Raw genomic sequence first — 112,564 nt, forward strand, 5'->3', positions numbered from 1 at the left:
CCCCGCCCCGCCCCGCCCGCCCCGCCGGCCCCGCCCGCCGCGCCCGCCCGCCCCGCCCGCCGCGACTGCCCGCTGCGCCTGCCCGCCCCGCCCGCGCCCGCCCCGCCCGCGGCGCCCCGCCTGCCGCGCTGTAGCCGGTGCTGGGGCGCGATCGGTGCAGCGGGGCGGTCGCCGTGCGCCCCGGTGCACGGAATGCGCCCCAAACCCGCCCCGCCCGCCCGCCCCGCCTGCCTGCCGCGCCTGCCGCGCAGCGGCTCGACCGGGGCCGCGTGTGGGGCGCGATCGGTGCAGCGGGGCGGTCACCGTGCGCCCCGGTGCACGGAATGCGCCCCAAACTCGCCGCGCCCGCCCGCCCGCCCGCCGCGCCTGCCGCGCCTGCCGCGCCCGCCCGCCCGCCCGCCGGTCGGGGGTGCTCAGGCGGCCGGTGCTGTCGCGGGCAGGTCGAGGGTGACGGTGGTGAACTCGCCGGGCACGCTGTCGATGTGCACCGTGCCGCCGTGGGCGAGGGCGATGGACCGCACGTTCGTGAGACCGAGCCCGAACCCCTGGATCTCGCGCGAGCGTGCGAGCGGGGTGCGGTAGAAGCGGTCGAACGCACGGCGCTGCTCGGCGCGCCCGATGCCGGGCCCGGTGTTGGTCACGGCGATACGCACCCGTCCCTCGCAGACCCCGTGGGCGACGGTGATGGGGCGGGAGGGGATGCCGAACTTCACGGCGTTCGTGAGCAGCTCGCGAATGGCGACCACGAGCTGGGCGCGGTCGGCATGGGCGTGCGAGGGGCCCGTCGAGGTCGTCTCGATCGTGTGCGCGTGCGTCTCGGCGAGCGAGGCGACACCGCGCACCGCCGCGGCCACGACATCGACCAGGTCGACGGAGGCGGGACGCAGGGTCTTCTCGCTCTCGCCCGCGGCGAACAGCTCGCCGACCCGCTGCGTCAGATCGGCGGTGCGTCGCGTCGCGACGTCGACGTAGCGACGCAGGGTGACCTGCTCCGGGTCGATCGCCTCGTCGATGAGGTCGAGGAACCCGGTGATGCTCGTGAGCGGGGTGCGCAGCTCGTGCGAGACGGTGTGCAGGAACTCCTCGCGCACCTCGATCGCCTCGGCGAGCTCGGTGACGTCGTGGATCACGACCACCGTTCCGAGGATGCGCCCGTCGGGTCGCCGCAGACGGCTCGACGAGACGAGCACGGCGGCCTGCGTCCCGGCCGCTCCCCACCACTGCAGCTCGTCGACGACGGCCTCGCCCGACAGGGCGCGGGGGAGGACCTGCGCCCGAGGGGGGATCGGCGTCGCGCGATCGGCGGCGAGCACGTGGGGTCCCGCGAACGGGCGGGTGTCGAGGTCGAACCCGCCCAGCTCGGCGAAGCGGTGCGCGCGGGTATTGGCGACCTCGAGCTGATCGGTCGGTCCGTAGAACGCCACCCCCGCGCTGACGGTGTCGACGATGGCGCTGGCGACGGTCTCGGCATCCCGTGCCTCCTCGAGGGCGGCGGCCTGTCCGCGATACGAATCGGCGAGGCGCCGGGAGTTGCGGCGGAGGTGCCGCGCGGCCACGAACACGATGACCGCGACGCCGACGATGAAGGTCGGCAGGGTGACGACGGTGACCCATTCGACGGCGTTCGCGGGCCACGCGCCCACGTAGGCGAAGCGGAACGAGGTGATGAACCCGGCCCCGAATACGGCGACCGCCATGCCGTACCAGGGGAAGCCGTAGGCGAGCCACAGCACGGGGAAGATCGCGAGGATCGTGACGCTGGGAAAGAGCGCGAGCAACTCGGCGCGCAGCAGGGCGACGGCGAGCATGTCGAGACCCGCGACCGCCATCATCCACGCCAGGGGGAGGCGCTCCCACGGCACGACGAGCGCCGCCAGGGTCGCGACGAGGGTGACGGCGAGGCCGGCGACGACGACCCCGGTGGTGGCGATCGACGGGACCGCGAGACCGGCGACGCCGACGAGGAACGCCACCCCGAGCGTGAAGGGGAGCTGAGCCCGGAGGAAGACGCGGAACCGCCCCCGCGGGCTGACTTCCATCTCGAACAGCGGCACCGTCGTTTCCCCACTTCCGCTCGACGAGAGAGGCCTTCTCTGACCGTACTTCACCGGGAGCGCGGGGAAGTGACCCGTCGTGTCGACCGGTCCGTCGCGTCGCGCGGACGTCGGCCGCGCGACCTACTCCTCGAGCGGCCCGAGCGACGGTGCCGCCACGAACCGTGCCACGGGCTCGAGCACCTGCTCGAGCTCGAGCACGACGATCTCGTTCGCGCCGGCCCGGGTGACGGGGGCGGGCACGTACATCGTGTTCTGCGGGACGGTGCGCCAGTACCGGCCGAGGAAGAACCCGTTGACGAAGGCGTAGCCCTTTCCCCAGGCCGCGGTGTCGAGGAAGAGGTCGGCCGGAGCGTCGAGCGAGAAGGACCCGCGCAGGGCCGAGCGGCCCACGACGCCCGAGTCCGAGCCCGAGCGGGCGGCCGCGATGGCCGTCACCTCGATCGGGGTCGAGGTCCACCCGGTGAGCGGCTGCCCGTCGATCGTCACGTCGCCGATGAGCCCCTTCGCCTCGCCGAGACGATCGGCGTAGTTCACGCGCCCCTGGTCTTCGACGAGCACCGTGAGGTGCGCGCCCGCGGGGATCGCGAGGGCGCGCTCGTGCAACGACCGCGACAGTCGCCCGACCGGCACGCCGTCGACCTCGACCCACGCGAGGTCGCGCACCTCGCCGAAGACGAGGACCCCCGCTGCGTCGTCGAACGCGGGCAGGTCGACGTCGTAGCGCACGAGTGCGCCGAGGTGGCCGAGCTGCTCGAAGCTGGCGGGGGCGTCGGTGATCGCGGCCTCGCCGGCCTCCGGCATCCACTCGCCCTCGCCGGTCAGGGCGACCTCGAGCGCGGGGGCCGCCGCACGCTCGGCGGGCACCTCGCCCTCGACGGGGGCGTACCGGGCGATGACCTCGCGGAAGGCGTGGAACTTCGCCGTCGGGTGGCCCGACTCGTCGATGGGCGCGTCGTAGTCGTATGAGGTGACGATGGGATCGAAGCGGCCCTTGTCGTTCGCGCCGTTCGTGGTGCCGAAGTTCGTCCCGCCGTGCACCATGTAGATGTTCACCGAGGCGCCGGCCGCCAGCAGCACGTCGAGGTCGTGGGCGGATGCCGCGGGGTCGGTGGTGTGGTGGATGCTGCCCCACCAGTCGAACCATCCGTCCCAGAACTCGCTGCACATGAGCGGGCCGGTGGGCTGGTGTTCGCGCAGCGTCGTCAGGCGCTCCTCGGAGCGCGAGCCGAACGAGCCGGTGAGGTGCAGCTCGGGCAGGCTCCCGGCCTCGAGCATCCAGGGCATCGGCTGGTCGACGGTGGTCAGCGGCACCGTGATGCCGGCGTCCTTCGTCACCCGCACGAGCTCGCGCAGGTACTCCTTGTCGGAGCCGTACGCGCCGTACTCGTTCTCGATCTGCACGAGCACCACGTTGCCGCCGCGGTCGATCTGGCGGGGAGCGACGATCTCGTACACGCGGCGCAGGTACTGCGACACCGCCGCGACGAACTGCGGCTCCGACCGGCGGATGCCGATCCCCGGCGTCGAGGTGAGCCACACCGGCAGCCCGCCGTTGTGCCACTCGGCGCAGATATAGGGCCCGGGGCGCACGATGGCGTGCAGGCCCGCGTCGGCGATGAGGTCGAGGAAGCGTCCGAGGTCGTTGGCCCCGGTGGCATCCCACTCCCCCTGCACGGGCTCGTGGGCGTTCCACGCCACGTAGGTCTCGATGGTGTTCAGGCCCATGGCCTTGGCCGTGCGGATGCGATCCGCCCAGTGCTCGGGGTGGATGCGGAAGTAGTGCAGCGTCCCCGAGATGACCTGGTGCGGTCGCCCGTCGAGCAGGAAGTCGGTCTCGCCGATGGTGAAGGTCGTCACGGTGTCTTTCGGGTGTCAGTCGACCAGCCGCGCGCGGATGCGCGCCCAGGCCAGGGCGGGGAGGGTCAGGCGCAGGATGCCGTCGTCGCCGACGCTCACGGGGAGCTCGGCGGGGGCGACGGGTTCGGCGTCGGCGGAGTTGGTGGTGTGGCGGTCGCCGCCCGCGGGGATCGTGACGACGACCGCCTCGACGTCGGCGATGGCGCCCAGCTCGAGCGCGACCTCGGTGGGGGCGTCGAGGTCGCGGTGGGCGAGGAACACCGACACGTGGTCGCCGTCGATCGTGGCGACCGCGTCGACGGCGTCGACGGTGCCGTGGCGGGCGGTGTGGATCGTGGCGCCCTGGACGAGGGGGACCACGACCCGGCCCGATGCCGCTTCGGCGGTGAGCTTGAAGGGGTGGAACGTGCTCTGGCGCCAGGCGGCTCCGCCGTCGGGCTCGGTGCGGATGGGGCCGATGACGTTGACCAGCTGCGCGAGGTTGGCCATCGACACGCGCTCCGACCGGCGGATGAGGGTGATCAGCAGCGAGCCCACGACGACGGCATCGGTCACGGTGTAGTCGTCCTCGATCAGGCGGGGGGCGACGGGCCAGTCGCCGGTGAACACGCGCGGCTTGTCGACCTCGTTCCACCGGGTCTGGTTCCACACGTTCCATTCGTCGACGCTGATGCCGACGGTGCCCCCGTCGGGGGTCGTGGCGCCGACCTCGTCGATGATGTCGGCGACGTCGCCGATGTAGCGGTCGAGAGCGGCGCCGCTGGCGAGGAAGCTCGCCGGGTCGTCCGGGTCTTCCTCGTAGTACGCGTGCACCGAGATGTGGTCGATGAGACCGGCGGTGTGGGTGAGCACGCCGCGCTCCCAGGCGCCGAACGTGGGCATCTCGTGGTTCGAGCTGCCGGCGGCCACCAGCTCGACGGTGGGGTCGAGGAAGCGCATCATGCGGGCGGTCTCGGCGGCGAGGCGGCCGTACTCGTCGGCGGTCTTGTGGCCGATCTGCCAGGGGCCGTCCATCTCGTTGCCCAGGCACCACAGGCGGATGCCGAAGGGCTCGTCGCGGCCGTTCGCGCGGCGTCGTTCGCTGAGCGCGGTGCCGGCGGGGTGGTTGGCGTATTCGAGCAGGTCGGCGGCGTCGGCCACCCCGCGCGTGCCCAGATTTACCGCCTCCATCAGCTCGACACCGGCCGCGTCGGCCCAGGTGGCGAATTCGTGCAGACCGACCTGGTTGGTCTCGGTGCTGTGCCACGCGGCATCCAGCCGCACCGGTCGGTCGGCGCGGGGGCCGACGCCGTCTTCCCACCGGTAGCCCGACACGAAGTTGCCGCCGGGGTAGCGCACGACGGTGGCGCCGAGCTCGCGCACCAGCTCGAGCACGTCGGCGCGGAAGCCGTCGGCGTCGGCGGTCGGATGCTCGGGGGAGTGGATGCCGTCGTACACGCAGCGGCCCATGTGCTCGACGAACGAGCCGAACAGGCGGCGGGGGACGACGGCTCCGACAGAGGTGCGGTCCACGACGATGCGGGTGGGGGTGCTCATGGGTTCTCCAGGCGGGGGAACGGGTGGGGCGGGCCGCATGCGAACGATGCGACCCGCCCCCGGGAACTGCTTACTTGTTGACCGAGAAGCCCTGGTCGTTGCCGTACTGCACGAGCTGGTCCTGCCAGGCGGTGAGGCCGGCGTTCAGGTCGCTCTTGTTGGCGTAGGCCTGGCCCACGGTGTCGCCGTAGATGCTGTTGGCGTACACCTGGAACGGCAGGTAGCTCCAGCCCTCGCGCACCTCGCTCGAGGCCTGCGTGAGCACCTGGTTGATCTGCTGCCCACCGAAGTACTCCGACTCCTTGTCGACGAAGGCGGGGTCGCTCAGCTGCGCGGTGGTCGAGGGGAATCCGCCCGACTCGGCGAAGATCTGCAGGCTCTCCTCGTCGTTGTTCAGCCACTTGAGGAAGCCGGCTGCCAGAGCGGGGTTCTTGCTCTGCTTCGTGACGGCCTGGCCGCCACCGCCGTTCTCCGACGTCACGGCCGTGCCGTCGTAGGTCGGGATCGGGGCCACGGCCCACTTGCCCGCGCCGTCGGCGACCGAGGACTCCAGCACACCCGGCATCCAGGCGCCGATCACGAGCGAGGCGATCGAGCCGTCACCGAGGCCCTTGAACCACTCGTCGCTCCAGCTGGGGGTGTCCGAGATGAGGCCGCCCTCGATGAGGCGGTTCCAGTTGTCGGCGAACTTCTTCGAGCCGTCGTCCTGCAGGTCGATCGCGACGTCGGTGCCGGCGTCGCCCGAGGTCGTGAAGGGAGTGCCCCCGGCCTGCCAGATCATGCTCGTGGTGAAGCCCGAGTCGCCGGTGTCGGCGGTGATGAACTTGGTGGGGTCGGCGGCGTTCAGCTTCTGGGCCGCGGCGTAGTACTCGTCCCAGGTGGTCGGAACGGCGATGCCGAACTGGTCGAAGACCTCTTTGTTGTAGAACAGGGCCATGGGGCCGGAGTCCTGCGGGAGGCCGTAGATCTTTCCGTCGAAGTCGACGGAGCCCCAGGTGCCGGTGCTGTAGTCGCCCTTCAGGTCGGCGAAGCCGTACGACGACAGGTCGACGAGCGAGTCCGAGAGCGCGAACTGGGGGAAGGCGTAGTACTCGATCTGCACGACGTCGGGGGCGCCCGAGCCGGCCTTGATCGCGTTCTGGAGCTTGGTGTACTCCTCGGTGTTGGTGCCCGCGTTGACGTAGTTCACCTTCACGTTGGGGTACTTGGCCTCGAAGGCGGCGACCTGCGCCTCGGCCGAGGGGGTCCACGACCAGTACGTGAGCTCGCCGCCGGCCTCGAGGGCCTTCTCGATGTCGTCGGCGGTGCCGGCGGCGGCGCCGCCGCCGGAGTTGCCACCCGAGCAGGCGGTGAGCGCGCCCACCGTCAGGGCGGTGGCGGCGACGGCGAAGACGGCCCGCCGGGCGGTGCCAGAACGCATGAATGTCATCGGATTCCTCTACTTCGTTGTTGTGGATGTGGTGCGGGTGCAGACGCGGTGCCCCGAGAGGGGCGCGCGCGTTCAGGGGGAGTCAGGGGGTCATTGCTTGACGCTGCCGGCGCTCAGGCCCGACTGCCAGAAGCGCTGCAGCAGCAGGAAGGCGGCCACGATCGGGATGATCGACAGCAGCGCTCCGGTGATCACGAGGTTGTAGATGGGCTGCGCGCCGACGCCGGTGGCCTGTGCGTTCCACTGGTTCAGGCCGACCGTGAGCGGGTACCACTGCGGGTCGCTCAGCATGATCAGGGGCAGGAAGTAGTTGTTCCACGTCGCGACCACCGCGAACAGCAGCACCGTGACGATGCCGGGGGTGAGCAGGCGGATCGAGATCGTGAAGAACGTGCGGAACTCGCCCGCGCCGTCCATGCGGGCGGCCTCGAGCAGCTCGGTGGGGATGGCGTCGGTCGCGTAGACCCAGATGAGGTACAGGCCGAACGGGCTGATGAGCGAGGGGATGATGATCGCCCACGGGGTGTTCGTGATGCCCAGCTGGCTGAACAGCAGGAAGGTGGGCACCGCCAGCGCCGTGCCGGGCACCGCGATCGCGCCGAGCACGACGGCGAACACGGCTTTGCGTCCGCGGAAGTTGTACTTCGCCAGGCCGTAGCCGGCGAGCGTGGCCAGTAGCGTCGCCCCACCGGCGCCGACCGCGACGTACAGCAGCGTGTTGCCGAGCCACCGCAGGAAGATGCCGTCGCGGTAGGTGAGGGTCTGCGCGATGTTGTCGAAGAGCGCGAAGCTGTTCCCGGGGCCGAGCCCGAAGGTGGTGAACAGGTCGGGCTGGGTCTTGGTGGCGTTGATGACCAGCCACGCCAGCGGCACGAGCGTGTACAGCAGGTACAGGCCCATGACGATGCCCAGCACGATCGACTTCTTGCCCTGGGTGGGTGAGGTGCGGGCGAAGCGGCGGCGGGTGCCGCCGGCACGCGGGGTGGTCACCGAGACGGTGTCGGTGCGGGGTGCGGTCGCGGTGGTCATCGCGCCTCCTGACGTGAGCCGCGCAGCTGCACGACGTAGGCGATGACGGCGGTGATGACGCCCATGATGATGGCGATCGTGGCCGCGTAGTTGTACTGCTGGCCGGCGAACGAGAGGTTGTAGGCGTACATGTTCGGCGTGAAGAACGTCGAGATCGTGTTGGGGGCCAGCGGCTTGAGGATGTTCGGTTCGTTGAAAAGCTGGAAGCTGCCGATGATCGAGAAGATCGTGGCGATGACCACCGCGCCGCGCACCGCCGGGATCTTGATCGAGAAGATCGTGCGCCAGGCGCCCGCCCCATCGATCGAGGCCGCCTCGTACAGCTCGCCCGGAATGGTCTTGAGTGACGAGTAGAAGATGAGCATGTTGTAGCCCACGAACTGCCAGGTCACGATGTTGCCGATCGACAGCAGCATCCATTCGGGGAGGAACGGCTGGACGACGTTCCCGCCGAGCAGGTCGTTCAGGTTGCGGGTCAGGCCGAACTGGTCGCCGTAGATGTAGCCCCACATGAGCACGGCCACGACGGCGGGCACCGCGTAGGGCAGGAAGATCACCATGCGGTAGAAACCGGCGGCGTGCAGGCGCGCACTGTCGATCGCGAGGGCGGCCGCGAGGGCCAGCACGAGCATGATCGGCACCTGCACGACGAGGAAGATCGAGACGCGGCCCAGACCGTCCCAGAACTTCTCGTCGCCGAAGGCGGTGACGTAGTTCTCGAAGCCGACGAACGCGTTGCCGCCGACCAGCTGGTCGCGGAACAGGCTGAGGTAGATCGAGTACGCCAGGGGGGCGAGGAACACGAGCGCGAACACCACGGCGAAGGGGGCGACGAACAGCCAGCCGCGGTCGTCGATTCGGGTGCGCCGTTTGCGCCGCGGGGTGCGCAGCGCGGGCGGGGGTGCCGCGGTGGTCGTCATCGTCCAGTGCCTCTTCGTTGATGCGCATTCGGGCCGGGCGGTCGGAATGTTGACGTAAACATAACTCGACCCCCGCTAAGGTGTCAACGTCAACATCCCGAGGGGGCAGGCATGAGCGAGACGACGACGGCGTCGACCGCCACACCGGCGCGAGAGCGCCGGCGCGAGGTGTCGATGGCCGATGTGGCCGCCGCCGCCGGGGTGTCGGGCCAGACGGTCTCGCGCGTGGCCAACGGCCGCACCAACGTCGATCCCGACACTCGCCAGCGCGTCCTCGACGCCATGGCGTCGCTCGGCTACCGCCCCAACAGTGCGGCGCGAGCGCTGCGATCGGGCCGGTTCCGCAGCATCGGCGTGATCATGTTCTCGCTGAGCTCCTACGGCAACACGCGCACGCTCGATGCGCTCGCGTCGATGGCCGCGGCATCCGGATACTCCATCACCCTCATCACGGTGCACTCGGCCTCGCAGTCCGACGTGTCGGGGGCGTTCTCGCGTCTGCGCGAACACGCCGTCGACGGCGTGGTGATCCTGATCGAGACCCACCGTCTCGGTGAGAACGAGTTGTCGCTGCCCACCGGACTGCCCGTGGTGGTGGTCGACTCGAGCGCCGACTACCCGTACGCGGTCGTCGACAACGACCAGGCGCAGGGCGCCCGTCTGGCCACCGAGCACCTGCTCGACCTCGGTCACGCGACCGTCTGGCACGTCTCGGGACCGCCGGAGTCCTTCGCCGCCGAGCGTCGCCGTCACGCGTGGCACGCCGCCCTCGAGGACCGCGGATGCCGTGTGCCCGCGGTGCAGATCGGTGACTGGACCGCCGACTCGGGGCATCGCATCGGCGCCGCCCTCGCGCACGACACCGCCGTCACGGCGGTGTTCGCCGCGAACGATCAGATGGCGCTCGGCGTGATCCGCGCCCTGCACGAGGCCGGCCGCGACGTGCCGGGCGACGTCAGTGTCGTCGGCTTCGACGACATGCCCGAGGCGGCCAACTTCTGGCCTCCGCTCACCACCGTGCGCCAGCGCTTCGAGCGCGTCGGTGAAGAGGCGATGAGCGCGTTGATCGCCGACATCGAGGGCGCCGGGGGAGAGCACGCCCGCACGCTCGTGCCGACGTCGCTCGTGGTGCGCGCGAGCTCGGGTCGCCGCGGCTGAGGGCGTACTCCTCGTGCCGGGGGACGGGGGAAGAGCGGTGTCGTGGTGAACGCTCGCGACGAGACGGCCGACACGATCGAACTGCGTTGCACCGACGAAGGGCCGCGTTATCGCGTCGAGCCGGCGGGCGAGCTGTGGGGGTGGGCGACGTCGCTCATAACGACCCCTGCGGGCGTCGTGCGAACGCGGTGTGAGCGCAGTCGGGATCTCAGTCGCGCACGGGCGCCTGGGTGGCGTGGATCGGGAGCTCTCCCGCTGGGCGAACAAGGGCCGTCGGCCCGGGGTCGGTGAACCCGAACTGCTCGTAGAGGCCGTGCGCGTCGCTGGTGAAAAGCGTCCAGCGGAAATGCGCGCCGGGGCCGTCGTCGATCATCGCCTTGACGATCCTCTTACCCAGACCGTTTCCGCGATGCTCCTCCAGCACGATGACGTCGGCGAGATACGCAAAACCGAGGCCGTCAGACACGGCGCGGGCGAAGCCGACCTGCTCGCCACTTTGCGCGTCGTAGGCCCCGATCACTCGCCACGCCTCACGAATCTGAGTGGCGACGTCATCTCGGCTGCGCCATTTTCCCCAGTAAGCCTCGCGCAGCGCACCCCAGACCATGTCCGTGTCGACACGGTCACGGTCGTCGTCAACGAGGTAGCTCACCCTGGCACTTTAGAACGGGTCCGGCCGTCCGTCATCACGCGGGTTCCCCTCGGCTCGAACGGCTCGCCGCCGTTGTGCGGGACTTCTCCTCGAGCAACCTGGTGATATCGAAGGCGAGCAAGCGGGTTCGAACTAGTCCCTCTCCAGCCGCGATGATCGCCAACGACAGAGGGACCGGGCTCAATCGGCCCGGTCCCTCTGTGCAAATTCGTCCGTGAAACGATCGACGTCTACATTTCGTATGCCTCGGCGAGCTGAGTGGATAGGAACACTGACCACGGGATGTCAGAGAGGTCAGCGGCGTTCGTGCGTATGCCGCGACGCTGCGCTGCCTCCGCGTACAGGTCCCAGGGAAATGCGTTGGGTTCGAGGGCCTCTGATTGAACGAGGGTCACGACCTCGGCGACAACTTCGCGGGCAGGCCGTTTCCACGAGATTGGCTCGGTGGGACCGTGCCGGTATCTCGAGAGGCCCCGGTCCATGTCCAGTCGAATGAGAGACCCATCTGACAAGCGGAGGAACTGCGTGATCTGCATCAGCAGTAGTCGTTCGTCAGGAGCATGTGTCGCTTCGTCCAGGTCACACATGATCACCAGGGCGGTCACGGTTGCCGCAGAAATATCGATCGGGGCAAGCTGAGCGGAGTTGGGTGTGACGTGGACATCGCTCACGGGGCCATACCTTGATGGGGGGTCGAGGTGGGTCATGCTGGCGAGCAGTTCAGGTTCTTCGCGGGGCTGTAGTGCTTTCCGTAGGGGTCAGCCCAATTGGTGAGGTCCACGTCGATTTGTCCTCGCCATCCGACGGGATTTGTGTTGGCGCACGTCTTGTGGGGGGGTTGCCCATCTCCCTGTGCGCAATCCCGGCTGAAAGGACGTGAACACCAGTTCGCTGACCTGGGGGCAGGAGGTGTCCACGGTACGGGTCATCACACATCCCGTCTGTAGTCCAAAAGGGGGACCGCATTCGCGCTGATCTCGCGATCTCGCGCACCGTCGGACACCGCGACCGGCGATACGGTGTTGGCTATGCGGCGTCGACTTCTCGTCATACCCAGTGCGTTTGTCATGGTCGTCTTGGCTCTCACCGGGTGTGCGTCCGGTGCGAATGTCGTCCCGGGCGCCGGAGACGAAGATCGGATTGCTCCTGTTCAGCCCAGCGAATCTTCCGCGGGTGTCGCGGGAGATGCCGCGGCGCTCGCGAAAGCCCAGGCATGGCTCGACGCGGCGAACCTCCCACCGGGAGCGGTACGCACGGACACCTCGCCCGGCGATTTCAACTCCTACACCGGGTGGCCATGCGGCCCCTACGAGCAGTTGGAAGGATTCTGGGTCATCCCCGACACGACCGTGGTCGACGCGGCCAATTGGCTGATCGAGAACCCCACCGCCGACCTCGTGACGACGAACTTCGGTCCCGCGACCGAGGAAAGGGGACCGGTCGATTCCGCGATCGTCGGATACATCCCCGCGCCCGGTTCGCAAGAAGGGATCGTCTACACGCTCGCGAAGAAGGAGGGGGACGTTGCGATCCGGGCGGAGGTCGCCGCACAAACCGACACCGCCTCCTGCCCTCCACTGCCCGACGGCTCGACGTATGGGGCACCCGGACAGGGGTAACGCACTCGGGGTTTTCGGCCTCGCGAGCGTGATCCCGATGCGAAACCGATCGGTTTCGCAAGATTGAGGGCGCCCGCAGGTGAAGGGCGTCTAGCGACGGCGGCGAAGAAGGGCGACGGCGAGCGTCGCGAGCAGGCCGACGAGAGCCACGGGCAAAGTGAAGCCGGTGAGAACGATCGTCGAAGTCCACACCGGCAGCTCGGATGGGGGACTTTCCCCGCGTGATGCTGCCCCTATCGACCAGCCGATGACCCACACGGAGACGATGAGGGCGGCGAGCATGAACCCCAGGCCGACCGTCACCCTGCGGCTGAGGCGGGTGAGAGCCTTGCCGGTCGCTCGGCACAATCCGCCCGCGGCAGCAAGCAGCAGAAGACCAAAGACGACAGTGATGCCTTCCTCGCCCTCATCGCTCGTGCCGCTGAGCGTCGTGAAGCATGCCACGCCAAGAATGGCCGCGAAAGCGGCCCAGGGGATGATGGCGGATGCGGTGGCGATGCCAGCCCATCGGTCTATCGAGGGTTCGGGATGCACCGCTTCAAGGTCCCCCGCGTCGGCCGTCACCGCACCAACGTAGCTTGCGAACTGAAACGATCCCCGCTGATCAAGCGGAGCGCCCCGCGAGGTGATCGCCGTTCGTTCACATGGACGAACCGCAGCCACTCATGCCTAGCTGCTCGTACGACTGTTAGTGCACGATTCTCTCGACGCCGGCGGGGGAGAATCCACACCGCGGGGCGCCCACCTCACCCATAGGAGGTCCGCGATGTGCGCGCGCGTCGGGTTGACGTAGCCGCCTCTCCGCCCACGACGCGCGAGAGGACCGTTCGCTCGAAAGTCGTTGCGCGCGTCGCCGGGGCTCGCCTAGGCTCGGTGTTGACGTCAACATGTTGACGTCAACATCCCCCCACAGGCCGCATCGGAGCGGCCGGAACGGAACCGACGATGACGTCTCGTGTCCTGTCCTTCACCTGCGCCGCGGCCCTGGTCGCCGGCGCCCTGACCGTCGGGTCGGCCTCCGCGCCGCCCCCCGCGCGCGCGGCCGACGACCCCGCGGCCGTGCGCATCACCCCGAATCCCGCGTCGGCCACCGAGGCCTTCGAGGGGTGGGGAACCAGCCTGGTGTGGTTCGCTAACGCCACCGGCAACTACCCCGCCGACGTGCGGCAGAAGCTGTTCGACGCCGTCTTCGGCGACGAGGGGCTGAACCTCAACATCGCCCGCTACAACGTCGGCGGCGGCAACGCCTCCGACGTGCCGCCCTACCTGCGCCCGGGCGGTGCGGTGCCCGGCTTCTGGAACCCCGAGCTTCCCGCGACTGACGCCGAGGGCGAGATCACCTCGACCTACGCCGACCGCGACCGCTACCGCGAGGCGTGGAACCCCGACGACCCGACCCACTACGACTTCTCGGCCGACTCGGCCCAGCGCTGGTGGCTCGACGCCCTGAAGGACAAGGTCACCCACTGGGAGGCCTTCAGCAACTCGCCGCCGTACTTCCTCACCGACAGCGGCTTCGTCTCGGGCGGGATCAACGACGCCACGAGCGAGCAGCTCGCCCCCGCCGACATGGACGCCTTCGCCGGGTACATGGTGACCGTCGTCGACGAGCTCGAGAGAGCCCACGGCATCCGCTTCGACACCATCGACCCCTTCAACGAGCCGAACACGAACTACTGGCAGACGCAGATCCCCGAGGGCGCGACCTGGCCCACGGGCGGTCGCCAGGAGGGCGCGCACATCGGCCCCGAGCGTCAAGACGAGATGATCGGCGCGCTCGCCGAGCGCCTCGCCGCCGGATCGACCACCACGGATGCCGTGATCTCGGCGATGGACGAGACCAACCCGGGCATCTTCGCCACCAACTGGAACACCTGGTCCGAGGCGTCGAAAGATGCCGTCGACCAGCTGAACGTGCACACCTACGGCACGGGCGGGCGCCCCGTCGTCCGCGACATCGCCAAGGCGTCCGACAAGCCGCTGTGGATGAGCGAGGTCGAGGGCAACTGGACCGACACCGGCCGTGGCTTCGTCACCGACGACATCGAGAACGGACTCGGCATGGCCTCGCACATCGTGGGCGACCTGCGCGAGCTCGAGCCCGAGGCGTGGGTGTTCTGGCAGCCGGTCGAAGACCTCTACAACATGGAGAAGGTCGAGAAGCTCAACTGGGGCAGCGTCTTCATCGACTTCGACTGCAACGCCCAGGGACTCTCGGAGCGGCGCATCGCCGACGGTGACGCCGACCCCAGCTGCCAGGTGCTCACGAACGAGAAGTTCAACACCGTGCGCAACTTCACGCACTACATCCAGCCCGGCGACCGGCTCATGGCCACCGACGACACGAACTCGACCGCGGCCATCGACGCCGACGGACAGGGCGCGTCGATCGTGCATGTCAACGCCGACGATGCCGAGCAGGTCGTCGAACTCGACCTCCGCGGCTTCGGCGAGATCGCCGCGGGCGCGACGGTCACCCCGATCGTCACGACCCAGTCGACCGCTGACGAGCCCACCGTCAACGCGCTCCGCGCCGGCGACGCCGTGGCCGTGGACGCGGCATCCGGGATCGCGACCCTCACCGTGCCGGCGAAGTCGGTCGTCACGTTCGAGGTCGACGGCGTCTCGGGTGTGGCCGCGGACGCTCCGGCGTTCCGCGACCAGGACCGCGTGCAGCTCGTCGGCGTGCAGAGCGGACTCGCCCTGCAGGGCGGGTCGGCCCTCACGATCGACGAGGATGCCGCGACCCCCGAGGCCGCGAGGGCGCAGGGCTGGACCGTGCGCACCGTCGACGGCGCCGGGACGAACCGCCACCGCTTCACCCTCGAGAACGGCGACGGGCTGTTCCTCGGTTCGCGCGACGGGGCGACCGCCCTCGTCGACACCGACCCCGCCACCGCGGCGGCCGACCCGGCGACGCAGTGGATGGGCTCGACCCTCGACGGCTCGACGTACTCGGTGCTCAACGTCGCGGCCGAGCGCGTGCTCGACGTGGGCGGCGAGAGCCGCGAGCCGGGCGCCGGCGTGGGGCTGTGGACCTCGAACGGCGCCGGCAACCAGACCTGGCGTCTCGTGAGCACCACCGCCGTCGCCAGCGACCCGGTCTCGGTGGCGACCCCGGTGGGCACGGCTCCCGTCCTGCCCGAGACCGTCGCGGTCCGCTACGCCGGGGGAGTGGGCCGCGAGGCCGCCGTCACCTGGAACACCGACGGGCTCGATTTCGGGTCCGCCGGCACCGTGACGGTGCCCGGAACGGCCACCGAGGTGTTCGGCGCCACCGTCGAGGCCCGCGCCGAGGTCGAGGTGGGGGCGTTCACCGCCACCCGTCCCCGCTCGGTGACGGTCGTCGAGGGCAGCGCCCCGGCCGCCGTGCAGGCGCAGGCCGACGACACGGTGCTCGCCGAGATCCGCCCCTCGGGCGAGGGATACCCCGTTCCGGTCGAATGGGCCTGGGGCGACCTCGACGACGACGCCTTCGCCGAGCCCGGCACGGTGGACGTGGCGGGCACGACCGACGACGGGCTCGACGCACGTCTGACGGTGATCGTCACGACCGCAGTCGACCGTAACGTCGCACCCGACAGCACGCCCTCGGCCACGTACACCGAGACCGGCTACGGGGTCGAGCGCACCATCAACGGCGACCCGTCCGACAAGGGCTGGTCGAACTGGCGACCGGATGCCAAGAACCCCCGCGACACCCTCGGCTACGCGCTCGCCGCCGACGAGACCCTGCGCGGGGTCACCGTGCAGTTCTATCGAGACGGTGGCCCGAGCTGGGCCGACACCGTGCGCGTCGACCACCGCATCGACGGCGGCGAGTGGGTCGAGGGCGAGCCGGTCGCCGTGCCGGTGCCCGAGGCCGGTGCCCCGAGGGTCGAGGTGCCCGTCGAGGGTGCCCGCGCCGATGAGGTGCGGGTCGTGCTCGAGGCGCGCGAGAACGAGCACATGATCGTGTCGGAGGTCGAGATCCTCGCCGACGCCCCCGCGCCCGCCGGCCTCGCCGACCTGGCGCGCCTGACGGTGGGCGACGAGCCGGTGCCCGGCTTCGACCCCGCGGTCACGGAGTACGCCTCGACGGTCGAGGGTGACGCGCTGCCGTCGCTGTTCGCGCTCGCCGTCGACGAGGACGCGGTCGTCGAGATCACGCAGCCCCGGGATGCCGCGGGCGTCGGCACCGTGCGGGTCACCGCCCCCGATGGCACGGTGCGCACCACCACGGTCACCGTGACCCTGGCCGAGCCGGGCACCCCCGGTGAGCCGGGGACGCCGGGCGAGCCGGGGACGCCGGGTGAGCCGGGGACGCCGGGCGAGCCGACCGAGCCCGGGGAACCCGGCGCTCCGGGTCAGCCGAGCGCTCCCGGTCAGCCGGGCGGCGGCGACGCGGGTCAGGGGCAGAACCCCGACGGCGGGGATCTGGCATCCACGGGTCAGGACACCGCGGGGATGACGGCCCTGTCCGCCGCGGCGCTGCTGCTGCTCGCTCTCGGCGCGGGCGTGCTGGTGGCCCGCCGCCGGTCCCGGGCCTGAGGCCGGGCGCGTGAGGCGCCGGGAATCGTCGCTTCCGGAGTGTTCCGGGCGACGATTTCTGGCGCCTCACGCGAACCCGCGGGAGCGCGGGCCCGCGGGTCAGCGGGGTGCGGGCTCGGGGCGGTGGATGCCGCGCGGGCGGTAGCCCAGGGCGTCGGAGCACTCCAGGAGGTCGGCGAGGTACCAGACGATGGCGAGCCACATCTCGGTGCCCTGCAATCCCGGATCGTCGCCGTCGAGGCGGAACGCCATCCCGGCTCCCGTGCTCCAGCCGCTCAGCGCGTGGCGCAGCAGGTCGGCGGCCAGGGTGCGCACCTCGTCGGTGCGGTATCCGTTCGCCCGTGTGAGCCACAGGGGGTGGGCGATGTCGAGCACCGTGCACGCGTCTCGTCGCTCGGGCCGCATCCAGCGGTCGTTGCGCGCATGACGCAGCACCGTGTCGATGACCGCTTCGGGGTGGGCGACGTCGGCGCCGAACTGCGCCACAGTGCCGCGCGCGGCGCGGTAGAAGCCGTTGACCAGCAGGCGCAGGTCGCCGTCGGCGCCCGGTCGGCCCCACATTCCGGTGCGGGCGTCGGCGTGTAGCGACAGCCACCCGAACAGGGTCTCGGCGAACGCCGGGGGAACGGCATCCGCCCGGCGCAGGCTCCAGTGCAGCGCGGTGCCGATCGCGTCGACGTGATGACCGGCGCGCCAGGGGTCGTCTCCCCACGGCAGGGCATCGAGGCGCGCGACGAGACCGGCGGCGTCGGCCGCGACGACGTCGGCCAGGGGGTGGGCGAAGCCACCGCCCAGCAGGTCGAGGGCGTAGCCGGCGCTCAGCACGCCGTACGCCGCGTCGGGGTCGTCCCACAGCGACGCCGCGTCGGTCATCAGCCCGGTGTCGGCGCGTTGCTGCGCCCCGAGCACGTCGATCCAGTCGGCGCGGTCGGCACCCGCGGGCGGGCCGCCGTGCAGCAGGGCCGAGAGCTCGATCGCGTCGCAGGTCGCCCGCAGCGACGCGGGCGCGTCGGGGCGATCGCGGAACCCGCCGTCGACGGCTCCCCGCTCGAGCACCGACGACAGTTCGGCGCGCGCCACGTCCGCGAAGCGCGCGAGGTCGTCGCGGCGCGGATCGGCGACCGCCGTCGGAGCCACTCGCCAGCGCAGCACCCGGGCCGGGTTGCCCCCGACGATCGCTCCGGCGGCGACGTCTCTGGTGACCACGGCCCCCGCCGCGAGCACGGCGTGGTCGCCGACCGTCACGCCGTCGAGCACGATCACGTGCGATCCGATCCAGACGTCCGACCCGATCCGCACGCCGCGTGAGGTCAGCGGCTGGCGGAAGACCTCGGTGCCCGGTTCGAACGAGTGGTTGAAGCCGATGATCGACGTGTGCGCCCCCACGCGGACCGCGTCGCCCAGCTGCACGTCACCGCGCACGACCGTGTAAGGGTTGATCGAGCAGTCGGCGCCGATGAGGACCGAGCCGGTGAGGTAGGCGCCGAGCGCGACGTACGAGCGGTCGCCGATCGAGAAGGCGTCGGGATCGACTCCGGCGTGCTCCGAGACGAAGACGTCGGCGCCGATCCGCCAGTCGGGATGGGCGGCGCGCAGGGCCGCGAGGTGCGCCCGCTGGCGATCCCGGTCCTCGGGCGCGGCGTCGCCGTCGAACGTCCACGGCGAGAAGTCGTACGACGACGGCGCGGTCATGACCGCGGGGCCGCCGTGGAGGCACGCACGTTCAGGCGCGGGCTGAGCTGCACGCGATGCACGGGGCGGTCGGGCTCGGCGATGCGCCGGACCAGCAGCTCGACCGCCGCCTCGCCGACGCTCGCGCGCGGCGGACTGACGGCGGTGAGCGCCGGGGTGAAGAGCTGGGCGACCTCGTCGTCGTACGCGATGATCGACAGGTCGTCGGGCACCGAGATGCCGCGCGTCAGTGCGAGATCGACGAAGGCCATCGCCTCGGGGTCGGAGTGCACGAGCAGGGCCGTCACGCCGGTGGCCAGGGCCGAGTCCAGCGTGGCGTTGACCACGTCCGAGAAGTCGGGGCTCGTGCGGTCGGGCAGGGTCTGCTCGAAGTGATCGGCGGGGGTGAGGGCGAGCTCCTCGCAGGCGGTCTGCCACCCGCCGGCGATCTTTCGCGAGGTGGGCGAGTGCCGCGAGAGGATCAGCCCCACCTTGCGGTGCCCGAGGGTCGCGAGGTGACGGGCGGCGAGCAGGGCGCCGAGCGCGTGGTCGGTCGTCACCGACTCCCTCGGGATGCCGCCCGCTCCCGGAACCGCATCGCGTTCGACCAGCACGCTCGGCACCGGGCAGTCGGCGAGCCAGCTCATGACGTCGGCGGCGTGCGCCGTGTCGGTGTTGGGTGCGACGACGAGTCCGCGCACGTCGCCGTTGGCGACGAGACGTTCCAGCACGGGCCGCTCGTCCTGCAGCTCGTACGAGGCACCGCGCAGGAGCATCTTGTACCCCAGGCGCCGACCGGCCGTCTCCATGCCCCGTACGACACCCGGCCAGTAGTAGGCGAGCGACGGAACGAGCACGGCGATCGATCCGGTCTGCGTCTCGTCGGCCCGGGTGGCGGGTGCCGGGGTGTTCGCCCCGGCGACCGCGCCGCCGTGCACCCGGCGCAGCACCCCCTCTTTCTCGAGCTGGGCCAGGTCGCGCCGCAGCGTCACCGTGGCGACGCCCAGGTCGTCGGTGAGCTGCGAGATGCGCACGGCACCGTCGTTGTGCAGGGCGCTCAGGATGTGGGCGCGACGCTCGGCGGCGAGCGGCTGGTGCGGGGTGGTGTCGGTCATCGAAGATCCTCGGTCGGTGTGTCCAGTTCTACCGTGAGCTGCACGTGGGTGCGCGACGCCAGGGGAAGGGCGAGGCGGGTCAGCCGCTCGCCCCACACCTCGGTGAGCAGCGGATCGTCGAGCTCTCGCACCTCCGCCGTCGCCTCGATGTCGCTCGGCCAGCGCAGACGCACCGCACGAGCCCCCTCGATCGGGACGACGCGGGCGCCCCCGCGCTCGAGGGTCACCTCGCCCGCGACGAGCAGATGCACGCGCGTGTCGTCGGTGGTGGGGGCGTCGTCGGCGAAGCGCCAGGCGTCGTCGATCTCGATGCGTCCGCGGGTGCGGTCCAGCGCCGCGCGGCGCCGCCACGACGCGAGCCCCGCCTCGGGATAGGCGCCGGCGAGGTCGACGTGGAAGACGGCGAGGTCGTCGGTCGCCTCCGCGTGCGCGTCGCGGGCGACGGCATGCGCTCCCGCCGGTTGGGCGACGCCGCGCACGACGGGCACGTTGTGCCACGCGCTCTGCATCGTCCAGATGTCGTAGCGGTCGGGGCCGAACGTGGCGGCGGTGTAGGTCGGGCGCCCGGCGTCGACCAGGACGGGCACCCCGTCGACGGCGACGACGACGGCGCCCACGTCGTTGTGGTTGTGGTGCTCGCCGTTGTGCCCGCCCTTCGCGACCAGGGCCAACCCGTCGCTCGATCCGGCGCGCTCACGGGCGAGGAACACCTGCGTCGAGGGCAGCCAGACGTCGCGGGGGAGCGGGGGCGGGGCGGGGGATGCCGACACCCAGGCGGGATCGGTCATCCCGCGCAGCAGCCGGCCCAGGCCCTCGCGCTCGGTGGCGGCGGGGGTGCCCGGACGGCGGTGCGATGCGGCGAGGTCTGCGGCCGCCGTGTCGCCGTGGCGCCGGGCGGCGCGATGCAACGCGTGCCACGGCTGGTCGGCGGGGGGTCGGGCCTGCCCGTCGGCGTGGTTGACGAACCAGTCGCCGCCGAGGTGCGAGCGATGGGGGAAGGCGACGGTTTCGCGCAGGGCCGTCACCGCGGTGGTGTCGACCGCTCCGTCGGAGGCGTGCGCGAGGACGTCGAGCGCCTCGAGGGCGCGCGCGGCCCCGTTCCACCAGTAGGCGTATCCCTCGTCGATGGCCCCGTCGGCGGGGAGGACGGCGACGTAGCGGTCGAGACCCTCGACGGCCAGGGCGACGATCCGGTCGCGCTCGACGGCCTCATCGGGCCGGTCGAGCAGGCGCAGGGCGGCGACGATGACGTTGCCGTGGATCCAGGGGTTCCAGTTGTGCACGTCGCCGTCGAGGCCGATCCAGTGCCAGTCGCGGCGCCGCTGGAACGGCGCGAACACGCGCGTGCGGGCTTCGTGGCGGATGCGCGCGCGGAGCCCGGGGGCGCGGGCGTCGAGCTGATCGCCGAGCAGGTGGTCGATCCAGGCGAGCTGCGCGACCACCTCACCCGCGCCGAGGTCGACGAAGGGATCGGTCACGGTGGCCAGCACCGAGCCGTGCACGCTCCGGGTGTCGTCGTGGGCGGGCCAGCACCACGAGCTCTGCTCGCACAGCAGCACGACGCCGTCGACGACCTCGTCGATCCACATCTCGTCGAGGGTGGAGGCGGCGGCGACCGCGGCGCGGCTGAGGCGGCGCTGCCTCTCGAAGGCCGCGTCCTCCCAGGCGGTGCGGTCGCCGTCGCGGTGCACCCGGGCCGCGTCGCTCGCCCGCGGGTGCGGCCAGGGCGTCGCGCGCTCGCCGCCGGCGCGGGCGACGAGGTCGTCGATGCCGATGCGATCGGCCGACCCCGCCCGCGGGTCCCACACGGCGCGGTCGGATGCCGGGGGCACGGGCAGGGCCTGGGCGGGCGCTCGGAGCGTGATGCCCTCGACGAGCGTCGCGAGCGGCCCGCGGAAGGCGGCGGTGGGGAACGGCATCGGTCTCCTTCGAACGGGATGGTCCCGCTACAAACGATCATAAACGATCATGAAGATTCAGAAAAGATGTTGTGGTGTTGTTTTTTGGTTGATACGCTCGCCAACGTTCACCACTCCCGTGTCGGTGAACGGACGGTCTTCGAAGGAGAACCCGTGGCGACTTCCGCCCTTCCCCGCCTCGCCGGCGGACAGCGCAGCGACTGGCTCGCCGTCGCCGATGCGCTGCTCACCGCCGCGCAGCGCCACGCGAGCCCCGGTCGCGGACGCATCGTCTTCCCCGGCGAAGAGGGCGGATACGGCGCCGCCGTCGACGGCCTCGAGGGGTTCGCCCGCGTCTTCCTCCTCGCCGGGTTCCGCATCGCCGGCGCGCGCGGCCAGGGCGTCGACGACCTCATCGCCTTCTTCACCGCCGGCGTGCGCACCGGCGTCGACCCCGAGGCCCCCGACCGCTGGGTGCGCATGGACGAGCACGCGCAGGCCAAGGTCGAGGCGGCATCGCTCGCCCTCGCCCTCGACCTCACGCGCGACTGGATCTGGGACGCCCTCGACGCGCGCACCCGCGAGCGGGTCATCGCCTACCTCGCCCCCGTCGTCGGAGACGAGACCTACCCGCAGACCAACTGGGTGTGGTTCCGCATCGTGGTCGAGACCTTCCTGCGCTCGGTCGGCGGCCCCTGGTCGGCGTCCGACATCGCCGCCGACCTGGCCCGGCACGACTCGTTCGCCCGCGCCGACGGGTGGATGTCCGACGGGGAAGAACGCGCGTACGACCACTACGTGGGGTGGGCGCTGCACGTGTACCCCGTGCTGTGGCCGCGCATGACCGGCGCCGAGGCGCTCGCGGGCGACCGCGCCGCGGCCGACGTGGCGCTCCTGGACCGCTTCCTCGTCGACGCCGTTCGCCTGGTCGGCGCCGACGGCTCGCCGCTGCTGCAGGGACGCAGCCTCATCTACCGCTTCGCCGCCGCCGCCCCCTTCTGGGCCGGTGTGATCGCCGAGGTCCCCTCGACCGGCGCGGGGCGTCTGCGTCACGCGGCCGGCGCGATCGTCGACCACTTCGTGTCGCACGGGGCCCCCGACGTCGACGGCGTGCTCACCCTCGGATGGCACGGCGAGTGGCGCGCCCTCGCCCAGTCGTACTCGGGTCCCGGCTCGCCGTATTGGGCCGTCAAGGGTCTGATGGGCATCGCCCTGCCCGCCGACCACCCGGTGTGGGCGGCGCCCGACGAGCCCCTCCCCGTCGTCGAGGTCGACGACCTGCGGGCCGTGGCCGCCGCCGGCTGGATCGTCTCGGGAACGCGGGCCGACGGGATCGTGCGCGTGATCAACCACGGCACCGACAAGGCGCGCCCCGGGGCTCGCAGCGCCGACTCTCCGCTGTACGCCCGCATCGGCTACTCCACGGCCACCGCGCCGCTGCTCGACGAGCTCGCCTGGACCGAGCCCCTCGAACAGGCCGTCGCCCTGGTCGACGCGTCGGGCCGCGCGACCCACCGCACGGCGCTCGTGCCCCTGGGGGCGCACGTGGTCGGCGGGGTGGGAATTGCGGCGTCGACGTCGGACGTGCACACGGTGGATGCCGTTCCCACCGCGCACCGCCATGGTGCCGGTCTCACGGGCTCGGTGAACCACGTCGGCCGGGTGACGGTGCGCTCGCTCGTGCGCGGCGCCTGGGAGGTTCGCATCGTCTCGGTCGACGACCTCGCCCCCGGCGTCGACGTCGACACCCTGCGGGTGCGCGTCGGCGGGTGGCCGATCGCGGGCGCCGACCCCGCGCACTCCACCGACACGGGTGCCGCCGAGGTGCGTTCGCACGGCCGGGTGTCCGGCATCCGGGCCCTCACCCCGGACGCCACCTCGCGCGTGATCGTGCGCCGCCACGCCAGCCCGCTCGGCGAGGTCGCCGTGGTGCCGGTGCTGACGTGGGACGCGCAGGTCGGCCGGCCCTTCGTCGCCCTCGTCTCGCTGAGCGGCGACACCACGGCCGACACCCGCGACGCCGCGTTCGAGATCGAGGGCGACGAGCCCGTCGCCGTCGTCACCTGGCCCGACGGCCGGTGCACGCGCACCCCTCTCACAGACTCCGGAGCCTCTCGATGGGCGCACCGGCATTCACGGGCCCGCACCGGAGCCCCGTACGCAATCGCAAAGGAGCAGCACGTATGAAGCGCAAGATCGTCGTCGCGACCGGGATGGGCATCGTCGCCGCCCTGTCGCTGACCGCCTGCAGTGGGGGATCCTCGGACGCCGCCGCCGAGGGTGGCCCCGTCACGCTGTCGATGTCGGGATGGAGCCTCAGCACCACACCGGAGTTCCAGGCCCTCGCCGACAAGTTCCACGAAGACAACCCCGACGTCACGATCGAGGTCAAGGAGTACGACTCCACCAACTACGACACCCTCATGACGGCCGACCTGGCCGCGGGCACCGGCCCCGACATCGTGACGCAGAAGAACCTCAAGACCTTCATCACGTACCAGGCCGGCGGTCAGCTCGCCGACGTCTCCGACGTGACGCTGCCCGACGGCATCGGCGGCGCCGACGCCTACGACGTCGACGGCTCCACCTGGGCCGTGCCGTACCGCCAGGACTCCTGGGTGCTCTTCTACAACAAGGACCTCTTCACCCAGGCCGGCGTCGCCGAGCCCGACGGGTCGTGGACCTGGGACGACTACGAGAAGGCCGCCGAAGAGCTGACCACCCAGCTCGGCGCCGCCGGCTCCGCCGCCCTCGGCACCTACCAGCACAACTGGCAGTCGACGGTGCAGGGCTTCGCCAACGCGCAGAGCCCCGACGTGAACATCCTCGACGGCGAGTTCGGCTACCTCGAGCCCTACTACGAGCGTTCGCTCGCCCTGCAGCAGGCGGGCGCGCAGGTCGAGTACAACACCGTCACCGCCAACAAGCTCACGTACCAGGCCGAGTTCGGCAAGCAGCAGGCGGCCATGATGCCCATGGGCACCTGGTACGCGGCCACGCTCATCGCCCAGCAGGCCAAGGGCGAGGCCGACGCCTTCTCGTGGGGCTTCGCGCCCATCCCGCAGTTCGACTCGTCGACGGCCGGCACCTCGAAGACGCCGGTGACCTTCGGCGATCCGACCGGGTTCGCCGTGAACAAGGCGGCGGATGCCACCAAGCTCGCCGCCGCGAAGAAGTTCCTCGCCTTCGCCGCCGGTGAAGAGGGCGCGCAGGTGCTCGCGGGCCTCGGCATCACGCCGGCCTTCACCAGCGACACCGTCGCCCAGACGTACTTCGCGGTGAAGGGCGCTCCCGCCGACGAGCTGTCGTCGTTCGCATGGTCGTCGCACGACACCAAGCCCGAGAACCCCACCTCGGCGAAGACCGCGGCCGTGCAGAACATCCTGCTCGACCTGCACACCGCCGTGATGTCGGGTTCGACGTCGATCGACGACGCCATCTCGACCGCCGAGAACCGCGTCAAGAGCGAGGTCGGCGTCGGCTGACGCGACCACCGGTGGCCGGCCCGGCGCCCACGTCCGGGCCGGCCACCCCTGAGATCCCCTCGAGATCTGGAGACACCATGGCGACCATCGCCGACACGCGCCCGCGGGCGCCGAAGACCGGGCGTCACGGCGAGCGACGCCGCTCGCGTCTGACGCTGCGCAGCACCCTCATCGGGTGGAGCTTCATCCTCCCCAACTTCCTCGGCTTCGCCGCCCTGACGCTCGTGCCCGTCGTGACGCTGTTCTACATGTCGATGACGAACTGGAACGTCTTCGGCTCGTCGGCGTTCGTGGGCCTGGCCAATTTCGAGCGACTCCTGGGCGACGGCAGCTTCCGCATCGCCCTGTTCAACACGCTCTACTACGCGGCGCTGCACATCCCGCTGACGATGATCGTCGCGCTGGGACTCGCGCTGCTGCTGAACAACAAGCTGCGCGGGGTCGCGTTCTTCCGCACGGCGGCGTTCTTCCCCTACATCACCTCGATCGTCGCGATCGCCGTGGTGTGGAACCTGCTGTTCAGCCCCGAGTACGGCCCCATCAACGAGATCCTGCGCTTCTTCGGGCTGCAGAACCCGCCCGGATGGCTCACCTCGTCGGAGTGGGCCATGCCCGCCGTCGTCATCATCAGCACCTGGCGAGACATGGGGTACTACATGATCCTCTTCCTCGCGGGACTGCAGACCATCCCGCGCGAGCTGCAGGAGGCGGCCCGCGTCGACGGCGCCAACGTCTGGCAGCGCTTCGTGAACGTCACCCTCCCGTGCCTGCGGCCGACGACGTTCTTCGTCACCGTGATGCTCACCATCAACTCGTTCAAGATCTTCGACCTGATCCTCGTGATGACCCAGGGCGGGCCCGGGCAGTCCACGCTCGTGCTCTCGCAGTTCATCTACCAGAAGGGCTTCCAGGAGAACCAGTTCGGGTACGCCTCGGCGGCCTCGATCGTGCTCTTCCTGCTGTGCATCGTAGTGACCCTGGTGCAGTTCTTCCTCAACAAGAAGCGGGACGCCTGATGACCGACCTCCTCGTTCCCGACGCGACCCGCACGCTCGTGACGGCCGGCGCCAAGCCGCCGCGTCGCCGACCGGTCGCCGGCTCCGCGCGACCCGTCCGCCGGGTGGGGCGCATCGTCGGCTACGCCGTGATGATCCTCGCCGCGGCAGCGCTGCTCATGCCGTTCTTCTGGATGATCATGAGCTCGCTGAAGACGCCCAACGACGTGTTCAGCGCTCCCGTGAAGTGGTTCCCCGAGACGTGGGTGTGGAGCAACTACATCGACATCTGGACGCAGTCCGGCATGCTGACGTGGATCCGCAACACCCTCGTGCTGGCGGTCGTCGTGACCTTCCTGCAGGTGCTGACGGGCTCGTTCGCCGCCTACGGCTTCTCGCGCATGCGGTTCCCCGGACGCGACGTGCTGTTCCTCGTGTACATCGGCACGATCGCCGTGCCGTGGCAGTCGTACATGATCCCGCAGTTCATCCTGCTCTCCAACGCCAAGGTCTCGAACACCCTCTGGGCGATCATCCTCATCCAGGCGTTCGGCGCCTTCGGGGTGTTCCTCATGAAGCAGTACTACGACACCATCCCCGAGGACCTCTCCGAGGCCGCGCGTCTCGACGGCCTCAGCGAGTACGGCATCTGGGCGCGCATCATGGTGCCCCTGTCTGTCCCCGCCATCGCCAGCCTCACCATGCTGACCTTCGTCGGCACGTGGAACGACTACCTCGGGCCGCTGATCTACCTGCGCAGCCCCGACCTCTGGACCATCCAGCTCGGGCTGCAGAGCTTCGTCAGCACGCTGTACGACGCCAACTACGCCCTGCTGTTCGCGGGTCTGACGATGTCGGTCGTGCCGATCGCGATCGTGTTCCTCTTCGGGCAGAAGTACTTCGTCGAGGGCATCGCGACCAGCGGAATGAAGGGCTGAGCCATGCGCCGCATCTCTCACGACACCTACGCGAACATCTTCTCGACGGTCTACCTCGGGCTCATGGTCAATCTGCTGCTGCTGGTCGGCTGCGCGCCCCTGGTGTTCCTGCTGCTCACCACCGACCCGGTGATGTCGTGGCCCCTGCTGGCGATCGCCGCTCCCCTCGCCGCGCCCGCCCTCGCGGGGGCCCTGACGGCCTTCCGCGCTCACGGCCTCGGCGACGGACGGGTGATCCGCACCTTCTGGGCGGGGTGGCGCGCCAGCGCCCCGAAGGCCCTGGTCATCGGAGCGCTCGTCGCGGTGGTGCTCGCGATCGTCGTGGTCGACGTGCGCGCCGTGTCGGCGGCATCCTGGGCCGTCGTGGTCGTCCCCCTCTGCGCGACGGTGGCGCTGCTCGCCCTCGCGACGACGCCGGTGGCGCTGACCGCCCTCGTCGAGGCCCCCGGGACGCCGCTGCGCGTGCTGCTCTCGACCGCCGCGGTGCTGGCGGTGCGCCGCTGGTACCTCAGCGCGGTGAGCCTGCTCGTGCTCGCGGGGCAGGCCGTGCTGTTCACCACCTCGCCCGCGCTGGCCCTCGGCCTCACCGCCGCGCCCGCGCTGTACCTCGTCTGGGCCAACGCCCGCTTCGCCCTCCGCCCCATGCTTCCGGCCGACGCCACCGTCGCCGTCTGATCAAAAGGATTCCCCGAATGACGACCTCCCCTCCCACCGCGCGGGTGGACACCGACCGCGCCATCGCGCAGGTGCTGGCCACGATCCGGGCCAACATCGCCGCGTTCGGCACGCGCTACCCCGACGACACCACCCGGGACAACCGGTATGACTTGCGACCGGCCGTGCCCGGATTCGACGAGGGCGCCAACCGCGGGTGGACCACCAGCTTCTGGCCGGGCATGCAGTGGATCGCCTTCGACCTCACCGGCGACGCCGACTTCCGCGACGCGGCCCTCGCGCACGCCGCCGACTTCGGCCGCCGCGTCCGCGACGAGGAAGACCTCGACACGCACGACCTGGGGTTCCTATACACGCTGTCGTGCGTGGCCCCGACGCGCCTGCTCGCCGATGACGAGCGTGCAGAAGACTCCCGCGCCGCCGCGCTCTCGGCGGCCGAGCACCTCATGTCGCGGTACCTGCCGTCGGCCGGCGTGATCCAGGCGTGGGGCAACCTCGCCGACCCCGCTCAGCGCGGACGCACGATCATCGACAGCCTGATGAACATGCCGCTCCTCACCTGGGCGGGCGAGCAGACCGGCGATCCCCGCTTCGGCGAGGTCGTCGCCCGGCACACCACCGAGCTGCGTCGACACATCCTGCGGCCCGACGGTTCGACCTTCCACACCTTCTACTGGGATGCCGCGACGGGCGAGCCCCTGCGCGGGGCGACCGAGCAGGGGGCGTTCGACGACTCGTGCTGGGCGCGCGGGCAGGCGTGGGGCATCTACGGCTTCGCGCTGAACCACCGTGCGACCGGCGACGACTCGCTGCTGGCCGCGTCGCGCACGTGCGCGGAGTACTTCCTCTCGCACCTCCCCGCCGACGACGTGCCCTACTGGGACCTCGTCTACAACGACGGCGCCGAGGCCCCCCGCGACAGCTCCGCGGGAGCGATCGCGGTGTGCGGTCTGTACGAGCTCGCCGGCGCCGATCCGGCGAACGCCGAACGGTGGCGCGCGGCGGCCGACCGCATCCTGGCCTCGCTCATCGCCCGCTACACCCCGGCCGAGGCCGCCGACGCCGACACGGTGCTGCTGCACAGCGTCTACGACCTGCCCAAGAACGTCGGAGTCGACGAGGGCACCCTCTGGGGCGACTACTTCTACTTCGAGGCGCTCGCCCGCGCCGCCCGTCCCGACTGGCGGCCGGTGTGGTGAGGCTCGCGCGGGTCGCCGCCGACGGCGACGAGCGTTCGGTCGCCGTGCTGTCGGCGAGCTCCGGCGACCGCCTGCTCGACCTCGGTTCCCGGCCGCTGCCCGAGCTGTTCGCCGAGCTCGACGGCATCCGGGATCTCGTCGCCACCGCGGATGCCGAGACCCTGCCGCCGCTCGACCCCTCGGCGCTGCGCGCGCCGGTCGTGCCGCGCTCGCTGCTGTGCCTGGGGTACAACTACCGCGGGCATGTGCCCGACGGGGTCGACCCCACCGCCGACGACCCGGCCACGCCCGACGTGTTCGTGAAGACGGCGAACACGCTGGGCGGTCCGGCCGATGCCGTCGTGATCCCCGCCGTGGCCGACGACGTCGACTACGAGGGGGAGATCGCCGTCGTCATCGGCCGACGGGCGCACGGGGTATCGCTCGACGACGCCCTGTCGTACGTCGCGGGCTACACCCTGCTCAACGACGTGTCCGATCGGTCGTGGCAGCGTCGACAGAGCCAGTGGGCGCTGGGCAAGTGCTTCGACGGGTTCGCGCCGCTGGGGCCCTGGATGGTCACCGCCGACGAGATCGATCCGCAGGACCTCGTCGTCGAGGTCGTGCGAGACGGCCGGGTCACCGTGTCGCAGTCGACGGCGACGACGATCTTCTCGGTCGCCTTCGTCGTGCACTACCTCAGCCAGGTGCTGACGCTCGAGCCCGGCGACGTCGTCTCGACCGGCACGCCGCAGAAGCTGGCCGCCGCGCAAGCCGCGCACCGACCGCTCGCCCCCGGCGACGCCGTGACCGTGCGCGTCGCGGGGATCGGCGAGCTGACCACCGTCTTCACCTCACCCTCGGGAGCACCCGCATGATCCTCGACACCTTCCGCCTCGACGGCCGCGTCGCCGTCGTCACCGGCTCGAGCCGCGGCCTCGGCCAGGGCGCGGCCCTCGCGCTCGCCGAGGCGGGCGCCGACCTCGTGCTCATCGACCGCGGCGACGCCGAGCACACCGCGGAACTCGCTCGCGGGCTCGGTCGGCGCGTGCACACCGTGCACCGCGACTTCGTCTCGGCCACACGCGACGAGCTCGCCGCGGCGATCGACGAGGCGGCCGACGTCCTCGGTCGCGTCGATATCCTCGTCAACAACGCCGGCACCATCCGCCGCGCCCCCGCCGCCGAGCACGGCGCCGCCGACTGGGACGACGTGCTCGCCGTCAACCTCGACGCCGTGTTCCACCTCTCGCAGGCCGCCGGCCGTCGCATGATCGCGCAGGGCTGGGGGCGCATCGTCAACGTCGCCTCGATGCTGTCGTTCCAGGGCGGCATCCTCGTGCCCGGCTACGCGGCCTCCAAGCACGCCGTCGCGGGACTCACCAAAGCCCTCGCCAACGAGTGGGCGGCCTCGGGGGTCACCGTCAACGCGATCGCCCCGGGATACATGGCGACCGACAACACCGCCCCCATCCGCGCCGACGCCGACCGCGAGGCCTCGATCCTCGCGCGCATCCCCGCCGGACGCTGGGGGACCCCGGGCGACCTGCAGGGCGCGTTCGTGTTCCTCGCCTCCGACGCCGCGGCCTACGTCACCGGCACGGTGATCCCCGTCGACGGCGGCTGGCTCGTGCGCTGACGCCGCCCGCTCCGCCCCTCGCCTTCCCGACCCCGAACCCCAGGAGAATCGCATGACCGCCTCCATCCCCCAGCGCTACGCGACCCACCCCGCGCAGATCCCCGGCATGGACACCGCCGACCTGCGCGAGCGTTTCCTCATCGACGACCTCTTCGTCGCCGGCGAGGTGCGGTTGACCTACACGCACCACGACCGCATCGTGCTGGGCGGTGCCGTGCCGGCGGGCGCTCCGCTGCCCCTCACCGGTTATCCCGAGATCCGCAGCGAGTACTTCCTCGAGCACCGCGAGGTGGGCATCGTCAACGTCGGCGGGGCCGGCATCGTCACCGCCGACGGCGAGGTGTACGAGCTCGTCACCGGCGCGTGCCTGTACCTGGGACGCGGCATCCGCGACGTCGTGTTCGCCGATGCGGGCACCGACGCCGACGGGGCGCAGTTCTATCTCTTCTCGGCGCCCGCGCACACGAGCTACCCCGCGGCGCTGGTGTCGCCCGGTGAGGGAACGGTGCGCGAGCTCGGCGACCAGGTCACGAGCAACCGCCGCACCCTGAACCAGTACATCCACGAGAACGGCGTGCAGAGCTGCCAGATCGTCATGGGCGTGACCCTGCTGCACCCGGGCTCGATGTGGAACACGATGCCGGCCCACACGCACGATCGGCGCACCGAGTGCTACCTCTACTTCGACGTGCCCGCCGACGCCCGCGTCGTGCACCTGATGGGCGAGCGCGAAGAGACCCGTCACCTCATCGTGGGCGACCGCCAGGCCGTCATCTCGCCGAGCTGGTCGCTGCACTCGGGGGTCGGCACGGCGGCGTACTCGTTCGTGTGGGCGATGGCGGGCGAGAACCAGGCCTTCGACGACATGGATGCCGCGCCCATCACCGACCTGCGCTGATGACGGGGGTGCTGCTCGCCGTCGGCGAGACGATGGCGATGCTCGCGCCCTCCGACGGGGGAGGGGTCGTCGATGCCGCGGCCTTCCTCGTCGACGCGGGCGGGGCGGAATCGAACGTCGCCGCCCACGCCGCCGCCCTCGGGATGACGGCGCGCTGGCACAGTCGCCTCGGCGCCGACGCCCTCGGCGATCGCGTGCTGCGGCAGGTCGCCGCTCGGGGCGTCGACGCGGCGTCGGTCGTCCGCGACCCCGACCGCCCCACCGGTCTGTACGTGAAGGACCCGGGCCGGGGCGTGCGGTACTACCGCCGCGGGTCGGCGGCCTCGGCCCTCGCCGAGGACGATGCCGACGACCTGGCCCTCGCCGGGGTCGACGTGCTGCACGTCTCGGGGATCACCGCCGCCCTGTCGTCGTCCGCCCGGGCGTTCCTCGTCGCGGCGATGGCGCGGGCGCGTGCGCTCGGGGTCACGGTGAGCTTCGACGTGAACCACCGCGCGGCGCTGTGGTCGGCGGCGGACGCGGGCCCCGTCCTCGCCGATCTCGCAACGGCCGCCGACGTCGTCTTCGTCGGCCGCGACGAGGCCGAGACGCTGTGGGCGACCCCGCGCGACAGCGACGTGCGGGCGCTTCTCGACGGCGTCGCGGAACTCGTCGTGAAAGACGGTGACGTCGGCGCCACGGCCTTCCACGGCGAGGCGCGCACGTTCGTCCCGGCGCTGCGGATCGAGGTGCTCGACGCGGTGGGGGCCGGAGACGCCTTCGCCGGCGGGTACCTCGCCGCCCGCTCCCGCGGGCTCGGTGTCGCCGACCGGCTCGCCGCGGGACACGAACGCGCGGCGCTGACCCTGCGCACTCTCGGCGACTCCCTGCACGACACGGCCGCCCTGCCGGCATCCACCCTTCGCCCTCTCGATCGGAGCGACCATGCTTCCCGCTGACGACACCACCGCCTTCTTCGACGCCCGGTTCGCCGGAGCCCCGCTCATGGCGATCCTGCGCGGCATGGGCCGCGAGCGGTCGCTCGCGGTGGCGGCCACCGCGTGGGACCTCGGCATCGACGCCGTCGAGGTGCCCCTGCAGACCCCCGCCGACGAAGAGGCGCTGCGGGCTGTGTGCGCCGCCGCGGCCGAGCGCGGGCTGCGCGTGTGCGCCGGCACGATCGTCGACCCGGCGCAGGTGCCCGTCGCCCAGGCCGCGGGCGCGGCGTACCTCGTCTCACCGGGGCTCGACCCGGCGGTGGTGGCCGCGGCGCGGGCGCATGGCATCCCGATCCTGCCGGGGGTGGCGACGCCCAGCGAGGTGCAGCTCGCGGTGTCGCTGGGGCTCCGCTGGCTCAAGGCGTTCCCCGCCTCGTGGCTGGGACCGGCGTGGTTCCGCGTCATCCGCGGGCCCTTCCCCGACGTGCGGTTCGTGGCCACCGGGGGACTCGACGCCGGCAACGCGGCCGAGTTCCTGGATGCCGGGGTGCGCGTCGCCGCGGTCGGATCAGCGCTCGAAGACCCCGCGCAGCTCCCGCGCCTCGCCACCCTGCTCACCCGCCCGTCCTAGCCCCCGCCTCCACCCCCGCCCCCCGGCGCGTGAGTCGTGGCACCTCGCGCACATCCGTGCAAGCCCGCGCCGACCTCGGCGTGCCCGGGGGAGGATGGATGCATCCGCATCGACCCCTCCTGAGGAGACCCATGCACGTCAACGCCTACGCGGCGTCGTCCGCGACTTCGCCCCTCGAGCCCACGACCATCGAGCGCCGTGACGTCGGCCCGAAGGACGTCCTGATCGACATCGCCTACGCCGGCATCTGCCACTCCGACATCCACACCATCCGCGGCGAGTGGGGCGACGTGCCCTACCCCCTGACGGTGGGCCACGAGATCGTCGGAACGGTCGCCGAGATCGGCTCCGAGGTCACCTCGCACAAGGTCGGCGACCGCGTCGGCGTCGGCTGCATGGTCAACTCGTGCCGCGAGTGCGACAACTGCCTCGCCGGCGAGGAGCAGTACTGCGAGAAGGGCAACATCGGCACCTACGCCGGTAAGGACGTCGACGGCTCGATCACGCAGGGCGGCTACAGCGAGAAGATCGTCGTCGACGAGCACTTCGTGCTGCGCGTCCCCGAGTCGATCCCCTACGACAAGGCCGCCCCGCTGCTGTGCGCCGGCATCACGACCTACTCGCCGCTGAACCACTGGAACGCCGGCCCCGGCAAGAAGGTGGCCATCGTCGGCCTCGGCGGTCTCGGTCACATGGCCGTCAAGATCGCCCACGCCATGGGCGCCGAGGTCACCGTGCTCTCGCAGACGCTGAGCAAGAAGGACGACGGCCTCAAGATGGGCGCCGACCACTACTACGCGACTAAGGACGAAGAGACCTTCGCGACGCTGAAGAACACCTTCGACCTCATCGTCAACACCGTCAGCGCCCCGCTCGAGCTGAAGAAGTACCTCGGGCTGCTCACGCTCAACGGCACGATGGTCAACGTCGGCGCCCCGCCGGAGCCGCTGCCCATCCAGGTCTTCACGCTGTTCACGAACCGTCGCTCGTTCGCCGGTTCGTCGATCGGCGGCATCCGCGAGACCCAGGAGATGCTCGACTTCTGCGCCGAGAACGGCATCGCCCCCGAGGTCGAGGTCATCTCGGCCGATCAGATCAACGAGGCCTACGAGCGCGTGCTGAAGAGCGACGTGCGCTACCGCTTCGTCATCGACGCGGCGACCTTCGCGTCCTGATCCCGATCGCCCCGGCCCCGACGCTCCCCGGAGCGCCGGGGCCGCGGCATCCGGTCGCGGGCACGCCTGCGGGCAGACGCCCTTGTTCGCTCCGCCCTCCGGCGCGCGGGCCCCGGCCCCCCGCGCATAAACGCTCTTCCTGCGCATAAACGCGCAGGCGTCGTGTTTATGCGCAGGAACGGCGTTTATGGATGCCGTAACCCCGGCCCGCGACGCGCCCCGGCCCGCGAGCAGCAAGAGAAAGCGGCGCCGCCCCGAAGGGCGACGCCGCTTCCTCGCGCGTCAGGCCTGGCCGAGAGCGGCGGACACGACCGCGCGGGCCTCTTCCTGCACCTCGCGCAGGTGGTCTTCGCCGCGCAGCGACTCCGCGTACAGCTTGTAGACGTCTTCGGTGCCCGAGGGGCGCGCGGCGAACCAGGCCGACTCGGTCTGCACCTTGAGGCCGCCGATCGCCGCGCCGTTGCCCGGAGCGTGCGAGAGCTTGGCGACGATCGGCTCGCCGGCCAGCTCGGTGGCGCTCACGGCATCGGGTGACAGCTTCGACAGCGTCGACTTCTGCGCGGGCGTCGCGGGAGCATCGACGCGCTGGTAGGCCGAGGCGCCGAACTCGGCCTCGAGCTCGGCGTACCGCTGCGACGGCGTCTTGCCGGTGACGGCGAGGATCTCGGCGGCGAGCAGGCACAGCAGGATGCCGTCTTTGTCGGTGGTCCAGACCGTGCCGTCTTTGCGCAGGAACGACGCCCCGGCCGACTCCTCGCCGCCGAAGGCGACGGAGCCGTCGAGCAGCCCCGGCACGAACCACTTGAAGCCCACGGGCACCTCGAGCAGCGTCTTGCCGAGCGAGGCGGCGACCTTGTCGATGATCATCGACGACACGAGCGTCTTGCCGATCGCGGCGTCGGCGGGCCAGCCCGGACGGTGCGAGAACAGGTAGTCGATCGCGACGGCCAGGTAGTGGTTGGGGTTCATCAGTCCCGCGTCGGGCGTCACGATGCCGTGGCGGTCGGCATCGGCGTCGTTGCCCGTGAGGATGTCGTAGTCGGTGCGCGCGGCGACGAGCGAGGCCATGGCCGACGGCGACGAGGGATCCATGCGGATCTTCTCGTCCCAGTCGAGCGTCATGAACTTCCAGGTCGGGTCGACCTCGGGGTTCACGACGGTGAGGTCGAGGCCGTACACCTCGGCGATGAGCGCCCAGTACTCCACCGAGGCCCCGCCGAGCGGGTCGGCGCCCATGCGGACGCCCGCGCTCTTGATGGCGTCGATGTCGATGATGGATGCCAGGTCCCGCACGTACGCGTCGCGGAAGTCGTACTGGCCGAGGCTCTCGAGGTCGATGTCGGCGTGGCGGGTGCGCTGCACGCCCGACACGCCCGCGGCGATCAGCTCGTTCGCACGGTCGGCGATCCAGCCCGTGGCGTCGGTGTCGGCGGGGCCGCCGTGCGGCGGGTTGTACTTGAAGCCGCCGTCGCGCGGAGGGTTGTGCGACGGGGTCACGACGATGCCGTCGGCTCGGCCCGGGTCGTCGGCCGCGCGGCCCGTGTTGTAGGCGAGGATCGCGTGGCTGAGAGCCGGCGTCGGCACCCACGCGTCACGGGAATCGACACGCACGTCTACACCGTTGGCGACGAGCACCTCGATGGCGCTGCGCTCGGCGGGCAGCGACAGTCCGTGGGTGTCGCGGCCGAGGAACAGGGGCCCCGTGATGCCCTGCGCCGCGCGGTAGTCGACGATCGCCTGGGTGGTGGCGAGGATGTGGTCTTCGTTGAAGCTGGTGCTCAGCGACGAGCCCCGGTGACCACTGGTGCCGAAGGCGACGCGCTGCTCGGGCACCGCGGCATCCGGTTTGCGGTCGTAATACGCCGCGATCAGTTCGTCGATGTCGATGAGATCGGATGCCTCTGCGGGCTGCCCTGCGCGACTGCTCATGCGCCCAGTCTGCCCGCTGCGTCCGACATGCGCACACGCCGTGACGCAATTCTGCGGGAATCCCTTGCTCGGTGCACCGCTTCCGATCGTGCGCACGACGCTCGCCGCCGGGCCCGTTCGACGGTGAGGGGGCGGCCGAATCGCGCCGCCACAGACCGACACCCCACTCGACACCCGTCGTCACTACACTCCGACCATGAGACGTCTGTCGTGGGGGGCCCGCTTCGTCGGGATCGGACTTGTCGTGGCGGCGATCGTGGCGATCGTGAAGGGGAAACCGAGCGGAGTGACCGCGCCGTCGGTCCCCGTTCCCGACAACCCGCTGTGGAAGGGGACGACGAAGCCCGCTCCCGTCCCCGAAGAGAACGTCGTCCTCAGCCTGCCGAAGGACATGTACCGGCACGCGGGGGCCCCGACCGAGTGGTGGTGGCACATCGGGACGCTCCGGGCGGGCGACCGCGTGTTCGGTTTCGACATCAACGCCGCATCCTTCACCGGCCAGCACTTCGGGATGTCGCAGATCTCGCTCAGCGACGTCGAGGGGGGCCGCCACTACGAGCGCACGCAGGTCTACGGACCCTCGCCGATCGGGGTGTTCGACGTCAACTCCTGGGCCGAGGGCGACCCGTCGAAGCCGTGGTACGCGCGACTGGGCGACCCGTCATGGCTGGTCGGCGGGTTCAGCGTCACGAACACGGGCTCCGGCTACACCGAGGCGCCCTCCGTCCACTTCGAGGGTGACGGCACCGGGGCCTCCGCCGTCGCGATCCTCGACGACAAGGGCGGAGTGACCCAGATCATCCTGCTGAAGCCCGGGTCGGGGTACACGACCACTCCGACCGTGACCCTCGTCGGCGGCGGTGGTTCGGGAGCCACCGCGGTGGCCGTGCGTCATTCCGTCGTCATGACGGCGCCCCAGGCCGACCCGACGCGCGACATCTCGGTCACGGCCGTCCTCCAGGACGCCAAGACGCTGGACGAGGTCGAGTTCGACCTCACGTTCTCGCAGCAGGGCCGACCGATGTTCGTCTTCGGAACGGGAGTGGAGCCCAGCGCGACGAGCCAGAGCTTGAAGAAGGACAACTACTACTTCTCGTTCACCCGGCTGAAGGCGACCGGCACCATCACCTTCGGGGGCGAGACCTTCGAGGTGACCGGCACCACCTGGATGGACCACGAGTACGGGTTCTTCGGTGGCAACTCGGCCGACACCCGCGTCCGGTGGCTCCTGCAGGACATCCAGCTCGAGAACGGGTACACGCTCTCGACCGCCGGCATGATCGGCGAGGGGTACAAGCCCGAGATCGGCGTCTCGGTCGACGCTTTCGCCACCATCCAGGACCCGAACGGTGAGATCTACTACGTCGCCAGCACGATGACCCCCGTCGGCGAGCTGTGGACGAGCCCCTCGACGGGCAACAGCTACGCGCAGCAGTTCCGGGTGCAGATCCCGTCGTTCGACTCCGACATGCTGATTTCGACGCGGCTTCAGGACCAGGAGTTCTCGGCGAGCGGCGCGCCCATCTACGAGGGAACCGCCGAACCGACGGGCACCTTCCTCGGCGAGAGTGTTGCGGGAGACGCCTGGATCGAGCAGGCCTTCTAGGCGCTCCGCGGGTCCGGCCCAGGCCGGGCCCACCCCGACTCGGGCCGCGACCGTTCATCGTCCCCGTGCACCGCTTGTAAAGGATGCCGCGTCGCCGGTGCCCGGGTGAGACATACTCGTGCCATGGGTGAAGGGGACGTCTCGCGCGTGGCGGTCGTCGATGACCACGAACTGGTCGCCCTCGCGATGCAGGGACTGCTCGCCGGGGCCGGGGGCCTACGTTTCGTCCGCCACGAACCGACCGTCTCGCGTCTCGTCTCACGCGCGTGCGACGTGGAGCTGGTTCTACTCGACCTGAGCCTTCGCGACGACTCCTCGCCGGGCGAGAACGTCGCGGCGATCCGCCGCTGGGGCGCTCACGTGCTCGTGCTCACCTCGGGGGAGGACCCCTACCTCGTGCGCGCGGCCTCGCGCAGCGATGTGTGCGGCATCGTGCGCAAGTCCGCCCCGTCGACGGCTCTGCTCGCCGCGATCGTCGCCGCCGCACGCGGCGAGCACGTCGCCACCACCGAGTGGGCGTCGGCGCTCGACACCGACCCCCTGCTCGACGCCGCGCCCCTGACGGAGCGGGAACGTCAGGTGCTCGGCCTCTACGCCTCGGGTCTCGCCGCCCGCGACGTGGCCGCTCAGCTGTTCATCTCCGAGAACACCGTCAACGATCACCTGCGGCGTATCCGCGCCGTGTATCAGCTGGTGGGTCGGCCGGCGGCGACCAAGGTCGAGCTGTATCAACGTGGGGTGGAAGACGGATACGTCCCCCGCCCCCGCCGTGGGTGACCTCCACGCGGGTTCGCTCGCCGCCCGCCGGGTGATCGCCGGGGCCTCCGGGTTCCTGGTGACGGCGGTGGCCGTGGTGACCGTCGCCTTCCTCGCGAGCGGCGAGCAAGGCGGCCTCCCGCTCTGGTACCACGCGCTCGGGTGGTGGTCGGCGGCGCTGACGGTCGCGCTCGCGCTCGCGGCTCCCATCCTCCGCGAGCGCGCGCTGCGGGTGGGGGCCGGAGCGGCCGTGGTGTCGTACCTGGCCGTGGTGGCGCTGTTCCCGGTGGCCGCGGAGGCGGGGCACGTCGAGCGCATGCCCTGGCTGCTCACCGCCTCCAGTGCCGGGGTCGCCGCGGCCCTCGTCGCCGCAGGCCCGGGGCTGGGCTGGGTGACCGTGGTGCTGGCGGCGGTCGCCGGGGTCATCTATCGTCTGCGTTTCGGCGGGTTCGACCTCGACGGCGTCGTCAACGACGCCCATGCCGTGCTCACGGCGGCGGTGATCTGCGCCCTCGGGGGGTTCGTGCTCTCGGCCGGACGCGGTCTGGATGCCGCGGCTGCCGCGCGCCGGGAGGCCGGCGAGCGCGAGTCGGCGGAGCGCGGTCGGCTGGCCGCGCGCACCCGGACGGCAGCGCTCGTGCACGACGAGGTGTTGGCGACGCTTGCTCTGGCCGCCTCGACCGTGGCGGTCCCCCTCGATCGCCTCGCCGCGCAGGCCCGTCGTGCGGCGCTCATGGTGACGCGTCTGGCGCACGAGGAATCCGAGGACTCCTGGCCACTGGAGGCCGCCCTCGCGCGGGAGGCGCGGCGTCACGATGCGCGCTTCACCGCGCGCGTGGACAGTCCGCTGCACGTGTCCGATCCCGTGCGTGAGGCGATCGTGGGGGCGTGTCGGCAGGCGCTCGCCAACGCCGTCCGGCACGCAGAGGAAGCTCCCCGTTCGGTGACCCTGACGGTGCGCTCCGCGATGATCGAGGTGGTCGTCGCCGATGAGGGTGCGGGCTTCGAGGTGTCCGACATCGCCGACGACCGACTCGGCATCCGACACAGCATCGTCGGGCGCATGGCGCGCGTGAGCGGTGGCGGCGCCGAGGTGCAGTCGGGCCACGGGACGGGCACCCGGGTGGTGCTGAGGTACCGGCCCGATCCCGCACCCGAGATGGATGCCGACGCGAGCGGCCGTCCGCGCGGGCGCGCCGTCGCCTTGCTCGCCGCCGGCTTCGTCGCGCTGCAGGTTCTCTGCGCGGTCGCCGCCGCGCTCGCCGCCCCCGAGTCGTGGCCGCGGCAGGCGGCTCTGCTGGCGGTCGTGCTGCTCACGGCCTCGCTGGTGTGGAGCGCGCGGCGTGCGGCGCCGGCGTGGCCGCGCGCTGCCGCCATCACCGCCCTCGTCGTCGGGGGCACCGTCGTCGCGGTGTCGACCGCGCCGTTCTCTTACGGTCCGCTCTGGCCCGTGGTCGCCCTGGCCTTCTTCCTCGTCGTGCTGGCTCTGCGTGGACGCACGGGAACCGCGATGGCGGGAGCGGTGCTCATCGCGATCGTCGTCGCCGCGCGCGGCATCCTGGACGGCGCACTCGTCGGACAGACGGTGCAGCTGGCGGCCCGCCCCACGGTCATCGTGATCGTCGCCGTCGCCATGCTCCTTGTCGTGGCGCGGATGCGGCGGCGGATCGCGGCGCTGCACCGAGAGGCCGTGATCGCCGCCGAGAGCGAGAGCTGGTCACGGGCGGCGCGCGCCGAGCTGGGTCGGCGCACCGACGAGCTCGTGCGAACGGTGGTGCCGCTGATGGAGCGGATCGGTGCGGGGAGTCCCGCCTCCGCAGCCCAGCGCCGCGAGTACGCGGCCTGGGAGGGCCGCCTGCGCGACGAACTTCGCGCCGGTGGTCTGTCGAGGGAGCCGCTGCGCTCCGCGGTGGGAGCGGCGCGCGGACGCGGGGTCGACGTGGTGCTTCTCGACGACAGCGGGGAGTCCATCGACGAGGACGCGCTGGTCGCGGTCCTCGCGTGGATGGCGGCGGCCGTCGGCGAAGCCCGGCACGACGTGGTGGGCCGGCTTCACCCGCCCCACCGTGCCATGCAGGCCAGCATCGCCGTCGACGGGCGCGTGTCGCTGTTCGACGGTGCGCTCACGGCGCCTCCGCGGGCGCCTCGATGAGCTTCCACGGCGAGTAGTCGCGGTCGAGGACCGAACGGTCGGGACGCTGGCCGCGCGACCACCAGCGCGCCTCGTACCCGCTGCCGTCGTACAGCACGCGGTCGCCCTGGTTGTAGAGCGCGTCGACGTTCCAGTCGGGGTAGGTGCCCGCGGGCAGCTCGGGGAGGGCGAAGGGCACGTCGTCGGCCAGGACGGGGCCGACATACGTCCAGGCCGAGGCGGCGGCATCCAGGGTCGGGTCGTCGGGGACCGCCCCGTCTTCGTTCCACCACTTCGCGACGTACACCGAGCCGTGCCAGACGACGAAGACGCCGGCCGAGTAGAACGACTGCGACGACCACACCGGGAAGGGGCTCGTGTCCGCGTCGTCGGCGATCATCGGCCAGTCCTCCTGCGGAGCCGTTCGGCCCGCGGGGGTGCCGTCGCGATCCGCCCCGAGGATGCCGGCGAAGCTCTCGCCCGCCTGCTCCACCCCGCTGCACGACGTCGACACGACTCTCGGGCGGGGGTAGTTGCTGCCGCAGGTGCGGTCGCGGTTCAGCGACCACAGCGACATGCGGGCGACGCCCACCTCGGTGGTGAAAGCCTCGAGAGCCCGCGCGTCGTCGAGCGTGAACACCTCGTGCTCGATGTCGCTCTGACCGATCATCGGGGTGGCGCCCAGCAGCGCCCAGGCGCCGCCCGGGGGCAGGTCCCGCCCCGCGCCGCGCCAGACGTCGGCGACCTGCGCGGCCGTCTGCCGGAGGGCTCCGATGGCCAGGTCGGAGGTCGACACGCTGCGGTCGTCGGCGTTGAAGTCCATGGTCATGGCGTTCACGCCAGCCAGGGTCACCCCCGCGTTCAGCATCTCGGTGATCTGCGTCAGCCCCCGGTCGGTGAGACCGTCCGGAGCCACCGGGAGGGTGAGCCACACATCGAGCGGGCGCCCGGCTGCGGTGCGCTCCTGCTGCAGCTGGGCGACTGCGGCGTTGCGTCGCGCGGTCGCCGCCGCGTCGTCGAGGGCGTCGCCCTCGATGTCGAGATCCATCACGTCGGCCCCGTAACGATCCATCACCTCGCGGTACGCGTCGACCAGCGCCGAGACGGAGTCGCACGCCAGGGCGAGCTCGGAGTTCGCCGCACCCCCGAACGACACGGCCAGGGGGCGCCCCTCGCGGCGCACGCGCTCCACGCGACGGTCGAGCTGGAAGCGCTCCGCCGCGTCGTCCAGGCTGTACGCCTTGCCCCATGTCGGCGTGCAGTCGTCGTCGCCCGCCGCCACCACGAAGGCGAGCACCACGCCGCCCGGGCCCTCGGACATCGCGCTCCGCGCGAGCTGATCGCCCGAGTCGAGCGTCACGTCGTAATAGCCGGCGAACCACCGGTCGGCCGTCGGCGTGCCGTCCACGGGGGGTGGGAGCGTCGGCAGCACGGCCACGGCCGCGACACCGCCGCTGAGGGCCACCGCGACGACCGCGCTGACCACGAGCCGTGCGAACGACAGGCGCCGACCCGCGAAGCGCGACCGCGACCGAGCGATCACGGGGCTCACGAGGCGGCCCCCGCCAGCTCACGGGGACCGTCGTCGAGCACGGCGGTCCAGCGCTCGGCAGTGACCGAGGCGGCCGGCGTCTGTGCGGGAGGGGCGACCCAGATCCAGTCCATCCAGGCGAACCACAGATCGGACACGGCGTTTCGAACACCCACCAGCCGCAGCAGCGCCCAGACAATCGACAGGGTGGTGAAGGCGGCGAACACCGTCGTCCCCCACGCGTCGACGTACGCCGCGCGCACCCCGATCGCGGCGGCCGCGGCCGCGACCACGAGCGGGGCGATCAGGTACAGCGCCGGGACGCGGGTGCGCGCGGCCACCTTCGGCGTCCGGGCGAAGCGCGCCTTGCGGCCGCTGAGCGCCTGCGCGACCGAGCCGATGCTGCCGGCCAGATTGACCGGCAGCAGCAGCAGATTGAGGCCGTAGATCGCCACGACGTCGCGGCGACGGTAGCCGAGCGCGTGCAGGTCGGATGCCATCTCGGCGAAGTACGGCACGGCGATGAGCAGCAGCAGCAGTGTCACCAGCTGACCGTTCATCGGGTACAGCGTCAGCACGGCGAACAGGCCCAGCGTCACCCAGGCCACGGAGCCGAGGTAGTTGGTGCGCAGCAGCCGCTCGGCGAGCGTCAGCGGGCGCCCCTCGCGGCGGCGCTGCTGGATGAGGGCGCGGAGTCTCGGCAGGATGAGCAGACCCCCGTCGGCCCACCGACGGCGCTGGATGACGAGGGTGCCGAAGTCGGGCGGGGTGGCGCTGTAGCTCAAGCGCTCGGGGTAGTTCACCAGGGACCAGCCGTGCGCGGCCAGATCGATCGAGGACTCCGTGTCCTCGATCGCGGTGCGATCCGAGATGAAGCGCACCACCGGGATGCCGTCGTCGACGCTCACCCGTCGGAGTTGCTGCACCGCCTCCCACCGCAGCACCGCGTTGGCCCCGACCCAGAACGTGGCGTCGAAGGCGGTCAGCCCCTGGTGCACGATGTGCTGCAGATCGGTGGTCGCACCGGCGAGGCGTTCCAGCCGAGTCGGCGCACCCCGGTAGGCGCTGTACGGCGTCTGCGCGACGGCGATCCGGGCGTTCTCGGGCTGCTCGAGCAGGTGCACGAGCTGCGCGCAGTAGCCCGGGAGCAGCATCGAGTCGGCGTCGAGGGTGAGCACGAAGTCGCACGCGGCGACCTCGAGATCGGCGGGTCCGTCGCCGGCATCCTCCAGCACGAGCTGACCCGCGATCGCCGTCTCGCGGTAACGGCCGCCGATGAGTCCGAGGTAGGAGTTGAGGTTCATCGCCTTGTTCGCCGCGTGCGAGAGCGAGGCGTAGCGGCGCCTCTCGAACGTGCTCGCCTCGACGCGGAAGACGCGCACGAGACGCTCGAGCACCTGCAGCGCGCGTTCGCGCTCGAGTGGAGCGGTGCCGTTGTCGGCGGCCTCCCGCAGCGCCGCCGCCGTCGCATCGAGGTCGTCGGCGAGTCGTCGCAGCACCTCCTCGGCGAAGAAGACCTCGACGTGCGTGCGGGTGGGTGCGGCGTCGGCCTGCGCGCGCAGCCACTGGGCGCAGGCGGCGTGCTCGCGCATCGCGAGCTCGGTCACCTCGGCCGACGAGAGAGATCCCTCGCGGGCGCGGGCGGCGGCGGCATCCACCCGGGTGAAGACCGGCAGCAACGCGCTCGTCAGCTCGTCGGTGAGGGCGCGGCACCCCTCGAGATCGAGTCGCGCCGCCTCACCGACGGGATCGACGTCGTCGTCGAGCAGGAGCACGACGTTCAGCCGCGGGAACTCCTGCAGCGCGACCGACCACAGCCCCATGCGCACCAGCGCCGGATCCTCGGACCGCGACGGCAGGAGGGCCGTCAACCGCGGTTCGCGTCCGCAGAAGTGCTCGTCGAGGTCGATGCGCCGCACCCGACGGTGGGCGGCCAGGCGCGGAAGGGCACCCGAGCGGGCGAGGAGGTACATGCACGCCGACAGCGTCAGGAACGTCACCGAGACGAGGAACACCGTCGTCGTCACCAGCTGCTCGGCGTCGACGAGCGCGCCGCCGCGTGACAGCGCGACCACGACCGTGGCCAGGTAGAGCACCCACAGCACGATGCAGGCGACCAGCGCCAGGCGGGCACGGGCGATCCGAGCGGGCGAGGGCCGCGGATGGAGCACCGGCTGCGGACGACGATCGCGGTCGGTGCCGCCCTGCCGCCGGGGGACGCGGGGGTCGGTGGAGGTGTGGCGCATGACGGGTGTCTCTCTCCCTGGCATCCGGTGCGTCGGGTCGCACCGGACGGGCGCCAGCCGCGCGGGATGGACGCCGTACGGGCGACTCTGGCGCATTCGCGCGGCGCGAGCGGCGGGTTCGACCACCGGTATCGGGGGTTCTGCGACGCTCGAGGGCCTCGACTGCCCGTCGGAGAGTCGAGCATCTAGGCTGAGTCCCCGTGAGCACTCCCGATCCGGCCCGACGCACCTACAGCTACCTGGGTCCCGCGGGAACCTTCACCGAAGCAGCCCTCGCCCAGGTGCCCGAGGCGCGCGACCAGATCTGGCGGCCGGTGCGTAATGTCGGCGAGGCGCTCGCCGACGTCGTCGAGGGACGCTCGGATGCCGCGATGATCGCCATCGAGAACTCCGTCGACGGGGGCGTGTCCACCGCGCAGGACGCCCTGGCCACCGTGCCGGGCCTGCGCATCGTCGGCGAATACCTCGTGCCGGTGAACTTCGTGCTCGTGGGCCGCCCGGGCGCGACCCTCGCCGACGTCTCGCTCATCGCCGCGCACCCCGTCGCGTACGGGCAGTGCCTCGGCTGGCTCAGCGACAACGTCCCCGCCCACGCGCACCTGCCCGCCGAGAGCAACGTCGCCAGCGCCCTCGGCGTGCTCGACGGCACGAGCGGCGCCGACACGGCGATCGCCGCCCCCGGCATCGTCGCCCACCACGATCTCGCGGTGCTGGCCGAGAACATCGGCGACAACCCCAACGCGGTGACCCGCTTCGTGCTCGTCAGTCGCACCGTCGCCCCGGCTCCGCCGACGGGCGCCGACAAGACGTCACTCATCGTCGAGCTCCCCGAAGACCACCCCGGCGCCCTGCTCGAGCTGCTCGAGCAGTTCGCCACCCGGGGCATCAACCTGAGCCTGTTGGCATCCCGTCCCATCGGCGACGCCCTCGGCCGCTATCGCTTCGTCATCGACGCCGACGGGCACGTGCTCGACGAGCGCATGGCCGACGCGCTGCTGGGCCTTCGCCGCTTCAGCCCGAAGGTCATCTTCCTCGGCTCGTACGCGCGCGCCGACCGCGCCATCGTGCGGTACCCGCAGCGCTACAGCGACGACGTGTTCGTCGAGGCGCGCGACTGGCTGCGCGGCCTGCTGAGCGGCGAGCCCGAGGCCTGACGCCCGCGGTGCGCCACCCGCCGAGATCGCTGCCGCCCCGCCGCGACGCATCGCCGCGCGGCAGCCCGCCCCGGGTCAGGCCGCGACGGCCGCCTTCTCGGCGATCAGCTCCAGGGTCTGCGCGCGACCCTCGACCGAGTCGAGCGCCTCGCTGTCGTAGGCGCCGGCGACGGGCGAGACCATGATCTCGTCGACGCCGTACTGCGCGGCGAAGGCCGCGAGCTGCTCCTGTACCTCGGGGCCGGTGCCGACGAACCACTTCTGCCGGGTGGACGCCATGATCGACTCCGCCATCGCGTCGAAGGGATCGGCCTGGGCCTGCTCCACGGTCTCGAGCGGCACGAGCGGACGGTTGGTGCGCAGTCGCGCCATCATGCGCAGCTGCGGCAGCGCGCGCTCCTCGGCCTCTTCGGGGGTGGGGGCGGCGACGACGTTGGCGGTGACGAACGTGCGCGGGCCTTCGCCCGAGTCGTTGGGTCGGAACTGGTCGCGGTACAACCGCAGCGCGTGCTCGAGCCCTTCGCCCGAGAAGTGGTTCGCGAACACGTAGGGCAGGCCGAAGCTGGCGGCGAGCTGCGCGGAGTAGTCGCTGGAGCCCAGCAGCCACACCTGCGGCATCCCGGATGCCGCGGGTGTCGCCTTCACCTGGTACTCGGTGCCCGAGGTGAACCGCACGGTGGCGCCCTCGGGGGAGGTGAGCGCGATGATGTCGGTCACGTGGTCGGGAAAGCGCGAGACGTCGCTCGTCGTGCCCGACCGGTTCAGCAACTGCGTGATGACGGGGTCGCTGCCGGGCGCGCGCCCGATGCCCAGGTCGATGCGTCCCGGGGCGAGGGCCTCCAGGGCGGCGAACTGCTCGGCGACGATGAGGGGGGAGTGGTTCGGCAGCATGACGCCCCCCGAGCCCACGCGGATGCGCGACGTGCGCGCCGCGGCGGCGGCGATCAGCACGGGGGGAGTGGTCGAGGCCACGGCGGGCATGTTGTGGTGTTCGGCGAACCAGTAGCGGGTGTATCCGAGGCGGTCGGCGCGCTCGACGAGGTCGAGGGCGGCGCTCACCGCCTGCGCGCTGGTCTGCCCGTGCCGCACGGGCACGAGGTCGAGAACAGAGAGGGAGGGGATCGCGTCGGTCACCTCGACGACAACCTCCGTGGGCCGCCCGCTATTCCGTCTCGAGAAGAGCCGCAACCCCCGTCCGTGATCCCGTTCATCGTGCGTAGCGTCCCGCTATGAGCGAATCGCACTCCGCGGGGACGCCGCTCGACGGCCCGCAGACGGATGACGTGCAGGACACCGACGCGCACACGATGGTGCGCGCTCAGATCGTCGTCGACGACGCGACCTTCTCCCTCGCACAGGGGCAGGATCTGGCGGATCTGCAGCAACGCATCGAGAGCGCCGTCCACAGCGGAGGGCGATTCGAGAGCTTCGTCGTGGTGGGCAACCGCCGGATGAGCGTGCTCTGCACGGCCCATACGCGCGTTCTGTTCGCCGTCGAGACCGTGCAGTACGACCCCCGCGACACCGGTGATTCCGAAGACCCGTTCGGCGGCTTCTTCGACGTGTGAGCGGTGCTCAGCTTTCTCTCAGGAAGAAAGTCGTGACGAATCGGTCGCCCGCTGCGTCTCCTCTATGACATCGCGGGACAGACGGTCCCGGAGACGACGGAAGGAAGCGCTCATGGCTGACACCATCACCACCGCCACCCCCACCACTGCCAAGAAGGACGGCGGCTCCACGGTCATCGTCGACGCCGTCGTCGCCAAGGTCGCCGGTATCGCCGCGGCCGAGGTTCCGGGCGTCCACGCCCTCGGCGGTGGCGCGGCTCGCGTCATCGGCAACATCCGCCAGGCCGTCGGTGCCAAGGACCACGCGCAGGGCGTGAGCGTCGAGGTGGGCGAGACCGAGGTCGCCGCCGACATCTCGATCCAGGTGGACTACCCCGAGCAGCTCCAGCGCGTCGCGTCGAACGTGCGTGCCGCCGTCTCGCAGGCCATCACGGAGCTCGTCGGCATGAAGGTCGCCGAGATCAACGTGACCGTGGTCGACGTCTTCATCCCGGGCGAAGACGACGAGGAGCAGGTCGACGACACCCGCGTCAACTGACGATCGCTTTCGAAGGGGCGTCACCGAGAGGTGGCGCCCCTTTCGCGTGCCCGGATGCCGACACCCGGCGCATCGCGACGGTGCCGACGCCCGGGGACGGCCGGCCCGCCCGCGTCAGTGCCCGTGCCGGGTCTCGGCGTAGGCGTCGAGCGCGCGACGCCGGGTCTCGCCGAGGTCGACCATGGGCTCCGGCGGATTCTCACCGAGATACTCCGGCGCCCACTCGCGCACGTACTGGTCGTGCTTGTCGAACTTCTTGCGCTGCGTGTCGGGATTGAACACGCGGAAGTACGGTGCGGCGTCGGCGCCGGACCCCGCGACCCACTGCCAGTTGAACGGGTTGCTCGCGGCATCCGCGTCGACCAGGCAATCCCAGAACCACTGCTCGCCCTCACGCCAGTCGATCAGCAGGTTCTTGATGAGGAACGACGCCGTGACCATGCGCACGCGGTTGTGCATGACCCCGGTTCTCCACAGCTGGCGCATGCCCGCGTCGACGACGGCGACCCCGGTGCGACCCTGCTGCCAGGCCTCGAGGTGCGACCGATCGAGCGGGGGCCACGGGAAGGCGTCGTACTCGCGACGCCAGTTTTTGGTCGCGATGTCGGGGGCGTAGAAGGTCACGTGCCAGGCGAATTCCCGCCACACGAGCTCCGAGAGGAATCCGGTCGCGCTCTTCGCGTGTTCGCCCGATCCACGGTGCTGAACGGTGTCGTGCCACACCTGGTACGGGCTCAGCTCGCCCCAGCGCAGTCGCGGTGAGAGGTTCGACGTCGCCCCGCCCGCGAATTCGTCTCTGTACTGCGAGTACCCGCCGAGGTCGTCTTCGAGGAACTCCTTCAGTCGCGCCTTCGCCGCGGGTTCGCCCGGTTCCCACGTCTCGCGCAGGCCGCCGGCCCAGTCGGGCGTGGTCGGCAGCAGCGACCAGTCGCCGAGGTCGTCCCCGTCGACGCGCCCGTCGAAGCCGGGGACCTTGCGCGCCTCGGCCATCGGCGGGCGCGGGGCCGGCAGCTTCTGCACGGCGCGGGCGAAGGGCGTGTAGACGCCGTAGGGCTTGTCGGCCTGCGTGCGCACCGTCCAGGGCTCGTAGAGGAGGTTCGCGGCGAATGACGCGACGGTGACCCCGCCGTCGCGCAGGGCTTCTTTGATGCCCGCGTCGATCTCGCGCTCGACGCCGCCGTAGCGGCGGTTCCAGAACACCGCGCCGGCGCCCACCTCGTCGACGACGGCGGGGACCACCTCCGCCGCGCGGCCGCGGCGCAGCACGAGCTGGGAGCCGCGTTCCGCCAGGCGCTCACCGAGCGAGGTCAGCGACCCGTGCAGCCACCAGCGGGCGGCCCCGCCGATCTCTCGGACCCCGTCGGACTCCTCGTCGAACACGTAGAGCGCCACGATCGGTTCCTCGCGGTCGAGGGCCGCACGTAGCGCCGGGTTGTCGGTGAGCCGGAGGTCGTCGCGGAACCAGACGATCGAGGGCGTTGCCATTGTTCGACGCTATCCGCCACGGCATCCGTGCGTCCGGGCTTGACACTCGCCCGCCGCCGCCGCCGCCGCCGCCGCCCGCCTCGGCCCGCCCGCGCCCGACGAGACCGCACACGTCTGTCGAGACCGCATCCGCCGGTCGCCGAACGCGTGCGTCCTCGACGAACGGGTGCGTTCTCGACGAGGGGCCGCGCGCGGCGCGCGCGTCAGAGCGTCGAGACGTCGTGCCCCTTCGGCAGCGCCACGGAGAGACCTCCCGCGATGATGCGCGTGTAGATGCGTGTCGCCTCGCCGAACTCGTCGCCGTCCAGTTCGATCGGCTGTGCGGGGGACGTCGCCAACTCGATGCCCGTGCCGCGCAGGTAGCGCACCGAGGTGTCCTTGCGGCGTTCGAGCACGCGGCGCCCCGCGCGGAACTTGCGCAGGACGGAGTTGTCCCACACGATGCTCCGCCAGACACCCAACCAGCCCAGCACGCCGCTCGGCTGGAGGACGGCCACGTCGAGTCGGCCGTCGGCGACGGAGGCGTCGGGGATCAGCGCCACGCCGCCCTGCAGGGCGCCGCAGTTCGCGAACAGCACGCTCTGCACCTTCGCCGAGTGCAGGCGGTGTCCGTTGAGCTGGTACATGACGCGGAAGGGCTTCGCCGAGACGAGCGACCGCGCCGCTCCGTCGACGTACGCGACCCAGCCGACCTGCTTCTTCAGGTCGTCGCGCGTGTTCTGGATCATCGCGGCGTCCAGGCCGATGCCGGCCATGACCGAGAACCCGTGCTCCTCGATCTCGCCGTCGGCCCGGCGGATGCGGGCGAGTCCGGTGTCGATGGGGAGGACGTCGCCTTCGAAGGTGGCGCGGATCATCGCGTCGGTGTCGTTCAGCGGAAGGTTCAGGTTGCGGGCGAGAAGGTTCCCGGTGCCGCTCGGCACGATTGTGAGGGGGACGCCCGAGGAGGTCAGCGCCTCGGCCACCGCGCGAACCGTGCCGTCGCCGCCGGCTACGACAACGGCATCCACTTTCTCTTCGAGGGCGGCGCGCGTCGAGTCGTCGCCGAGGTCGTCGACGGTCGTCTCGTAGAACAGAGGCTCGGCCCAGCCCGCCGCGGCGGCCATCTCGGCCACGCGCGCACGCAGCTGCTCAGGCTCGACCTTGGTGGGGTTGTAGATCAGCGCGGCGCGCTTCTTCGCGGTGGGCTCGGCGTCGATGGGTGCCTCGTCGCCGTCCGCCGAGACGCGCTGGGCCTCGCCGGAGCTCTCGTCCGAGGTGTCCGGCGGAACATCCTCGGGCTGGTGGATGACGTCGTCGGGCTCCGCGGCGTCCTTCGGGTCGGGAGCGTCCTTATGAGCGTGGTCGTCGACGTCGCCGCCGAGTCGCGCGGCGTGGAAGTCGTCGCTCGAACCTTCGGCCGCAGCGGCATCCGCCTTCACCGCGGCGGGGGCATCGGAGGGGACGGTCTCGGGGGACTCCGCGTCGTCACGCGGCTCGTCGGGGGCGGCCATGGGTCCACCCTAGGACCGCGGTGGGCCGCGACCCGGCAGCGGGACCGGGCTTGACGGGGGGATGCCGATGGCCCATGCGTCACGGGGCGTGCACACGTCGTTCCGCGGCCGACCGCCTGCCGTTCACGGTCGAGGTCGGGGCGGATCCCCGGGGGATGCCGACCATAGGATGGACGCGTGATCGACCTGACTCTGCTGCGTGAAGATCCCGAGCTCGTGAAGCGCTCCCAGATCGCCCGCGGGGAGTCGCCGGATTCGGTGGACGACGCCCTCGCCGCCGACCGCGACCGCCGCGCCGCCATCACCGCCTTCGAAGAACTGCGCGCCGCGCAGAACGCGCACGGCAAGCGCGTCGCGCAGGCGCCGAAAGACGAGAAGGCCGCCTTGGTGGCTGAGGCGAAGCAACTCAGCGAGCAGGTCAAGGCGGCGCAGCACGCGGTGGGCGAAGCCGAGGCGGCCGCCGACGCGGCCCTCGCCCGCATCGAGAACATCGTGCTCGACGGGGTGCCCGCCGGCGGCGAAGAGAACTTCGTCACCCTGCGCACCCACGGCGAGATCCCCACGTACGACTTCGAACCGCTCGACCACCTCGCGCTCGGCGAGAAGCTCGGTGCGATCGACATGGAGCGCGGCACCAAGGTGTCGGGCAGTCGCTTCTACTTCCTCACCGGCATCGGCGCGCGTCTCGAGCTGGCGCTCATGACCCTCGCCCTCGACCGGGCGCTGCAGGCGGGCTTCACCCCGATGATCCCGCCGACGCTCGTGCGCCCCGAGGTCATGCGCGGCACGGGGTTCCTGGGCCAGCACGCCGACGAGGTGTACCACCTGCCCAAAGAAGACCTCTACCTCGTCGGCACGAGCGAGGTCCCCCTCGCCGGGTACCACATGGACGAGATCCTCGACCTCGAGCGGGGCGCCAAGCGCTACGCGGGCTGGTCCACCTGCTACCGCAGCGAGGCGGGTTCGTACGGCAAGGACACCCGCGGCATCATCCGCGTGCACCAGTTCAACAAGCTCGAGATGTTCGTCTACACCGACCCCGCCGACTCCGAGGCCGAGCACGACCGCCTCGTCGCGATGCAGGAGGGCATGCTGCAGGACCTCGGCCTCTCGTACCGCGTCATCGACGTGGCCGCGGGTGACCTCGGCTCCAGCGCCGCGCGCAAGTTCGACATCGAGGCCTGGGTCCCCACGCAGGACTCCTACCGCGAGCTGACGAGCACGTCGAACTGCACCACGTACCAGGCCCGCCGTCTCGAGACCCGCTTCCGGCCCGAGGGCGGGGGCAAGACGCAGCCCGTGGCGACGTTGAACGGCACGCTCGCGACCACCCGCTGGATCGTCGCCCTGCTCGAGACCCATCAGCGGGCCGACGGATCGGTCACGGTCCCCGAGGTCCTGCGCCCGTATCTCGGCGGGCTCGAGGTCATGGAGCCGGTCGCGTGAGTCGCGAGGCCGCCCTGCCCGAGACCGGTGACGTCGAGATCGCCGCGCAGCACGAGGCGGTCGACGTCGTCGAGCGCATCGCCGACGATGCACCCGTCGGGCGCATGCTCATCGCCCTCGACATCGACGGCACCGTGCTGCTCGAAGACGACACCCTCAGCCCCGGCGTGGTCGAGGCCGTAGCCGGAGCGCACGCGGCGGGCCACGAGGTCATGCTCGCCACCGGGCGCAGCTGGGACAGCACCCACCCGATCATGGAGCGCCTCGGCATCCAGCCCGAGTACGCGGTGTGCTCGAACGGCGCCATCGTCATGCGACGCGTCGGCGACGGCAACGCCGCGGTGTACGAACGCGCGCACGTCGAGACGTTCGACCCGACCCAGGTGCTCACGCTTTTGGGCGAGCACCTCTCGGGCGCCCACTTCTTGGTCGAACTCCCCGACGGCTCGCGGCTGTTCACCGACTACCTCGACGACTGGAACCTGCAGGGCGCCAACAAGGTGAGTTTCGCCGAGCTGTCGAACCAGCCCGTGTGCCGCGTCGTCGTCGTCGCCCCCGAGCAGACCGATCAGGACTTCCTCGAACTCGTCGAACGCATCGGCCTCACCCAGGTCTCGTACGCGATCGGCTGGACGGCGTGGCTCGACATCGCGCCGCAGGGCGTCGACAAGTCCACCGCCCTCGAGTTGGTGCGCGGGTGGCTCGACATCGCGGCCGGACGGGTCCTCGTCATGGGCGACGGACGCAACGACATCGAGATGATGCAGTGGGCCGTGCGCAACGGCGGCCGGGCGATCGCGATGCACCAGGGGCCGCCCGAGGTGCACGCCGCGGCCGGTGAGGTGGGCCTGTCGGTGAGCGAGGGCGGCGTCGCCGCGATCCTCCGCGCGCTCTAGATCCCGCCTCGGAGGTTCCCGAGCCCGTCGACGGGTCCGGTCGCTCCACGCCCCGAGGCTCAGCGCCCCCACGCCTCCCGCACGGCCGCGCGCAGCATCCGCGTGTCGGCCGGGTCGAGATCGCGCCGGCTGCGAGCGAACGCCGCGCGGGCGGCATCGCGGAACACTCCGGCGCGCGCGGGAGCGGATGCCGCGAGCGAGGCGAGGCACTTCTGCAGGCGCACCTGCACCTCGACGTCGGCCGCGCCGTCGCGCGCCAGCGGACGGAAGGCGTCGCAGGGTGAACACGACGATGCCGATGACGACGAGCGTGGCGACGAAGAGGATCGTGCGCCCCTGCGGCAGGTAGTACCCGGTCGACAGGGCGACGATGCCCACGAGCGAGAAGGTGAACGCCCCGATGAATGTCGAGACGGCGTTCTGCGACGTCGGGTCGGCGATGAGCAGGGGCGTCGAGCGGGGCGTCGCCGTGGTCGTGGCCGACGAGAACGCGGTGACCATCGCCGTCACCGAAAAGGTGCTGACGGTGAGCATCGCCGTGGCGATGATCTGCAGCAGCGATCCGACCGAGTTCTGCGCGAGGTCGATGCCGAACTCGAAGGGCAGCAGCGGGCCGAGGACGTTCGCGGCGAGGGCGACGACGACGGCGGTCAGCGTGAAGATCGCCGCGCGCACCCAGACCTGCCGCCCGAGACGGAGGAAGAAGGATGCCAGGGACCCGCGGATCGTCATCGCCATGCGGTCGACGATATCCAGCGTTCGCCGCGGTCGGCGGGGGATGGACGCGGGCGGGCGCAACGCCGGTGCGGCGACGGCTCGCGCCGTCGATAATCGTCACCATGGCATCGCGCGCACGACGGAACCGCCCTCCGCGCGAGACTCCGGGTTCTTCGCGGGTGGACGTCAGCGTGGCGCTCCCCGTGGCGGTGATCGTGCTGGCGGGGCTCGTCGTGGCGGCGGTTCTGCTGCTGTTCTTCGACCCGAGCGCCAACGACGGTGCGGCGTCGATCATCGGCGCCGGTGGGGTGCCCCTCGCCGTGTCGGCGCTGACGATCCAGATGGTGTTCCCTGCCGTGCAGGCGAAGACCCGCCTTCGCCGGTCATTCCTCTGGTGGACACTGGGCGTGCTGCCCGTCGGCATCCTGGCGTTGTCGGTCCCCGGCATCCTGCGCGATCCCGAATACTTCGAGGGCGTGGTGGGGGGCCTCGGCGCCACCCTGTTCCTGGTGGTGATCGGGCTGCTGCTCGGCGCCGTCGCGTGGTTCTTCGTCGTGCTCCCTGTAGCGCTGCTCGTGACCGCCGTGGGGCGGGTCCTGCGAGGTGAACGGCCGGCTGCCGCGTGGTTCCTCGTGCCGCTCGGGGCGCTGGCGCTCGATGTCGCGATAATGCTGAGCGCGACCGCCGTCGACCCGGTCGGCGTGCGCGGGCGGGCCGGAGGAGTGCGCACGGTGCTCGCGATCCTCGGAGCGACCGACGGGGTGCGCGTGGAGTCGGAACCCGCCCTGTGGTCCGCGCGGGCGTTCTGGCTGATCGCACTCGGCTGCTTCGCGGGGGCCTGGTGGACAGCGCGACGGGCCGCGCGTACCACGGTCGCGTCCGAGGCCGAGTGACGACCGGACGTACGCGCAGGTTCACACGCTCGATAGACTCGAACGACCGGGAGGGTTGTCCGAGCGGCCGATGGACCTGGTCTTGAAAACCAGTGGGCAGAGATGTCCCGTGGGTTCGAATCCCACACCCTCCGCCAGATGGTGCTTACTCGAACCCCGCCCGAACGAAAGTTTGGGCGGGGTTCTTTCGTCCCCGTGCTTCGTTCGCGGAAGTTGAGGAGAACGGCAGGTGAGTTCGCCGCCGCTAGGGAGGATTTCCCACGCGGGGACGGGCATGACTCGCTCGGGGGCGTGCTCGTGAACGGGTCGACCTGAAGCGGCGGGTCGCCCGCCCCTCCTCAGATGCTGACGAAGCGCACGTCCGCTCGGTCAGCGGCCTGCCGTAACGATGAGCCGGCGATGCGAGTCCGAACCGTCGCATCGTGCGCTGGCCACACCATCTCGATCGTCAGGTCACCGCTCAGAGCAGCTACGTCGATGGGGAACCAGATGTCAAAGGATGCGGAGTGGACCGTGCCGTTGGTTCCTCCCCCACCCCCGCGCAGGTGGGCATACGTCCTCGCGCCCCGTTCGCCGGCAGAGTCCGAAGGAGTGACCCACACGTCCACCGCACCCTCTACCCGCCGATGTTCGGCAAAGGCGTAGACGGTGGTGACACCGTCCGGTACCCGTGCGGCCGTGCGCAATGTTGCCGACAAGCCGAAGGCAGAGCAGGCGAACCCCGTCAGGGACGCAGTCGCGCCCTCGACCTCCAGACGCAGCTCGGATGCCCCAGAGACGGCCGCGGGAACTTCGCCGAAGGGCGGATACTGTCGGCGTATCGGTCGCTCAGCTCTGTCCATGTTCTCAGTCGTAGCAGGCCTGGGTGAGATCTCGCGGATCCGTCGTGTCGAACGCTACAATTCTGTACATGACAACCCTCTCTCTCGCCGACGCCCGGGCGAACCTCTCGAAGCTGGTCGAGTCGGCCGTCACGACGCACGAGCGCTTCGACGTCACCCGGAACGGTGACCGTGTCGCAGTGCTGCTCAGCGCTGATGACTACGACGCTCTCCTCGAGACGGTCGACATTCTCAGCCGCCCGGATGAGGTTGCAGCGGTGCGTGAGGGGCTGGCCGATCTCGCCTCCGGAGAGACGTCTTCTCTCGAAGACGTTCGGGCGGCGATGATCCGGCGCGGACGCCTGTCTTCGTGAACCCCGAGTACGACATCGTCTTCACGCGGGCCGCCCGGCGCGCGCTCGAACGCGACCTTCCCGAAAAGGTCGCCGCTGCGGCATTCGAGTTCATCGCGGGCGCTTTGCGCGAGAATCCGCGGCGAGTGGGCAAGCCGCTGCGAGAGCCGCTCGCGCCGCTGTACTCCGCTCGCCGCGGCGAGTATCGAGTCCTCTACCGGATCGTCGACCAGAAGTTGGTGATCGAGATCGTGTCGATCGCGCACCGCCGTGACGCCTATCGCGGGTGATGTGCCTCGCGCCTCCCGACAGTCACGGCATTCTCAGCCGCGCGTCCCTAGTATTACTGCGACCTCCTGCCCTGCGGCGGAGTCGACGTGCTGCCGGGCCGGTGGCATCCGTTCGAGAGGACCCGAGTGAGCAAGACCACACCGCGCGGTCAGAAGACCATCGCGCGCCACGGCCGGCTGACGTCGCCGGGGCCGCTGGCGCAACTGTTCCGCGGCCTCGCCATCGTGCTCGCCGTGCTGCTGGTGTCGGGCGGTGCCGTTCTGGCCTACGCCGCGATCGACCTGACCCGCAGCTTCACCGCCGATGCGGTCGAGCTGAAGAACCAGCCGGCCGTCCCGCCGGACATCGGGGAGTTGAAGGGCGGGGTGAACATGCTGCTCATCGGCACCGATGAGTGCGAGCCCGAGTTCGCCCAGCTCTTCGGAGACCGGTGCACCGGCGACGACTCCGAGGGCAGCCTCAACGACGTCAACATGCTGGTGCACATCTCCGACGCCCCTCGTCGCGTGACCGTCATCTCGTTCCCGCGCGACCTGATGGTGCCGATCCCGGCGTGCACCGACAAAGACGGCTACGAGAACTCGGCCATGAGCAAGCAGCCGATCAACAGCGCGTTCTCGTACGGCGGGCTCTCGTGCGTCGTCGAGACGATCTCGCAGCTCAGCGGCCTCGAGATCCCGTTCGCTGCGAAGGTCAGCTTCGGCGGCGTCATCAACATCACCGACGCGATCGGCGGCGTCGACGTCTGCATCGCGAACGGCATCAAAGACCCCTACACCGGCATCGACTGGCCCGCCGGAACGCGCACGGTCGTCGGACTCGACGCGCTGCAGTTCCTGCGCACCCGCCACGGTGTCGGCGACGGCGGCGACCTCGGACGCATCTCGAACCAGCAGCAGTACATGTCGCGCCTCGCCAACAAGCTGAAGAGCCAGGAGGTGCTGTCGAACCCGGCGACGCTGTACAAGCTCGCCTCGACCGCGCTGCGCAACGTCGACCCGTCGACCTCGCTGACCAACCCCCTCACGCTGGTGCAGATCGCCTCGGCCGTGAAGGACGTGCCGTTCAACGAGATCGTCTTCGTGCAGTACCCCACCTACACCGACCCGTCCAACGCGAACCGCGTGGTCCCCGACCGTGAAGACGCCGACACGCTGTGGGCTGCGCTCGCGGCGAACCAGCCGCTGCAGCTCTCGGGCAACCTCAGCGACGGCGACGGGGTGGTGGTCGACGAGAACGGCGCTCCGGCTCCGACCGAGACCGCAGCCCCCGCGCCCACCGACGGGACCGAGCCGACCCCGGCGCCGGCGCCGACGTCGGAGGCGATCGTGCTGCCCTCGGGCATCGCCGGGCAGACCGCGGCGCAGGCCACCTGCTCGAACGGCAACGTGCGCTGACCCCTGCCGCCCGGCATCCGGATCGTGGTTCGGATGCCGGGCGGCGACCGGTTAGTATGGACCGGTGTGTTCGTGCCGAAAGGCGTCGATCACCTGGAGACGTCGCATAGTCAGGCCTAGTGCACCACCCTGCTAAGGTGGAGTCCCCGTAAGGGGACCGAGGGTTCAAATCCCTCCGTCTCCGCCGAAAAAGCCCCGGTCCGCCGGGGCTTTTCGCATTCCCGGCGTCGTCGCGGAGAGCGGCCGTCAGGCGCCCCCGAACCTCTCGGTGCGCACCGCCGCGGGGTCGTGACCGTCGTCGACGAGCCAGCCGGCGACGGCCTCGACGAACGGCGTGGGCCCGCAGACGTAGACCCGGGGCCGCTGGGCGGCGGGGAGGACGGCTCGTCGCAGCCCCTCGGCGGTGAGACGCCCCGGCGGTGCCGAGACTCCCGGCGGGGCGGTGCGCGTGTAGATCAGGTCGAGGGGCAGACCGCGATCGGCGAGCGCCTCGAGCTCAGGGCGGAAGAACACGTCGCCCGGCGAACGCACCGAGTACAGCAGGCGTAGCGGGGTGGCTTCGCCGCTCCACGCGTGCGCCGCGGCCATCGCGTACAGCGGCACCACCCCCGACCCGCCTGCGATCAGCTGCACGGGGGCCGGGTCGTCGGAGGGGCGCCACACGAAGAACGCCCCCAGCGGGCCGTGCAACTCGATGCGGTCGCCGACGCGCAGATCGTGCACGAGGAAGGGCGACACCTCGCCGTCGGGGATCTCATCGACGGCGAGCGTCACGCGCGTGCCGTCGCCCGACGAGGCGAGCGAGTAGGAGCGCGACGCCTGGTAGCCGTCGGGTGCGGTGAGGCGCACATCGACGTGCGCCCCCGCGTCGTTGCCCGGCCACGTGGGCACCTCGAGTTCGAGGCGGCGGGCCGTGGTCGTCTCGGGTCGACTCTCGACGACGGTCGCGGCGTGCCAGGCGGGGCGGCGGGTCACTCGTACCGTTCCTCGCGCCAGGGATCGCCGTGCGGGTGGTAGCCGTTCTGCTCCCAGAAGCCCGGCGAGTCGCGGGGCATGGTGACCAGGCCCTGCACCCACTTCGCGCTCTTCCAGAAGTACAGGTGCGGCACGAGCAGCCGGGCGGGGCCGCCGTGCTCGGCGGTGAGGGGTGCGCCCTCGGCCTCGAACGCGATCCAGCTCTTTCCGCCGAGCAGATCGTCGAGCGCCACATTGGTGGTGTACCCGCCGAACGAGTGCACCATCGCGAAGCGGTGCGCGGTCTCGACCTCGGCGAAGACGCGGTCGAGCGAGACGCCCCGCCACGCCATGTCGAGCTTCGTCCAGTGCGTGACGCAGTGGATGTCGACGGTGACGTCTTCGACCCCGAGGGCTTCGAGCTCGGCCCGGTTCCAGCGGTGCACGCCGTTCTCGGTGCCGATCGCGAACTCCCACGCGTCGTCGGCGACGGTCGGCGTGGGCCCCGCCGAGAGCACGGGCCAGTCGGCCACGAGCGTCTGCCCCGGGGGCAGTCGAGGATCGCGCTCGCGGCGCCGGCCCGAGAAACCGCGGGTGATGAACGACATGGGACCCCCTGCTCGACGCGTCTGCCCACCCTAGCCAGGGCCGCCCGCGGCCGACAGGGTCGCGATGCCGGGTGTCGCGGCAGGTCGGGCCCGCGGCGAATCCGTGCGCACGGCCGGTCTCGACGCGCGGCCGCGGACGTTCGCGAACCGGCCACACGGCGGGGGACCGTCTCGCGCCCGCTAACCTCGGGGCTGTGGGCCGTTCGCGCCCGCACCCTCGTACCCCCGGGAGAAACGCACATGTCGGTCGGTCTGCTCGCCGTCGTCGATGACATCCTCAGTGCCGCCATGCGCGCCAGCGCGAAGACCGCGGGAGTCGTCATCGACGACGCCGCCGTCACGCCGCAGTACGTACAGGGGCTCACCCCCGCGCGCGAACTGCCCGTGGTGTGGAAGATCGCGCTCGGCAGCATCATCAACAAGTACGTGATCATCATTCCGATCGCGCTGCTGCTCACCGCGTTCGCGCCGTGGGTGCTTCCCTACCTGCTCATCATCGGTGGCGGGTTCCTGTGCTTCGAGGGCGCTGAGAAGGTGCTCGAGTGGTTCGGCGTGCATCACGGCGCGCACGACGACGACGGTCCCCGCGACGAGAAGAAGCTCGTTCTGGGTGCGGTGCGCACCGACCTCATCCTCAGCACCGAGATCATGCTGATCGCGCTGTCGAGCCTCGACCCCGGCTTCGGCATCTGGATGACGCTGGGCGCCCTGCTCGTGATCGGCCTGGCCATGACGGTGGTCGTCTACGGCGCGGTCGCCCTGCTGGTGAAGGTCGACGACATCGGCCTGCGGTTGATGAAGAGCGCATCACGCGGGGTGCGTCGCTTCGGCGTGCGGATCGTGGCATCCATGCCCGCGGTGTTCCGCGTGATCAGCGTCATCGGCACCGTCGCGATGCTGTGGGTCGGTGGGCACCTGGTGCTGCAGAACCTCTCCGAGACGCTGTGGGCAGGACCGTACGAGGTCGTGCACCTCGTGACCCACGCGATCGAGGCCGCCGGCCCCGTGATCGTCTGGATCGTCGAGACCGCGATGTCGGCGGTGCTCGGCCTGATCCTGGGGCTCATCATCGTCGGCGTCATGACCGGGGTCACGCGCCTGGTGAAGCGCGACGCCCCCGCCGACGCCGCCCACTGACCCGCCCCGGCGGTCGCACGGTTCGACGTGCGCGGGCCGCGGCAGCGACGGCTACGCGCGGGACTCGCCGGCGGTGACGGCGCGGACGATCCCGCCGACCAGCTCGGGCCAGAGCTCGGGGGCGATGAAGTGCCCCATGCCGGGGTGCACCTGCAGCTCGGCGCCGCGGAGCGCCGCGGCCATGTCGATCGCCGCGTTCCAGTGCAGAACGTCGTCGTCGCGGCCGTGGAAGACCAGGGCGGGAACGTCGAGGGCGCGCAGGGCCTCGAGCCGTTCGGGCGCGCGCAGCAACGCCGACCACTGCCGCGAGAAGCCCTCGGGGAAGTACCCGCGGTCGAATGCCTCGCCCGCCGCCCACGCGTTCCATTCGACGTCGAGCGGGTAGCGCCCGCCCGCGGTCGCGGAGGCGAAGGCGGCGGCCCCGGCGGTGATCTCGGCGCGCGAGTACCGCAGCGGAGCCCGCATGAGCTCGGGCCTCTCGTCGTGGAGCACGTAGCGGACATCGCGCCCCGGGATGGTCGACAGCAGACCCAGGCTCCGGACCCTGTCGGGATGCCGGATCGCGGCCATCTGCGCCATCATCCCGCCCATCGAATGCCCCACGAGGTGCGCCGCGTCGAGGCCGAGATCGTCGAGTACGCGTACGACGTCGTCGCCCATCTCTTCGAGGCCGTACCCGCCGTCGATGTCGTCGGGTCCGCCGAAACGGGCCGAGAGCCCCACGTCGCGGTTGTCCATGCGCACGACGTGCAGACCCCGCTCGACCAGTCGGGCGACCAGGTCGACGTGCCAGGCGATGAGCTGCGCGCCGCCGCCGGCGATCAACACCACCGTCGGGTCGTCGGCGTCACCGGCGGTGTCGTAGAAGATCGCGGGGTCGGGGGTGAACGGCATCCGGGGTCCTTCGTTCGGGGTGCGAGCGACGATAGCCGCGTCAGCGACGCGGCGGTATGGGCGCAACGCCCATCGGGGCGAGGGCGGGAATGGATGCCGAGCCCGGGGCGTGCAGGTCGGCGGAGAGCTCCGCGGCGAGGGCGCGGGCCGCGGCCTCGAGGCCGGCGAGGCGCGGTTTGACGTTCTCGGTCGCGCCGACGATGCAGGCGGCGGCGGCGACTTGGCCCGCGGCGTCGCGCACGGGGGCGGAGATCGAGGTGATGCCGAACTCGTCGATGGATTCCATGGTCAGCACCCCGTCGGCGCGCACGCGCTCGACGCGTCCGGTGAACTGGGCGTACTCGGCGGCCCCGTGCCGGCGGGGGAAGAGCGCGCCCAGCTGATCGAGGGTGAAGTCCATCGCGAGGGTGGGTCCTCCGTCGGAGCCGACGAGCGGATGCGGGCGGCCCAGCCAGGGCGCCATGATCAGGCCCTCGGCGAGGGGTTCGATGTGCTCGACCAGGGTGAAACTGCGCATGCCCTTGAGCGCGGTGACGAAGACGCAGGCCTCGGCGCGGGCCGCGGTCGCGGCGGCACGGGCGGGGCCGGTGCGCGCGAGGAGGGGCTCGGTCGCTGCGCGATACCAGGCGTGCAGGGCGAGGTCGAGATGCAGGCGGTCGGATTCGGCGTCGTGCGCGACCGCTCCCGTGCGCACGAGGGCGTCGACCATTCGACGCGCGCGATCGGGGCGGAGTCGCGCGGCGGGCGCGATGCCCGCCACCGAGTCGGGGCCGTCGGCGAGGTGTTCGAGCACGCGCGTCGCCGCCTCGAGCGCGCGGGTCGGCTCGACGGCGGCGGCGTCCCCGCGGCCGGGCCCGACGTGCGCCTCGGCCAGGGCCTGCTCGAACGCGCGCCGCGCATCGGCGAGGACGCGGCGCACGCGGGGGCGGGCGCGGGCGGCGCGATAGACCGGGAGGCTCACCGCCAGGGCGGCCACCGTGCGCCCGTCGGGTGCCGTGAGCCGGACGGCGATCTCGACCGCTCGGCCGAGCTGCGACTCGACGAGGCCATCGCCACCGCGCGAGGCCCGCACGAGGGCGCGACGCTCGTCGGTGACGAGTTCGCCGAGGGTCACGGGCACGTGCAGGGTCCACCCCGAACCGACGGTCGCGAGCACGCGTGCCCCGCCCGTCTCGGGGGCCGCGAGGACGACCGTCTCGGTGGTCTCCTGCGCGATGCGGTGCAGCTCAAACCGCACGACCGGGGCGAGCGCCGCGGACGCCCGACCCGACAGGGCGAGGGCGCGGGATCCGACGCGGTAGCTGCCGTAGTCGTCGGCCCGGGCGAGCAGGCCGATGTCGGCGAGCTCGGCGCACAGCCTCGACACGGTGCTGAGGCTCGCCCGTGCGCCGCGGGCGATCGACGACAGCGGAAGCGGCCGGGTGGGGTCGGGGCGTGCTGCGACCGCACGCAGGGCGGCGATCGCGTGCTCGATCCTCGCGCTCATGGCATCCCTCCCCCCGCGATCGCAATCTCGACCGTGGCGTTTTGCATCTCACGGCGACCGTAACAGCCCCGCCGCGCGGGGTTCGAATAATGGCTGACATTCGCCGGGCACCCGACCGGCCCCTCGAAAGGACCCGCCATGGAGCAGTTCGACGTCGCCGTCGTCGGTCTCGGAGCCCTCGGCAGCGCCGCCGCGTACCACCTGGCCGACCGGGGCGCGCACACGGTCGCCTTCGAGCAGTTCGAGCTCGGGCACGTGCGCGGCGCCTCGCACGACACCTCGCGCATCGTGCGCACCTCGTACGGCTCGGCCGCGTACGTGCGCTTCGCGCAGGCGGCGTACCGCGAGTGGGCGGCGCTCGAGGCGGCCACGGGGGAGCGACTGCTGAGCATCACCGGCGGCGTCGTGTTCATCCCCGACGGCGGCCCGTACGACGCCGCCGACTTCGCGCGGAGCCTGACCGACAACGACGTGCCGTTCGACCTGCTCGGCCCCGACGAGGTGCACGAGCGGTGGCCGCAGTTCTCGGTGCCCGCCGGTGTCACCACCGTCTACACGCCCGACTCGGGAATCGCCCACGCCGCCCGCACGGTCGCGACGCTGCAGATGCACGCTCGGGTGCGGGGAGCCGACCTGCGGGACCGCACGCGAGTCGACCGCCTCATCCCCGACGGCGACGGCGTGATCGTCTCCACCTCGTCCGGCGAGGTGCGCGCTCGCCGCGTCGTCGTGGCCGCCGACGCGTGGACGAACACGCTGCTCGAGCCGCTCGGCATCCGGATTCCGCTCGAGGTCATGCAGGAGCAGGTGAGCTACTTCGCCCCGTCCGAGCCCGAGGCGTTCGAGCGCGACCGGTTCCCCGTCTGGATCTGGGAGGACGAGCAGTGCTTCTACGGCTTCCCGACCTACGGCGAGCCCACCATCAAGGCGGCGCGCGACGTGTCGGAGGTGCACATGTCACCGGCGGAGCGCACGTTCGTCCCGTCGGAGGAGCGCACGGCCGAGCTGGCGGCGTTCCTCTCGGCGACGATCCCCGCGAGCGGCCCGGTGCTGCGCACCGTCACCTGCCAGTACGCGCTGACCCCCGACCGTCGCTTCGTCATCGGCCCCCTCGTCGAGCGGCCCGACATCATCGTGGCGCTGGGCGCCGGCCACGCGTTCAAGTTCACTCCGGCGATCGGTCTGGCGCTGGCCGAGCTCGCGATGGGCGGCGACACCACCGACGACCTGTCGGCGTTCGCGGTCGACGCGACCGTCGCCCCGGCGATGTGAGGACCCCCGTGCAGATTCAGCGCCGCGGAGACGGCCACCACGATTGGACCCTCTACGAGGGGGAGGGGCGCGTGGGCATCGAGTGGTACTTCCCGGATGCCACGGCCCTCGGCGCCCAGGTGATGCTCTACCACCTGGCCCCCGGTGCCTCGGAGGGCGAGCACCGCCACCTCACCGGCGCCGCCGACAGCTGCTCGGCCGACAGCAGCGACGAGATGTACGTCGTCACCGCGGGCGAGATCGTCTTCACCGCCGACGGGGTCGACCGGGTGCTCAGGGCGGGAGACGGCGCGTATGCCCCGGCGGGCATGATGCACGGCGTGCGCAATGCCTCGGACGCCCCGGCCGAGCTCGTGCTGATCTTCGGTCCGCCGACGACCGCCCGGTCGACGACCGCGCCGACCGCCGCCCCGCCGATCGCCGCCCCGGAGGAGACGCCGTGAGACACGCCCCCGACTACGCCCTGACCGACCTCGACGCGGTGCGCGAGCTGGTGCGCGAGAACCCCTGGGCCCCGCTGGTGAGTCATGTGCCCGGGCGGGGGCTCGTGGCATCCCACTATCCGGTGCTCGTCGACGACGCGGGCGACGGGTTCTCGATCGTGAGCCACGTGGGGCGCCCCGACGAGGCGCTGCACGAGCTCGGCGCGCACGAGGTGATGGTGGTGGTGTCGGGGCCGAGCGGCTACGTCTCGCCCGGCTGGTACGACGTGTCGCCGGCCGTGCCGACGTGGAACTTCGTCGTGGCGCACCTGTACGGCACGCCCGAGCTGCTGAGCGACGACGAGAACCTCGCGGTGCTCGACCGGCTCGTCACGCACTTCGAGGCACCGTTGCCGAACCCCTTCCTGATGCACCGGAGCCTCGAGAACACCGCGTACGCCGAGCGGATCGTGCACGGGACGGTCGGGTTCCGCCTGCCCGTCGCACGGTTCGAGGCGAAGCAGAAGCTCAGCCAGGACAAGCCCGCTGCCGTCGTCGACCGCATCGTCGCGGCGCTGCGCGCTCCCGGCCCCTATGAGAACCCGGCCCTGGCCGGTCGGATGGATGCCATCCGCCAACGAGAGGAACGAGAAGAACGATGACCGGATTCGTAGGCGTGGATGCCATGGTGCGCTGGGTCGCGACGAACGGAGCCGAGCGGCTCATGACCGACATGATCGCGTACCTCGAGGCCGACTACCGTCGCTGGTCGTCGTTCGACAAGGTCGAGCGCATGGCCAGCCACACCCCGTTCGGGGTCATCGAGCTCATGCCCATCAGCGATCCCGACACGTACGCCTTCAAGTACGTGAACGGGCATCCCTTCAACCCCGGCCGCGGATACCAGACCGTCACCGCGTTCGGCGTGCTCGCCGACGTGCACAACGGTTACCCGGTGTTCCTGTCGGAGATGACGCTGCTCACGGCGTTGCGCACCGCCGCGACCTCGGCCATGGTGGCGCGTCGACTGGCCCGCCCCGACGCGCGCACGATGGCGATGATCGGCGCGGGGAGTCAGGCGGAGTTCCAGGCCCTCGCGTTCCGCGGTGTGCTGGGCGTGGATCGTCTGCGCGTGTTCGACGTCGATCCCGCGGCCACCGCCAAGCTCGTGCGCAACCTCACCCCGCTCGGCTTCGACATCGAGGTGTGCGACTCGGCGGCCGAGGCCGCGCGCGGCGCCGACATCGTCACGACCTGCACCGCCGACAAGGCGGCGGCGACGGTGCTCAGCGATGCCGACGTGGCAGCCGGAATGCACATCAACGCCATCGGTGGCGACTGCCCCGGCAAGACCGAGCTCGACCCCGCGATCCTGTCGCGCGGACCGGTGTTCGTGGAGTACGCCCCGCAGACCCGGATCGAGGGCGAGATCCAGCGGGTCGCCGCCGACTTCCCGGTGACGGAGTTCTGGGAGGTGCTCACCGACCGCGCGCCGGGGCGCACCTCCGACGACCAGGTGACCGTCTTCGACTCGGTCGGCTTCGCGATCGAGGACTTCTCGGCGCTGCGGTTCCTGCGCGACAGCGTCGCGGGCACCGAACTGGCGCTCGAGATCGACCTCGTGGCCGCCCCCGACGATCCGAAGGACCTCTTCGGCCTCGTCGGCGCCCCGGTGCCCGCTCTGTGAGCGCGCTCACCCTGCGCTCGGGCCGGCCGTACGGCGGCGAGCCCGTCGACGTCGTCGTGCGCGACGGCCTCATCGCCTCGATCGTCCCGGCCGGTGCCGCGCCGGCCGAGGGCGAGGTCGTCGAGCTCGACGGCCGCGCGATCGGTCCCGGCCTCTGGGACGCCCACGTGCACTTTTCGCAGTGGGTCATCTCGAGCCGCCGCGTCGACGTCGCCGGCACGCACAGCCCCGACGAGGTCGTGGATGCCGTGCGTCGGGCGCTCGTCGCCGGGGCGCCGCGCACCGACGGCGTCCTCGTCGGCTACGGCTACCGCGACGGGTTGTGGACTACCCCGACCACGCTCCGCGTCCTCGACGATGCCTTCCCCGACGTTCCGGTGGTGCTCGTCAGCGGCGACCTGCACGCCGGGTGGATGAACTCCCGCGGGGCCGAACGCCTCGGCCTCCGCCCCGACGCCAGCGGCGTCGTCGCCGAGTTCGAGTGGATCGCCGCCCTGCAGCGGTTCCAGCAGGCGGCATCCATTCCGGTCGAGGCATACGGCGAGGTCGCCGACGCCGCGGCTCGGCGCGGTGTGGTCGGCATCGTCGACTACGAGAACGTCCCGAACTTCCTCGAGTGGCCCGAGCGGGTCGCCGCGGGCGTGCGTGCGCTGCGGGTTGACGCCTCGGTGTGGCCCGACCGACTCGAGGAGGCCATCGCCGCGGGCCTGCGGACGGGCGACCCGCTCGACGCCGACGGACTCGTCACCATGGGCCGGCTGAAGGTCGTCGTCGACGGCTCGCTCAACACGCGCACGGCGTGGTGCTGGGACCCGTACCCCGGTGCCGACCCCCTGCACGCCCACGCGTGCGGCGTGCAGAGCGTCTCGGTCGACGAGCTGCACCGACTGCTCCGACGCGCGAAGCAGGGCGGCATCCTCCCCGCCGTGCATGCCATCGGCGACCGCGCGAACGCCGAGGTGATCGGTGTGTTCGAGACCCTCGGCATGCCCGGCATCATCGAGCACGCGCAACTCGTCAGTGACGGCGATTTCGCCCGATTCCGCCGGGCGGGCCTCATCGCCAGCGTGCAGCCCGAGCACGCGATGGACGACCGCGACATCGCCGACCTGCACTGGTCGGGACGCACCGACCGGGCCTTCGCGTTCGGCTCTCTGCATCGGTCGGGCGCGGCCCTGCGCCTCGGCTCCGACGCCCCCGTCGCCCCGCTCGACCCGTGGCACGCGATCGCGTCGGCGACCTCGCGCAGCCGCGGCGACCGCGAGGCCTGGCATCCGGAACAACGCCTTCCGCTCGACGTCGCGCTGGCGGCGAGCAGCCGCAGCACCCTCGCCGTCGGGCAGCCGGCCGACCTCGTGGTGCTCGAACGCGACCCCTTCGCGTGCGACCGCGACGACCTGCGCGAGATGACCGTGGCGGCGACCCTTCTCGGCGGGCGGTTCACACACCGGGCGGTGTGACCGGGCGACGGGCCAGTCGTCGCGCGGGGCCGTCGCGTGCGGACGCTCGGCGATCCGGTGCGTCGCGCCTCGGCGCGTGCGCGAGCGCGATCCCCGCGCCCGGTCGACGCGTTCCCGCCCGCGCGGAGCGTTCAGGCGTTCAGGACGAGCGTCTCTCCCGCACGAGCGCGCGAGACGCACGGGTAGATGATGCGGGAGTCGTCGTCGACCGTCAGCGAATCGCGGTGGTCCACCGCCCCATCCAGCACGGGCACGGCGCACGAGCCGCAGACCCCGCGCAGGCAGGAGCCGTTCATCGGCACCCCGGCGCCCTGGAGCGACTCGAGCAGCGACCGGGTCGCGGGCACCTCGACGGTCACACCGGACCGGGCGGCGGTGGCGGTGAAGGCCTCGTTCGGCCCGAACTCCCGCTTCCGGGGCTCGAAACGCTCGAGATGGATGCCGGACCCCTCGGGCAGTGTCGGGCTCAGCGCCCAGAGCGCGTCGACGAACGACGCCGGCCCGCACGCGTAGACGTCGGTGCCGGGGGCGATCCCGCCGACGACCGCGTCGAGGTCGAGACGCCCCCGCTCGCGGCTGACGTGGACGGTGGCGCGATCACCGAGGGCGGCGATCTCGTCGGCGAAGGCGACGCCGTTGCGCTCCCGGGCGACGACGATCATCCTCCAGTCGGCGTCGACGGCGGCGAGGTGACGGGCCATCGACAGGATCGGCGTGACCCCGATCCCGGCGGCCAGCAGCAGGTACGCGGGGGCCTCGCCGAGCTCGAACAGATTGCGGGGCGGGCGGACCCAGACGGTGCTGCCCTCGCGCAGGAACGCGTGGATGTAGTGCGAGCCGCCGCGCGACAGTTCCTCGCGGCGCACGGCGATGCGGTACGACGCGGTGTCGGCGGGGTCACCGCACAGCGAGTACTGCCGCTCGTGGCGTGTGATCAGCTGCAGGTCGATATGGGCGCCGGGGTTCCAGGCGGGGAGGGGGGATCCATCGACGTTCTGCAGGCGGATGCTCACGATGTCGGGCGTCTGGCGGATGATCTCGCGGACCACCAGGGGCATCAGTCCCTCGCGGCTGCGCACCTCAGTACAGCGCCCGGTAGGCGCCGGACATCGCCTCGTCGATGACGTCGCCGACCGCGGCATCCCATCCCGACGTGCTCGCCCAGATCTGGCCCGAGGTCGGCACCTGCGTGGCCAGGTCCTGCATGTCGGCGTCCCAGATCCCGCCGCGCAGCAGAGCGCGCCCGCAGTGAAGGTACACCTGCTCGATGCGCAGCACGATCGCGAGGTCGGGCACGGTGTGGTCCTGCTCGAGGGAGCGCAGCAGGGTGGGGTCGTCGGTGACGAACGCGGTGCCGTTGATCCGCAGCGTCTCGCTCATTCCCGGCACGAAGCACAGCAGGGCGGCGTGGCCGTTGTCGACGATGTTGCGCATCGAGTCGGCGATCTTGTTGCCGAGGCGGTCGGGAAGGACGACGGTGCGGTCGTCGATCGCCCGCACGAAACCGGGGTAGTCGCCGCGCGGCGAGCAGTCGCACGTTCCGTCGCGATCGGCGGTGGCGAGGGTGGCGAACGGCGAGTGGGCCAGGAAGCGCAGGCAGTTCTCATCGAGGTGGTCGGTGATCTTCTGCAGCGAGGGACCCTCCGGCTCGCCCAGCGTGCCGCGGATGTCCTCGAGCCCGAGCGCGCGGAAATCGGTGGAGAGCATGTCATCGACGCTACCCCGGGGTCCCTCGAACCTCATCGTCGCCCGGGCACAGGATCACCGGGTCGAAGTGTGCCGTCGGCACAGCGAGCGCCCGGGGGCGAGTGCCCGGGCGCTCGAGGGCCACCGCCCCACGCCGGCGCCGCCATCAGGCCCCGACGCCCTCCTCAGCGCCCCGAGCCCAGCAGGCGCACGCGGCAGGCCAGCTCGACCGCGAAGCGGGTGTCGGGGTCGTCGAGGTCGACCCCGAGCAGCTCGCGCGCGCGTCGGATGCGGTAGCCGACCGCATTGGGGTGCAGGTTCAGCTCGCGCCCGGCCTGCGCGAGCGAATGACGGTGGCCGAGGTACGACAGCAGCGTGCGCACGGCCGTCGTCGCCTTCTCGGGCCCCAGCACGTCGAGCGGGTGGAGGATGTCGTCGAGCAGATTGCGGCTCACCGGCGAGGCGTAGAAGTCGAGCAGCAGACGTCGGAGCCCGGTCACGTCGGTGAGTTCGATGGCATCCAGTCGACCACCGGCGATGGCGGAGTCGGCGGCGACGCGCGCCTCGGCAGCCGATTGCCGCAGACCCGCGGCTCCGGTCTGCGGGGTGCCGAGACCGACCGTGTACGTCCAGTCGTCGCCGATGAGACGGCGCGCCTGGGCCTGCACGCGCGACACGACGTCGCGCAGGCGCCGCTGGTGGTCGCCCGCGCCGTGGTCCTCGCTGCTGACGACGAGGACGTCGTCCTGCAGGAAGGCGATGTGCCACAGCTCGGGGCGGTCCTCGATGAGCTGCAGGGTGAACAGCTCGAGCGCGGCCTCGACGAAGCGCGGGGCGCGCAGCCCCGGGTCGGTGCGGTGCTGCGGACGCATCCACGCCACGGCGTGCGAGAGCTGCAGGGGCAGACCGAGGCGTGCGGCCGGAGCGACGAACCCGTCGACGCGGCCGGCCTCGGCAAGGATCAGCTCGACGATGAGGTCGGCGCGCGACTGGTTCGGGGCGAAGCGGTCCTGCAGGTGCCGCTGCATGGCCCGCGACACGAGCGAGGCCACGACCGGCAGGGCGACGGTGGCGGCGGGATCCGACGTCTCGGCGACCAGCCGGCCGATGGGCACTTCGCCCGCGAAGACGGCGTCGGCGTCGGTCCACGAGGTCGCCAGGTCTTCGCGCAGGCTCACCCGCACGCCCAGGGCGGTGCCCGCGGCGTCGAGGATCGCCGCCACCGCGTCTCCCTCGCCCGCAGCCGCGGCCTGCGTCGCCTTCTCGACCGCGAAGGCCGCGCGGGTCATCGACTCGGCCGCGCCCCCGCTGATCACCCGGTCGATCGCGACGGCGAGATCGGGAGCGGGCGCCGCGAGCGACACGAGCACGGGAACGCCGCCGCGCAGCGCCAGCACGGTCGCGGTCTCGGTCGCCGTGAAGCCCGCGGGCATGACGAGGCCCGCCAGCCCGCGCGCGCTGGCCTGGCGCAGGGCCACGTCGACGAGGTACGGCGCGGGCGGGTCCTCGCCGGCCACGACGGCCAGGGTGCCCGCGGTCAGGCCGGGCAGATCGGCGAGGGTCGACACGTCGACGCGTTCGATCGTCGCTCCGCCCTCGGGGCCGGCGGCGTGCGCGATGCCCAGGCGTTCGGTCTGAGCGAGAAGGTCGGAAGTGGTGAGCTGTGCCACCAGCACAATGTACGCCGATTCCCTGTCTGCTCACCACATTGTCGCTCGCGGGGGCGGTGCTTAGTGTCGTGTCATGGCACTTCCGTCTCCCGTCACGCCGACCGCGGCCCGCGCCCCCGAGCACGTCACGGCCGACGACATCGCCGCGCTCGCCGCGGGCGCGGCGATCTTCGGCACGGGCGGCGGCGGCGCCGTCTACACCTCGCAGCTGACGACCGAGCGCGCGATCCGCGAGCACGGGCCGGTGCGGCTGCTGAGCCTCGACGACCTCGGACCCGACGACGCCGTCATCATGATGAGCGGCATCGGCGCACCGACCGTCGGCATCGAGATGCTCTCGTCGGTGCAGCAGGTCGAGACCCTGCTGCGCGAGGCCGAACGCGTCGCCGGGCGCACGATCACCGCGATCATGCCCGCCGAGATCGGGGGCAGCAACGGCGTCTCGCCCGCCGGATGGGCCGCTCGCCTGGGCGTCGCCCTGCTGGATGCCGACGGCATGGGCCGCGCGTTCCCGGAGGCGACCATGATCTCCACCAACGTCGCCGGCGTCCCGTGCGAGTTCGCGGTGCTCAGCGACGTCGTCGGCAACGTCGTGACCCTGCGCACGGTCGACCTCGGCTGGCTCGAGCGGCACGCCCGCGCCGTCACGGTGGCCGCCGGGGGCATCTGCCTCGGCGCCCATTACCTGCTCACCGCCGAGACGGCCCGCGGAGCGGTCATCCCGGGCACGATCAGCACGGCCATCCGCGTCGGACGCGCGCTGCTGTCGGCGGCCGAGCCGGTGGCCGCCATCGCCGACGAGCTCGATGCCGACGTGCTCATCTCGGGCAAGATCGTCGACGTCTCGCGCCGCACCGAGGGCGGGTTCGTGCGCGGCTCCATCACGATCGCCGGGATCGGCGACGACCGCGGGCGCCTGCAGCGCGTCGAGCTGCGCAACGAGAACCTCGTGGTACTCGAAGACGGCGAGGTGCTGGCGACCGTGCCCGACCTCATCACCGTCGTCGACCTCGAGACCGGTCACGCCATCTCGACCGAGATGCTGCGCTACGGCCAGCGCGTGTCGGTGCTGGCCTGGGCGTGCGACCCCCTGTGGCGCACCGAGCGCGGCCTCGAGATCGCCGGCCCCCGCGCCTTCGGCTACGACCTGCCCTACGTCCCCTTCGAGCGGAAGGACGCGCGATGATCGCCGTTCGCGACCTGTCCATCGGCGTCGACGTCGGCGGCACCAACACCGATGCGGTCGTCGTGGATGCCACGGGGTCGGTGATCGCCTGGACGAAGCAGCCGACCACGGCCGACGTCATCGGCGGCATCCGTGCCGGTATCGCCGCCGTGCTCGCGCAGCTCGCCGAGGACCGCGACCGAGTGTCGCGCGTCATGCTCGGCACCACCCACGCGACCAACGCGATCGTCGCCCGCCGGGGCCTGGACCGCGTCGCGCTCGTGCGGCTCGGGGCTCCCGCGGCCACCGAGTGGCCGCCGCTGACGGGCTGGCCGACCGACCTCAGCACCCAGGTGCTGGCGGGGGCGGCCATGCTCGGCGGCGGGCACATGGTCGACGGCACGCCCATCTCACCGCTCGATCGCGACGGCATCCGGCGGTTCCTCGACGGCCTCGACGGGCGGTTCGACAGCGTGGCGGTGTGCGGGATCTTCGCCCCCTCCTCTCCCGAGCAGGAGCGCGACGTCGAGCAGCTCGTGCACGACCACATCGGCGAGAACGTGCCGGTGTTCCTCAGCCAGGACATCGGTCCCGACGGGCTGCTCGAGCGCGAGAACGCCACGGTGCTCAACGCGGCCCTGCGCGGCGTCGCGAGCGAGGTGACCCGCGCCCTCGTCGACGTCGTCGCCGAGGAGGGTCTCGACGTCTCGACCTTCTTCGCGCAGAACGACGGCACACTGATGTCGCTCGACTACGCCGTGCGCTACCCGGTGCTGACCATCGGGTCGGGGCCGGCGAACTCCCTCCGCGGAGCCGCCTTCCTCTCGGGCGCCCAGAACGCCATCGTCGTCGACGTCGGCGGCACCACGAGCGACCTCGGCGTGCTCGTCGACGGATTCCCCCGCGAATCGACCCTGCCCCGCGACATCGGCGGCGTGCGCACCAACTTCCGCATGCCCGACATCCTCAGCCTCGGCATCGGCGGGGGCACGATCATCGACCCCCGCACCGGTGCCGTCGGCCCGGGATCGGTGGGGTACCGCATCGCCGAAGAGGGACTGCTGTTCGGCGGTTCCACCCCGACGCTCACCGATGCCGCCGCGGCCGCGGGGCACGGCATCCGGGGTCGTTCGCTCCCCCCGCTGTCGGCGGGGCACCGCGACATGCTGGCCCGCGCCCTCGCCCACGCGCACGAACGCATCGAGGAGGCCGTCGAACGGCTGTCGCTCGGCCGCGTCGACCTGCCGCTGATCGTCGTCGGCGGCGGCGCCCAACTCGTTCCCGACGATCTGCCGGGGGCCGGTGACGTGCTCCGCCCCGACCGGGCCGACGTCGCCAACGCCGTCGGAGCGGCCATCTCGCTCGCCGGGGGCCGCGCCGACCAGATCTCCGACGCCGAAGACCGGGATGCCGCGATCGCGGCCGCCTCGGAAGCGGCGATCGCGAAGGCCATCCAGGCGGGGGCCGATCCCCTCGCGGTCGAGATCGTCGACGTCCTCGAGACGTCGCTGTCGTACACGACCCGCCCCACCCTCAAGGTCTCGGTCAAAGCCGCCGGCCCCCTGAGCCATCTCGCCGCACCCATCCCCGCGCGCTGACACCTGCACCACCCCTGCACCACCGTCGCTTCCCCCGAATCAAGGAGCATGGCAATGAAACGCAGCACTCTCGTCCCGGCCGCGGCCGGGGTCGTCCTTCTCGCATTGACACTGGCGTCGTGCGCGGCGCCCTCCGACAGCACCGGGGGAGGGGGCTCGGTCGTCTCGGGCGGCACGTTCGTCAAGGCGATCAGCGACGACCCGGGCGACCTCGACCCGATGAAGGCCGTCTCGCCCGACACCTTCGACGTCGTCACCATCGCCTACGAGTCGCTCATCTACGTCACCCCCGACGGCGAGTACGAACCCTGGCTCGCCGAGAGCTGGACCGACGAGGGCACCTCGGCCACCTTCACGCTGAAGGACGGCATCACCTGCGCCGACGGCTCGGAGTTCACCGCGCAGACCGTCGCCGACAACCTCAACTACAACGCCGATCCCGCCAACGCGACCTTCTCGTACGGCACCGTCATCACCGAGGCCGTGTCAGCCACGGCCGAGGGCAACGTCGTCACCGTGACCAGCACGGTCAACGACCCGTTCCTGGCCGTCAACCTCGGCACGATCATGATGGTGTGCGACGCCGGTCTGGCCGACGTCGCTTCGCTGTCGGACACCACGAACGGCACGGGCATGTTCCAGCTGAGCGAGGCGCGCGCCGGCGACGCGTACGTCTTCACCCAGCGCGACGGCTACACGTGGGGCCCCTACGGCGTCACGAACGAGACCGAGGGGCTGCCCGAGACCATCGAGGCGCGCATCGTGTCCGACCAGAGCACCGTGACCAACCTGCTGCTCTCGGGCGAGCTGAACTCCGGCGTGGTCACCGGCCCCGACCAGGACCGCCTCGAGGGCGCCGGCATCACCTACGCGGGCGTGCGCAACCCGGTCGGTCAGATCCTGTTCAACGAGCGCGAGGGCCGGCCCTTCTCCGACCCGCTCGTGCGCGAGGCCCTCTCGACCGCGATCAATCGCGACGAGGTCGGCCCGGTCATCGCCGGCGCCACGGGTCTGCCCTCCAGCGGGCTCGTCATGAAGACGCCGCTGCTGTGCGTGCAGGACCCGCCCAGCTGGAGCCTGCCGGCCACCGACCTCGATCGCGCCGGCGAACTGCTCGACGAAGCCGGCTGGACCCTCGGCAGCGACGGCATCCGTCAGAAGAACGGACAGCCGCTGAACGTGAAGTTCATCTACGACGCCCCCACCGCCTCGCACGCTCCGGCCGCCGAACTCGTCAAAGAGACGTGGGACTCGCTCGGCGTGGTCACCGAGCTGTCGGCCAACGACGCCGCGGCCTGGTCCGACCAGCTCTACACGAGCTTCGACTGGGACACCGGGTGGGTGCAGATCGGGCCGGGAAGCCCCGTCGTGCTCGACCTCTTCTTCGGCGGAGCGACTCCCGACCAGGGTGGCTTGAACTTCATGTTCGTCGACAACCCCGAGTACAACGCCCTGGCCACCCAGGCCAAGACCGCCACCCCCGACGCCGCGTGCGGACTGTGGCAGCAGGCCGAGAAGGAGCTCATCGAGCGCTTCGACACCTTCCCGGTGATCGACAACATCCTGCCGAATTACATGAGCGGCGCGACGTTCGAGCAGCCGAACTTCCTCAACCCCACCTCGATCCGGATGCAGGGCTGATCCCATGACCGCCACCCCTCCGCCCGTCGTCGCCGACCTGGCCGGCGCCCCCACCGCCGCCCTGGCGGTGCGGGCGGAGGGGCGCGGCCGCGGTCCGCGGCTCTCTCCTCGCGCGGCGTTCCTCGTGCGACGACTGGGGCGACTGCTCGTCTCGCTCGCCGTCGTCGTCGTCGCGTCGTTCTTCCTCATCCACCTCGTGCCGGGCGATCCCGTGCGGGCGGCCCTCGGCATCCAGGCCTCGCCCGAACTGGTCGCGGCCACCCGTGCCGAGCTCGGTCTCGACAAGCCGCTGCCGCAGCAGTTCTTCGACTACGTCGCGCACCTGCTGCGCGGCGACTTCGGGGAGTCGATCCGCACCGGCCGATCGGTCTCCGAGACCATCGGTCAACGTTTTCCGGCGACCGTCACCCTGGGGGTGCTGAGCTTCCTGCTCGCCCTGGTCGCCGCGGTCCCGATCGGCATCGGCGCCGCCGTCGCCCTGCAGCGTCCGGGTCGCAAGGTCGCCGACGCGCTCATCTCGGGCGTGTTGGGCATGCTCATCGCGGTGCCCGGCTTCCTGCTCGCCGTCGGGCTCATCGCCCTCTTCGCCGTACAGCTCAAATGGCTCCCCGCGGCCGGATGGGGGAAGCCCGAGGATGCCGTGCTGCCGGTGCTCGCGCTCGCCCTCGGGCCCCTCGCCTACCTCGCCCGCATCGTGCAGGTCGAGATGTCGGGTGTGCTGGGAGCGACCTACATGACCACCGCGCGGGCGAAGCGTCTTCCGGGGCGGCTCGTCTACCTGCGCCACGCGCTGCCGAACATCATCACCGCCTCGCTCACGGTGAGCGGGCTGCTGCTGAGCGGCATGATCGCCGGCACCGTGCTGATCGAGACGGTGTTCGCGATCCCCGGAATGGGCGGGGTCATGGTCCCGGCGGTCGGGGCGAAGGACTACCCGATCGTGCAGGGGCTCGTCGTGGTCTACGCGCTCATCATCCTCGGCGTGAACCTCGTCGTCGATCTCATCCTGGTGACCGTCGACCCGCGGTCCTCGATCACGGAGGGCTGACCCTTGACCTGGCGCTCACGACTGCTGTCTCCGGCCGGCATCGCCGCTCTTGTCGGCGTCCTGCTGTTCCTGTTCCTCGCGACCGCGGGACCCACGCTCTTCCTCGCCGCGGCCGAGACCTCGAACGTCCCCGCGCGGTTGCTGCCGCCGAGCCTCGCGCACCCGTTCGGCACCGACGACCTCGGCCGCGACATCTTCGCGCGCGTGCTCGTCGCCGCCCGCATCTCGCTGCTGTTGACCCTGGGTGCCACGGTGGTCTCCACGGTCGGCGGCATCGCCTACGGCCTCATCGCCGTGATCCTGCCGCGGCACGCGCGTCGACTGGCCACCGGCCTGCTCGACGTGCTCCTCGCCTTCCCCTGGCTGCTGATGGTGCTGTTCTTCACCGTCATCTGGGGCGCGAGCGCCGTGACGGCGATGCTCGCGATCGGTATCTCGGGCATCCCCTTCATGGCGCGTCTGGTCTACAACCTGGCGTCGTCGGTTTCGGGCCGCGACTACGTGCGGGCCGCCCGCGTCGTCGGCGTCGGGCCGTTCGGCATTCTGGTGCGCCACATCCTGCCCAACATCGCCAACCCGCTGTTCGTCAACGCCGCGGCCACGGCCAGCGTGACGCTGCTGTCGTTCGCGGGGCTGTCGTTCCTGGGTCTCGGTGTGCAGGCGCCCGAGTACGACTGGGGGCGACTGCTGCAGGACGGCATCACCCGCATCTACGTCAACCCGCTCGCCGCCATCGGCCCCGGCATCGCCGTGGTGCTCGCGGGCCTGGTGTTCACCTTCGTGAGCGAGGCGCTCGGCGACGCGCGCGGCGGGGGCCGAGCGGCCGTGGCCCGACGTGCCCTCGGCGCGGTGGCCCCGCTGCGACGCTCCGGGATCGCGGCCGCTCCCGCACGACCGGCGGCGACGGCGGGCGAACCCGTCGCCGAGATCGCCGACCTGCGCATCGCGTTCGCCACCGCCGACGGCGGTGAGGTCGAGCGCGTCCGCGGCGTCGGGCTGCGCATCCTCCCGGGCGAGGTCGTGGGCATCGTGGGCGAGTCGGGCTCGGGCAAATCGCTCACGGCCATGGCTCTCGCGGGTCTGCTCGGCACCGATGCGCGCATCACGACGAGCGCCCACACCTTCGACGGCATCGACATGACCCGCCCGCTCACCGCGGCCGATCGTTCCACGCTCGGTGTGGAGCTCGGCATGGTGTTCCAGGACCCGCTCACCTCGTTGAACCCCGCGCTGACGATCGGCCGCCAACTCACCGAGGTTCCCGAGGTGCACCTCAAGATGTCGCGCGCCGATGCCCGCGCGCACGCCGCCGCCGCGCTCGAGGCCGTCGGGATCGCCGACGCGAAGCGGCGCCTGTCGCAGTACCCGCACCAGTTCAGCGGCGGGATGCGCCAGCGCGCGATGATCGGTCAGGCCCTCACCGGTCGACCGAAGCTCATCATCGCCGACGAGCCCACCACCGCCCTCGACGTCACCGTGCAGCGACAGGTGATGGGCGTGCTCCGCCGGGCGCAGCGCGACACGGGCGCGGCGATCGTCTTCATCTCGCACGACATCGCGCTCGTCTCGGCGTTCTGCGATCGCGTCCTCGTCATGAAGGACGGCCTGATCGTCGAGGAGCTCGACGCCCAGCGCATCCGCGACGACGCCACCCACCCGTACTCGCGCGCGCTGATCGCGTGCCTGCCCGACATGACGTCCGACCGCAGGCGCCCTCTTCCGGTGATCCCGCCGGAACTGGCCGCCGCTGCCCTCGCCGAGGAGGTGGGGGTGTGAACGCCCTCGAGATCGACCGCCTGTCCGTCCGATACGGCCGTGCCACCGTCGTCGACGACGTCTCGCTCGTCGTCCCCGCGGGACGGACGCTGGGCCTCGTGGGCGAATCGGGGTCGGGCAAGAGCACGATCGCCGCGGCCGCGGTGGGCCTCGTACCGCCCGCCGCCGGAGAGGTGCGGGTCGGCGGGGTCGTGGCATCCGGTCGGGGAAGAGACGCACGCGAGGCGCGTCGCCGTCTGCAGCTCGTGTTCCAGGACCCGTTCTCGGCGCTGGATCCGCGCATGAGCATCGGCGAGTCGATCGCCGAGGCCCTCCGCGCGAGCGGGAAGTCCTTCTCTCGCGATGCCCGCGTCGCGCGGGTGCGGGAGATGCTCGGGCTCGTGCACCTCGATCCCGACCGTGCCGGCGACCTGCCCGCCGCGTTCTCGGGCGGCCAGCGGCAGCGCGTCACGATCGCCCGCGCTCTCGCGGGCGAGCCGAGCGTGCTCATCGCCGACGAGGTGACCAGCGCCCTCGACGTGTCGGTACAGGGCTCGGTGCTCAACCTGCTGCGCGAGCTGCAGGAACGCTTCGGCCTGTCGATGCTCTTCATCTCGCACAACCTGGCCGTCGTCCGCTACGTCAGCGACGAGATCGCCGTCATGCGTCACGGGCGCATCGTCGAGTCGGGCCCCACCGAGCAGCTGCTGGCCGCGCCTACCGAGAGGTACACCCTCGACCTGCTCGACGCGGTGCCGGTGCTCGGCGTGCGGATGACGACGGACTGAGCGGTCCCGTGATCCACCCCGACCGGTCCGCGGACGCCGTCGGCAGCGAGGTCGAGGGACTGCGCCGCCGGGCCGGCGAGCTCGCGGCCCTCTACGCCAGCGCGCGCGAGCTGGCCGCGATGCGCGACGCCGACGCCGTTCTCGAGCGTCTCGTCGAGCGGGCGCAGGAGCTGCTCGCCGCCGACGTCGCCTACCTGTCGGAGTTCGACGGCGTCGATGGGGCGCTGCGCGTGCGCGCGACCCGCGGGGCGGTGACGGGCGCGCTGCGCGACCTCGAGGTCCCTCCGGGGCGCGGCCTGGTGAGCGCGATCGCCGAGACCCGGCTGCCCCGGGCGGTGCGGCGGTACGACGCCGTCGCCCCCGAGCGGCACGCCTCGGGCATCGACGCCGCGGTCGAGGCCGAGGGGATCGTGTCGCTTCTGGGCGTTCCCCTGCTCTCGGACTCCGCCGTGCTGGGGGTGCTCTTCGTCGCCGAACGGCACGAGCGCGCTTACACCCCCGACGACATCGCGCTGCTGGCCGCCCTCGCCGCCCACGCGTCGGTGGTGCTGCAGACGGCGGCGGCGCTCGCCGATGCCCGCACGCAGGCGCTGCGCGCCGAGGCGGCGGTGGCCGAGCTGACCGCGCACGTCGCCGCGCGCGACCGCGCCAACCGCGTGCATCGCGAGCTCGTCGACGCGGTGCTGGCCGGCGGCGGACTGGCGCCCGTGGCCGCCACGCTGTCGACGGCGTTGCAGGCGGCCGTGACGATCGTCGACGCCGCGGGGGGCGTGCGCGCGGGGGCCGACGACGCGGCGACCCCGACGGCGGCGGTGCAGCGCGCGCTCGACGACAGCCGCGCCGAGGGAAGACCCATCCGGCTCCCGGATGCCGGGATCGTCAGCGCCGTCGTCGCCGGCGGTCGGGTGTTCGGGGCGATCGTCGTGGGCCCTCCGGCACGATCGCTCGACGAGGTCGACCTGCGCACCGTCGAGCGGGCGGGGCAGGTGGCGGCGCTGCTCGCCCTGTCGGAGGAGGCCGTCGCCGAGGCCGGGCACCGGCAGCGCTCCGACCTGCTGCTCGATCTGGTCACGGCCTCGCCGCAGCGTCGCGCCGACGTCGCGGCGGCCGCGCGGCGCGCGGGGATCGACGAGACGGCCGTGGGGGCGGTGACGGCGTTCGCCGTGCCGGCGGAGCGTCGTCCCGAGATCGCCCGCGTGGTGGCCCGCCGGCTGGGGCCCGCCGCCCTCGTCGGTGAGCTCGACGGCCTGGTGCTGGCCGCCCACGGCGATCCCCTCGACCCCGCCTCGTACGAGGCGGTGCGCTCCCTCGTCGACACCGAGGTGCTGGCCGTGACCGTGCGCGTCGAGTCGGGAGCCCTCGTGCGGGCGGCCGCCGACGTGCGTTCCGCCCTCTCCCTCGCCCAGGCCCTGGGTATCGACGACGCGCGGGTCCCCGCCGTCGACCTGCTGCCGTACGCGGCGACCATCGGTGCCGACCGGCGGGTGCTCGACGCCTTCCTCGACACGATGCTCGGCGCCGTCCGGCGGCACGACGCGTCCCGCGGCAGCGATCTGCTCGCGACCCTGCGGGCCTTCGTGCGCCACGGCGCCAGCCCCACGCGCACGGCGCGGGCCCTCACCTTCCACACGAACACGATCCTCCAGCGCCTCGAGAAGCTCGACGCGCTGCTGGGCGAGGGGTGGCGCGACGACGAGCGCTTCTTCCGCCTGTCGACGGCGGTCCGCCTCGACGAACTGCGCGAGCGGCTGGGGTCGCGCGGCGATGGGTGATCGACGCAGTGGGGGAGTCATCCGGTGTGTCGGCGGTCCATATGCCGCCACCGGGTCTCGTCTTAGCGTCGAAGGGACGCCGCGGTCGACGCGGCGGCATCCCGCCCGCGAAGGAGCCCCCGTGACCACGAACAGCCGCCTCCCGGGCCTCCGCGACCACGAGCCGCTCGATCGACGCGCGCGCGTCGCCGAGGCCGCCGGTCTGTCGGCCGACGACCTCGCGGCCCTCGATCCCCGCGACGGTCTGTCGCTGTCGCAGGCCGACCACCTCGTCGAGAACGTGGTGGGGCTCATCGGCATCCCGGTCGGAGTCGCCACGAACTTCCGCGTCGACGGCGTCGACCGGCTCGTACCGATGGCCACCGAAGAACCCTCGGTCGTCGCGGCCGCCTCGAACGCCGCGCGCATCGCCCGCGAGACGGGCGGTTTCTTCACCTCGTCCACCGGCGACGTGATGATCGCCCAGGTGCAGGTGCTCGACGCCGTCGATCCCGAGGGGACGTGCCTGCGCCTGCTCGAGGCGCGCGACGAGCTGCTCGCCCTGGCCGACGCGCAAGACCCGATGCTCGTCTCGCTCGGCGGGGGAGCGGTCGACGTGTCGGTGCGCACCCTCGCCACCCGCGCCGGGGTGCAGGTCATCCTGCACCTGCACGTCGACGTGCGCGACGCCATGGGCGCCAACGCGGTGAACACGATGGCCGAGGCCCTCGCCCCCCGGATCGCCGAGATCGCCGGAGCCCGCACGCTGCTGCGCATCCTCACCAACAAGGCCGAGCTGCGTCTCACGCGCGCTCGCGCGGTCTTCCCGGCCGACCTGCTCGGCGGGCCGCGCGTCGTGGCCGACATCGTGGCGGCGAGCGCGTTCGCCGAGGCCGACGCGTATCGCGCCGCCACGCACAACAAGGGCATCATGAACGGCATCTCGGCGGTGGTGCTCGCCACCGGCAACGACACCCGGGCGGTCGAGGCCGGATGCCATTCGCACGCCGCTCGCAGTGGCGCGTACCGCGCCCTCTCGCGGTTCGAGCAGAACGCCGACGGCGACCTGGTGGGCACCCTCGAGGTGCCGCTCGCGGTGGGGCTCGTCGGGGGAGCGACGCGCGCGCACCCCGCTGCCCGTGCGGCCGTGCAGCTGCTGGGCGTCGGCTCGGCGCGCGAGCTCGCCGCCGCCATCGCGGCGGTGGGGCTCGCCCAGAACCTCGCCGCGTGCCGCGCGCTCGCCGCCGAGGGCATCCAGCGCGGTCATATGACGCTGCACGCCCGCACGATCGCCGCCAGCGCGGGGGCGGCGGTCGACGAGGTCGCGGCCGTCGCCGCCCGCATCGTCGCCGAGGGCCGCATCCGCGTCGAGGACGCGCGCGAGGTGCTCGCCGAGCTGCGCGGAGCCTCGTCGTGACGAGCCCCGCGCCCCGCTCGTTCCCCCGCGTCGTCGCCCGTGCGGGAATGCCGGCCGAGGTCACCGTCTACGAGGTGGGTCCCCGCGACGGTCTGCAGGCCGAGACCGACGTCGTTCCCACGGCGGTCAAGGCGGAGCTCTGCCGACGCCTCTACGCCGCGGGCGTCACGGCGCTGGAGCTGACCAGCTTCGTCCCGCCCGCGTGGATCCCGCAACTCGCCGACGCGCGCCCCCTCGTGGCGTCGGTCGCCGTCCCCGCCGCGAGCCGCGCGGTGGCCCTCGTGCCCAATCGCCGCGGCCTCGACGACGCCCTCTCCGCCGGGATCCGCGAGGTCGCCGTCGTCGTGAGCGCCACCGAGTCCTTCGCCCGCGCCAACCTCAACACCGACCGCGCCGGGGCGGTGTCCCGGGCGACCGACGTCGTCGCGGCCGCCCGGGCCGAGGGGGTCCCGGTGCGCGGCTACGTCTCCATGGCGTTCGGCGACCCGTGGGAGGGCGACGTCGACCTCGCCGCCGTGGTCGACGCGGCCTCCGCGTTGCACGATTCCGGATGCCGCACCCTCGCCCTGGGCGACACGATCGGGGTCGCCACGGCGGGACACGTCGAGGCGGTCATCGAGGCGGTGGCGGGTACCGGCATCGCGCGCTCCGCCCTCGCCCTGCACCTGCACGACACCTACGGTCAGGCCCTCGCGAACGTCCTCGCGGGGGTGGAGAACGGGGTGACCGAGTTCGACTCCTCGGTCGGCGGCCTCGGCCGCTGCCCCTACGCCCCCGGCGCCACCGGCAACCTCGCCACCGAAGACCTGGTGTGGATGCTCGAGGGTCTCGGCATCCGCACCGGTCTCGACCTCGTCGCCCTCGCCCGCACGAGCGCGTGGCTCGCGGGCGTCCGCGGGCGCCCGCACGTCTCCCGCGTCGCGGCCGCGCTCACCCGCACCGCCCCCGTCCCCCTGGAGGAGACCCCCGCATGAGCATTCCCCTGGCCCCCGGATCCGGTTCCCTCGCGGGCGTGGTCGTGCTCGACCTGTCGCGCGTGCTCGCCGGACCCTACGCCGCGCAGACGCTCGCCGACCTCGGCGCGACGGTCATCAAGATCGAGAACCCCCGCGACCCCGACGTGTCCCGCGGCTTCCCGCCGTACCTCACCCACGGCGACGACGAGTTCAGCGCCTATTACGCGCAGTACAACCGCGGCAAGCTCGGCGTCGGCCTCGACCTCGCCGCCCCGGGCGGCACCGAGACGCTCCTCGACCTCGTGCGACGGGCCGACATCCTGGTCGAGAACTTCCGGCCCGGCACGATGGACAAGCTCGGCGTCGGCTACGACGTGCTGCGCGCGGCCAACCCGCGCCTCGTCTATGTCGCCGTCTCGGGCTACGGCCAGACCGGGTCGCGCAGCCGCCGCCCCGCCTTCGACAACACCGCGCAGGCGGCCGGCGGCATGTGGTCGATGAACGGTTACCCCGGGCAGCCGCCCGTGCGCGTGGGGGTGACGATCGGCGATCTGTCGGCGACGTTGTTCGCCGTCATCGGCACGCTCGCCGCCCTCCGGCACGCGGAGCGCACCGGCGAGGGTCAGCTCGTCGACGTCGCCCAGGTCGACAGCATCCTGGCGCTCACCGAGACCGCCGTCGTGGACTACACCGTGCGCGGGGTCGAGGCCGCGCCGGCGGGGAACGAGCACGCGTGGGTGCGGCCGTACGAGCTGTTCGACTGCGCCGACGGCCAGGTGTTCTTCGGCGCATACACCGACAAGCTGTGGCGCGCGAGCTGCGAGCTGTTCGGGTCGCCCGAGGTGGCCGACGATCCCGAGATCGACACGATGCGCAAGAGGTTCGACGCGGAGGTGTACGCGCGCCGGGTGAAGCCGGTGGTGGCGGGGTGGCTCCGGGACCGCACCAAGGCCGAGCTCGAAGCCCTCGCCGGCGACGTCATCCCCCTCACCGCGATCAAGACGATCGGCGAGGTGGTCGACGACCCCGGCATCGCGGAGCGCGACATGATCGTCGAGGCCGACTACGGCGACCTGGGGGTGCTGCGCATGTTCGGGCAGCCCATCAAGCTCAGCGCCACCCCCGCCACGCCGGCGCGCGTCGCGAACCGCTTCGCCGAACACTCCGATGCCGTGCTGACCGGTCTCGCCGGGTACGACGCCGACCGGATCGCGGCGCTGCGCGCCTCGGGCGCGCTGTCATGAGCACCACCCGCACGCAGGTCCTGGATGCCGTGCCGGTCGAGGCCTTCCGCGGCACGTTCGCCCCCGCCGACCCGGTGCGTGCCGAGGGCGCGACGCTCCCGCCCGGGTGGGAGGGCGTCTTCTTCCCCTTCGCCGTCGCGCTCGACGACCTGCGCCCCGACGGGACGCCCGCGCGCGATGGCATCCTGCCCGAGATCGATCTGCCCCGGCGGATGTACGCGGGCGAGGACACCGTGTTCCCCGGCGTCCTGCGTGTGGGCGACGTCGCGACGCAGACGGCGACCGCGGGCTCGCTCGTCGAGAAGACGGGAGCAAGTGGCCGACTGGTCTTCGCCGACATCGAGCGCGCGATCGCCGTGGGAGGCGAGGTCGTGGTGCGCAGCACCTGGCACGACGTCTTCCTCGGAGCGGCCTCGGGCCCCGCCCGCCCGCCCCGGACCGACCCCGCGGCCGCCGCCGAGGCCGCGTGGATCGACGAGGTCACCCTCGACGCCCGCCAGCTCTTCCGCTTCTCGGCGCTGACGTTCAACACCCACCTCGTGCACTACGACCGCCGCTGGGCGCGCGACGAGGAGGGGCTCGACGACCTGCTCGTGCACGGTCCGCTGCTGCGCATCCTGCTCGTCGACGCCGCGCGCCGTCATGCCCCCGATCGGCGCATCACGGCGCTGCGCGTGCGTATGACCGCGCCGGCCTTCGTCGACTCCGCGATCCGCCTGTGCGGCACCGCCGACGCCTCTCGCGTGGTGGCCCTCGGCCCCGGCGAGGTCGTGCTCGCGACGGCCGAGGTGACCTGGGCCTGACGCGGGTCATCGACGCGTCGCCGCGCCGCCTAACGCTCGCGCGACCGCGCCGCCCGCCGGCCGCCAGACCGCGCCGCCCGCCGCACTCGCGAGCTCACACGCTCCGCTCGAGCGCACACGTGACGGCGTGTGCGCTCGGCGACAACGTGTGTTCTCGCGGCTGACGGCGCACCGCGCGACCGTCGCCCCGGCTCAGTCGTCCAGGCGGGAGTGGTCGCCGAGGCGGTGCCAGGCGCGGTTGTGGTAGACCAGCGCGGCGCCGGACTCGCCGGGTTCGAGGTCGCGTTCGACGTCGACCTGCAGGGCTTGAGCGGCGATGACCGTCGAGCCGCCGGCATCCATGCGGCTCACGATCCGGCACCGCAGCCACGCGCGCACCCCGTGGTACACGGGCTCGCCCGTGGCCAGCCGCGACCAGGTGGAGGTGTCGGCGAAGCGGTCGAGACCGCTCGTGGCGGCCGTTCGCGCGAGCCCGATGTCTTCGGCGTCGAGCAGGTGCACCACGATCGTGTCGGCCGCGATGATCGTCGGCGTCGCGGACGACAGCGCCGAGACCGAGAAGATCAGCAGCGGCGGGTCGGCGCTGACCGATGACACCGACGAAGCGGTCAGGGCGACGGGGCCGTTCTCGCCGTAGGCCGTGATGACCGCGATGCCGCCCGGGTGGCCCCGGAACGCGCGCTTGAAGTCGTCCGCCGAGACGGTGGTGCCGATCGCGGGGGTGCTCTCGTGGTCCCCGTGCGGAAGCGAAGTCATGACTACGACGGTAGGCGCTTACGCGGGGGTCGGCATCGTCGGCGCAACACGGCGAAACCGTCGACACCCCGCCGGGCGGCTCAGTGTGAGGCTTCACATTTATCAATCCGTGACTTTTCGCGGCAGGAAATCGCTTGACACTCCTGGTTGTGTGAGCGCTAACATTCAGCAACGGCTCACCCGAGGGGCTGCATCACATGAACCGGCATCGCAGCCGGCGAAACGAGGAGGTTTCATCATGAAGGCGAACAAGATCATTGCGGGCGTGGCCCTGGTCGGCGCCATCGCATTCACCGCGACCGGCTGTGCCGGCGGCGGGGGCGCGGCGGGCGGTGCCGGTGGCGGCAGCGGCGACACCATCACGGTCGGCTTCGCGCAGACCGGCTCCGAGAGCGGATGGCGCAGCGCCAACACCGAGTCGATGAAAGAGGCGTTCAGCGAGGCCAACGGCTTCAACCTCATCTTCAACGCGGCCGACAACAAGCCCGAGGCGCAGATCGCCGCGGTCCGCAGCTTCATCAACCAGGGCGTCGACGCGATCGTGCTCGCGCCGATCGTCACCGACGGCTGGGACGACGTGCTGCAGGAGGCGAAGGATGCCAACATCCCCGTCGTCCTCGAAGACCGCACCGTCTCGGCATCCGAAGACCTCTACGCCAGCTGGATCGGCCTCGACTTCAAGAAGGAAGGCGAGACGGCCGGCAAGTGGGCCGCCGACAACTTCGGGGACAAGCCCACCAACCTCGTCGTGCTCGAGGGCACCACGGGCTCGTCGGCCGCCACCGACCGCGCCGAAGGCTTCGACTCCGCGATCGCCGGCACCGACATCAAGGTGCTCGACTCGCAGACGGGCAACTTCACCCGCGCCGACGGCAAGACGGTCATGGAGGGCTTCCTGCAGAAGTACGGCTCCGAGATCAACCTGCTCTTCGCCCACAACGACGACATGGGTCTCGGCGCGCTCGAGGCCATCAAGGCCGCCGGCATGACGCCCGGCAAGGACATCCAGATCGTGACGATCGACGCGGTGAAGGACGGCATGACCGCTCTGGCCGCGGGCGAGTTCAACTACATCGTCGAGTGCAACCCGCTCCTGGGTGAGAAGACCGCCGAGGTCGTCAAGAAGGTCGTCGCCGGCGAGTCCGTCGACAAGAGCTACGTCGTCGAGGACCAGGCGTTCGACCAAGAGCAGGCCAAGAAGGTCCTGGACAGCCGCCCCTACTGATCCGTTCGGATCCCGTCGCCGAGCTCCCCCTCGGCGGCACCCCGTCCGATCGCCCCGGCATCGACGGAACATCCTCCCCGGCGTGCGGGGTCGGCGAGTCCGACCCCGCACGCCTCACGATCCGAGAAAGCGATCGAGCATGACAACCGAACGTGCGCCCGTCGTCGCGATGCGCGGGATCAGCATCCAGTTCCCCGGGGTGAAGGCGCTCGACGGCGTCGACTTCACCCTCCACGCGGGCGAAGTCCACTCCCTCATGGGAGAGAACGGCGCCGGCAAGTCCACTCTCATCAAGGCCCTGACCGGGGTCTACGGCATCGACGAGGGCACCATCCTCGTCGACGGCCAGGAGCGGCAGTTCCGCTCCACGGCCGATGCGCAGTCCGCCGGCATCGCCACCGTCTACCAAGAGGTCAACCTCTGCCAGAACCTCACGGTCGGCGAGAACGTGATGCTCGGCGGCGAGATCCGCCGCGCCGGCATGGTCGACTGGAAGGCGACGCACGCCGCCGCGGCCACGCACCTGGCGGGCCTGGGGGTGCACATCGACACCCGCTCGATCCTCGCCAGCCACTCGATCGCCGTACAGCAGCTCGTCGCGATCAGCCGGGCGATGGTGGTCGACACCAAGGTGCTCGTTCTCGACGAACCCACCTCGAGCCTCGACCGCGGCGAAGTCGAGCAGCTCTTCGGCGTCGTCCGCGACCTGCGCGACCGCGGTGTCGCGATCCTCTTCGTCTCGCACTTCCTCGACCAGATCTACGAGATCTCCGACCGCCTCACGGTGCTGCGCAACGGAGCGCTCGTGGGCGAATACCCCATCGCCGAACTCGGTCGCGAACAGCTCGTGGCCAAGATGATCGGCCGCGAACTGGGCGAGTTGGATGCCATCTCGGCCAGCGCCGAACGCCCGATCGACCGGTCGGGCACCCCGGTGCTGCGCGCCCTGTCGCTCGGGCGCAAGAACGCCCTCGAGCCCGTCGATCTCGAGGTCTTCGGGGGCGAGATCGTCGGGCTCGCGGGCCTGCTCGGCTCGGGGCGCACGGAGCTCGCGCGCCTCATCGCCGGCGCCGACCGGCCCGACGGCGGCTCCATCGAGGTCGGTGGCACCGCCACCCGCACCGGGTCTCCGCGACACGCGCTCGACCGCGGCATCGCCTTCTCGTCCGAGGACCGCCGTGCCGAGGGCATCGTCGGCGACCTCACCGTCGCCGAGAACATCGTCCTGGGCATCCAAGCGCGTCGAGGTGCGCTGCGCAAGGTCGGCGCCGCCGAGACCGCGGCCATCGTCGACGAGTACATCACCGCCCTCGGGGTGCGCCCGGCCAACCCCCACGCTCTGATCCGCAACCTCTCCGGCGGCAACCAGCAGAAGGTGCTCCTGGCACGATGGCTGGCCACCGCGCCCGAGCTCCTCCTGCTCGACGAGCCGACCCGAGGCATCGACGTCGGCGCCAAGGCCGACATCCAGCGCAAGGTCGCCGAGCTCGCCGCGAAGGGCCTCGCGGTCGTCTTCATCTCGTCGGAGCTCGAAGAGGTCCTGCGTCTCGCTCAGCGCGTGGCGGTCCTTCGCGACCGTCGTAAGATCGGCGAACTGGCCACCCGAGACGTCGATCTCGATGCGCTGGTGTCCTACATCGCCGAGGGCCAGCCCACCGCCGCATCCCCCACCGCCCCCGAGACACCGTCGTCCGATCGGGAGAAGATCGCATGAAGAAATTCTTTTCGCACCGCCTCGTGTGGCCGATCGCGGCTCTCGTCGCGCTCATCGCCGTCAACACCATCTCGCGGCCGTCGTTCCTCAGCATCACCATGCAGAACGGTCAGTTCTACGGCTCGCTGATCGACATCCTGCGCAACAGCGCGCCGCTCATGCTCGTCGCGCTCGGCATGACCCTCGTCATCGCCACCCGCGGCATCGACCTGTCGGTCGGAGCGATCATGGCGGTGTCGGGGGCCGTCGCGCTGACCGTCATCGAGGCCTCGCCCGAACCGGGCAACCTCGGTGTCGTGTTCACCGCGATCGCCGCCGCGGTGGGCGTCGCTCTGCTGCTGGGGGTGTGGAACGGCTTCCTGGTCTCGGTCCTCGGCATCCAGCCGATCATCGCCACCCTGGTGCTCATGCTCGCCGGTCGCGGTGTGGCCCTGCTCATCACGGGCGGGTTCATCACCACGATCAACAGCGACCCCTACAAGTTCATCGCCGGCGGGTACGTACTGGGCCTTCCCTTCGCCTTCTACGTCTCGATCGTCGCGGTGATCCTCATCGGCGTGATCGAGCGCCGCACGGCCCTCGGCATGCTGACCGAGGCGGTGGGCATCAATCCCGAGGCCAGCCGCCTGGCCGGCGTCCGCTCCCGCGGCATCATCTGGGGGGCCTACATCGCCAGCGGCGCGCTCGCGGGCATGGCCGGCATCCTCTACAGCTCGAACATCATGGCGGCCGACGCCAACGCGGCCGGTCTGTACATCGAACTCGATGCCATCCTCGCGGTCGTCCTCGGCGGCACCTCCCTCGCCGGCGGCAAATTCAGTCTCGCCGGAACCGTGGTGGGCGTGTTCACCATCCAGACGCTGAAGAGCACGATCACCTTCCTCGGCGTCCCGCCGGCGGTCAGCCCGGTCTTCATGGCCGCGGCCGTGCTCATCGTGGTGCTGCTGCAGTCGAGCCGCTTCCGCGCCTACTTCCAGATCCGCTCCCTGACCCGACGTCCCGACGCAAAGGTGCTGTCCTGATGGCCACTCTCACCGAAGAACGACACGGCTCGGCGGCACCGGCGAGCACGTACCGCCGCTTCCTCAGCCGTCACATCTCGTGGGTGCCGGTGTTCGCCGCGGTGATCATCCTCGTTCTGATGATCGCCGGGTCGATGTGGTACTTCCCGAACTTCCAGCTGAACCGCATCATGTCGTCGATCCTGCTCGACAACGCCTATCTGCTGGTGCTCGCGGTGGGCATGACCTTCGTCATCCTCACCGGCGGCATCGACCTGTCGGTCGGTGCGGTGATGGCCTTCACCGGCATCCTCTGCGCCAAGATGCTCGGCGACGGCGTACCCGTCGCCGTCGCGCTGCCGGCGATGGTGCTCATCGGCGCGGCGATCGGCCTGCTCATCGGCATCCTCGTGCAGTTCTTCGACGTGCAGCCGTTCATCGCCTCGCTCGTGGGGATGTTCCTCGCCCGCGGCCTCGCCTTCGTGGTGAGCCTCGAGTCGATCAAGGTCGAGAACGACGGCCTGCTCTGGCTGCAGTCCACGCGCTTCTCGTTCGCGGGCTGGTACATCACCCCCACGGGGATCATCGCCCTGCTCACGGTCGCGCTCGCCGCGTTCGTGCTGCGCTACACCCGCTTCGGCCGCACGGTGTACGCCGTGGGCGGCAACGAGCAGTCGGCGCGGCTCATGGGTCTGCCGGTGGTGCGGGCGAAGCTCTCGGTCTACGTCATCAGCGGCGTGTGCGCGGGACTCGCGGGGATCGTGCTGACGGCCTACTCGGGCGCCGGCTACCCCCTCAACGGCGTCGGCACCGAGCTCGACACGATCGCCGCGGTCGTCATCGGCGGCACGCTCCTCACCGGCGGCAGCGGGTTCGTCGTCGGCTCGATGATCGGCGTCTTCGTGTACGGCCTGATCCGCACCATCATCTCGTTCTCGGGAGCCGAACAGTCGTGGACGCGCATCACCGTCGGAGGCCTTCTGCTGCTGTTCGTGGTGGTGCAGCGCGTGATCGTCTCGCGCTCCGCGCTCAGCCGCTGAATCAGCCGGGTCGTGTTCGCACTCCCGCGTCGGCGCGGGCATGATTGAGCCCATGTCCGCCGTCGCCCCGCCCCTCCTCGAGGTGCGCGGGGCGACGGTGCGTTTCGGCGTCGAATCCGCGCTCGCCGACGTCGACTTCCGACTCCTCCCCGGCGAAGTGCACTCGCTCATGGGCGAGAACGGCGCGGGCAAATCCACGCTGATCAAGGCCCTCACGGGCGCGATGCGTCTCGACGCCGGCTCCATCCTGCTCGAGGGGCACGAGATGCGCTTCGCGTCTCCGGCCGACGCGCAGGCGGTGGGCATCTCGACGGTCTACCAAGAGATCGACCTGCTCCCCAACCTCACCGTCGCCGAGAACATCTCACTCGGGCGCGAACCCCGCCGCTGGGGAGTGATCGATCACCGCGAGATGCGCGCGCGGGCCGAGTCGGCGCTCGCCGCTCTCGGGGTCGACGTCGACCCGGCCTCGGTGCTCTCGTCGCACCCGCTCGCCGTGCAGCAGCTGGTGGCCATCGCCCGCGCGGTGTCGACCGAGGTGAAGGTCCTCGTTCTCGACGAGCCCACCTCGAGCCTGGATGCCGACGAGGTCGCCGAACTGTTCCGCGTCATCCGCGATCTGAAGTCGCAGGGCATCGCGATCGTCTTCGTGTCGCACTTCCTCGACCAGGTGTACGAGATCTGCGACCGCGTCACCGTGCTGCGCGGCGGTCGCCTGGTCGGCGAGTACGGCACGCGCGAGCTGCTGCGCATCGACCTGGTCGAGAAGATGCTCGGCGCGACCGTCGAGACCCTCGCCCCGCTCGGGCAGCGCGAGGTCGAGGCCGCCGACGGGCCGAGCCTGCTCAGCGCCCGCGGTCTGGCATCCGGAAGCCGTCTGCGCGCCGCCGACCTCGACATCGCCGAGGGCGAGGTCATCGGGGTGGCGGGACTGCTCGGCTCGGGCCGCAGCGAGCTGGCTCGGGCCCTCACCGGCGTCGACCGCCCCGACGCCGGCGACCTGCGCATTGACGGCGAGACCGCGCAGCTCGGCAACCCGCGCGAGGCGATCCGTCGCCGGGTGGCGTACTCGTCCGAGAACCGGCGCACCGAGGGCGTCATCGGCGATCTCAGCGTGCTCGACAACATCACGCTCGCACTGCAGGCGCAGCGCGGGGTGCTGCACCGCCTCAGCACCGCGCGTCGACGCGAGCTCGCGATGAGCTGGGTCGAGGCGCTGCACATCCGCCCCACCGACATCGATCGGCGGGTGTCGACGCTGTCGGGCGGCAATCAGCAGAAGGTGCTGCTCGCGCGGCTGCTGGCCCTGTCCCCCCGCCTCATCGTGCTCGACGAACCCACCCGCGGCATCGACGTCGGGGCCAAGGCCGAGATCCAGCGGCTGGTGGGCGAGCTCAGCGACAACGGTCTGTCGATCGTCTACATCTCGGCCGAGCTCGACGAAGTACTGCGCGTCGCGCACCTGGTGGCGGTCATGCGCGACGGCGTGCTCGCGCAGATCGTGCCGGCCGCCGATCTCACCTCCGACGCGCTGCTGGCCCTGGTCGCGGGGCACACGAGCGGGGACGAGGACCTGGGTGGCTGACGACAAGGCCTCGCGCACCGCCAACATCTTCGACGTCGCCCGTCTGGCCGGGGTGTCGCATCAGACGGTGTCGCGCGTACTGAACAACATGCCCAACGTGCGACCGGCGACCCGCGCGCGCGTCGAGCAGGCCATCGCCCAGCTGCGGTACAGCCCCTCGCCCGCGGCGCGCGCGCTGGTCACGCGGCGTACCCGCACGATCGGTCTGGTCACCCCCGGCACGGTCGACTACGGCCCCTCGTCGATCGCGACGAACTTCAACTTCGCCGCCCGCGCCGCGAGGTACAACGTCGACGCGATCAGCTCGCCCCAGAGCGACGTCGCCCCGGTGCGGGCCGCGATCGACGGGCTCCTGAAGCAGCGCGTCGACGCCATCGTGCTCGTCGTCGTCGACACCGAGGTGCTCGCCGCCGTGCAGGCCCTCGACCTCGACATCCCCATCGTCGCCGCGGCCGCCAGCGCCCGCCCCCACCCGCGCCTGGTCGCGATCGACCAGTACCGGGGCGCGCGCGGGGCGGTGCGCCACCTGCTCGAGGCCGGGTACGAGACGGTTCGCCACATCGCGGGTCCGGCCCGCAACCCCGACGCCGTCGAGCGGATCCGCGGATGGCGCGAAGAGATCGCCGCCGCGCGTGCGCAGTCGACGCCGGCGGTGCACGGCGACTGGTCGGCGGCGAGCGGGTACCGCATCGCGTCCGAGGCCGACCTGTCTCCCGGTGAGGGCATCTTCGTCGCCAACGACCACATGGCGATCGGCGTGCTCTCGGCCCTGCGCGAGCGCGGGCTGCGCGTGCCCGAAGACATCGGGGTGGTCGGATTCGACGACGTGCCCGAGGCCGCGTTCGTGTACCCCTCGCTGACGACCGTGCGGCAGGACTTCGCCGCCCTCGGCGAGATCCTCATGCAGAAGGTCCTGCTGCTGGTCGAGGAGCCCGACACCGCGACCGAGAGCACCCCCCTGCCGACCCGTCTCGTCGTGCGGTCGTCGGCGCCTCTCGCGCGCTGACGCCGTCGACCGAGAAGACCCCGGATGCCGAGGCATCCGGGGTCTTCGTTCGAGCACGCGGTCTCAGCCCAGCAGCGGCACCGCGCCCACCAGCACGCCGACGCCGAGCATGACGAGCGAGACGATCGTCGCGCGCCACAGCACCTTCTTGTGGTGGTCGCCGAGGTTGACGCCGGCGAGCGAGACGAGCAGCAGGATGGCGGGAACCAGCGGGCTCTGCAGGTGCACGGGCTGGCCGGTGATCGAGGCGCGCGCCATCTCGACCGGGGCGATGCCGTAGTTCGCGGCGCTCTCGGCGAGCACGGGCAGAATGCCGAAGTAGAACGCGTCGTTCGACATGAAGAACGTGAACGGGATCGACAGCACCCCCGTGATGACGGCGAGGAACGGGCCCATCGACGTCGGGATCACCTCGGTGATCCACGATGCCATCGCGGTGACCATGCCCGTGCCGTTGAGCACGCCGACGAGCACGCCGGCGGCGAGCACCATCGACACGACGCCGACGATGCTGGGCGCGTGGGCGACGATCTCATCGGCCTGCGAGCGGAGCTTGGGGAAGTTGACGATCAGGGCGACCGCGGCTCCGACCATGAAGACGAACGCGAGCGGGAACAGGTCCATCACCAGCAGCACCATGACGGCGGCCGTCAGCGCGAGGTTGAACCAGATGAGCTTCGGGCGCAGGGTCGCGCGGTTCGGATCGAGCATCGTGTCGGCCATCGCGGTGTCGGCGGTGTCGACGAGCTGGGTCGCGGCGACGGCGTCGCGCCCGCCGCGGACGGTGACGATGTTGCCGGTGCGCAGCGACGCGACCGCGCCGGGCTTGTGCTCCGCGCCGCGGAAGATCTTGGGAGCGCCGAGGCGACCGAATCCACCGGGGGCGTCGAGCTTCGAGGTGTCGACCGAGCCCGCGAGACGCTTGCGCTCGGACAGACCGAGGAACCAGGCGAAGGCGAGCGCGACGACCAGGCCCGCGATCAACGAGGGGATCATGGGCACGAACACGTCGGTGGGCTGCAGGCCCAGGGCGGTCGCGGCGCGCACGGTCGGGCCGCCCCACGGCACGATGTTCATCGTGCCGTTCATGAGTCCCGCGACGCAGGTGAGCACGACGGGGCTCATGCCCAGCCGCAGGTACAGCGGCAGCATCGCCGAGGTGGTGATGATGAAGGTGGTCGACCCGTCGCCGTCGAGCGACACGGCGGCGGCGAGGATCGCGGTGCCGAGCACGATCTTGGCCGGGTCGTCGCCCAGCACGCGCGTGATCACGCGGATCAGCGGGTCGAAGAGCCCCACGTCGATCATGATGCCGAAATACATGATCGCGAACATCAGCAGGGCCGCGGTGGGCGCCATCGTGCTGATCGCGTCGATGACCATGTCGCCGAGGCCCAGGCCCGCGCCGGCGATGAGGCCGAAGACCGTGGGAACCACGATGAGGGCGACCATGGGGGTCAGGCGCCGCGTCATGATCAGCGCCATGAACGACAGGACCATGAGGAAGCCGAGGGCCACGAGCACCCCGTCGGCGGGCGTATAGGCCACCGGGTACTCGGCCGCTTCGGCCGCAAGGATCAGGGGGGTCATCGCGACTCCTTCGTCGTGACGGGCGCGGCTCTCGCGCTCTCGATCCGGCGACACTACGGATGCCGCGACCCCGGGCGCGCGCTTGCTCGCATTGCGGCGGGTTATGCGCGTACCGTGTGTTCTGCGCATTTCGCGCAGCACGAGCCCGGAGGTGCGTATGCGATTCGCCACCCGGATGCTCGTCGTGCAGGTCGCCACGCAGGTCGCCGTGGTCGCGGTGTGCACCGCGGTGTTCGCGTGGCTCGGCGTGCAGCAGCTGAGGGCCGAGGCCGACTCCTCGGCCCTGAACATCGCGCGTTCGGTCGCCGAGTCGCCCCAGGTGCGCGACCTCGTCGCCGAGTACTCCGCCGACCCCGGCACGCCGGTCGCCGCGACACTCCGCGACGGTGTCCTCCAGCGGTACGCCGCCGACGTCACCGCGCGCACCGAAGGGCTGTTCGTCGTGATCACCGACGATCACGGCATCCGTCTGGCCCACCCCGATCCGGACCGCCTCGGCGAGGTGGTGAGCACGAGCTTCACCGACGCGCTCGCGGGCCGCGAGGTCGTGACGTGGGAGGTCGGCACCCTGGGGGAGTCCGCCCGCGCCAAGGTCCCCGTCTATCCGCCCGCCGGCGGTGCCCCGGTCGGCGAGGTGAGCGTCGGGTTCGAGCGCGCGAGCGTCTTCGACGACCTCCCCGCCCTCCTCGTCGGCATCGCGGTCGCGGTGCTGCTGGCCGTCGCGATCGGCGCGGCCGTCGCGCTGCTCATGCGCCGCCGGCTCGAACGGCTGACGCTCGGGGTGCAGCCCGAGGAGCTCGTCGCTCTCGTGCAGACCCAGACCGCCGTGCTCGAGGGCGCCGACGAGGGGGTGCTCGCGCTCGACGACGCGGGGATCGTGCGGGTCTGCACCGCCGCGGCCGAACGACTGCTCGGGATCACGGATGCCGTCGGCCGCCCCCTCTCCGCCCTCGCCCTCGCGCCCGCCGTCGCCACCGCCCTGGCCGGCACCGGCGCGAGCACGGGGCTGCCCGTCGGCGGCCGGGTCGTCTTCATCGACGTGCGCCCTGTCCGCCGCGGTGCGCGCACGCTCGGCCGCGTCGCGGTGCTGCGCGACCGCACCGACGTCGCCGCGCTGTCGGGGCGTCTCGACAGCGTCCGGGCGATGGGCGACGCCCTGCGCGTGCAGCGGCACGAGAATGCCAACCGTCTGCACGCGGCGGTGGGCCTGCTGGATGCGGAGCGTACGGCCGAGGCCCGCGCCTTCCTCGCCGACCTCGTCGACCGCGGTTCGGTCGACTGGGCGGTGCCGGGGATCGACCTCGTCGGCGACGCGATGCTGCAGTCCTTCCTCGGGGCGAAGGCGCTCGCCGCGCGCGAACGCGGGGTGACGTTGAGGGTCTCCGACGACACGTTCCTGCGGGGCACCGTCGACGACGTCGAAGACGTCGTGGCCGTGCTCGGCAACCTCGTCGACAACGCGGTGACCGCCGCGGCCTCGGCCCCCGCGCCGCGCGGAGTCGAGGTCGCCGTGCTGGGCGACGGCGACGCCATCGTGATGACCGTGGCCGACACGGGTGGGGGCATCGCCGACGTCGATGCCGTCTTCGCCCCCCGCGAGCGCGACGACGACCCGACCGCGGTGCACGGCCTCGGGATCGGGCTGCCGCTCTCGCGCGAGTTCGCCCGCCGTCGCGAGGGCGAGGTGTGGGTGGTCGACCCGGGTGGTGACGGCCACGGTGCCGTCGTGGCCGCCCGCTTGCCGGGAGTCCTGCGAGGAGAGAACGAATGACCGACATCCGCGTCCTGGTCGTCGACGACGACTTCCGTGTGGCGGGGTTGCACCGCGACGCCGTCGCGGCCCGCCCGGGCTTCGTCGCCCTGGAGCCGGCGCGGACGGTCGGCGAGGCCCGCGCCGCGCTCGCCGCGCACCAGCCCGACCTGCTGCTCGCCGACGTGTACCTGCCCGACGGCGACGGTGTCGACCTCGTGCGCTCGGTCGGCGTCGACGCGTTCGTGCTGTCCGCGGCGACCGATGCCGCGACCGTCCGCCGCGCGTTCACCGCCGGGGCGCTGGCCTTCCTCGTCAAACCCTTCGACACGCGCGTGCTGGCCGAGCGTCTCGACCGCTACGCCCGGTACCGCAACCTGCTCTCCAGCTCGCGGCCGCTGTCGCAGGACGACATCGACCGCGCGGCATCCGTCATGCGCGGGGAGCGCGAGGGGCCGTCGCTCGCCCGCTCGGCGACCGAGCAGACCGTCCTGGCGGCTCTGGGTGCCGACGAGGCCTCGGCGAGCGAGGTGGCCGAGCGCATCGGCGTCTCCCGCGCGACCGCGCAGCGGCACCTGACGGCCCTGGCCGAGCGCGGCCTGGTGCAGGTGAGCCTCCGGTACGGCTCGACGGGCCGCCCCGAGCACCGCTTCCGCGTCGGCGCCTGAGCGGCTGCGTCGCCGCTGCGTCGTCGTTGCCACGTCGTCGCCGCTGCTGCTGCTGCGTCGCCGCCGCGTCGCCGCGGCGTTGCATGTCCCACTTCGTGCAACTCCAGCCCGTCGAACTCGCACGTTTCGGGACATGCCCGGCGGGAACGAGGTGGATGCCGCTGATCAGGCCTCCAGCACCGCCCACCCGCGCGGGCCCAGCTCGAGCCGCCCGTCGGCCGGGGTGCCCTCCCCGGCGACCACCGTCCGCCCGTCGGCGACCGGCAGGGTCACCGGCTCGTCGCCGATGTTCAGCGCCACCACCACGGCGTCGTCGCCCACGGCCGTCCGCAGCGCGACGGCGGTGTTCGTCACCTCGATGACGTCGGTGTGGGCGCGCCAGAGCCACGGCTTCCGACGCCGCAGGGCGATGAGCGCCTGGTGCGCCCGCAGGATCCGCACCTCGGCGTCGACCTCGCCCGGATCGGCGGGGAACTCCGGCCGCACCGCGTCGTCGCCCCCGAGGCGTTGCTCTTTCACCCCGGTCCACCCGAACTCGTCGCCGGCGTAGACCGACGGCGTGCCGGCGACGGTGAACAGCACCGCGAGGGCGTGGGGCACGAGGTCGGGGCCCACCGCCGAGGCGATGCGCGTGACGTCGTGGTTGCCGACGAAGGTCTGCGGCACGAAGGTCGCCAGCAGCTCGTCGTGACGCTCGATCGCGTGGCTCAGCTCGAACAGGTTGCGGTCCGAGATCCCGTGCCAGATGCCCTGCCACAACTCGTACTGCGTGAGCGCGTCCATGCTCGAGGCGCGGACGATCTCGGCGGCGTCGCCGTGGATGACCTCGCCGACGACCCACACCTCCGGGAACCGCTCACGCACGCGGGGGAGCACCCGGGACCAGAACTCCGGGGGTACCGCGTAGGCGGCATCCAATCGCCAGCCGTCGATGCCCCGCTCCAGCCAATGGCACATGACCTCCACGACGAGGTCGGCCACGGCCTCCGAGGAGTGGTCCAGCGCCACGAGTGCGTCGTGCCCCTCGAAGACGTCGGCCTCGACCCGGCCGTCGACGCGACGAGCGCGGAACAGCCCCGGGTCGTCGCCGCCGTCGGCGAAGGCGCGGAACGCCGGGTGCCCGCGGCCGACGTGATTGAAGACGCCGTCGAGCAGGATCCGGATGCCGCGCTCCCGCGCCGCCGACACGAGACGGTCGAAGTCCTCGTCGTCGCCGAGGCGGGGGTCGATGCGGAAGTGATCGACGGTGTCGTAGCCGTGCGTCTCCGACGCGAACACCGGGCCGAGCAGCAGGCCGTTCAGTCCCAGCTCGATGACGTGGTCGAGCCACGGCTCGAAGCGGTCGAGGCGGTGTGCGGGTTCGGCATCCGGGTCGACGTCGTCGCGGATGGGAGCGCCGACGAATCCCAGCGAGTAGACGTGCCACCAGAAGACGTGCTCGGGCCACGCGGGCATCCGGTTTCCTCTCGATCGGGGATGAGACGGTCCCGACGCTATCCGCAGCGCCGGATCCGGCGAGGGGGCTTGCCGCCGCCCGACCTCTCGTCGTGCGGTCGGCGTCGGCTTCAGATGCCGCGGCCCGTCACCCTCTCTTCGCCCGAGGGTCTCCCTGTCACGCCCGCGCGCGATCGGCGGGCAGGGCGAAGGCGGCGAGGTCGAGGGCGTGCGTGCGGGCCGTCTCCACGGCCGCGGCCACGGCCCCGATCGACACGATGTCCGCCCCGAGGGTCGAGGCGACGATGCGCGGGGCCGGCAGGTGCAGCGACGCGGGCAGGGCGCCGATGGCCGCGTCGATGATGGGTCCGGCTCCGGCGGCGATCGCGCCCGAGACCACCACGCGCTCCACGTCGAACAGGCTGCCGAACACCGCCGCGACCCCGGCGAGCGCCGGACCCACCGCCCGGGCGACGCCGAGGGCCCCCGCGTCGCCGGCGGCGGCGAGGTCGAGCACGGTCTTGGCGTCGAGGGTGTCGGGGTCGATGTCGCGCAGCGCGCTGTCGAGGGGGAGGGATCCCGAGGCCAGGGCCTCGCGCGCCGCGTCGACGCACCGCGGTGCGAGGCCCCAGGCGCTGCCGACCCCGTCCACGCGATCGAATGCCACGGTCTCGCCCGCTCCGCCGTGCGCGCCGCGCAGCAGGCGTCCGTCGACGCTGATGCCGGCGCCGAAACGCTCGCCGGCGAGCAGGGCGACGAAGTCGTCGCTGCCGACCGCGGCTCCGTGCGTGCGCTCGGCGACGGCGGCCAGGGTGGCGTCGTTCTCGACGCGCACCACGGGTGCCCACGCGGCGAAGCTGTCGATGAAGTCGGGGTTCATGCGCGCCCAGAAGCCGTCGTGGTGCACGGGCGAGCGCCCCGAGCGGGCGACGGGGGCGGGCACTCCGACGCACAGGCCGATGATCTCGGTGCGCGCGCGTCGTGCGCGGGTGAGGGCGGCGTCCACCGTCGCCTCGGCCGCGCGCCGGCGTCGCTCGGGCGAATCGAGCTCGGGGTCGACGGTCAGCCGCGAGGTGGCGAGTGCTCGTCCGCGCAGGTCGGCCACGGTGGCGGTGAGGTGGCCCCGGCCGGCGTCGACGCCGACGACCAGACCCGCGCCGGGGTCGAAGGCGAAGCGTCGGGCCGGTCGGCCCTTGGAGTACTCGCCCACCGCTCGGGCGTTCGGCATCTCGGTGAGCAGGCCGCGGGCGGTCAGCTCGTCGAGCACGTCGATGGCGGTGGAGCGCGTCACCCCCACGGCCTGAATGACGTCGCTCGCGGTGAAGGCGTCGGCGTCCCAGACGTAGCCCAGGACCGCATCGAGGTTGTGGCGACGCAGCGACGGCGTCGTCGTGGTGGCATCCATCGACACTCTTGACCCCCTTTCGTTCTGCTGCAATACTGCCTGCACGACATTGATTTGACGAGTAGATTTACTCGACGGGACAACATATTCGCAGTGCAGCGAAGGAGGAACACGTGTCGACGAAGACCAGAGCGGGCCGACGATGGGTCGCCGCGGCGACGGTGGGGGTGCTCGGGATGGCGATGCTGGCCGGCTGCTCCTCCGACGGCCGCGAGACCATTCGATTCACCTTCAGCAAGCGCGAGGCGCTGTCGTTCATGAACGACGTGGTCGCCGAGTACAACGCCTCGCAGGATCGCGTGCGCGTCGAGATGGACAGCTCCGGCGTCGACGTCGTGTCGGCGAGCTTCGTGCGTGGCAATCCGCCCGACATCATGCTGGCCAACTACAACTACGAGGTCGCCCGGTTCGTGCAGCGCTGTGCGCTGAGCGATCTCAGCGGCACCGAGGCAGCGGGCACCGTGCGTGAGGATCTGCAGCCGCTCCTCGACCAGTACGGTTCCTGCGCGGGGCGCACCAGCGCGCTCCCGTACTCGGTGATGGCGGCATCCGTCATCTACAACACGCAGATGTTCGAGCAGCTGAGACTGTCGGTCCCCACCACCTACGATGAGCTCCTCGCCGTCGCCGACACCCTGAAAGCCAACGGCATCACGCCGTTCTACGGCACCTTCAAAGACGACTGGACCGTGGCGCAGGGCTGGTACGACTACTCCGTCGGCGGCTCGCTCGACGTCCTCGACTTCTTCGACGGCCTCGCCGCGGAGGGCACCGAGGTGGGGCCCGAGTCGCAGGTCTCGTTCGCCAAGGACTTCACCGAGCCGATGGATCGCATGCTCGAGCTCGCGCGGGACTACACGAACCCGGATGCCGAGAGCCGGGCCTACGGAGACGGCAACCTCGCGTTCGCCCAGGGTGAGGCCGCGATGTACCTGCAGGGCCCGTGGGCACTGGGTGAGATCGCGAAGACCGCGCCCGACCTGGCGGTCGGCACGTTCCCGCTGCCGATGACCGACGACCCCGACGACCTCGCCGTCCGCGTCAACATGGATCTCGCGGCGATCATCCCCGAGGCCTCCCGGCACCAGGATGCCGCACGCGACTTCCTCGAGTACCTGTACCAGCCCGAGATCATCGAGGCCTACAACGAGTCGCAGCTCGGCTTCGCGCCGACGAAGGACGCTCCGTCGCCGAGCGACCCTCGCGTCGCCGGGATGATCCCGTACTACGACGAGGGCCGCATCTACCAGGGCGCCTCGGTGCTCGTGCCCAAGACCATCCCCACCTTCAACTACGCCCAGGCGATGATCTTCGGCGCCTCGCCCGAGGCCACGCTTCGCACCATGGACGAGGACTGGTCGCGCCTCGCGTTCCGTCAGCCGCCCGCGTCCACGACCGACGCAGCCGTCGAGGAGGACGCGCGATGACCACCACCACCACGATCGTGACGGGCGGGAAGGCGACCGCTCGGCGCAGCAGTCGCCGCGTCGAACCGATCTACTACCTGTTCCTGCTGCCGACCCTCGTGCTGTTCACCCTCGCCATCACGGTGCCGGGCATCATCGGCATCTTCTTCAGCTTCACCGACTCGATCGGCCTCGGCGAGTGGAACTTCACCGGGCTGACGAACTACATCGCGATCTTCAGCGACCCGGCCATCCTGCAGAGCTACCTGTTCACCTTCGGTTTCTCGGTCGCGACGGTGATCGTCGTCAACATCGCGGCGTTCCTGCTGGCGGTGGGGCTGACCTCGCAGATCCGCTTCAAGAAGGCGCTGCGCACGGTCTTCGTCATCCCGATGGTGATCTCGGGCATCATCATCGCCTACGTCTTCAACTTCCTCTTCAGCAACTCGGTGCCCGAGGCCGGAGCCTCGCTCGGCATCCCGTGGCTCGAGACCTCGCTCCTTGCGAACCCCGACCTCGCGTGGGTCGCGATCGTCATCGTCACCGCGTGGCAGGCGATCCCCGGAACGCTGCTGATCTACATCGCGGGGCTGCTGTCCGTGCCCGGTGACGTCTACGAGGCCGCGGGCCTCGACGGGGCGAGCAAGACCCAGCAGCTGCTGCGCATCACGCTCCCGCTGGTGGCGGGGTACGTCGTCATCAACATCATCCTGGGCTTCAAGGGCTTCCTGAACGCCTACGACATCATCGTCGGCCTCACCGGCGGCGGTCCCGGCACCGCGACCCGCAGCGTCGCGATGTCGATCATCCTCGGCTTCAACGGCGGGGACTACGCGTACCAGATGGCGAACGCGGCGCTCTTCTTCGTCGTGGCCATCGTCATCTCGCTCCTGCAGCTCTCGCTGACCCGGGGAAGGAACACCCTCTCATGACCGCTCTCAACCAGCCGGCGCTCGCGTTCGAGCAGGCCGAACTCGCCGTCCTCGCCGACCAGCCTCAGAAGCGCCGCATCCGTCGCGTCGGGATGGAGCGCATCAACTGGTCGACGACGACCATCCTGGTGCTCTGCTCCCTCACCGTCCTGCTGCCGCTGTACGTCACCGTCTCGATGGCGCTGAAGAGCGGCACGCAGATCGTCGACGGCAACGCGTTCTCGTTCCCCTCGCCGATCAGCTTCGACGGCTTCGTGCAGGCGTGGACGCTGACGAAGTTCCCCGTGGGCCTCGCGATCTCGCTCCTCGTCACGGCCGGCACGGTGGTGGCGACCATCGTCCTCGCGGCCTTCGCCTCTTACGCGATCGCCCGCAACTGGGAGCGCAAGCTCTTCCGCTACTCGTTCTTCTACCTGCTCGCGGCGATGTTCATCCCGTTCCCGGTCGTCGCCCTGCCGCAGATCCAGCTCACCGGCCGGGTGGGCCTCGACAACCCGTTCGGGGTGATCATCCTCGCCACGATGTTCCAACTGAGCTTCAGCGTGCTGCTGTTCACCGCGTTCCTGCGTTCCATCCCGCTCGAACTCGAAGAGAGCGCGCGGATCGATGGCGCGACGACCTGGCAGACCTTCTGGCAGCTCATCTTCCCGCTGCTGGCTCCCATGAGCGCCACGGTCGGCATCTTCGCCTTCCTCTACGCGTGGAACGACTTCATGATGCCCTCGCTCATCATCAGCGACCCGACGCTGCAGACCCTTCCGGTGCGGCAGAACCTCTTCCAGACGCAGTTCAGCAACAACTACAACGTCGCCTTCGCGTCCTACCTCATGGCCATGGCCCCCGCGATCGTCGCCTATCTCTTCACCCAGCGCTGGGTGATGGCGGGCGTGACCCAGGGCGCCGTCAAGGGCTGACACCTCCCCTCCCCTCCCCTCGAAAGGAACCCTCCTCGTGACGACCGCATCCCCCTCCGCCCGTACCCGCGAGCTGTCCGACGCCCCCGACTGGTGGCGTCAGGCGGTGGTGTACCAGGTATACCCCCGCAGCTTCGCCGACAGCGACGGCGACGGCCTCGGCGACATCCGCGGCGTCACCTCGCGCGTGCCGTACCTCGCCGAGCTGGGGGTGGATGCCGTCTGGCTGAGCCCCTTCTACCCCTCCGACCTCGCCGACGGCGGGTACGACGTCGCCGACTACCGCGACGTCGACCCGCGGCTGGGCACCCTGGCCGACATGGACGAGCTCATCGCGCAGCTGCACGCCCACGGCATCCGGGTGGTCGTCGACATCGTCCCCAACCACACCTCCGACAAGCACGTCTGGTTCCAGGAGGCGCTGGCGGCGGGCCGGGGCTCGGCGGCGCGCGGGCGTTACGTCTTCCGCGAGGGGTCGGGCGTCGACGGCGCCGAGCCACCCACCGACTGGGTGTCGCTCTTCGGCGGGTCGGCGTGGGAGCGGGTCGCCGACGGGCAGTGGTACCTGCACAACTTCGACGTCTCGCAGCCCGACCTGAACTGGGCGAACCCCGAGGTGCGCGCCGACTTCGTCACGACGCTGCGCTTCTGGAGCGACCGCGGGGTCGACGGGTTCCGCATCGATGTGGCGCACATGCTCACGAAGGACCTCAGCGAGCCCCTGCGCTCGCGCGCCGAGCTCGAGGCCCTGCCGCACGACGGCACCCACCCGATGATCGACCGCGACGACGTGCACGAGGTCTACGCCGAGTGGCGCGCGGTCTTCAACTCCTACGACCCGCCGCGCACCGCCGTCGCCGAGGCATGGGTGCACCCCTCGCGCGTGCCGCTGTACGCCAGCGCCGACAGCCTCGGCCAGGCGTTCAACTTCGACCTTCTCGAGGCCGACTTCGACCCCGCGCAGTTCCGGCGCATCGTCGCCGACAACCTCGCGCTGGCCGCGGAGTCGGGCTCGTCGACCACGTGGGTGCTGTCGAACCACGACGTCGTCCGCCACGCCACGCGGTACGGACTCCCCGACGCCGAGCGCGCCGCCGACGGGCGCCCGACCCTCAAGCACGGCAACGAGTGGTTGCTCTCCGGCGGGCAGTCGCCGGCTCTCGACTCGCGCCGCGGGGAGCGCCGCGCCCGCGCCGCCGCAGCCTTCGTGCTGGGCCTTCCCGGCTCGGCGTACCTGTACCAGGGCGAGGAGCTGGGCTTGCACGAGGTCGCCGAGATCCCCGACGCCGACCGTCAGGATCCGACGTTCTTCCGCAGCCCCGGCGTCGATCAGGGCCGTGACGGATGCCGCGTGCCCCTGCCCTGGACCGAGCACGGCCCGGCGTTCGGCTTCGGTTCGGCGGGCGCCCACCTTCCGCAGCCGGAGTGGTTCGGCACGTACGCGGTCGACCTGCAGGACGGCGACCCGGCCTCGACGCTGTCGCTCTACCGCCGCGCGCTCGACCTGCGGCACGATCTGCAGACCGACGAGCAGATGGAGTGGATCGAGACGTGTCGCGACGACGTGGTGGCGTTCGTCCGCCCGAACGGCTGGACGGTCGTGACGAACTTCGGCACCGAGCCCGCGGCGCTGCCCGCGGGCGAGGTGCTGCTCGCCAGCGTCGCGCTCGACGGCGACACGCTGCCCGGCGAGACCACGGTCTGGCTCCGCAGCGCCTGACCCGCCCCGAAAGCCCCGGCGTCCGCGCCGGGGCTTTCCCGCGCCCTCCGCCCCGCGCCGGCCGCACGCCCGTCGTCCGCCCGTCGCCCCGCGTCGGCGAAACACCCGTTGAGTGTCCAGAACACGCCGTCACGCCCCGCCCGAGGGCGGCGTGTCGCGGACACTCAACGCCGTCACGCCCCGGCTCAGCGCACGCGCACCCAGCCGTCGCCGCGGCGCTCGATGGCCCCGGCCGCGGCGAAGGCGTCGAGCCATCCCCCCATCGGCCACGCTCCCCACCGCTCGCAGAACGTGCCCCCGTTGCGCAGGATGTCGTCGAGGTGCTGCCACGGGGGAGAAGAGACCGGATGCCACTGGTGGTACGCGTCCGCCCCGCCGACCCACTGCATCTCGACGCCCGCAGCGCGAGCCGACCAGGCGAGGTCGGTGTCTTCGGCCCCGTACCCCTCGTACCCGGGGTGGAAGCCGCCGATGCGGTCCCACGTCGCCGGGGTCACGGCGAACGACAGCGACCAGAACAGGTCGTACTCCCCGTCGGTGGCCCGCCGCGTCTCGCCGGGTCCGAGCGCCGGGCGAGCGCGGTGCGGGCGGGTGAGAAAGGGCAGGTCGTCGAGGTTCTCCGGCCGTTGCACGCTCGACAGGTAGGTCACCGCTCCGCAGAGCACCGCGTCGGGGTGCGCGCGGGTGGCGGCGCGATAGGCGGGCAGCAGGTCGGGCCCGGGCAGGCAGTCCACGTCGAGGAACACCAGCAGCTCGGCGCCGGCGGCGATCGCCGCGTCCGCCGCGCGGTTCCGCCCCACGCCCACCCGCAGTCCATGCGGCCCCGGGGGCACGAGCACGGTGAGCGTCCCCGCCTCCGCGACACCGTCCGGTGGCGTCTCGTCCAGCCACGCCTCGACGCGCACGATGTCGTCGGCGAGCTCGGCGATCACGCGGCGCTGGCGCTCGAGGTGTTCGCGCCGCGCCGCCGAGGCGACCGTGATGAGCGCCGTCCTCACGGCCGCACCGCCTCGAGGGCGGCGGCCATGCGGTGGGCCGCGCCCGCGACCTGCCAGCGCGACCAGTCCGGTTCGGTCGAAGCGGCCCGCTCGACCAGATCGGCCAGGTCGGAGGCCGAAACGGTGTCGTCCGCCCGCTGCGCGAGGCCCCAGCGGGCGAGGGCGTCGGCGGTCGCACGCTGCTCGCCGAAGGGGCGGTCCTGCGCGATGACGACGGCGCGGGCTCCGGATGCCGCGAGGTCGGCGACGCTGTTCTGGCCCGCGGCGCTCACGACCACCGTGCTGCCGGCCAGCAACGGCCAGGGGTCGTCGACGCGGGAGGCCTCGTCGTGCCCGATCGCGGTGACCCGCCAGCCGCGAGCGGAAAGACGTGCGGTGGCCTCGTCGCGGACCTCCGGCTCGAGCACACGGCCGAGCAGCAGCACTGACCGCTCGGTCGCGGACTCGGGCGGGGTGCGTCCGTCGTAGCGCGAGATGCCCCCGGTCCACACCACGCGGTCGCCGTGCTCGGCGAGGGCGGGGGTGGGCACCGCGCCGTGTGCCCAGGGGGCCACGATGCGATCGGCCAGGGCGTAGGCGAGGGCGTGGGGCGCGTCGGTGCGCGCGCCGGGTTGGGTCACCGCGACGGTGCGGAGCCCCAGGAGTCGTGCGAGGGCCACGACCTCCGCGCTGACGTCGACGACGAAGACGTCCAGATCGAGGTCGACCGCCGCGGAGGCGATCATGGCCAGTCGTGCGCGGTGTCCCGGATGCCCGTGGGGTGCCCAGTGCAGCTTCCCCCGGGCGGTCGGTTCCGCCTCGCGCGGGTCGAGCACCGTGCCGTCGGCGGCCTCGACCACGTCGGCATCCGGAGGGAGCACGACCCACTGGGTCTCGGGGGCGAGTCCGGCGGGGCGGGCGAGCGACGAGAACGCCACGACGGGGGTCCGCAGGTGCGGGTGCACGGCGAGAAAACGCGCGACGTGGCCGAAGCCGTGGTGGTGGACGTACCAGCCGATCACCGCGACACCGCCGGCACGTGTCGCGCGGCGACGGGCTGAGCGGTGTGGGTGAGCACCCGCTCCACTTCGCGGTAGCGCTCCGTGAGCGAGTGCTGTCGCACGGCCGCCCGGCGGGTCCAGACGCGGGTGAGGGGTTCGCGCGCGCCCTGTGCGGCGAGCTCGGCCGCGGCCTTGCCCAACGCGACGACGTCGCCGGGCATGACCGTCGCCGATCCGGGCATGCCCGCGAGCACCTCGGAGACCCCGCCGATGTCGAAGGCCGCGACGGGGGTGCCGGTGGCGAGCGCTTCGGCGATGACGAGGCCGAAGGGCTCCTCCCACATGGGCGTGACCAGGGCGACGGCCGACGATCCGACGAGGCGGCAGAGGTCGGGCTGATGCAGCGGGCCCACGTAGCGCGCGTGCACGCCGAGCCGGGGCACGACTTCCTGCTCGAAGTAGTCGACGTCCCCGATCCGGCCGGCGAGCACGATGTGGGCGTTCGCCGAGCGGGCGGCCTCGATGGCCAGGTGCGGCGCCTTCTCGGGCACGACGCGCCCCGACCAGACCCACGACGGTCCACCGGCGCCGCGCGTCCACTGGTCGGTGTCGATGCCGTTGGGGAAGACGAAGGCGTCGACACCCTCGACCGACCACGCGCGCGCGGTCGCCTGGCTCACGGCGATGAAACGGTGCGGGCTGTCGCGCACGTCGGCCGCGGCCTCCAGCATGTGTTCCAGGGGCGGCGTGTGCAGGGTCGTGACGACCGGGATGTCCGCCTCGCGGCTCCACCGGATGGGCGCGGGATGCAGGCTGTGGTTGTCCACGACGTCGTACAGGTGGCGGTCGGCGATGAGGCGGTCGCGGGCCGCATCGAAGGCGGTGTCGACGGCCGCCGCATACCCGTGCGGGTACTCGGTGTCGGATGCCGCTTCCGGCCGTGTCCAGGCGGGAGCGGGCAGAGAGAACTCCGGCGTGTCACCGAGGAAGTCCGAGCCCTCGGCGGCGCACAGGGTCACCTCGTGCCCGCGCGCGCGCAGCCAGCGCACGCGGTCCCAGACGCACGCCTCCAGTCCGCCGGCGTGCGGCTGACGCAGGGGGTAGCGCGACGGGGCGACGACGAGCACCCGCAGCGACCGTGCGCCGCGGATCATGCGGCCACCTCCGTGTCGAGTGCATGGCGGTACACGGCGACGTGCGCGGCACGCACCTCGCTCCGTTCCGCGAGACGTTCGGCCCGTCGCCGGTCCACCTCGGCCGTGCGCGGCGTCGATCCCGGCGTCGACCAGGCCGGAGCCGTGGCCTGCACCATCGCGCGTGCGAGCGAGAGCGGGTCCCCGACGTCGAAGGCGTGGAAGTCGCCGGGATGCTGGGCGGCGATGTGGCCGATGCGGGTGCCGACGACCGGAACGGCGAGGTCGTAGCAGAGCTCCGCCCAGCCCGACTGGGTGCCGTGCCGATACGGCAGCACGCACGCGTCGAGGTCGGCAAGCCACTCGGCGAGGGCGTCGTCGTCGAGACGGGCTCCGCGCTCGACGCTGACACCGTCGGCATCACGGACGAGGAGGTCGATGGATGCCGCCGCCTCGGCGTCGCGCACCCGCTCGTTCATCCGCACGACGGCTTCGATCCGCGCACCCTCCGCGCGCAGGGCGGCGACGGCGCGGACGAGGGTCGCGGTGGTACCCACCCCATCGATGTTGGGGCGGAGATCGCGCAGGTGCACGCCGATGCGGGCGACGTCGTGGACGTGACCGGTGGGGCGTGGTGCGTCGCCGAGCAGCGTGGGGTGAGCGATCACCGTCGTCGGTCGGTGGACGATCCCGCGCACCTCGGCGTCGGCCGTGTCGGTGAGGGTGACGAGGGCGTCGGCGCCCGCGGCGAGGACGGCGAGCGACGCCCGGTGCGCGTCCTGCTCGCTCAGCTGCGGGTTCTCGAGGTCGTGCACCGTGTAGACGAGGGGTCGCCCGATCCGACGGAGCGTCTCGACCGTCGCGCGCAGTTCGTCCGGGCTGTACGACTCGATGCCGAAGTGCACGTGCACCAGGTCGAAGTCGTCGGCGTGCGCTTCGAGCCACGAGGGCAGCAGCACCTGCGGCGGCCACCACTGGCCGGCGGGCGCTCCCGGCGGCGGCGGGTCCGACAGCAGCGTCACGTGGTCGCGGTCGGTGATGGCGGCGACATAGGGGTGGGCCGAGGGGACGGCCGCGACCCGGACCGGGGGGACGGTGGTGACGACGATCTCGTGTTCTCCTCGTGCTTGCGTGCGTGACGGTGCGCGTACCGCATCGCCAGGCACATCGCAATGCAACGGGGCGGTTGGGACGACGATGACACCGACGGATACCTTCACATCATGGGTGGTGAGAGGGCGCGACTGCGAAGCCTTGCGGACCACGGCGACGCGGTGATAGCGCGCCGTCGCCACTACGCCGAGTTCTACGGCGAGAAGGCCCCGGCCGACGGTTTCGGCCTGGTGGTGGGCAATTGCCAGGCGGAGTCACTGCGGCTGGTGATCTCGTCCGAGGTTCTTCCCGCCGTGCGCGTCCCCGCGGTGCACGAGCTCACCGCCGACGATGCCCGGCGCCTGCACGCCCTCCTCGCCGATGCCGCCTTCCTGGTCGCGCAGCCGATCCGCGACGACTACCGCGGCCTTCCGCTGGGCACCGCCCAGTTGCGCGCCGCTCTTCCCGCCGCAGCCCGCACCGTCACGGTCCCGGCCGTGCGCTTCGCCGGACTGCACCCGTTCCAGGCTGTTCTGCGCCTCCCCGACTTCCCCGAAGACCCGCCGCTCGTCGCGTACCACGACGTCCGGATCGTCGCCGAGGCGTTGGGTGCTCCGGTCGCGTCGAGCGTGCCGGCCGCCACGGTCCGCGCGATCGCCGACGCCTCGATCGCGGAACTGCGGCGCCGCGAGGCCCGGGGGCTCGACGTCGCGGCATCCGATCTCTTCGCTCCGGTGGTCGACGACCTCGCCCGCACGGTGAATCATCCCGGGAACGCGCTCTTCCTCCCCCTGGGGGAGCGCATCGTCGCCGCCCTCGGGGCGCCCGGCCGGGTGGTCGACCCGGGCCGCCCGATCCTCGCCGCCGTCCGTGCGCCGCTCGAGAGCTGGGTCGTCGACGCGTGGGATCTCGACACCGCCCCGCGGCCCGATTGGATCGTCGACGGCGAGACGGTGCCGGCCGCCCTCGTGCGCGAGGCGCATCTCGCGTACTACGCCGAGCGCCCCGCGCTGCTCGCCGCCGTCGCGGAACGTCTGGCTCCGCTGCTGCGCACGTGGGCGGAGGCCGCATGACGACGTCGATCCCGGATGCCGCCCTCCCGGTGCTGCTCGCCCACCCGGGGCCGCACGGCGTCGCCGTGTACGCGCGCGAGATGGCCGCCGAGGTCGTGAGCGGCGCCCCCGGGGTGCGGGTTATCACGCCCGACGAGGCGGCTTCCCTTCCCCCGGGCACGCCCGTGCACGCGCACATCACCGACCGGCTCTGGGGGGCTTCGCCCGAGGAGGCGACGCGCACCGTCGAGGCGCTGGCCCGACGGCATCCGCTGACCGCGACGCTGCACGACGTGCCGCAGGTCTCCGACGGGGAGCGCAACCGTCCCCGGCGTCGGGCGTTCTATCGCTCCGTGACCGAGGCGGCGCGCGCCGTCGCCGTCAACAGCGCGCACGAGCGGGAGCTCCTGCGGGAAGAGGGGGTGTGGGACGGCCCGGTGACGGTCGTGCCGCTCCCCGTCGCGAGCGTTCCGCCCTCGGTCCCCGCTCCCTCCGATGGCGCGGTCGGCGTCCTCGGCTACTTCTACCCCGGCAAGGGGCACGACGAGGCACTCGCCGCGACCGCCGCCTCGGGCCTGACGCGGTTGAGCGTGCTCGGGCGCGCGTCCGAGGGCCACGCGGCCGACCTCGACGCGTTCGTCCGCGCCGCGGCCGCCGCCGGCGTCACCGTCGAGGTGACCGGGTGGCTCGACGACGCCGACATGATCGCGCGGGCGCGGCGGGTCGCGGTCCCGGTGATCGCGCACCGTCACGTGTCGGCGTCGGGGTCTCTCGCCTCGTGGATCGGGTGGGGCCGCCGGCCGGTCGCCGTGCGCAACCGCTACGTCGACGAGATGGCCGCCCTCCGGCCCGGAACGCTCGGCGTCGTCGAACCCGAGCAGCTCGCTTCGGCCGTCGCGGCCGCGCGCGCCGATGCCGGCCGCACCTGGCACGGCGTCGACCCGGTCCCGTTCGGCCGCGCCGATGCCGCGCGGGCCTACCGCCGATGGTGGTCGGACGTGTCGTGGTGAACGCGGACGACGGCGGATGGAACGATCGGATGCCGTGGGTTCCGGGCAACCGGTGGGACCTGGTGTCGCATCGCGAGCCGGATCCGCCGCGGGTCAGCGTGATCGTCACGCACTACGCGCAGCCGCAGGAGTTGGCTCGCACCCTCGCGGCGCTGCAGCAGCAGGACCACCCCGCCGACCGGCTCGAGATCATCGTGGCCGACGACGGCTCGCCCGAGTCGCCCGTCGTCCCCCGCGGCGTTCGGCTCGTCCGCCAGGACGATCGGGGTTTCCGTGCCGCGGCCGCACGCAACCTGGGGGCCGCCGCCGCCACGGGTGAGGTCCTCTGCTTCCTCGACGCCGACACGACGCCCGAGCCCGAGTACATCCGACGGATGTCGCGCCTCCCGGCTCTGCTCCCCGACGCGGTGACCGTCGGACGCCGTCGTCACGCCGATCTGTCCGAGGTGCCCGCCGGCCTCCCGATCGCCGAGGTCGCCCCGCCGCGGGAGCTGGCCGAACCCGAGTGGCTCGTCGAGGCGTATGCGCGCAGCGCGAACCTCCTCCACGCCGACGACCGTTCCTACCGGTATGTCATCAGCGCGGTCGTCGCGTGTTCCCGCGCGTTCTTCGACGAGATCGGGGGATTCGACGAGTCGTTCTCCTCCTATGGCGGTGAGGACTGGGAGTGGGCTCATCGTGCCTGGCAGGCCGGCGGAGTGCTCGCACACATTCCGGATGCCGTGGCCTGGCACGACGGTCCCGACTGGGCCGGACGCGACGACCGCGACCGCGCGGCCGAGGGCAATCGCCAGACGCAGGTCCTCGCCGCGAAGATCCCGGTGCAAGGGTCACGGGGGAGGGGTCTTCTCCCCTCGGTACCCGACCTCCTCGTCCGTCTGCCCGATGCGGTCACCCCGTCGGCGGCCTTCCTCTGCGTCGATTCCTTCCTCGCGTCGTTCCCGCAGGCGTCCGTGGCGGTGGATTCTTCCCTGCGCGAGTACGCATGGACGGCCGATCCCCGCGTGCTCTTCTCCGGCGACGCCTCCACCCCCGACGCGCGGATCACCCTGCACCTGACCCGGGCGGTGGTGATTCTGGATGCCACCACCCTCATCGACGCGGTGGCATCGCTCGATCACGGGGAGATCGGCTCGCTCGACCTGGTCACCGCGGAGGGCGTGCGATTCGGACTCGCGGAGTCGCGTCGGTCGCGTCGGCGCACCCACCGATGGGGAGCGTCGGCGGCCTTCCGCCGAGACACCCGGGTCCCTGACGGAGTGCATCCGACGAGGGACGAGCCCCACCTCGAGGCGTGGGTCGGCGGGTGGGGCGGCGTCGACCGCTTCGTCTGATCGGCCCACACCCGCGTGTTTCCGGGGGTGTGGGGGTGCGACACGCCCGGGATGTGGCTGGATTGGCTGAGTCGGGGTGTCGCACGTAATCTTTTACTTGTTCGCCCCACAGGGGAGAGCGGAG

Annotated in this window: 93 protein-coding genes, 2 tRNA genes and 1 pseudogene; 61 read left to right on the forward strand and 35 right to left on the reverse strand. The window is 71.6% G+C overall.

Annotated features, from left to right (window positions below):
* Positions 1-413: 413 nt before the first annotated feature.
* The 6 genes from ASF96_RS14975 to ASF96_RS15000 form a co-directional block, all read right to left on the reverse strand.
* Positions 414-2,054, reverse strand: coding sequence for a sensor histidine kinase (locus ASF96_RS14975; protein WP_055940483.1), 1,641 nt, complete (start codon positions 2,052-2,054; stop codon positions 414-416).
* 123 nt (positions 2,055-2,177) lie between these two features.
* A complete protein-coding gene (locus ASF96_RS14980; RefSeq protein ID WP_055940486.1) occupies positions 2,178-3,914 on the reverse strand; it encodes a glycoside hydrolase family 35 protein in 1,737 nt (578 codons plus the stop codon).
* Between the two features lie 15 nt (positions 3,915-3,929).
* Positions 3,930-5,450 (reverse strand): alpha-N-arabinofuranosidase, encoded by a 1,521-nt coding sequence (locus tag ASF96_RS14985; RefSeq protein ID WP_055940489.1) that lies wholly within the window; start codon positions 5,448-5,450, stop codon positions 3,930-3,932.
* Positions 5,451-5,520: 70 nt separating this feature from the next.
* Positions 5,521-6,879, reverse strand: coding sequence for an ABC transporter substrate-binding protein (locus ASF96_RS14990; RefSeq protein WP_200934112.1), 1,359 nt, complete (start codon positions 6,877-6,879; stop codon positions 5,521-5,523).
* 90 nt (positions 6,880-6,969) lie between these two features.
* Positions 6,970-7,779, reverse strand: coding sequence for a carbohydrate ABC transporter permease (locus tag ASF96_RS14995; RefSeq protein WP_055940671.1), 810 nt, complete (start codon positions 7,777-7,779; stop codon positions 6,970-6,972).
* A gap of 125 nt (positions 7,780-7,904) precedes the next feature.
* On the reverse strand, positions 7,905-8,828 hold the full coding sequence (locus ASF96_RS15000; protein WP_055832903.1) for a carbohydrate ABC transporter permease: 924 nt from the start codon (positions 8,826-8,828) through the stop codon (positions 7,905-7,907).
* 111 nt (positions 8,829-8,939) lie between these two features.
* Between ASF96_RS15000 and ASF96_RS15005 the strand changes: the two genes are divergently transcribed.
* Positions 8,940-9,986 (forward strand): LacI family DNA-binding transcriptional regulator, encoded by a 1,047-nt coding sequence (locus ASF96_RS15005; protein ID WP_055940492.1) that lies wholly within the window; start codon positions 8,940-8,942, stop codon positions 9,984-9,986.
* A 208-nt stretch (positions 9,987-10,194) separates the two neighbouring features.
* On the opposite strand, the gene ASF96_RS15010 is transcribed toward ASF96_RS15005, so the two are convergent.
* Positions 10,195-10,638 (reverse strand): GNAT family N-acetyltransferase, encoded by a 444-nt coding sequence (locus tag ASF96_RS15010; protein ID WP_235560626.1) that lies wholly within the window; start codon positions 10,636-10,638, stop codon positions 10,195-10,197.
* 230 nt (positions 10,639-10,868) lie between these two features.
* Positions 10,869-11,309 carry a hypothetical protein gene (locus ASF96_RS15015; protein ID WP_156458894.1) on the reverse strand — a complete coding sequence of 147 codons (441 nt, stop codon included), beginning with the start codon at positions 11,307-11,309 and terminating at the stop codon, positions 10,869-10,871.
* 357 nt (positions 11,310-11,666) lie between these two features.
* On the opposite strand from ASF96_RS15015, the gene ASF96_RS17080 reads away from it, so the two are divergent.
* Entirely contained in the window at positions 11,667-12,257 is a 591-nt protein-coding gene (locus ASF96_RS17080; protein WP_156458895.1) for a hypothetical protein, read from the forward strand.
* A 90-nt stretch (positions 12,258-12,347) separates the two neighbouring features.
* On the opposite strand, the gene ASF96_RS15025 is transcribed toward ASF96_RS17080, so the two are convergent.
* Entirely contained in the window at positions 12,348-12,821 is a 474-nt protein-coding gene (locus ASF96_RS15025) for a hypothetical protein (RefSeq protein WP_055940501.1), read from the reverse strand.
* 381 nt (positions 12,822-13,202) lie between these two features.
* Here ASF96_RS15025 and ASF96_RS16615 point away from each other — a divergent pair, with 381 nt between their 5' ends.
* The gene (locus ASF96_RS16615; protein WP_082509738.1) at positions 13,203-16,787 is read left to right on the forward strand and encodes a glycoside hydrolase; all 3,585 of its coding nucleotides are present in this window, start codon (positions 13,203-13,205) and stop codon (positions 16,785-16,787) included.
* A gap of 99 nt (positions 16,788-16,886) precedes the next feature.
* Here the strand turns inward: ASF96_RS16615 and ASF96_RS17585 are convergent, their stop codons facing one another.
* Genes ASF96_RS17585 through ASF96_RS15045 form a run of 3 tightly spaced genes read right to left on the reverse strand, consistent with a single transcriptional unit; the run spans position 16,887 to position 21,492 of the window.
* Complete coding sequence (locus ASF96_RS17585; protein ID WP_055940504.1) at positions 16,887-18,479, reverse strand: acyltransferase; 1,593 nt, start codon at positions 18,477-18,479, stop codon at positions 16,887-16,889.
* Positions 18,476-19,573: a substrate-binding domain-containing protein gene (locus ASF96_RS15040; protein WP_055940508.1), complete on the reverse strand. Its 1,098-nt coding sequence runs from the start codon at positions 19,571-19,573 to the stop codon at positions 18,476-18,478. Before ASF96_RS15040 ends, ASF96_RS17585 begins: the two co-directional genes overlap by 4 nt.
* The gene (locus ASF96_RS15045) at positions 19,570-21,492 is read right to left on the reverse strand and encodes a heparinase II/III domain-containing protein (RefSeq protein ID WP_055940511.1); all 1,923 of its coding nucleotides are present in this window, start codon (positions 21,490-21,492) and stop codon (positions 19,570-19,572) included. Before ASF96_RS15045 ends, ASF96_RS15040 begins: the two co-directional genes overlap by 4 nt.
* A gap of 153 nt (positions 21,493-21,645) precedes the next feature.
* Here ASF96_RS15045 and ASF96_RS15050 point away from each other — a divergent pair, with 153 nt between their 5' ends.
* The 12 genes from ASF96_RS15050 (at position 21,646) to ASF96_RS15105 (ending at position 34,002) form a co-directional block, all read left to right on the forward strand.
* Positions 21,646-23,658 (forward strand): DUF2264 domain-containing protein, encoded by a 2,013-nt coding sequence (locus ASF96_RS15050; RefSeq protein ID WP_055940513.1) that lies wholly within the window; start codon positions 21,646-21,648, stop codon positions 23,656-23,658.
* The gene (locus tag ASF96_RS15055; RefSeq protein WP_055832910.1) at positions 23,655-24,956 is read left to right on the forward strand and encodes an ABC transporter substrate-binding protein; all 1,302 of its coding nucleotides are present in this window, start codon (positions 23,655-23,657) and stop codon (positions 24,954-24,956) included. The genes ASF96_RS15050 and ASF96_RS15055 overlap by 4 nt, the downstream gene beginning before the upstream one ends.
* Positions 24,957-25,033: 77 nt before the next feature.
* Positions 25,034-25,972 carry a carbohydrate ABC transporter permease gene (locus tag ASF96_RS15060; RefSeq protein ID WP_055832911.1) on the forward strand — a complete coding sequence of 313 codons (939 nt, stop codon included), beginning with the start codon at positions 25,034-25,036 and terminating at the stop codon, positions 25,970-25,972.
* Positions 25,972-26,889, forward strand: coding sequence for a carbohydrate ABC transporter permease (locus tag ASF96_RS15065; protein ID WP_055832913.1), 918 nt, complete (start codon positions 25,972-25,974; stop codon positions 26,887-26,889). The genes ASF96_RS15060 and ASF96_RS15065 overlap by 1 nt, the downstream gene beginning before the upstream one ends.
* Positions 26,890-26,892: 3 nt before the next feature.
* Positions 26,893-27,564 carry a hypothetical protein gene (locus tag ASF96_RS15070; RefSeq protein ID WP_055940517.1) on the forward strand — a complete coding sequence of 224 codons (672 nt, stop codon included), beginning with the start codon at positions 26,893-26,895 and terminating at the stop codon, positions 27,562-27,564.
* Between the two features lie 17 nt (positions 27,565-27,581).
* Complete coding sequence (locus tag ASF96_RS15075) at positions 27,582-28,763, forward strand: glycoside hydrolase family 88 protein (protein WP_055940520.1); 1,182 nt, start codon at positions 27,582-27,584, stop codon at positions 28,761-28,763.
* Entirely contained in the window at positions 28,757-29,620 is an 864-nt protein-coding gene (locus ASF96_RS15080) for a fumarylacetoacetate hydrolase family protein (RefSeq protein WP_055940523.1), read from the forward strand. The genes ASF96_RS15075 and ASF96_RS15080 overlap by 7 nt, the downstream gene beginning before the upstream one ends.
* Positions 29,617-30,381, forward strand: a complete 765-nt coding sequence (gene kduD, locus ASF96_RS15085) for a 2-dehydro-3-deoxy-D-gluconate 5-dehydrogenase KduD (protein WP_055832921.1) — start codon at positions 29,617-29,619, stop codon at positions 30,379-30,381. Before ASF96_RS15080 ends, kduD begins: the two co-directional genes overlap by 4 nt.
* Positions 30,382-30,433: 52 nt before the next feature.
* Positions 30,434-31,279, forward strand: a complete 846-nt coding sequence (kduI, locus tag ASF96_RS15090) for a 5-dehydro-4-deoxy-D-glucuronate isomerase (protein WP_055940526.1) — start codon at positions 30,434-30,436, stop codon at positions 31,277-31,279.
* Positions 31,279-32,217, forward strand: a complete 939-nt coding sequence (locus ASF96_RS15095; RefSeq protein ID WP_055940529.1) for a sugar kinase — start codon at positions 31,279-31,281, stop codon at positions 32,215-32,217. Before kduI ends, ASF96_RS15095 begins: the two co-directional genes overlap by 1 nt.
* A complete protein-coding gene (locus ASF96_RS15100) occupies positions 32,204-32,827 on the forward strand; it encodes a bifunctional 4-hydroxy-2-oxoglutarate aldolase/2-dehydro-3-deoxy-phosphogluconate aldolase (RefSeq protein ID WP_055940531.1) in 624 nt (207 codons plus the stop codon). Before ASF96_RS15095 ends, ASF96_RS15100 begins: the two co-directional genes overlap by 14 nt.
* A gap of 131 nt (positions 32,828-32,958) precedes the next feature.
* A complete protein-coding gene (locus ASF96_RS15105; RefSeq protein ID WP_055940535.1) occupies positions 32,959-34,002 on the forward strand; it encodes an NAD(P)-dependent alcohol dehydrogenase in 1,044 nt (347 codons plus the stop codon).
* A gap of 282 nt (positions 34,003-34,284) precedes the next feature.
* Here ASF96_RS15105 and pgm read toward each other — a convergent pair whose 3' ends face one another.
* Positions 34,285-35,931, reverse strand: a complete 1,647-nt coding sequence (pgm, locus tag ASF96_RS15110; protein WP_055940538.1) for a phosphoglucomutase (alpha-D-glucose-1,6-bisphosphate-dependent) — start codon at positions 35,929-35,931, stop codon at positions 34,285-34,287.
* 196 nt (positions 35,932-36,127) lie between these two features.
* On the opposite strand from pgm, the gene ASF96_RS15115 reads away from it, so the two are divergent.
* The 3 genes from ASF96_RS15115 (at position 36,128) to ASF96_RS15125 (ending at position 40,445) form a co-directional block, all read left to right on the forward strand.
* Entirely contained in the window at positions 36,128-37,537 is a 1,410-nt protein-coding gene (locus tag ASF96_RS15115) for a lipocalin-like domain-containing protein (RefSeq protein WP_055940541.1), read from the forward strand.
* Between the two features lie 123 nt (positions 37,538-37,660).
* Positions 37,661-38,314 (forward strand): LuxR C-terminal-related transcriptional regulator, encoded by a 654-nt coding sequence (locus tag ASF96_RS15120; RefSeq protein ID WP_055940546.1) that lies wholly within the window; start codon positions 37,661-37,663, stop codon positions 38,312-38,314.
* Positions 38,307-40,445 (forward strand): ATP-binding protein, encoded by a 2,139-nt coding sequence (locus ASF96_RS15125; RefSeq protein ID WP_055940549.1) that lies wholly within the window; start codon positions 38,307-38,309, stop codon positions 40,443-40,445. Before ASF96_RS15120 ends, ASF96_RS15125 begins: the two co-directional genes overlap by 8 nt.
* Here the strand turns inward: ASF96_RS15125 and ASF96_RS15130 are convergent.
* Complete coding sequence (locus ASF96_RS15130; RefSeq protein ID WP_055940552.1) at positions 40,417-41,976, reverse strand: carbohydrate-binding protein; 1,560 nt, start codon at positions 41,974-41,976, stop codon at positions 40,417-40,419. The two genes, ASF96_RS15125 and ASF96_RS15130, sit on opposite strands and share 29 nt — an antisense overlap.
* Positions 41,973-44,201 (reverse strand): glycosyltransferase family 2 protein, encoded by a 2,229-nt coding sequence (locus tag ASF96_RS15135; protein ID WP_055940555.1) that lies wholly within the window; start codon positions 44,199-44,201, stop codon positions 41,973-41,975. The genes ASF96_RS15130 and ASF96_RS15135 overlap by 4 nt, the downstream gene beginning before the upstream one ends.
* A 200-nt stretch (positions 44,202-44,401) precedes the next feature.
* Here ASF96_RS15135 and pheA point away from each other — a divergent pair, with 200 nt between their 5' ends.
* Positions 44,402-45,355 carry a prephenate dehydratase gene (gene pheA / locus ASF96_RS15140; protein ID WP_055940558.1) on the forward strand — a complete coding sequence of 318 codons (954 nt, stop codon included), beginning with the start codon at positions 44,402-44,404 and terminating at the stop codon, positions 45,353-45,355.
* A gap of 75 nt (positions 45,356-45,430) precedes the next feature.
* Here the strand turns inward: pheA and ASF96_RS15145 are convergent, their stop codons facing one another.
* On the reverse strand, positions 45,431-46,489 hold the full coding sequence (locus tag ASF96_RS15145) for an LLM class flavin-dependent oxidoreductase (protein ID WP_055940561.1): 1,059 nt from the start codon (positions 46,487-46,489) through the stop codon (positions 45,431-45,433).
* Between the two features lie 95 nt (positions 46,490-46,584).
* On the opposite strand from ASF96_RS15145, the gene ASF96_RS15150 reads away from it, so the two are divergent.
* Complete coding sequence (locus tag ASF96_RS15150) at positions 46,585-46,923, forward strand: hypothetical protein (RefSeq protein WP_235560627.1); 339 nt, start codon at positions 46,585-46,587, stop codon at positions 46,921-46,923.
* A 112-nt stretch (positions 46,924-47,035) separates the two neighbouring features.
* On the forward strand, positions 47,036-47,461 hold the full coding sequence (locus ASF96_RS15155; protein ID WP_055832939.1) for an Asp23/Gls24 family envelope stress response protein: 426 nt from the start codon (positions 47,036-47,038) through the stop codon (positions 47,459-47,461).
* Positions 47,462-47,575: 114 nt separating this feature from the next.
* Here the strand turns inward: ASF96_RS15155 and ASF96_RS15160 are convergent, their stop codons facing one another.
* Together ASF96_RS15160 and ASF96_RS15165 are read right to left on the reverse strand one after the other, a co-directional pair.
* Positions 47,576-48,946, reverse strand: coding sequence for a cryptochrome/photolyase family protein (locus tag ASF96_RS15160; RefSeq protein WP_055940564.1), 1,371 nt, complete (start codon positions 48,944-48,946; stop codon positions 47,576-47,578).
* 203 nt (positions 48,947-49,149) lie between these two features.
* Positions 49,150-50,439 (reverse strand): diacylglycerol/lipid kinase family protein, encoded by a 1,290-nt coding sequence (locus ASF96_RS15165; protein WP_082509743.1) that lies wholly within the window; start codon positions 50,437-50,439, stop codon positions 49,150-49,152.
* A gap of 177 nt (positions 50,440-50,616) precedes the next feature.
* Here ASF96_RS15165 and serS point away from each other — a divergent pair, with 177 nt between their 5' ends.
* Together serS and ASF96_RS15175 are read left to right on the forward strand one after the other, a co-directional pair.
* Positions 50,617-51,885 (forward strand): serine--tRNA ligase, encoded by a 1,269-nt coding sequence (serS, locus tag ASF96_RS15170; protein ID WP_055832944.1) that lies wholly within the window; start codon positions 50,617-50,619, stop codon positions 51,883-51,885.
* Positions 51,882-52,781, forward strand: a complete 900-nt coding sequence (locus tag ASF96_RS15175) for an HAD family hydrolase (protein ID WP_082509745.1) — start codon at positions 51,882-51,884, stop codon at positions 52,779-52,781. The genes serS and ASF96_RS15175 overlap by 4 nt, the downstream gene beginning before the upstream one ends.
* A gap of 59 nt (positions 52,782-52,840) precedes the next feature.
* On the opposite strand, the gene ASF96_RS17085 is transcribed toward ASF96_RS15175, so the two are convergent.
* Positions 52,841-53,005 (reverse strand): hypothetical protein, encoded by a 165-nt coding sequence (locus tag ASF96_RS17085; protein ID WP_156458896.1) that lies wholly within the window; start codon positions 53,003-53,005, stop codon positions 52,841-52,843.
* Positions 53,006-53,069: 64 nt separating this feature from the next.
* Positions 53,070-53,519, reverse strand: a pseudogene (locus ASF96_RS17660) (DUF2254 family protein); the annotation flags it as partial.
* Positions 53,520-53,620: 101 nt separating this feature from the next.
* On the opposite strand from ASF96_RS17660, the gene ASF96_RS15180 reads away from it, so the two are divergent.
* The 6 genes from ASF96_RS15180 to ASF96_RS15205 all read left to right on the forward strand — a co-directional run bounded on the left by ASF96_RS15180 (position 53,621) and on the right by ASF96_RS15205 (position 57,437).
* Complete coding sequence (locus tag ASF96_RS15180; protein WP_235560628.1) at positions 53,621-54,391, forward strand: hypothetical protein; 771 nt, start codon at positions 53,621-53,623, stop codon at positions 54,389-54,391.
* A 49-nt stretch (positions 54,392-54,440) separates the two neighbouring features.
* Positions 54,441-54,528, forward strand: a tRNA-Ser gene (locus tag ASF96_RS15185).
* A 773-nt stretch (positions 54,529-55,301) separates the two neighbouring features.
* A complete protein-coding gene (locus ASF96_RS15190) occupies positions 55,302-55,586 on the forward strand; it encodes a type II toxin-antitoxin system Phd/YefM family antitoxin (protein WP_082509747.1) in 285 nt (94 codons plus the stop codon).
* Positions 55,583-55,855: a type II toxin-antitoxin system RelE family toxin gene (locus tag ASF96_RS15195; RefSeq protein ID WP_055940570.1), complete on the forward strand. Its 273-nt coding sequence runs from the start codon at positions 55,583-55,585 to the stop codon at positions 55,853-55,855. Before ASF96_RS15190 ends, ASF96_RS15195 begins: the two co-directional genes overlap by 4 nt.
* Positions 55,856-55,981: 126 nt before the next feature.
* Positions 55,982-57,253, forward strand: a complete 1,272-nt coding sequence (locus ASF96_RS15200) for an LCP family protein (protein ID WP_055940573.1) — start codon at positions 55,982-55,984, stop codon at positions 57,251-57,253.
* 95 nt (positions 57,254-57,348) lie between these two features.
* Positions 57,349-57,437, forward strand: a tRNA-Ser gene (locus ASF96_RS15205).
* Between the two features lie 62 nt (positions 57,438-57,499).
* On the opposite strand, the gene ASF96_RS15210 is transcribed toward ASF96_RS15205, so the two are convergent.
* Both ASF96_RS15210 and ASF96_RS15215 read right to left on the reverse strand, forming a co-directional pair.
* The gene (locus ASF96_RS15210) at positions 57,500-58,228 is read right to left on the reverse strand and encodes an FAD-binding oxidoreductase (RefSeq protein WP_156458898.1); all 729 of its coding nucleotides are present in this window, start codon (positions 58,226-58,228) and stop codon (positions 57,500-57,502) included.
* The gene (locus ASF96_RS15215) at positions 58,225-58,815 is read right to left on the reverse strand and encodes a molybdopterin-dependent oxidoreductase (protein ID WP_055940576.1); all 591 of its coding nucleotides are present in this window, start codon (positions 58,813-58,815) and stop codon (positions 58,225-58,227) included. Before ASF96_RS15215 ends, ASF96_RS15210 begins: the two co-directional genes overlap by 4 nt.
* Before the next feature lie 240 nt (positions 58,816-59,055).
* Between ASF96_RS15215 and ASF96_RS15220 the strand changes: the two genes are divergently transcribed.
* Complete coding sequence (locus tag ASF96_RS15220) at positions 59,056-59,952, forward strand: DUF808 domain-containing protein (protein ID WP_055940579.1); 897 nt, start codon at positions 59,056-59,058, stop codon at positions 59,950-59,952.
* A 51-nt stretch (positions 59,953-60,003) separates the two neighbouring features.
* On the opposite strand, the gene ASF96_RS15225 is transcribed toward ASF96_RS15220, so the two are convergent.
* Positions 60,004-60,846 (reverse strand): alpha/beta fold hydrolase, encoded by an 843-nt coding sequence (locus ASF96_RS15225; RefSeq protein ID WP_055940582.1) that lies wholly within the window; start codon positions 60,844-60,846, stop codon positions 60,004-60,006.
* Between the two features lie 40 nt (positions 60,847-60,886).
* A complete protein-coding gene (locus ASF96_RS15230) occupies positions 60,887-62,332 on the reverse strand; it encodes an IclR family transcriptional regulator domain-containing protein (RefSeq protein ID WP_055940583.1) in 1,446 nt (481 codons plus the stop codon).
* A 138-nt stretch (positions 62,333-62,470) separates the two neighbouring features.
* Between ASF96_RS15230 and solA the strand changes: the two genes are divergently transcribed.
* Genes solA through ASF96_RS15255 form a run of 5 tightly spaced genes read left to right on the forward strand, consistent with a single transcriptional unit; the run spans position 62,471 to position 67,173 of the window.
* Positions 62,471-63,604 (forward strand): N-methyl-L-tryptophan oxidase, encoded by a 1,134-nt coding sequence (gene solA, locus ASF96_RS15235; RefSeq protein WP_055940586.1) that lies wholly within the window; start codon positions 62,471-62,473, stop codon positions 63,602-63,604.
* An 8-nt stretch (positions 63,605-63,612) separates the two neighbouring features.
* Complete coding sequence (locus ASF96_RS15240) at positions 63,613-64,047, forward strand: cupin domain-containing protein (protein ID WP_055940590.1); 435 nt, start codon at positions 63,613-63,615, stop codon at positions 64,045-64,047.
* Positions 64,044-64,688 carry an FMN-binding negative transcriptional regulator gene (locus ASF96_RS15245; protein ID WP_055940593.1) on the forward strand — a complete coding sequence of 215 codons (645 nt, stop codon included), beginning with the start codon at positions 64,044-64,046 and terminating at the stop codon, positions 64,686-64,688. The genes ASF96_RS15240 and ASF96_RS15245 overlap by 4 nt, the downstream gene beginning before the upstream one ends.
* Positions 64,685-65,713, forward strand: coding sequence for an ornithine cyclodeaminase (locus ASF96_RS15250; RefSeq protein ID WP_055940596.1), 1,029 nt, complete (start codon positions 64,685-64,687; stop codon positions 65,711-65,713). Before ASF96_RS15245 ends, ASF96_RS15250 begins: the two co-directional genes overlap by 4 nt.
* On the forward strand, positions 65,710-67,173 hold the full coding sequence (locus ASF96_RS15255) for an amidohydrolase (protein WP_055940598.1): 1,464 nt from the start codon (positions 65,710-65,712) through the stop codon (positions 67,171-67,173). The genes ASF96_RS15250 and ASF96_RS15255 overlap by 4 nt, the downstream gene beginning before the upstream one ends.
* A gap of 131 nt (positions 67,174-67,304) precedes the next feature.
* Here the strand turns inward: ASF96_RS15255 and ASF96_RS15260 are convergent, their stop codons facing one another.
* From ASF96_RS15260 to ASF96_RS15270, 3 genes are all read right to left on the reverse strand, one after another.
* Positions 67,305-68,231, reverse strand: a complete 927-nt coding sequence (locus ASF96_RS15260; protein WP_055940686.1) for a PDR/VanB family oxidoreductase — start codon at positions 68,229-68,231, stop codon at positions 67,305-67,307.
* A 22-nt stretch (positions 68,232-68,253) separates the two neighbouring features.
* Entirely contained in the window at positions 68,254-68,880 is a 627-nt protein-coding gene (locus ASF96_RS15265) for an MSMEG_1061 family FMN-dependent PPOX-type flavoprotein (protein ID WP_156458899.1), read from the reverse strand.
* Between the two features lie 164 nt (positions 68,881-69,044).
* On the reverse strand, positions 69,045-70,529 hold the full coding sequence (locus ASF96_RS15270; RefSeq protein ID WP_055940689.1) for a PucR family transcriptional regulator: 1,485 nt from the start codon (positions 70,527-70,529) through the stop codon (positions 69,045-69,047).
* A 73-nt stretch (positions 70,530-70,602) separates the two neighbouring features.
* Between ASF96_RS15270 and ASF96_RS15275 the strand changes: the two genes are divergently transcribed.
* From ASF96_RS15275 to ASF96_RS15325, 11 genes are read left to right on the forward strand one after another with little or no spacing between them, the layout of a single operon-like run.
* A complete protein-coding gene (locus ASF96_RS15275; RefSeq protein ID WP_055832995.1) occupies positions 70,603-71,715 on the forward strand; it encodes a DUF917 domain-containing protein in 1,113 nt (370 codons plus the stop codon).
* Positions 71,712-73,292, forward strand: a complete 1,581-nt coding sequence (locus ASF96_RS15280; RefSeq protein WP_055832998.1) for a hydantoinase/oxoprolinase family protein — start codon at positions 71,712-71,714, stop codon at positions 73,290-73,292. Before ASF96_RS15275 ends, ASF96_RS15280 begins: the two co-directional genes overlap by 4 nt.
* 54 nt (positions 73,293-73,346) lie before the next feature.
* The gene (locus ASF96_RS15285) at positions 73,347-74,933 is read left to right on the forward strand and encodes an ABC transporter substrate-binding protein (RefSeq protein WP_055940602.1); all 1,587 of its coding nucleotides are present in this window, start codon (positions 73,347-73,349) and stop codon (positions 74,931-74,933) included.
* 4 nt (positions 74,934-74,937) lie between these two features.
* Entirely contained in the window at positions 74,938-75,981 is a 1,044-nt protein-coding gene (locus tag ASF96_RS15290) for an ABC transporter permease (RefSeq protein WP_082509749.1), read from the forward strand.
* Positions 75,982-75,984: 3 nt separating this feature from the next.
* Positions 75,985-77,757 (forward strand): dipeptide/oligopeptide/nickel ABC transporter permease/ATP-binding protein, encoded by a 1,773-nt coding sequence (locus ASF96_RS15295; protein ID WP_055940604.1) that lies wholly within the window; start codon positions 75,985-75,987, stop codon positions 77,755-77,757.
* A complete protein-coding gene (locus ASF96_RS15300) occupies positions 77,754-78,524 on the forward strand; it encodes an ABC transporter ATP-binding protein (RefSeq protein ID WP_055940608.1) in 771 nt (256 codons plus the stop codon). The genes ASF96_RS15295 and ASF96_RS15300 overlap by 4 nt, the downstream gene beginning before the upstream one ends.
* Positions 78,525-78,532: 8 nt before the next feature.
* Positions 78,533-80,296, forward strand: coding sequence for a helix-turn-helix domain-containing protein (locus tag ASF96_RS15305; protein WP_055940611.1), 1,764 nt, complete (start codon positions 78,533-78,535; stop codon positions 80,294-80,296).
* Positions 80,289-81,692 (forward strand): hydroxymethylglutaryl-CoA reductase, degradative, encoded by a 1,404-nt coding sequence (locus ASF96_RS15310; RefSeq protein WP_082509751.1) that lies wholly within the window; start codon positions 80,289-80,291, stop codon positions 81,690-81,692. Before ASF96_RS15305 ends, ASF96_RS15310 begins: the two co-directional genes overlap by 8 nt.
* The gene (locus ASF96_RS15315) at positions 81,689-82,666 is read left to right on the forward strand and encodes a hydroxymethylglutaryl-CoA lyase (RefSeq protein ID WP_055940617.1); all 978 of its coding nucleotides are present in this window, start codon (positions 81,689-81,691) and stop codon (positions 82,664-82,666) included. The genes ASF96_RS15310 and ASF96_RS15315 overlap by 4 nt, the downstream gene beginning before the upstream one ends.
* Positions 82,663-83,892, forward strand: coding sequence for a CaiB/BaiF CoA transferase family protein (locus tag ASF96_RS15320; RefSeq protein WP_055940619.1), 1,230 nt, complete (start codon positions 82,663-82,665; stop codon positions 83,890-83,892). The genes ASF96_RS15315 and ASF96_RS15320 overlap by 4 nt, the downstream gene beginning before the upstream one ends.
* On the forward strand, positions 83,889-84,695 hold the full coding sequence (locus ASF96_RS15325) for a hypothetical protein (protein WP_055940622.1): 807 nt from the start codon (positions 83,889-83,891) through the stop codon (positions 84,693-84,695). The genes ASF96_RS15320 and ASF96_RS15325 overlap by 4 nt, the downstream gene beginning before the upstream one ends.
* 192 nt (positions 84,696-84,887) lie before the next feature.
* Here the strand turns inward: ASF96_RS15325 and ASF96_RS15330 are convergent, their stop codons facing one another.
* Positions 84,888-85,451: a flavin reductase family protein gene (locus ASF96_RS15330; RefSeq protein WP_055833010.1), complete on the reverse strand. Its 564-nt coding sequence runs from the start codon at positions 85,449-85,451 to the stop codon at positions 84,888-84,890.
* Positions 85,452-85,689: 238 nt separating this feature from the next.
* On the opposite strand from ASF96_RS15330, the gene ASF96_RS15335 reads away from it, so the two are divergent.
* From ASF96_RS15335 to ASF96_RS15360, 6 genes are all read left to right on the forward strand, one after another.
* Positions 85,690-86,676: an ABC transporter substrate-binding protein gene (locus ASF96_RS15335; RefSeq protein WP_055940627.1), complete on the forward strand. Its 987-nt coding sequence runs from the start codon at positions 85,690-85,692 to the stop codon at positions 86,674-86,676.
* Positions 86,677-86,815: 139 nt separating this feature from the next.
* Positions 86,816-88,390, forward strand: coding sequence for a sugar ABC transporter ATP-binding protein (locus ASF96_RS15340; protein WP_055833013.1), 1,575 nt, complete (start codon positions 86,816-86,818; stop codon positions 88,388-88,390).
* Positions 88,387-89,412, forward strand: coding sequence for an ABC transporter permease (locus ASF96_RS15345; protein ID WP_055833015.1), 1,026 nt, complete (start codon positions 88,387-88,389; stop codon positions 89,410-89,412). Before ASF96_RS15340 ends, ASF96_RS15345 begins: the two co-directional genes overlap by 4 nt.
* A complete protein-coding gene (locus ASF96_RS15350; protein ID WP_055940630.1) occupies positions 89,412-90,431 on the forward strand; it encodes an ABC transporter permease subunit in 1,020 nt (339 codons plus the stop codon). Before ASF96_RS15345 ends, ASF96_RS15350 begins: the two co-directional genes overlap by 1 nt.
* 52 nt (positions 90,432-90,483) lie before the next feature.
* Positions 90,484-92,016 carry a sugar ABC transporter ATP-binding protein gene (locus tag ASF96_RS15355; protein WP_055833020.1) on the forward strand — a complete coding sequence of 511 codons (1,533 nt, stop codon included), beginning with the start codon at positions 90,484-90,486 and terminating at the stop codon, positions 92,014-92,016.
* Complete coding sequence (locus ASF96_RS15360) at positions 92,009-93,022, forward strand: LacI family DNA-binding transcriptional regulator (protein WP_055833022.1); 1,014 nt, start codon at positions 92,009-92,011, stop codon at positions 93,020-93,022. The genes ASF96_RS15355 and ASF96_RS15360 overlap by 8 nt, the downstream gene beginning before the upstream one ends.
* 63 nt (positions 93,023-93,085) lie before the next feature.
* Here the strand turns inward: ASF96_RS15360 and ASF96_RS15365 are convergent, their stop codons facing one another.
* Positions 93,086-94,612: a CitMHS family transporter gene (locus tag ASF96_RS15365; RefSeq protein WP_055940633.1), complete on the reverse strand. Its 1,527-nt coding sequence runs from the start codon at positions 94,610-94,612 to the stop codon at positions 93,086-93,088.
* A 157-nt stretch (positions 94,613-94,769) separates the two neighbouring features.
* Here ASF96_RS15365 and ASF96_RS15370 point away from each other — a divergent pair, with 157 nt between their 5' ends.
* Positions 94,770-96,383 (forward strand): sensor histidine kinase, encoded by a 1,614-nt coding sequence (locus tag ASF96_RS15370; protein ID WP_191915567.1) that lies wholly within the window; start codon positions 94,770-94,772, stop codon positions 96,381-96,383.
* Positions 96,380-97,030, forward strand: coding sequence for a response regulator (locus ASF96_RS15375; protein WP_055940635.1), 651 nt, complete (start codon positions 96,380-96,382; stop codon positions 97,028-97,030). Before ASF96_RS15370 ends, ASF96_RS15375 begins: the two co-directional genes overlap by 4 nt.
* A 165-nt stretch (positions 97,031-97,195) precedes the next feature.
* Here the strand turns inward: ASF96_RS15375 and ASF96_RS15380 are convergent, their stop codons facing one another.
* Positions 97,196-98,485, reverse strand: a complete 1,290-nt coding sequence (locus ASF96_RS15380; protein ID WP_055940638.1) for an alpha-amylase family glycosyl hydrolase — start codon at positions 98,483-98,485, stop codon at positions 97,196-97,198.
* A gap of 157 nt (positions 98,486-98,642) precedes the next feature.
* Positions 98,643-99,869 (reverse strand): ROK family protein, encoded by a 1,227-nt coding sequence (locus ASF96_RS15385; protein ID WP_055940641.1) that lies wholly within the window; start codon positions 99,867-99,869, stop codon positions 98,643-98,645.
* A 176-nt stretch (positions 99,870-100,045) separates the two neighbouring features.
* On the opposite strand from ASF96_RS15385, the gene ASF96_RS15390 reads away from it, so the two are divergent.
* From ASF96_RS15390 to ASF96_RS15405, 4 genes are all read left to right on the forward strand, one after another.
* Entirely contained in the window at positions 100,046-101,296 is a 1,251-nt protein-coding gene (locus ASF96_RS15390; RefSeq protein ID WP_082509757.1) for an extracellular solute-binding protein, read from the forward strand.
* Entirely contained in the window at positions 101,293-102,207 is a 915-nt protein-coding gene (locus ASF96_RS15395) for a carbohydrate ABC transporter permease (RefSeq protein ID WP_055833037.1), read from the forward strand. Before ASF96_RS15390 ends, ASF96_RS15395 begins: the two co-directional genes overlap by 4 nt.
* Before the next feature lie 92 nt (positions 102,208-102,299).
* A complete protein-coding gene (locus tag ASF96_RS15400; protein WP_055833311.1) occupies positions 102,300-103,121 on the forward strand; it encodes a carbohydrate ABC transporter permease in 822 nt (273 codons plus the stop codon).
* Positions 103,122-103,158: 37 nt separating this feature from the next.
* Positions 103,159-104,841, forward strand: coding sequence for a glycoside hydrolase family 13 protein (locus ASF96_RS15405; RefSeq protein WP_055940648.1), 1,683 nt, complete (start codon positions 103,159-103,161; stop codon positions 104,839-104,841).
* Positions 104,842-105,026: 185 nt separating this feature from the next.
* Here the strand turns inward: ASF96_RS15405 and ASF96_RS15410 are convergent, their stop codons facing one another.
* Genes ASF96_RS15410 through ASF96_RS15425 form a run of 4 tightly spaced genes read right to left on the reverse strand, consistent with a single transcriptional unit; the run spans position 105,027 to position 109,118 of the window.
* Entirely contained in the window at positions 105,027-105,839 is an 813-nt protein-coding gene (locus ASF96_RS15410) for a galactosyltransferase-related protein (RefSeq protein WP_055940651.1), read from the reverse strand.
* Positions 105,836-106,840 (reverse strand): hypothetical protein, encoded by a 1,005-nt coding sequence (locus ASF96_RS15415; RefSeq protein WP_055940654.1) that lies wholly within the window; start codon positions 106,838-106,840, stop codon positions 105,836-105,838. Before ASF96_RS15415 ends, ASF96_RS15410 begins: the two co-directional genes overlap by 4 nt.
* Positions 106,837-107,973, reverse strand: coding sequence for a glycosyltransferase (locus ASF96_RS15420; protein WP_055940656.1), 1,137 nt, complete (start codon positions 107,971-107,973; stop codon positions 106,837-106,839). Before ASF96_RS15420 ends, ASF96_RS15415 begins: the two co-directional genes overlap by 4 nt.
* Positions 107,970-109,118, reverse strand: a complete 1,149-nt coding sequence (locus tag ASF96_RS15425) for a glycosyltransferase (protein WP_055940659.1) — start codon at positions 109,116-109,118, stop codon at positions 107,970-107,972. The genes ASF96_RS15420 and ASF96_RS15425 overlap by 4 nt, the downstream gene beginning before the upstream one ends.
* 57 nt (positions 109,119-109,175) lie before the next feature.
* On the opposite strand from ASF96_RS15425, the gene ASF96_RS15430 reads away from it, so the two are divergent.
* The 3 genes from ASF96_RS15430 to ASF96_RS15440 are packed head-to-tail and all read left to right on the forward strand — an operon-like array spanning position 109,176 to position 112,440.
* Positions 109,176-110,117, forward strand: coding sequence for a WcbI family polysaccharide biosynthesis putative acetyltransferase (locus tag ASF96_RS15430; protein WP_235560629.1), 942 nt, complete (start codon positions 109,176-109,178; stop codon positions 110,115-110,117).
* A complete protein-coding gene (locus ASF96_RS15435) occupies positions 110,114-111,106 on the forward strand; it encodes a hypothetical protein (protein WP_055940664.1) in 993 nt (330 codons plus the stop codon). Before ASF96_RS15430 ends, ASF96_RS15435 begins: the two co-directional genes overlap by 4 nt.
* The gene (locus ASF96_RS15440; RefSeq protein WP_235560630.1) at positions 111,103-112,440 is read left to right on the forward strand and encodes a glycosyltransferase family 2 protein; all 1,338 of its coding nucleotides are present in this window, start codon (positions 111,103-111,105) and stop codon (positions 112,438-112,440) included. The genes ASF96_RS15435 and ASF96_RS15440 overlap by 4 nt, the downstream gene beginning before the upstream one ends.
* Positions 112,441-112,564: the final 124 nt, after the last annotated feature.

The organism is Microbacterium sp. Leaf179 (assembly GCF_001423785.1).
Taxonomy (GTDB): Bacteria; Actinomycetota; Actinomycetes; order Actinomycetales; family Microbacteriaceae; genus Microbacterium.

Coding starts and splice junctions, on each gene's coding strand:
- ASF96_RS15055 (WP_055832910.1), top strand. CDS start 23,655: ATGAAGCGCAAGATCGTCGTCGCGACCGGGATGGGCATCGTCGCCGCC.
- ASF96_RS15065 (WP_055832913.1), top strand. CDS start 25,972: ATGACCGACCTCCTCGTTCCCGACGCGACCCGCACGCTCGTGACGGCC.
- solA (WP_055940586.1), top strand. CDS start 62,471: ATGGAGCAGTTCGACGTCGCCGTCGTCGGTCTCGGAGCCCTCGGCAGC.
- ASF96_RS15115 (WP_055940541.1), top strand. CDS start 36,128: ATGAGACGTCTGTCGTGGGGGGCCCGCTTCGTCGGGATCGGACTTGTC.
- ASF96_RS14985 (WP_055940489.1), bottom strand. CDS start 5,450: ATGAGCACCCCCACCCGCATCGTCGTGGACCGCACCTCTGTCGGAGCC.
- ASF96_RS15215 (WP_055940576.1), bottom strand. CDS start 58,815: ATGTCGTTCATCACCCGCGGTTTCTCGGGCCGGCGCCGCGAGCGCGAT.
- ASF96_RS15275 (WP_055832995.1), top strand. CDS start 70,603: ATGGCACTTCCGTCTCCCGTCACGCCGACCGCGGCCCGCGCCCCCGAG.
- ASF96_RS15000 (WP_055832903.1), bottom strand. CDS start 8,828: ATGACGACCACCGCGGCACCCCCGCCCGCGCTGCGCACCCCGCGGCGC.
- kduD (WP_055832921.1), top strand. CDS start 29,617: ATGATCCTCGACACCTTCCGCCTCGACGGCCGCGTCGCCGTCGTCACC.
- ASF96_RS15120 (WP_055940546.1), top strand. CDS start 37,661: ATGGGTGAAGGGGACGTCTCGCGCGTGGCGGTCGTCGATGACCACGAA.
- ASF96_RS15075 (WP_055940520.1), top strand. CDS start 27,582: ATGACGACCTCCCCTCCCACCGCGCGGGTGGACACCGACCGCGCCATC.
- ASF96_RS15285 (WP_055940602.1), top strand. CDS start 73,347: ATGAAACGCAGCACTCTCGTCCCGGCCGCGGCCGGGGTCGTCCTTCTC.
- ASF96_RS15355 (WP_055833020.1), top strand. CDS start 90,484: ATGTCCGCCGTCGCCCCGCCCCTCCTCGAGGTGCGCGGGGCGACGGTG.
- ASF96_RS15095 (WP_055940529.1), top strand. CDS start 31,279: ATGACGGGGGTGCTGCTCGCCGTCGGCGAGACGATGGCGATGCTCGCG.
- ASF96_RS15045 (WP_055940511.1), bottom strand. CDS start 21,492: ATGCCGTTCCCCACCGCCGCCTTCCGCGGGCCGCTCGCGACGCTCGTC.
- ASF96_RS15250 (WP_055940596.1), top strand. CDS start 64,685: ATGACCGGATTCGTAGGCGTGGATGCCATGGTGCGCTGGGTCGCGACG.
- ASF96_RS15420 (WP_055940656.1), bottom strand. CDS start 107,973: ATGATCCGCGGCGCACGGTCGCTGCGGGTGCTCGTCGTCGCCCCGTCG.
- ASF96_RS15385 (WP_055940641.1), bottom strand. CDS start 99,869: ATGGATGCCACCACGACGACGCCGTCGCTGCGTCGCCACAACCTCGAT.
- ASF96_RS15380 (WP_055940638.1), bottom strand. CDS start 98,485: ATGCCCGCGTGGCCCGAGCACGTCTTCTGGTGGCACGTCTACTCGCTG.
- ASF96_RS15160 (WP_055940564.1), bottom strand. CDS start 48,946: ATGGCAACGCCCTCGATCGTCTGGTTCCGCGACGACCTCCGGCTCACC.
- kduI (WP_055940526.1), top strand. CDS start 30,434: ATGACCGCCTCCATCCCCCAGCGCTACGCGACCCACCCCGCGCAGATC.
- ASF96_RS15375 (WP_055940635.1), top strand. CDS start 96,380: ATGACCGACATCCGCGTCCTGGTCGTCGACGACGACTTCCGTGTGGCG.
- ASF96_RS15370 (WP_191915567.1), top strand. CDS start 94,770: ATGCGATTCGCCACCCGGATGCTCGTCGTGCAGGTCGCCACGCAGGTC.
- ASF96_RS15230 (WP_055940583.1), bottom strand. CDS start 62,332: ATGAGCGCGAGGATCGAGCACGCGATCGCCGCCCTGCGTGCGGTCGCA.
- ASF96_RS14990 (WP_200934112.1), bottom strand. CDS start 6,879: ATGACATTCATGCGTTCTGGCACCGCCCGGCGGGCCGTCTTCGCCGTC.
- ASF96_RS15325 (WP_055940622.1), top strand. CDS start 83,889: ATGAGCACCACCCGCACGCAGGTCCTGGATGCCGTGCCGGTCGAGGCC.
- ASF96_RS15220 (WP_055940579.1), top strand. CDS start 59,056: ATGTCGGTCGGTCTGCTCGCCGTCGTCGATGACATCCTCAGTGCCGCC.
- ASF96_RS15190 (WP_082509747.1), top strand. CDS start 55,302: ATGACAACCCTCTCTCTCGCCGACGCCCGGGCGAACCTCTCGAAGCTG.
- ASF96_RS15365 (WP_055940633.1), bottom strand. CDS start 94,612: ATGACCCCCCTGATCCTTGCGGCCGAAGCGGCCGAGTACCCGGTGGCC.
- ASF96_RS15100 (WP_055940531.1), top strand. CDS start 32,204: ATGCTTCCCGCTGACGACACCACCGCCTTCTTCGACGCCCGGTTCGCC.
- ASF96_RS15135 (WP_055940555.1), bottom strand. CDS start 44,201: ATGCGCCACACCTCCACCGACCCCCGCGTCCCCCGGCGGCAGGGCGGC.
- ASF96_RS15265 (WP_156458899.1), bottom strand. CDS start 68,880: ATGCTCTCCACCGATTTCCGCGCGCTCGGGCTCGAGGACATCCGCGGC.
- ASF96_RS15400 (WP_055833311.1), top strand. CDS start 102,300: ATGGAGCGCATCAACTGGTCGACGACGACCATCCTGGTGCTCTGCTCC.
- ASF96_RS15290 (WP_082509749.1), top strand. CDS start 74,938: ATGACCGCCACCCCTCCGCCCGTCGTCGCCGACCTGGCCGGCGCCCCC.
- ASF96_RS14995 (WP_055940671.1), bottom strand. CDS start 7,779: ATGGGCCTGTACCTGCTGTACACGCTCGTGCCGCTGGCGTGGCTGGTC.
- ASF96_RS15180 (WP_235560628.1), top strand. CDS start 53,621: ATGGCATCGCGCGCACGACGGAACCGCCCTCCGCGCGAGACTCCGGGT.
- ASF96_RS15155 (WP_055832939.1), top strand. CDS start 47,036: ATGGCTGACACCATCACCACCGCCACCCCCACCACTGCCAAGAAGGAC.
- ASF96_RS15340 (WP_055833013.1), top strand. CDS start 86,816: ATGACAACCGAACGTGCGCCCGTCGTCGCGATGCGCGGGATCAGCATC.
- ASF96_RS15225 (WP_055940582.1), bottom strand. CDS start 60,846: ATGCCGTTCACCCCCGACCCCGCGATCTTCTACGACACCGCCGGTGAC.
- ASF96_RS15350 (WP_055940630.1), top strand. CDS start 89,412: ATGGCCACTCTCACCGAAGAACGACACGGCTCGGCGGCACCGGCGAGC.
- ASF96_RS15070 (WP_055940517.1), top strand. CDS start 26,893: ATGCGCCGCATCTCTCACGACACCTACGCGAACATCTTCTCGACGGTC.
- ASF96_RS15395 (WP_055833037.1), top strand. CDS start 101,293: ATGACCACCACCACCACGATCGTGACGGGCGGGAAGGCGACCGCTCGG.
- ASF96_RS15330 (WP_055833010.1), bottom strand. CDS start 85,451: ATGACTTCGCTTCCGCACGGGGACCACGAGAGCACCCCCGCGATCGGC.
- pgm (WP_055940538.1), bottom strand. CDS start 35,931: ATGAGCAGTCGCGCAGGGCAGCCCGCAGAGGCATCCGATCTCATCGAC.
- ASF96_RS15060 (WP_055832911.1), top strand. CDS start 25,034: ATGGCGACCATCGCCGACACGCGCCCGCGGGCGCCGAAGACCGGGCGT.
- ASF96_RS17080 (WP_156458895.1), top strand. CDS start 11,667: ATGCGGCGTCGACTTCTCGTCATACCCAGTGCGTTTGTCATGGTCGTC.
- ASF96_RS15430 (WP_235560629.1), top strand. CDS start 109,176: ATGGGTGGTGAGAGGGCGCGACTGCGAAGCCTTGCGGACCACGGCGAC.
- ASF96_RS15310 (WP_082509751.1), top strand. CDS start 80,289: ATGGGTGATCGACGCAGTGGGGGAGTCATCCGGTGTGTCGGCGGTCCA.
- ASF96_RS15005 (WP_055940492.1), top strand. CDS start 8,940: ATGAGCGAGACGACGACGGCGTCGACCGCCACACCGGCGCGAGAGCGC.
- ASF96_RS15345 (WP_055833015.1), top strand. CDS start 88,387: ATGAAGAAATTCTTTTCGCACCGCCTCGTGTGGCCGATCGCGGCTCTC.
- ASF96_RS15335 (WP_055940627.1), top strand. CDS start 85,690: ATGAAGGCGAACAAGATCATTGCGGGCGTGGCCCTGGTCGGCGCCATC.
- ASF96_RS15150 (WP_235560627.1), top strand. CDS start 46,585: ATGAGCGAATCGCACTCCGCGGGGACGCCGCTCGACGGCCCGCAGACG.
- ASF96_RS17585 (WP_055940504.1), bottom strand. CDS start 18,479: ATGACCGCGCCGTCGTCGTACGACTTCTCGCCGTGGACGTTCGACGGC.
- ASF96_RS15280 (WP_055832998.1), top strand. CDS start 71,712: ATGATCGCCGTTCGCGACCTGTCCATCGGCGTCGACGTCGGCGGCACC.
- ASF96_RS15105 (WP_055940535.1), top strand. CDS start 32,959: ATGCACGTCAACGCCTACGCGGCGTCGTCCGCGACTTCGCCCCTCGAG.
- ASF96_RS15165 (WP_082509743.1), bottom strand. CDS start 50,439: ATGGCCGCCCCCGACGAGCCGCGTGACGACGCGGAGTCCCCCGAGACC.
- ASF96_RS15260 (WP_055940686.1), bottom strand. CDS start 68,231: ATGCCCCTGGTGGTCCGCGAGATCATCCGCCAGACGCCCGACATCGTG.
- ASF96_RS15040 (WP_055940508.1), bottom strand. CDS start 19,573: ATGACCGACACCACCCCGCACCAGCCGCTCGCCGCCGAGCGTCGCGCC.
- ASF96_RS15390 (WP_082509757.1), top strand. CDS start 100,046: ATGGCGATGCTGGCCGGCTGCTCCTCCGACGGCCGCGAGACCATTCGA.
- ASF96_RS15320 (WP_055940619.1), top strand. CDS start 82,663: ATGAGCATTCCCCTGGCCCCCGGATCCGGTTCCCTCGCGGGCGTGGTC.
- ASF96_RS16615 (WP_082509738.1), top strand. CDS start 13,203: ATGACGTCTCGTGTCCTGTCCTTCACCTGCGCCGCGGCCCTGGTCGCC.
- ASF96_RS15435 (WP_055940664.1), top strand. CDS start 110,114: ATGACGACGTCGATCCCGGATGCCGCCCTCCCGGTGCTGCTCGCCCAC.